The 115343-nt window shown below is 47.2% G+C and carries 93 protein-coding genes (2 of these 93 cut by a window edge); 38 read left to right on the top strand and 55 right to left on the bottom strand.

What is annotated here, in order from left to right:
- The 5 genes from ACMVP2_RS28340 to ACMVP2_RS28320 form a co-directional block, all read left to right on the top strand.
- Positions 1 to 466: the end of an ATP-binding protein gene (locus ACMVP2_RS28340; RefSeq protein WP_416866111.1), read on the top strand. It extends 3194 nt beyond the left edge of the window; 466 of the gene's 3660 nt are visible here — the last part of the coding sequence; its start codon lies beyond the left edge, outside the window; its stop codon occupies positions 464 to 466.
- The gene (locus ACMVP2_RS28335) at positions 466 to 3975 is read left to right on the top strand and encodes a hypothetical protein (protein WP_416866110.1); all 3510 of its coding nucleotides are present in this window, start codon (positions 466 to 468) and stop codon (positions 3973 to 3975) included. The genes ACMVP2_RS28340 and ACMVP2_RS28335 overlap by 1 nt, the downstream gene beginning before the upstream one ends.
- 716 nt (positions 3976 to 4691) lie before the next feature.
- Entirely contained in the window at positions 4692 to 6395 is a 1704-nt protein-coding gene (locus ACMVP2_RS28330) for a DUF885 family protein (protein ID WP_416866109.1), read from the top strand.
- Positions 6396 to 6596: 201 nt separating this feature from the next.
- The gene (locus tag ACMVP2_RS28325; RefSeq protein WP_416866108.1) at positions 6597 to 6866 is read left to right on the top strand and encodes a hypothetical protein; all 270 of its coding nucleotides are present in this window, start codon (positions 6597 to 6599) and stop codon (positions 6864 to 6866) included.
- 138 nt (positions 6867 to 7004) lie between these two features.
- Positions 7005 to 10232, top strand: a complete 3228-nt coding sequence (locus ACMVP2_RS28320; protein WP_416866107.1) for a caspase family protein — start codon at positions 7005 to 7007, stop codon at positions 10230 to 10232.
- Positions 10233 to 10357: 125 nt separating this feature from the next.
- On the opposite strand, the gene ACMVP2_RS28315 is transcribed toward ACMVP2_RS28320, so the two are convergent.
- From ACMVP2_RS28315 to ACMVP2_RS28285, 7 genes are all read right to left on the bottom strand, one after another.
- Positions 10358 to 11713: an enolase C-terminal domain-like protein gene (locus tag ACMVP2_RS28315; protein ID WP_151997320.1), complete on the bottom strand. Its 1356-nt coding sequence runs from the start codon at positions 11711 to 11713 to the stop codon at positions 10358 to 10360.
- 388 nt (positions 11714 to 12101) lie between these two features.
- Positions 12102 to 12920, bottom strand: a complete 819-nt coding sequence (locus ACMVP2_RS28310; RefSeq protein ID WP_350129714.1) for a ParA family protein — start codon at positions 12918 to 12920, stop codon at positions 12102 to 12104.
- A gap of 235 nt (positions 12921 to 13155) precedes the next feature.
- Positions 13156 to 14916 carry an ATP-binding protein gene (locus ACMVP2_RS28305; protein ID WP_416866106.1) on the bottom strand — a complete coding sequence of 587 codons (1761 nt, stop codon included), beginning with the start codon at positions 14914 to 14916 and terminating at the stop codon, positions 13156 to 13158.
- A 112-nt stretch (positions 14917 to 15028) separates the two neighbouring features.
- On the bottom strand, positions 15029 to 15892 hold the full coding sequence (locus ACMVP2_RS28300) for a ChaN family lipoprotein (RefSeq protein WP_339792060.1): 864 nt from the start codon (positions 15890 to 15892) through the stop codon (positions 15029 to 15031).
- 80 nt (positions 15893 to 15972) lie between these two features.
- Entirely contained in the window at positions 15973 to 16290 is a 318-nt protein-coding gene (locus ACMVP2_RS28295; RefSeq protein ID WP_339792059.1) for a DUF3817 domain-containing protein, read from the bottom strand.
- A gap of 111 nt (positions 16291 to 16401) precedes the next feature.
- Positions 16402 to 17151: an ABC transporter ATP-binding protein gene (locus tag ACMVP2_RS28290; protein WP_339792058.1), complete on the bottom strand. Its 750-nt coding sequence runs from the start codon at positions 17149 to 17151 to the stop codon at positions 16402 to 16404.
- Between the two features lie 6 nt (positions 17152 to 17157).
- Positions 17158 to 17886 carry an ABC transporter permease gene (locus ACMVP2_RS28285; RefSeq protein WP_339792057.1) on the bottom strand — a complete coding sequence of 243 codons (729 nt, stop codon included), beginning with the start codon at positions 17884 to 17886 and terminating at the stop codon, positions 17158 to 17160.
- Positions 17887 to 18063: 177 nt separating this feature from the next.
- Here ACMVP2_RS28285 and ACMVP2_RS28280 point away from each other — a divergent pair, with 177 nt between their 5' ends.
- From ACMVP2_RS28280 to ACMVP2_RS28235, 10 genes are all read left to right on the top strand, one after another.
- Entirely contained in the window at positions 18064 to 18771 is a 708-nt protein-coding gene (locus ACMVP2_RS28280) for an SDR family oxidoreductase (protein WP_339792056.1), read from the top strand.
- A gap of 457 nt (positions 18772 to 19228) precedes the next feature.
- On the top strand, positions 19229 to 21223 hold the full coding sequence (ispG, locus tag ACMVP2_RS28275) for a (E)-4-hydroxy-3-methylbut-2-enyl-diphosphate synthase (protein WP_416866105.1): 1995 nt from the start codon (positions 19229 to 19231) through the stop codon (positions 21221 to 21223).
- Positions 21224 to 21228: 5 nt separating this feature from the next.
- Positions 21229 to 21429: a DUF6728 family protein gene (locus tag ACMVP2_RS28270; RefSeq protein ID WP_339792054.1), complete on the top strand. Its 201-nt coding sequence runs from the start codon at positions 21229 to 21231 to the stop codon at positions 21427 to 21429.
- Positions 21429 to 21785: an MmcQ/YjbR family DNA-binding protein gene (locus ACMVP2_RS28265; RefSeq protein ID WP_339792053.1), complete on the top strand. Its 357-nt coding sequence runs from the start codon at positions 21429 to 21431 to the stop codon at positions 21783 to 21785. The genes ACMVP2_RS28270 and ACMVP2_RS28265 overlap by 1 nt, the downstream gene beginning before the upstream one ends.
- Positions 21778 to 22488 carry an SGNH/GDSL hydrolase family protein gene (locus tag ACMVP2_RS28260; protein WP_339792052.1) on the top strand — a complete coding sequence of 237 codons (711 nt, stop codon included), beginning with the start codon at positions 21778 to 21780 and terminating at the stop codon, positions 22486 to 22488. Before ACMVP2_RS28265 ends, ACMVP2_RS28260 begins: the two co-directional genes overlap by 8 nt.
- A 125-nt stretch (positions 22489 to 22613) precedes the next feature.
- The gene (locus tag ACMVP2_RS28255) at positions 22614 to 23312 is read left to right on the top strand and encodes a hypothetical protein (RefSeq protein WP_339792051.1); all 699 of its coding nucleotides are present in this window, start codon (positions 22614 to 22616) and stop codon (positions 23310 to 23312) included.
- A 96-nt stretch (positions 23313 to 23408) separates the two neighbouring features.
- Positions 23409 to 24047 carry a peroxiredoxin gene (locus tag ACMVP2_RS28250; protein ID WP_339792050.1) on the top strand — a complete coding sequence of 213 codons (639 nt, stop codon included), beginning with the start codon at positions 23409 to 23411 and terminating at the stop codon, positions 24045 to 24047.
- Between the two features lie 176 nt (positions 24048 to 24223).
- Complete coding sequence (locus ACMVP2_RS28245; RefSeq protein ID WP_416866104.1) at positions 24224 to 26722, top strand: PIG-L family deacetylase; 2499 nt, start codon at positions 24224 to 24226, stop codon at positions 26720 to 26722.
- A gap of 12 nt (positions 26723 to 26734) precedes the next feature.
- Complete coding sequence (locus tag ACMVP2_RS28240) at positions 26735 to 26881, top strand: hypothetical protein (RefSeq protein WP_339792048.1); 147 nt, start codon at positions 26735 to 26737, stop codon at positions 26879 to 26881.
- 15 nt (positions 26882 to 26896) lie between these two features.
- The gene (locus ACMVP2_RS28235) at positions 26897 to 28582 is read left to right on the top strand and encodes a sodium:solute symporter family transporter (RefSeq protein WP_416866103.1); all 1686 of its coding nucleotides are present in this window, start codon (positions 26897 to 26899) and stop codon (positions 28580 to 28582) included.
- Between the two features lie 70 nt (positions 28583 to 28652).
- On the opposite strand, the gene ACMVP2_RS28230 is transcribed toward ACMVP2_RS28235, so the two are convergent.
- The 12 genes from ACMVP2_RS28230 to fbaA form a co-directional block, all read right to left on the bottom strand.
- Positions 28653 to 30020 (bottom strand): vanadium-dependent haloperoxidase, encoded by a 1368-nt coding sequence (locus ACMVP2_RS28230; RefSeq protein WP_339792045.1) that lies wholly within the window; start codon positions 30018 to 30020, stop codon positions 28653 to 28655.
- 31 nt (positions 30021 to 30051) lie between these two features.
- Positions 30052 to 33435: a VCBS repeat-containing protein gene (locus ACMVP2_RS28225; RefSeq protein WP_416866102.1), complete on the bottom strand. Its 3384-nt coding sequence runs from the start codon at positions 33433 to 33435 to the stop codon at positions 30052 to 30054.
- Positions 33432 to 36854 (bottom strand): VCBS repeat-containing protein, encoded by a 3423-nt coding sequence (locus ACMVP2_RS28220; protein ID WP_416866101.1) that lies wholly within the window; start codon positions 36852 to 36854, stop codon positions 33432 to 33434. Before ACMVP2_RS28220 ends, ACMVP2_RS28225 begins: the two co-directional genes overlap by 4 nt.
- A gap of 21 nt (positions 36855 to 36875) precedes the next feature.
- Positions 36876 to 37445, bottom strand: a complete 570-nt coding sequence (locus ACMVP2_RS28215) for a hypothetical protein (RefSeq protein ID WP_416866100.1) — start codon at positions 37443 to 37445, stop codon at positions 36876 to 36878.
- A gap of 10 nt (positions 37446 to 37455) precedes the next feature.
- Positions 37456 to 40842, bottom strand: coding sequence for a VCBS repeat-containing protein (locus ACMVP2_RS28210; RefSeq protein ID WP_339791645.1), 3387 nt, complete (start codon positions 40840 to 40842; stop codon positions 37456 to 37458).
- 130 nt (positions 40843 to 40972) lie between these two features.
- Positions 40973 to 42562, bottom strand: a complete 1590-nt coding sequence (locus ACMVP2_RS28205) for a RagB/SusD family nutrient uptake outer membrane protein (RefSeq protein WP_339791643.1) — start codon at positions 42560 to 42562, stop codon at positions 40973 to 40975.
- Positions 42563 to 42580: 18 nt separating this feature from the next.
- Positions 42581 to 45559, bottom strand: a complete 2979-nt coding sequence (locus ACMVP2_RS28200; RefSeq protein ID WP_339791641.1) for a SusC/RagA family TonB-linked outer membrane protein — start codon at positions 45557 to 45559, stop codon at positions 42581 to 42583.
- Positions 45560 to 46157: 598 nt separating this feature from the next.
- Positions 46158 to 48128, bottom strand: coding sequence for a plastocyanin/azurin family copper-binding protein (locus tag ACMVP2_RS28195; protein ID WP_416866099.1), 1971 nt, complete (start codon positions 48126 to 48128; stop codon positions 46158 to 46160).
- Positions 48129 to 48140: 12 nt separating this feature from the next.
- Entirely contained in the window at positions 48141 to 49964 is a 1824-nt protein-coding gene (locus ACMVP2_RS28190; RefSeq protein WP_416866098.1) for a family 16 glycoside hydrolase, read from the bottom strand.
- 159 nt (positions 49965 to 50123) lie between these two features.
- Positions 50124 to 51800 carry an alpha-amylase family glycosyl hydrolase gene (locus ACMVP2_RS28185; RefSeq protein ID WP_416866097.1) on the bottom strand — a complete coding sequence of 559 codons (1677 nt, stop codon included), beginning with the start codon at positions 51798 to 51800 and terminating at the stop codon, positions 50124 to 50126.
- Positions 51801 to 51805: 5 nt separating this feature from the next.
- Positions 51806 to 53560 (bottom strand): alpha-amylase family protein, encoded by a 1755-nt coding sequence (locus ACMVP2_RS28180; RefSeq protein ID WP_416866096.1) that lies wholly within the window; start codon positions 53558 to 53560, stop codon positions 51806 to 51808.
- A 128-nt stretch (positions 53561 to 53688) separates the two neighbouring features.
- Complete coding sequence (gene fbaA / locus ACMVP2_RS28175) at positions 53689 to 54753, bottom strand: class II fructose-bisphosphate aldolase (protein ID WP_152000132.1); 1065 nt, start codon at positions 54751 to 54753, stop codon at positions 53689 to 53691.
- A gap of 212 nt (positions 54754 to 54965) precedes the next feature.
- On the opposite strand from fbaA, the gene ACMVP2_RS28170 reads away from it, so the two are divergent.
- The 4 genes from ACMVP2_RS28170 to ACMVP2_RS28155 all read left to right on the top strand — a co-directional run bounded on the left by ACMVP2_RS28170 (position 54966) and on the right by ACMVP2_RS28155 (position 62698).
- A complete protein-coding gene (locus ACMVP2_RS28170) occupies positions 54966 to 55988 on the top strand; it encodes a LacI family DNA-binding transcriptional regulator (RefSeq protein ID WP_339791630.1) in 1023 nt (340 codons plus the stop codon).
- Between the two features lie 130 nt (positions 55989 to 56118).
- Positions 56119 to 57606 carry an MFS transporter gene (locus ACMVP2_RS28165; RefSeq protein ID WP_416866095.1) on the top strand — a complete coding sequence of 496 codons (1488 nt, stop codon included), beginning with the start codon at positions 56119 to 56121 and terminating at the stop codon, positions 57604 to 57606.
- A 236-nt stretch (positions 57607 to 57842) separates the two neighbouring features.
- A complete protein-coding gene (locus ACMVP2_RS28160; RefSeq protein ID WP_416866094.1) occupies positions 57843 to 60575 on the top strand; it encodes a 4-alpha-glucanotransferase in 2733 nt (910 codons plus the stop codon).
- A 602-nt stretch (positions 60576 to 61177) separates the two neighbouring features.
- Positions 61178 to 62698: a hypothetical protein gene (locus tag ACMVP2_RS28155; protein ID WP_416866093.1), complete on the top strand. Its 1521-nt coding sequence runs from the start codon at positions 61178 to 61180 to the stop codon at positions 62696 to 62698.
- Positions 62699 to 62771: 73 nt separating this feature from the next.
- Here ACMVP2_RS28155 and ACMVP2_RS28150 read toward each other — a convergent pair whose 3' ends face one another.
- The gene (locus tag ACMVP2_RS28150) at positions 62772 to 63272 is read right to left on the bottom strand and encodes a doxx family protein (protein WP_416866092.1); all 501 of its coding nucleotides are present in this window, start codon (positions 63270 to 63272) and stop codon (positions 62772 to 62774) included.
- Positions 63273 to 63470: 198 nt separating this feature from the next.
- On the opposite strand from ACMVP2_RS28150, the gene ACMVP2_RS28145 reads away from it, so the two are divergent.
- The gene (locus ACMVP2_RS28145; RefSeq protein WP_416866091.1) at positions 63471 to 64670 is read left to right on the top strand and encodes an acyltransferase family protein; all 1200 of its coding nucleotides are present in this window, start codon (positions 63471 to 63473) and stop codon (positions 64668 to 64670) included.
- 67 nt (positions 64671 to 64737) lie between these two features.
- On the opposite strand, the gene ACMVP2_RS28140 is transcribed toward ACMVP2_RS28145, so the two are convergent.
- The 5 genes from ACMVP2_RS28140 to ACMVP2_RS28120 all read right to left on the bottom strand — a co-directional run bounded on the left by ACMVP2_RS28140 (position 64738) and on the right by ACMVP2_RS28120 (position 70247).
- Positions 64738 to 65751 (bottom strand): DUF6588 family protein, encoded by a 1014-nt coding sequence (locus ACMVP2_RS28140; protein WP_416866090.1) that lies wholly within the window; start codon positions 65749 to 65751, stop codon positions 64738 to 64740.
- A 14-nt stretch (positions 65752 to 65765) separates the two neighbouring features.
- Positions 65766 to 66317 (bottom strand): hypothetical protein, encoded by a 552-nt coding sequence (locus ACMVP2_RS28135; protein WP_339791617.1) that lies wholly within the window; start codon positions 66315 to 66317, stop codon positions 65766 to 65768.
- A 120-nt stretch (positions 66318 to 66437) separates the two neighbouring features.
- Positions 66438 to 66980, bottom strand: coding sequence for a hypothetical protein (locus tag ACMVP2_RS28130; RefSeq protein ID WP_416866089.1), 543 nt, complete (start codon positions 66978 to 66980; stop codon positions 66438 to 66440).
- Positions 66981 to 66992: 12 nt separating this feature from the next.
- Positions 66993 to 69620 (bottom strand): MGH1-like glycoside hydrolase domain-containing protein, encoded by a 2628-nt coding sequence (locus tag ACMVP2_RS28125; RefSeq protein WP_416866088.1) that lies wholly within the window; start codon positions 69618 to 69620, stop codon positions 66993 to 66995.
- Between the two features lie 159 nt (positions 69621 to 69779).
- Positions 69780 to 70247: a hypothetical protein gene (locus tag ACMVP2_RS28120; RefSeq protein ID WP_416866087.1), complete on the bottom strand. Its 468-nt coding sequence runs from the start codon at positions 70245 to 70247 to the stop codon at positions 69780 to 69782.
- Positions 70248 to 70384: 137 nt separating this feature from the next.
- On the opposite strand from ACMVP2_RS28120, the gene ACMVP2_RS28115 reads away from it, so the two are divergent.
- On the top strand, positions 70385 to 71167 hold the full coding sequence (locus ACMVP2_RS28115) for a head GIN domain-containing protein (protein WP_416866086.1): 783 nt from the start codon (positions 70385 to 70387) through the stop codon (positions 71165 to 71167).
- A 45-nt stretch (positions 71168 to 71212) separates the two neighbouring features.
- Here the strand turns inward: ACMVP2_RS28115 and ACMVP2_RS28110 are convergent, their stop codons facing one another.
- Positions 71213 to 71827, bottom strand: coding sequence for a DUF2911 domain-containing protein (locus ACMVP2_RS28110; protein ID WP_416866085.1), 615 nt, complete (start codon positions 71825 to 71827; stop codon positions 71213 to 71215).
- A gap of 305 nt (positions 71828 to 72132) precedes the next feature.
- Here ACMVP2_RS28110 and ACMVP2_RS28105 point away from each other — a divergent pair, with 305 nt between their 5' ends.
- From ACMVP2_RS28105 to ACMVP2_RS28095, 3 genes are all read left to right on the top strand, one after another.
- Positions 72133 to 72393, top strand: coding sequence for a hypothetical protein (locus ACMVP2_RS28105; protein ID WP_317492186.1), 261 nt, complete (start codon positions 72133 to 72135; stop codon positions 72391 to 72393).
- Between the two features lie 57 nt (positions 72394 to 72450).
- Positions 72451 to 73125: an FKBP-type peptidyl-prolyl cis-trans isomerase gene (locus ACMVP2_RS28100; protein WP_416866084.1), complete on the top strand. Its 675-nt coding sequence runs from the start codon at positions 72451 to 72453 to the stop codon at positions 73123 to 73125.
- A gap of 241 nt (positions 73126 to 73366) precedes the next feature.
- Entirely contained in the window at positions 73367 to 73579 is a 213-nt protein-coding gene (locus ACMVP2_RS28095; protein ID WP_317492184.1) for a hypothetical protein, read from the top strand.
- A gap of 42 nt (positions 73580 to 73621) precedes the next feature.
- Here the strand turns inward: ACMVP2_RS28095 and ACMVP2_RS28090 are convergent, their stop codons facing one another.
- Positions 73622 to 75847, bottom strand: coding sequence for a DUF5916 domain-containing protein (locus tag ACMVP2_RS28090; RefSeq protein WP_416866083.1), 2226 nt, complete (start codon positions 75845 to 75847; stop codon positions 73622 to 73624).
- Positions 75848 to 75967: 120 nt separating this feature from the next.
- On the opposite strand from ACMVP2_RS28090, the gene ACMVP2_RS28085 reads away from it, so the two are divergent.
- On the top strand, positions 75968 to 77179 hold the full coding sequence (locus ACMVP2_RS28085; protein WP_416866082.1) for a DEAD/DEAH box helicase: 1212 nt from the start codon (positions 75968 to 75970) through the stop codon (positions 77177 to 77179).
- A gap of 2 nt (positions 77180 to 77181) precedes the next feature.
- Here the strand turns inward: ACMVP2_RS28085 and ACMVP2_RS28080 are convergent, their stop codons facing one another.
- Complete coding sequence (locus ACMVP2_RS28080; RefSeq protein WP_317492180.1) at positions 77182 to 77565, bottom strand: DUF3127 domain-containing protein; 384 nt, start codon at positions 77563 to 77565, stop codon at positions 77182 to 77184.
- A 331-nt stretch (positions 77566 to 77896) separates the two neighbouring features.
- Between ACMVP2_RS28080 and ACMVP2_RS28075 the strand changes: the two genes are divergently transcribed.
- The 5 genes from ACMVP2_RS28075 to ACMVP2_RS28055 all read left to right on the top strand — a co-directional run bounded on the left by ACMVP2_RS28075 (position 77897) and on the right by ACMVP2_RS28055 (position 80648).
- The gene (locus ACMVP2_RS28075) at positions 77897 to 78274 is read left to right on the top strand and encodes an arsenate reductase family protein (protein ID WP_416866081.1); all 378 of its coding nucleotides are present in this window, start codon (positions 77897 to 77899) and stop codon (positions 78272 to 78274) included.
- Positions 78275 to 78355: 81 nt separating this feature from the next.
- Positions 78356 to 78505, top strand: a complete 150-nt coding sequence (locus tag ACMVP2_RS28070) for a hypothetical protein (RefSeq protein WP_339791600.1) — start codon at positions 78356 to 78358, stop codon at positions 78503 to 78505.
- Entirely contained in the window at positions 78495 to 78977 is a 483-nt protein-coding gene (locus ACMVP2_RS28065; protein WP_416866080.1) for a DUF2452 domain-containing protein, read from the top strand. The genes ACMVP2_RS28070 and ACMVP2_RS28065 overlap by 11 nt, the downstream gene beginning before the upstream one ends.
- A gap of 139 nt (positions 78978 to 79116) precedes the next feature.
- A complete protein-coding gene (locus ACMVP2_RS28060) occupies positions 79117 to 79923 on the top strand; it encodes a hypothetical protein (RefSeq protein WP_416866079.1) in 807 nt (268 codons plus the stop codon).
- A gap of 47 nt (positions 79924 to 79970) precedes the next feature.
- Entirely contained in the window at positions 79971 to 80648 is a 678-nt protein-coding gene (locus ACMVP2_RS28055) for a DUF7255 family protein (RefSeq protein WP_416866078.1), read from the top strand.
- On the opposite strand, the gene ACMVP2_RS28050 is transcribed toward ACMVP2_RS28055, so the two are convergent.
- Both ACMVP2_RS28050 and ACMVP2_RS28045 read right to left on the bottom strand, forming a co-directional pair.
- A complete protein-coding gene (locus tag ACMVP2_RS28050) occupies positions 80616 to 81245 on the bottom strand; it encodes a deoxynucleoside kinase (protein WP_350129043.1) in 630 nt (209 codons plus the stop codon). The two genes, ACMVP2_RS28055 and ACMVP2_RS28050, sit on opposite strands and share 33 nt — an antisense overlap.
- Positions 81246 to 81347: 102 nt before the next feature.
- Positions 81348 to 82307 (bottom strand): ROK family protein, encoded by a 960-nt coding sequence (locus tag ACMVP2_RS28045; protein WP_339794672.1) that lies wholly within the window; start codon positions 82305 to 82307, stop codon positions 81348 to 81350.
- A gap of 122 nt (positions 82308 to 82429) precedes the next feature.
- Between ACMVP2_RS28045 and ACMVP2_RS28040 the strand changes: the two genes are divergently transcribed.
- A complete protein-coding gene (locus tag ACMVP2_RS28040; RefSeq protein ID WP_416866077.1) occupies positions 82430 to 83398 on the top strand; it encodes a YheT family hydrolase in 969 nt (322 codons plus the stop codon).
- 210 nt (positions 83399 to 83608) lie between these two features.
- The gene (locus ACMVP2_RS28035) at positions 83609 to 83782 is read left to right on the top strand and encodes a hypothetical protein (RefSeq protein ID WP_416866076.1); all 174 of its coding nucleotides are present in this window, start codon (positions 83609 to 83611) and stop codon (positions 83780 to 83782) included.
- Between the two features lie 34 nt (positions 83783 to 83816).
- On the opposite strand, the gene ACMVP2_RS28030 is transcribed toward ACMVP2_RS28035, so the two are convergent.
- The 10 genes from ACMVP2_RS28030 to ACMVP2_RS27985 form a co-directional block, all read right to left on the bottom strand.
- Positions 83817 to 84737 carry a sugar phosphate isomerase/epimerase family protein gene (locus ACMVP2_RS28030; RefSeq protein ID WP_416866075.1) on the bottom strand — a complete coding sequence of 307 codons (921 nt, stop codon included), beginning with the start codon at positions 84735 to 84737 and terminating at the stop codon, positions 83817 to 83819.
- Between the two features lie 100 nt (positions 84738 to 84837).
- Complete coding sequence (locus ACMVP2_RS28025; RefSeq protein ID WP_317492169.1) at positions 84838 to 86130, bottom strand: Gfo/Idh/MocA family oxidoreductase; 1293 nt, start codon at positions 86128 to 86130, stop codon at positions 84838 to 84840.
- A 92-nt stretch (positions 86131 to 86222) separates the two neighbouring features.
- Positions 86223 to 88073: a gamma-glutamyltransferase family protein gene (locus ACMVP2_RS28020; RefSeq protein ID WP_416866074.1), complete on the bottom strand. Its 1851-nt coding sequence runs from the start codon at positions 88071 to 88073 to the stop codon at positions 86223 to 86225.
- A 92-nt stretch (positions 88074 to 88165) separates the two neighbouring features.
- A complete protein-coding gene (locus tag ACMVP2_RS28015; protein ID WP_416866073.1) occupies positions 88166 to 88612 on the bottom strand; it encodes a hypothetical protein in 447 nt (148 codons plus the stop codon).
- A 52-nt stretch (positions 88613 to 88664) separates the two neighbouring features.
- Positions 88665 to 89897 carry a sterol desaturase family protein gene (locus ACMVP2_RS28010; RefSeq protein WP_416866072.1) on the bottom strand — a complete coding sequence of 411 codons (1233 nt, stop codon included), beginning with the start codon at positions 89895 to 89897 and terminating at the stop codon, positions 88665 to 88667.
- A gap of 12 nt (positions 89898 to 89909) precedes the next feature.
- Positions 89910 to 90239, bottom strand: a complete 330-nt coding sequence (locus ACMVP2_RS28005) for a hypothetical protein (RefSeq protein WP_339794660.1) — start codon at positions 90237 to 90239, stop codon at positions 89910 to 89912.
- Between the two features lie 92 nt (positions 90240 to 90331).
- Positions 90332 to 90778 (bottom strand): hypothetical protein, encoded by a 447-nt coding sequence (locus ACMVP2_RS28000; RefSeq protein WP_416866071.1) that lies wholly within the window; start codon positions 90776 to 90778, stop codon positions 90332 to 90334.
- Positions 90779 to 91043: 265 nt separating this feature from the next.
- On the bottom strand, positions 91044 to 91997 hold the full coding sequence (locus tag ACMVP2_RS27995; protein WP_416866070.1) for an aldo/keto reductase: 954 nt from the start codon (positions 91995 to 91997) through the stop codon (positions 91044 to 91046).
- On the bottom strand, positions 91994 to 92929 hold the full coding sequence (locus tag ACMVP2_RS27990) for a DUF6807 family protein (RefSeq protein ID WP_416866069.1): 936 nt from the start codon (positions 92927 to 92929) through the stop codon (positions 91994 to 91996). The genes ACMVP2_RS27995 and ACMVP2_RS27990 overlap by 4 nt, the downstream gene beginning before the upstream one ends.
- A 228-nt stretch (positions 92930 to 93157) precedes the next feature.
- Positions 93158 to 93637, bottom strand: a complete 480-nt coding sequence (locus tag ACMVP2_RS27985; RefSeq protein ID WP_416866068.1) for a hypothetical protein — start codon at positions 93635 to 93637, stop codon at positions 93158 to 93160.
- Positions 93638 to 93876: 239 nt separating this feature from the next.
- Between ACMVP2_RS27985 and ACMVP2_RS27980 the strand changes: the two genes are divergently transcribed.
- Positions 93877 to 94947, top strand: coding sequence for a Gfo/Idh/MocA family protein (locus tag ACMVP2_RS27980; protein ID WP_416866067.1), 1071 nt, complete (start codon positions 93877 to 93879; stop codon positions 94945 to 94947).
- A 117-nt stretch (positions 94948 to 95064) separates the two neighbouring features.
- On the opposite strand, the gene ACMVP2_RS27975 is transcribed toward ACMVP2_RS27980, so the two are convergent.
- From ACMVP2_RS27975 to ACMVP2_RS27930, 10 genes are all read right to left on the bottom strand, one after another.
- Positions 95065 to 95766, bottom strand: a complete 702-nt coding sequence (locus ACMVP2_RS27975; protein ID WP_416866066.1) for a carbohydrate-binding family 9-like protein — start codon at positions 95764 to 95766, stop codon at positions 95065 to 95067.
- Positions 95767 to 95850: 84 nt separating this feature from the next.
- The gene (locus tag ACMVP2_RS27970) at positions 95851 to 96501 is read right to left on the bottom strand and encodes a ClpP family protease (protein WP_416866065.1); all 651 of its coding nucleotides are present in this window, start codon (positions 96499 to 96501) and stop codon (positions 95851 to 95853) included.
- 1 nt (position 96502) lies between these two features.
- Positions 96503 to 96778, bottom strand: coding sequence for a hypothetical protein (locus ACMVP2_RS27965; protein ID WP_416866064.1), 276 nt, complete (start codon positions 96776 to 96778; stop codon positions 96503 to 96505).
- A complete protein-coding gene (locus tag ACMVP2_RS27960) occupies positions 96759 to 97328 on the bottom strand; it encodes an RNA polymerase sigma factor (protein ID WP_416866063.1) in 570 nt (189 codons plus the stop codon). The genes ACMVP2_RS27965 and ACMVP2_RS27960 overlap by 20 nt, the downstream gene beginning before the upstream one ends.
- Before the next feature lie 81 nt (positions 97329 to 97409).
- Positions 97410 to 99140, bottom strand: a complete 1731-nt coding sequence (locus ACMVP2_RS27955) for a cellulase family glycosylhydrolase (protein WP_416866062.1) — start codon at positions 99138 to 99140, stop codon at positions 97410 to 97412.
- Entirely contained in the window at positions 99137 to 100225 is a 1089-nt protein-coding gene (locus tag ACMVP2_RS27950) for a bile acid:sodium symporter family protein (protein ID WP_416866061.1), read from the bottom strand. Before ACMVP2_RS27950 ends, ACMVP2_RS27955 begins: the two co-directional genes overlap by 4 nt.
- A gap of 74 nt (positions 100226 to 100299) precedes the next feature.
- The gene (locus ACMVP2_RS27945; RefSeq protein ID WP_416866060.1) at positions 100300 to 101058 is read right to left on the bottom strand and encodes a hypothetical protein; all 759 of its coding nucleotides are present in this window, start codon (positions 101056 to 101058) and stop codon (positions 100300 to 100302) included.
- Between the two features lie 87 nt (positions 101059 to 101145).
- Positions 101146 to 101361, bottom strand: coding sequence for a helix-turn-helix domain-containing protein (locus tag ACMVP2_RS27940; RefSeq protein WP_416866059.1), 216 nt, complete (start codon positions 101359 to 101361; stop codon positions 101146 to 101148).
- Positions 101362 to 101367: 6 nt separating this feature from the next.
- Complete coding sequence (locus ACMVP2_RS27935) at positions 101368 to 102090, bottom strand: hypothetical protein (RefSeq protein WP_416866058.1); 723 nt, start codon at positions 102088 to 102090, stop codon at positions 101368 to 101370.
- Positions 102091 to 102146: 56 nt separating this feature from the next.
- Positions 102147 to 102908, bottom strand: coding sequence for a creatininase family protein (locus ACMVP2_RS27930; RefSeq protein ID WP_416866057.1), 762 nt, complete (start codon positions 102906 to 102908; stop codon positions 102147 to 102149).
- 177 nt (positions 102909 to 103085) lie between these two features.
- Here ACMVP2_RS27930 and ACMVP2_RS27925 point away from each other — a divergent pair, with 177 nt between their 5' ends.
- Positions 103086 to 103577 carry a DinB family protein gene (locus tag ACMVP2_RS27925; protein ID WP_416866056.1) on the top strand — a complete coding sequence of 164 codons (492 nt, stop codon included), beginning with the start codon at positions 103086 to 103088 and terminating at the stop codon, positions 103575 to 103577.
- Between the two features lie 54 nt (positions 103578 to 103631).
- Here ACMVP2_RS27925 and ACMVP2_RS27920 read toward each other — a convergent pair whose 3' ends face one another.
- The 3 genes from ACMVP2_RS27920 to lhgO form a co-directional block, all read right to left on the bottom strand.
- Entirely contained in the window at positions 103632 to 104378 is a 747-nt protein-coding gene (locus ACMVP2_RS27920) for a copper homeostasis protein CutC (protein ID WP_416866055.1), read from the bottom strand.
- 2 nt (positions 104379 to 104380) lie between these two features.
- Positions 104381 to 105475, bottom strand: a complete 1095-nt coding sequence (locus ACMVP2_RS27915; protein WP_416866054.1) for a ThiF family adenylyltransferase — start codon at positions 105473 to 105475, stop codon at positions 104381 to 104383.
- 72 nt (positions 105476 to 105547) lie between these two features.
- Positions 105548 to 106744, bottom strand: a complete 1197-nt coding sequence (gene lhgO, locus ACMVP2_RS27910) for an L-2-hydroxyglutarate oxidase (RefSeq protein WP_416866053.1) — start codon at positions 106742 to 106744, stop codon at positions 105548 to 105550.
- A 140-nt stretch (positions 106745 to 106884) separates the two neighbouring features.
- Between lhgO and ACMVP2_RS27905 the strand changes: the two genes are divergently transcribed.
- Positions 106885 to 108162, top strand: a complete 1278-nt coding sequence (locus ACMVP2_RS27905; protein WP_416866052.1) for an acetyl-CoA hydrolase/transferase family protein — start codon at positions 106885 to 106887, stop codon at positions 108160 to 108162.
- A 2-nt stretch (positions 108163 to 108164) separates the two neighbouring features.
- Here ACMVP2_RS27905 and ACMVP2_RS27900 read toward each other — a convergent pair whose 3' ends face one another.
- On the bottom strand, positions 108165 to 108452 hold the full coding sequence (locus tag ACMVP2_RS27900; protein ID WP_151997003.1) for a DUF6958 family protein: 288 nt from the start codon (positions 108450 to 108452) through the stop codon (positions 108165 to 108167).
- Positions 108453 to 108849: 397 nt separating this feature from the next.
- Here ACMVP2_RS27900 and ACMVP2_RS27895 point away from each other — a divergent pair, with 397 nt between their 5' ends.
- From ACMVP2_RS27895 to ACMVP2_RS27885, 3 genes are read left to right on the top strand one after another with little or no spacing between them, the layout of a single operon-like run.
- On the top strand, positions 108850 to 109980 hold the full coding sequence (locus tag ACMVP2_RS27895; RefSeq protein WP_416866051.1) for an efflux RND transporter periplasmic adaptor subunit: 1131 nt from the start codon (positions 108850 to 108852) through the stop codon (positions 109978 to 109980).
- Positions 109981 to 109991: 11 nt separating this feature from the next.
- Positions 109992 to 113165, top strand: a complete 3174-nt coding sequence (locus tag ACMVP2_RS27890; RefSeq protein ID WP_339792563.1) for an efflux RND transporter permease subunit — start codon at positions 109992 to 109994, stop codon at positions 113163 to 113165.
- A 20-nt stretch (positions 113166 to 113185) separates the two neighbouring features.
- Positions 113186 to 114544, top strand: a complete 1359-nt coding sequence (locus ACMVP2_RS27885) for a TolC family protein (protein WP_339792562.1) — start codon at positions 113186 to 113188, stop codon at positions 114542 to 114544.
- 77 nt (positions 114545 to 114621) lie between these two features.
- Here the strand turns inward: ACMVP2_RS27885 and ACMVP2_RS27880 are convergent, their stop codons facing one another.
- Positions 114622 to 115343, bottom strand: the 3' portion of a protein-coding gene (locus ACMVP2_RS27880; protein WP_416866050.1) for a D-alanyl-D-alanine carboxypeptidase/D-alanyl-D-alanine-endopeptidase. Its footprint extends 640 nt past the window's final position; the window shows 722 of its 1362 coding nt (coding positions 641–1362); its start codon lies beyond the right edge, outside the window; it ends in the stop codon at positions 114622 to 114624.

Raw genomic sequence — 115343 nt, 5'->3', positions numbered from 1 at the left:
CAGTACTTTTGCGAAGCTCCCTGCTCCGGACCCGAGCAGGTTTGATATTTCCGGCTTGCTTGGCCAGTTGGTGCAGCTGCATAGTAAACCAGGGGTGGATTTTGTATACGAATCGCCGATAGAGCCGGTGTTTGTTGTTGCTGATGAAAAGATGCTTTCTGGCATTTTCACCAACCTGATTATTAATGCCTGCCAGGCAATGGAAGGGAGACCAGGCCCCCGCCTGGAAATTGGCATAAGAGTGAAGGAGAAAGAGGCTGAGATTTCGTTCAAGGACAACGGCATTGGCATAGCAGAAGACATTCAGGACAAGGTTTTTGTGCCTTCGTTCAGCACCAAACAGGAAGGGTCGGGCATCGGGCTGGCACTGGCCAGAAGAGGTGTGGAGCAAGCCGGTGGAAGCATATGGTTTGAAACGGTACACGGGTATGGAACTACTTTTTATGTTTCACTACCTTTAGGTTAATGGGGCCACACCAAAATGCTGCTTATATCTTCACAGCCTTCCTGCGAAAGATCAGGGTTCCTCACCTTATGGCTTTGGTTCTCATTTGTTCCCCGTTGTTGTCATTTGCGCAGACGGGTGGTACCAGATGCAGGTCAATAGCCCAGGGCCGACTTCAATTTCAGCTCGACTCACTTTCAGCCAACCCAGAGAGCATTAAACTGCCGGATGGCATTGCGTACAGTTATGATCTGGCCACCGGGGAACTGACCTTTGAAAGGCCTCTGGATGAGGCCGTTGAAGTTTGCTATCAGGTGTTTCCTTTTACCCTTCATCAGCCTATTTACAAGTACGATATGTCGCTTTATTCACCAGAAGGGCCGAGGGAGAACGTGACGAAAAGCAGTCAGGCGGAAACCAAAGCGCCGCTTGTGAAAGAGGAGCTATTTGCCACCGAATCACTTTACAAAACGGGGAGCATTAGCCGGGGTATCACTGTGGGCAATACCAATAACCTTGGAGTGACATCAAGCCTCAATCTGCAGCTTGATGGCCAGCTGGCAGACGACCTGTTCATCAATGCGGTGATCACCGATCAGCAGGTGCCTTTTCAGCCGGAGGGCAACACCCAACAGATCCAGGACTTCGACAAGGTGCTGGTGAACCTTTACAACGATAAGTTCTCGCTGATGGCTGGCGATGTGGTGCTGCGAAATGACTCTACTTACTTTTTGAAATACTACAAGAATGTGCAGGGTGGCAGGGCGGCTTACAAATACGACCTCGGGAGCTGGAAAGCTTCTACGAGCGTGACAGCGTCCATAGCCAAGGGCAAGTTCTCTTCGACGCTACTGGAGGCCGTGGAAGGGCTAAGCGGTCCTTACAGGCTTCGGGGCCCGGATGGAGAGCGGTTCATCATTGTGATTGCCAATTCGGAGAAGATCTATTTGGATGGCAGGCTGCTGAAAAGAGGTTTCAACGAAGACTATGTGATTGACTATAACCTGGCGGAGGTCACTTTCACACCCAAAGTGCTGATTACCAAATTTTCGAGGATACGGGTCGACTTTGAATACACTGCGCAAAACTTCAGTCGCTCGATACTGTCGGCATCGCACAGGCAGTCGAATGGAAAGACAACGGCCTACTTCGAGGTGTATCGGGAAAAGGACAACCCGTTCCGGCCACTTAGTTATGACCTGACCGAAGCCGACCGGCTTGCCCTGTCTGGCATTGGTGACGACCTGTCGCTGGCAGCCATATCCGGGGCCGACAGTGTGGGCTATTCGGACAACAGGATATTGTATGCAAGGGTGGACACGCTGGATGCGCAGGGACGTGTCTACAGTATCTATCAATATTCCAGCAACCCGGAAACAGCAGTGTACCAGGTAAGTTTCAGCCAGGTGTCGGCGGGTGATTATGTGCAGTTGCCGCTGGGCTTGAATGGTAAAGTGTACGAATGGGTAGCACCAGTGAATGGGGTGCCTCAGGGCGACTACTCGCCTAGCATTCCTGTGGTAACCCCCAACAGCAGGCAGCTAATGGTAGGAGGGGTCAGCTCCAAAATAACGCCCTATGAAACGGTTTACATCGAGCTTTCGGCCAGCAATCAGGACAAGAACCTTTTCTCTAGTCTCGACCAGCAGGACAACCAGGGCTGGGCGCAAAAATCGGGGATACGGTCGGAGGGAAGGGAAGTAGGGTTTTTGAAAGACTATAAGTGGCTGTCGGAGGCGTCGTATGAATGGAACCATCAGTATTTCCGGCCCATTGACAGGTACCGCTACATAGAATATGATAGAGACTGGAGCTATACTCCCATCTTTCAGTCGGCTCAGGAGCCGGCCGCCATTGAGGATCATATAGTGGTGGGGAGGCTGGGTATGCAAAAGAGCAGCGTTAACCGCTGGAACTACCAGGCCTCGTACCGCAACAAGGGTCAGGCAATAGATGGCTGGCAGCAGAAGGCATTGCTTCGTCAGCAGTTGGGCAAAGCTACGTTTAGCGGTGATTTTTTTGACCTGAAGAGTGCACAGGGTGTCAATGAATCGACCTGGACAAGGGCACAGCTAACAGCTGCGTATAAGCTGGGCAAGCTGATGCCTGGCTACACCTTTCAGAGCGACAGGAATGCAATTACCAACCAACCTGCCGATTCGGTGGTGACGTCAGCGATGAACTACAGTCAGCACATGGTGTTTCTGCAGTCGGCCGACACCGCTCAAAATGGCACCTCTTTTCGGCTCGATGCTAACCGGCGGATAGACGACAGACCTGTGGATGGCGTGCTGCAGCGAAGCGATATCAGCTACACCTCCAATGCTTCTTTCACCACTCAATGGAAAGACAGGCACGTGGTGTCGGGTGTTTTCACCTACAGGCAGCTGGACGATATACTTGATACCAGCGACGAGAAAGAAGAAACCGTGCAGGGCAGGATCAACTGGCAGAGCGCCTGGTGGGAGCGATCGATCCGTTCGGATCTCTCTCTGGCTTTGCTCAATGGACGGGAATTGCGCCGGGAGTATGTATACATCGAAGTAATCCCCGGACAGGGCACACACACCTGGCGGGATGACAACGGTGATGGCGTGCAGGACCTGAACGAATTCTACGAAGCCATCAACCCTGATGAGCGCACCTATGCGAAAATATTTGTGCCCACTGACAACTACATCTCGGCCTACCAAACCATCCTCAACTACAGCCTGGAGCTGACAGCGCCCGCAGAATGGAAGTCTGCAGGTGGCTTTAAGTCGTTTCTCGGCAGGTTTTCCAACGTATCGGCGGTGCTGGTGGACAGAAAAACGCAGAACAGCAACTGGGCTCAACGCTTTGACGTGTGGAGCACTCCGGGTACTTCAGAAGACGAGTTGGCTTACAAGAACGCCCTTAGGAGCCGGTGGTTCTTCAACCGGGCCGATCCGAAGTATGGCTTGGATGTTGGGTACCAGTCTACTGCCGGGAGGCAGTTGTTGACAGGCGGCTGGGAAGCGAGAAACAAAAAGGTGTGGCAGCTAAACACCCGAACCAACCTGTCGGCCGACTGGGCCATTTTTTTGCAAAGTGAGGTGGGAGAAACGGAGTCGTCGAGCGACATCTTCAGCAATCGGAACTACCAGATCAGGCAGCGGCAAGTAAAGCCTCAATTGCAATGGATGCCGTTGCAGTGGCTGAGAATCACCAGTAGCGTTCGCTATTCTCACAAAAGGGCTTTGCCAGTGTCGGAGGAGCAGGGAAGTGACCTGACGGAATACCAAATCGACTGGCAGATGAACAAGTCGCTGCAGTCGACCATTTCCGGTTTTGTGAAGGTGATCAATATGAACTTCAAAGGGGATGAAGCCAGTCCGCTGGGCTACGAGATGCTGGAGGCACTGCGGCCGGGCACCAACTATACGTGGCGGCTACAGTGGCAGCAAAGGCTGAAAAGTGGGCTGCGCTTGCAGATCAACTACGACGGGCGGAAGTCGCCCAGTAAATCGGTGATTCACTTTGGTGGGGTGCAGGTGACGGCGTTGTTTTAGGGCTTGGATACCTCACCCCGGCCCTCTCCCAACGGGAGAGGGGGGAGCTGCAAGCCGCTTATTTATTCGGATGGGGCTTCACCACCATCCTGTTGTTATGCCGCCCTTTCAGGGCTAGAATGAGGCAAGTGCGGTCAGACACCGGAATCGAAAACATTTAAACGAGGGTGGTAATCGTTCCAATATGGAGCGGGGTTCTAAACAAAAGATTGCCGCGGCTGCCATCGGAGTAACTACACAATCATTAAGGCCGGAGGCAGCTTCCCGCCGGTAGTCGGACAGGCGCAATAACCGTTAGGTTAGGGTTAGCGTTAATAAAATACGAAGCAGAATCCAGCACCTGACCGGTTATTGCGAGGAACGACTGAAGATCCGCATTGTGTATCTGATCATAAAGTGACGTGGCAATCTGTTTGTTACACACGAATCATACTTCAGATATCCGACAGATACACAGCTATGACGGTAGGCCGTGCCGACGCCTTTGCTCACAGTGTCGTTGTCGTCCGTGCTCCGTTCCGGCGGGTGTCTTCACCGCCGGTTTCTAAATGCCAACACTTGGCCTTTGTTTTACCCCTTCCCAACCTCAAGCCCCTGGCACCCCTAAAGGGAGCCAAAGGCCACCACCCACCGCACTTTCTTCCCCTTCGTCCAGCTTCCATTGATTTCCTTGTGTTTCCGTCACATCTTAGCTTTGGATTCAACCTATCTGCCTTATGAAAAAGACATTGCTCTTGTTCTTCTTTTCATTATTCATGCTTAGCGGCTTCTCCCAAGCCCTCTACGAGCAAACCTCCGAAGTCAACAACCTCATGGTGCGCTACGATGCCGACTACGGCAGCCTGCACCGTTTCTACTACTTGGACAGCTCACCCGAGCGCATCGAGCGACTCAAAACCCTCGATCAGGATTACCTCAGGCAGTTGGAGGCCATGGACTTCAACGCCCTCGCCACCGGTGCCCGGGTCGACTATCTCCTCTTCAGGCGGGACGTGCAAGAGGACCTGCGCACCCTTACCCTCGAAGGCGCCGAACTGGCAGCCGTAAAGCAATGGCTTCCGTTTGCTCCCTATCTCTACGAAATCGAAAACCTCAGGCGGCGGGGCAACCAGCTCGAATGGCAGGAAGTCGCCAAAAAGCTGACCGACACAGGCGATGAGATAGAAGCCATCACCACCAAATTAAAAGCCGCAGAACCCTTCGATCAGAAACTGACTAAACGGGCTTCGGCCTCCATCAAAGGCATACAGGAAGGCATCAAAAGCATCCACAGCTTCTACAACGAATACGACCCCTTGTACACCTGGTGGGTCACCATGCCCATCACCCGGGTCGACAGCCTGTTGACCATTTACGAAAAGGTGATGACCAGCAAGGCCAAGCTCATCACCACACAAAAAGATGACGGCAGTGGCATTGTTGGCAGCCCCATAGGCCGGGACGAGATCATCAAACAGCTGGAGTTTGAAATGATCCCTTACACGCCCGACCAGCTGATTGACCTGGCCAACAAAGAGTTTGCCTGGTGCGACGCCGAGCTGCTGAAGGCCTCCCGGGAAATGGGTTTCGGCGACGACTGGAAGGCGGCGCAGGAGAAAGTCAAAAACTCCTATGTGCCCGTTGGCCAGCAGCCCGAAGCCATGATGGAGCTCTATAATCAGTCGATGGCCTTCCTCAAGGAGCACGACCTGGTCACCATTCCGCCCATTGCCGAAGAAAGCTGGCGAATGACCATGATGGCGGCCGAGCGCCAGAAGGTGAGTCCATTCTTCCTGGGCGGCGAAAACTTCATCATCTCTTACCCCACCAACACCATGGAGTACGACGACCGCATGATGAGCATGCGGGGCAACAACCCCCACTTCTCCCGGTCCACCGTGCACCACGAGCTCATTGCCGGCCACCATTTGCAGGGCTTCATGAACCGCCGCTACAAAACCTACCGCCACTTTCGCACTCCATTCTGGACCGAAGGATGGGCCCTCTACTGGGAGCTGCTCCTGTGGGACATGGACTTTCCCCGCTCCCCCGAAGACCGCATCGGCATGCTTTTCTGGCGCATGCACCGCTGTGCCCGCATCATCTTCTCGCTCAACTACCACATGGGCAAGTGGAGCCCCCAGCAGTGCATCGACTTCCTCGTGGACAGAGTAGGGCATGAGCGGGCCAACGCAGAAGGGGAGGTGAGGCGCTCCTTCACCGGTGGCTACGGGCCATTGTACCAGGTGGCCTACCTCACCGGCGGCTTGCAGTTTTACGCCCTTAAAAAGGAACTCGTGGACGGCGGCCAAATGACCCTCAAGCAATACCACAACGCCGTCCTCCACGAAAACGCCATGCCCGTTGAAATGGTGCGGGCCATCCTCACCAACCAAACCCTGCCCAAAGACTTCAAAACGAGCTGGCGGTTTTACCATTAAAGAGGTTACTCTCTGCTCTCCTGCAACAGAACCAAATTAAAGAGGTTACTCTCTGCGCCCCTGCAAATGGTAACCTCTTTAATCTCAACGTTAACTATTAAATAGGTTACTCTCTGCGCTCCTGCAACAGAACCAAATTAAGTAGGTTACTCTCTGCTTTCCTGCAAGTAGTAACCTCTTTAATCCCAACGTGAACTATTGATGAGGTTACTCCCTGCGCTTCAGCACATAGTAACCTCTTTAATCTTCCCCGACGAAATGAAAAGTTGCACCCCAATCCCTCCACCACCCAATCAAAAATACTTCAATGACTTGGGCGTGCCCCCTTTGCCGCCGGAGCGTTACCACTCACCCGACCACCCATTTCGGCGGCAGGCGTCGGGCCATCACCAGTCGCCGGCCAACGCTCAAAAAGCCATACTTCGGGCTCCAACAATGGCTCTGTCCCTCACGCAAGGAGGCATCCGTTAATCGAAGCCATTATTGCTCGACCGCCAGCCATGCACACTAAAGCCACAGCTCGGCGGTAGCGATAACTTCCGGCCACTCGTTGCCAATCCTACTCCTCAACTTTATTAACTTGCCACATCTAGCTGACCATACGAATCCATGAAGCACTTTTTAGCCTCTTCTTTGCTGTTTTTCCAGTTCTTTGCAGCGAGCGCCCTAAACCTCCAAACAGTCATCCAGCAAGGTCATGAGTTGGCTGTGCTGAGCGTCGCTCAAAGCCCTGATAGTAGTTTGGTAGCCACGGGCAGCCGGGACAAAACGGCGAAGCTTTGGGAGATTTCCACTGGTAGGGAAGTGCGCAGCTTCCTCGGGCATACCGGTAGCGTCAATTGCGTCGACTTCTCTGCCGATGGCCAATACATGATCACTAGCAGCGGGGATAAAACGGCCCGCATTTGGGATGTGGCCACAGGCAAAAGCATTTTCACTACGCCGGTGGAAGCTAAATACCTGACCGCCGTCGCTTTTAGCCATGATGCTAAATACTTCTTTACCGGAGGCTATCCCAACGAAGCACACCTGTGGGATTTTGAGTCGAAAAAGATAGTCCAATCCTTCAAAGTCAATGCCGATCAGGGTCTCGGCTATGGCATTAATGTGGCTTTTTCAAAGGACGGCAAGTGGTTGGCGATAGGAGAGGACAACCGAACAGCCAACGTGTACAGCACTGCTACATGGGAAAAGGTATACACGTTTGAACAGGCGGAAGGATGGTGCGGGGGCTGCGCTACCTGGGTAGCTTTTAGCGCCGACAGCAAAACGCTGCTGGTAGCGTCCAACAAAACGGTCGTAAGAAAATACAAGCTTTCTAACGGCGACCTGCTTCAAACCTATGGCGATGAGGTGGAAGAGCTTTCCGGCGTTGGATTTAGTAAGAACGGCAACGAAATTTGGGTGGCTACCAAATCAAGCGTCGTCACTTGGGAGAATCAGTCAGGGAAGCTCGTGAAGGAAATAACGCCGGACACAGAAACGGAAATCAACGAAGCCCACATGGCAGCCGATGGCAGTCTGTTGCTGGCATGCGACAACAATACCGCATACCAGCTGAATACCAAAACCGATCAAATTGAAACGACTCTCACCGGGCTGCTCAACCAGCGGGACAAAGGCGGCATTACTTACGACCCCAACTCTTACTGGGACTCGTACATTGCCAAATACATCAGGTTCAAAAATGAGCTGATGCTTTCTAAAGATGGCACGGAGCTGATCAAGGGCAAGTTTGGTACCAAGTTAAAGCGGTGGAACATCGCCTCAGGCAAAACAGTCATGGAGTACAAAGGCCATGAGAAAGCGGCTCTTTGCTATGACCTGACGGACAATGGCCTTACCATGGTTACCGGTGGAGGCGACGGCCGAATCATCCTTTGGAACGTGGCCACCGGAGATACCCTTCGCACCATCAAAGCCCACAGAGAGCCCATCTTCGATGTGAAATTCAGCAACGATGAAAAGCACCTCATCTCTGCCAGCTGGGACGCAACGATCAAAATATACGACCTAGCCACCGGTGAGCGAGTGAACTACTACGACTTCCAGTCCAACTCGGTTTATAACCTGCTATTTCACCCCACCGACTTGTATGTGTTTGTGGCCCGGCTCGACAATTCGCTGGCAATGATTGAGCTCGACGCCCATCTGCCAGTTCGCACGTTCGTTGGCCACACCGACATTGTTTCCTCACAGACCCTGAGCCCCAATCAGAAAGAGCTGCTCACAACGAGTTGGGATGGCTCCATCCGCATTTGGGACATTGCCACCGGCCTGATGACGAAGAAGCTGACGGGCCACGTAGGCCCGGTACACAAAGCGATCTTCAGCCCTGACGGAAACCTTGTTTATTCTGCCGGGGCCGACAGGGTCATCAGAGTGTGGGACTACAACACTTCCTCACAGGTAAAAACATTTGAAGGCCACACCGCCGAAGTCACTTCCCTGTTGCTGGGGAACGACAACAAAATGCTGATTAGCCATGCCCTGGATGGTACCACCAAGTTTTGGGACCTGACCTCAGGGAAGGAGTTTTTTGAGCACATTCACTTTGGTGCCAACGAATGGATGGTGAAAAACCCGGAGGGCTACTTTAACGGGACCGACGAGGCGAGAAAGCATATCCATTTTGTTGATAAAACCACCACCTATTCTGTGGATCAGTTTTTTGAGGAGTTTTATCGCCCTGACCTGCTACCGCAGATTTTTTCGAACAGGGGAGGGGCAGGCAACCTTAAGGACATCCAGACCAAGCTGCTGAAATCCCCGCCACCTACTGTAAAAATAGCGACGCTACCAGTCGATGATGCCACCAAAGCCGAAGTGTATGTTAAAATGATTGACAATGGCGGCGGTGTAAGTGAGCTGAGGCTCTTTCACAACGGCAAACGCATGTCGTTGAATACGCAGGGCCTTAGCTACCCTTCCGGTAAAGGCAGGAGCACGACTTATCGTCACACGGTCGACCTGATAGGGGGTGCCAACACCTTTGAAGCCAGGGCCGCTAACAATGACAATATTGAATCGGCGGTGAGTAACGTGGAGGTGGTGGCGGATCATTCTTCGAAAAGTGCCACCTGCCATATCCTGGCCGTGGGCATCAATAAGTACCAAAACCCCAAAATGGTGCTGAACTATGCCCGACCCGACGCTGAGTCGTTCAGCAGCATGATTGACGACAACGGCACATCCCTTTTCAAAGAAATCAAGCTGCACACGTTGTTCGATGACCAGGCGTCGAAAGAAAACATCATCAAAAAGCTGGATGAACTCAGCGCTGTAGTACACCCCGAAGATGTGTTCATTTTCTACTATGCCGGTCACGGCAGCATGGTCGACAATAGTTTTTACTTTATCCCCACAGAAAGCCTTAGGCTGTACGACGTCTCTTCTTTGAAAAAGAATGCCATTGAGGCCAGTGAGCTGCAGGAGCACCTGAAAAGTATCCATGCGCTAAAGCAGCTGATTGTGATGGATGCCTGCCAGTCGGGTGCGTCCATAGAGCTGCTGGCCACCCGTGGCGCTGCGGAAGAGAAGGCCATTGCACAGCTTTCCCGGAGTGCAGGCATTCATGTAATGGCGTCGGCTGGCAGTGAGCAGTTTGCTACCGAGTTTGCCGAGCTGGGCCATGGGCTGTTTACCTACCTGCTCATCACCGGCCTGCAAGGGGCAGCCGATGGCGCACCTAAAGATGGCAAAGTCACGATCTACGAACTCAAGTCCTTCCTCGACGACCAGGTGCCCGAGCTCACCCAGAAGCTAAAGGGCACACCGCAGTATCCCTATACGTTTTCGAGAGGGCAGGACTTTCCCCTGGTGATTCGGAAGGAGTAGGGATTCAAATGCTCGATACGGATCCACGGTTCCGCCAACCCTGCGCAGGCAGGCATATCTAAAGCCAGGATGACAGTCAACCCTCCAAGGGTTCAAAACCTCTTGGAGGGTTAATCCTACAGATGTTAAGGCCGCACCGGCGTACCATCATGCATTCTCAGCTGTGTCCAGCCGTTCAGCTGCTTCTCAGGAATGGGGTACTTGGCCGCCAGCTTCTCGTTGATATCTACACCAAGCCCGGGCGCTTCGTTCACGTACATATAGCCGTCTTTCATAAAAGGACTTCCGGGGAAGATTTCTCGCAGTGTATCGGAGAAGTTGACGCTTTCCTGGATGCCGAAGTTCCATACCGCAAAGTCGATGTGGGCGTTGGCAGCATGGCCTACCGGCGACACATCTCCAGGTCCGTGCCACGCTGTTTTCACATTGAACGCTTCACCCAGCCTGGCCACCTTCATGGCGGGGGTAATGCCACCTATCTGAGAAATATGAATGCGGATAAAGTCAAACAGCCTTTCACTCATGGGGCCTACCCATTCGTGGGGGTTGTTGTAGAGCTCTCCCATGGCCAACGGCACGCTGCTCTGCTGCCGAAGCTGCCTGAAATAGCCAATGTTTTCGGGAGAGAAGGGGTCTTCTATAAAGAAAGGCCTGAACTCTTCCAGCTTGCGGATCATGTTGATGGCGTCGTTGGGCTGCAGGCGCTCATGGATGTCGTGCAGCAACTCCACTCTTTCACCACATACCTCTCTCGTTTTGGCGAAAATCTCCGGCACGCTTTTCATGTAGAAATAGGGATCCATGTAGTTGTCGTCGGGCATGCCAAAGCCTTTGGCTTTGAAGTCGGGCACTGAAGCCACCCCTGCAGCGCCATAGCCACCCATTTGAATGCGGACATATTTGTAACCCTCGTCCATGATGCGTTTGGCATCGTCGGCTACGGCTTCCGGGGAGTTGCCCGACGCATGAGAGTAGCAGGGGATGGCAAAGCGGCACTTGCCTCCCAGTAGCTGGTACACCGGCATATTGGCACGCTTGCCCTTGATATCCCACAGGGCCTGGTCGAGGCCACTAAGGGCATTGTTGAGCACGGGGCCGTTGCGCCAGTAGGAGCTGACGTAAGCAGTTTGCCACATGTCTTCGATGTTGTCGACGCTTTTGCCCTTGCAGAAGTCGTTGAGGTAGTCGTTGATGGCTGAGATAACAGGCCGGGCCCGCTGGCGGAAGGTGGCACAGCCGAGGCCATACAATCCGGGTTCGCTGGTTTCCACTTTCACCACAATCAGCTCTATGCCGTGTGGACAGGTGGAAATAGCTTTGACATTGGTGATGGTAAGAGGAGGGAGGGCTTTGGTGGCAGCTTCGTATACGCCAGCCACAGCCGGATTGGCGGCTCCCAGAAAAGTGCCGGTTGCCCCAAGGCCGAGCCCTTTAATGACTTCCCGCCGACCAATATTGGTTTTATTGTTCTCGTTTTCCATGGTACTTATTGTAGTTAAGGTATGTTTTGAATGAATATAGGAATTTGAAGACAACGATGCTTAGGCTTTTTGATGAGGAGCGATGAGGCTATTGAAGCGGCTTCAATGCTGAAAGGCGAGGGAGGTATTTCCTCTCAGCAGTCCCGTAGGGACGATATCCCCGTAAACTTAACCCTGGACTGAATACAAAATGTGAGCGCCGTCATGTAAGGCATATAATACCCTGGCCAGGGGCAGAAAAAAGTTTCCGCAAATCGAAGCGAAAGATTCAGGTCTTCTCAGCCAGGCAGGGTGTATGGAACCCGTTGGCTTCTTTATGCAGAGGCAATGTTGTGTCGTCAAAAAAGACAATTACTTAAGGTATTGACGAAGGAGGGCAGCAGGAATCTTACCTCGTCTTGATATTCTCGAGGAACTCCTCTGAGATGAATTTAGAGGACAAAAAAGTGTTGTTGAACTTGGCCATCAGCTCGTCGCTCAGTTTGAGAAAGTCGATGGCTGACTTGTTTTCAGGGTTGACCCTGTTCATGGATTTTCCGATATCTATGGCCTCGCTTACCTTGATGGAGTTGGATACAGTGCTCTCCAGCATCAGGTCTTCAAATTCTGTCATTGCTTCAGCGTACTTTTCCCGGTGGTGGATGAGCGACTGCTTGTACATGTTGAAATAGATGCCCAATATGTTCAGCGGCCTTTTTCTTTCAACAGTGTAAAGAAAAGTCAGTAACTTCTTGATGCCATCGATGGAGAACGAATCAGCAAGGGCAGGAATCAGGATACTGTCGACATCGGTAAGCATAGACTTTACAAGTCCTCCAAAGTGGGTAGGCATATCCATGATCACGATGTCGTAATCCTTACGCAGCACGTAGCCCAACTTCTGCACGATATTGGGGCCAAACGAAATAAACCTGCTGTTCGACTCCATTTCCGTCATCAGATAGTCCCCAGGCAGCAGGTGCATATATGGTGTTACTTCCTGTGCTTCAATGTTCTCCGGAAGATTGTCGTGCAACAGGTCTTTGATGTATCGATATATGGATTTTGTAGAGTTGTCGGCACCCAGGGAGTTGCTGAGGTTGCACTGTGGGTCACAATCGATCAAAAGTACTTTGAATTGCCGGGACCAGGCGTAGCCAAGATTGAGAGCGGTTGTAGTTTTACCCACCCCTCCTTTAAAATTGTAAATGGCAACGGTATTTCCCATGGCTAGGCTGATCACTTAAATATATACAAAAAAGCACGGTTCTGGAAATAATTTAATTATTTCAAGAAAAAATTATATAAAGAACAGTGAGTTTTTTTATAAGGTCGGCAAAGTCAAAGGTTGACTGTTATAGCTTGTTAGAAAGTTAAACATTTTTCTCAGAGTTAGCCAAGCCGATGTGTCGAGTGGCTATAGGAAATGATTTGTGTATAAATAATAATGCTAGGGACGACAGCTAGACTGAAGTCCAATGGCGGGCGAAAACCGCCCTGAGGAGGTCGGTAGTATATGGTTTGGTGATAAAGTCAACCATTCCTGCCTCTTTGCACTTGTTTTCATCTTCCGTAGTGGCATTGGCCGTAACAGCAACGATGAAAGGAGGGCTTTGCTTTCTCTCCAGAAAAATCCTGCGAATTTCCCTGGTTGCTTCAATGCCGTCCATTCTGGGCATTAAAACGTCCATCAATATAAAGTCGAAGCTCTGGGAAAAAGCCAGGGCCACAGCCTGCTCACCATCTTCAGCCACTTCTATTTTAGTAATGCCAATGTTCTTGAGTATTTTAAGCATCACAAGTCTGTTGATGTGTACGTCTTCGGCTACAAGAACGGATAGTTTACTGAAATTTATCAGTTGGATGTGCTTCTTAGCCAGCGAATGCTCGCCATGGGTAGTGAGCGTTAGTGGCAGTTCCACATAAAACGAACTTCCTTTGCCCTCGGTGGAATAGAACCAAATCTTCCCGAGCATCAAGTCGGTCAGGCTCTTGGCAATGGAAAGCCCTAACCCGGTGCCTACCACCGCCAAGTCAGTTTCATTCTTAAAAAACCGGGAAAACACCTTTGGGTGCTGGTTTTTTGGAATCCCAATGCCGGTGTCGTCAACTTTGAAAAGAACTATGGCGGTCTTATCTTCTTTTCTCACAACGGTCGTAGCTATGGTCACTTTTCCTGCGGGCGTGAATTTGACCGCATTCGTTGCCAGGTTAATAAGGATTTGCCTGATCCTCTTAAGGTCACCCATCAGGTGAATGTCGGATTTACTGGCGTGCACCAGCTCAATGGAAACCTTGCCGGTTTTCACCGATTCAAATCCATAAAATAGCTGGCTGATATCTTTCGTTACGTCCTTCAGTTCAAAAGCGTCTTCTTGTAAGGTCACCCGATTGTTTTCAATCATGGTGATGTCAAGCACATCGGTGATCAAGCCTGATAGAATTTGACTGCTGGTGGAGAGGTTTTTTACAAGCTCGCTTTGTTCTTTGTCAAGATTAGTTTTCTCAATTAGTTCGGCAAGTCCCACGATGCCATTTAAAGGCGTCCGCATTTCGTGACTGATAGTAGCCAGAAACTGACTTTTAGCTTTGTCAGCCGATTCAGCCCTTTCTTTGGCAGCACCCAACTCGAGGTTCATTTGTTGTAGATGCGCTCTGTCCTGCAAATACTCTTTTTTGAAAATGTAGAAAGCAAAACCCATCACCACCAGCATGACCACTCCCGCTATCGAAAGATCTCTCCATTCGCTCACATAGTCAGTGTAGGGCACGGCCAGGTCTCTGTGGTAATACTCTATGGTGACAAAAATGATCACCACGCAAATCGTGGAAATAATAAAGGAGATATAACGGCGTATGGGTAAAACCAAAAGCCCTGAGATGTAGATGAGCACACACATGTGCATCACAGCACCACGGATGCCGCCGGAGGGGAGCCAGCCAAACGAGATGATAAGCAACGCAGAGATGTAATAAACAGAGGTAGTGAGGCGAAAGGATATGCCTTTTTTAACAGCAAAATAGACCGCAGAGTAAAAACACAGTGCGAACAGATAGATGCCGAGGACAGTCGGATTGAATTGCGAAAACATACCGACTAACGACCACAGCAGCAACGTGAGAATAGTCAGGCAGAGTGTGATCTCAAAAAGCCTTTCTTCTATAGGCCTGGAGGCATCTCTGGCAGGCAGTAGCCTCCGGAGTGCTTTCGTAAGTAAATTCATTTTGCTGGTTGAAAAAATAGAAGCCTGTTGGAGCTTAAAATTGTATGAAAGTAAAAAAATAATCCGACATCTCTGTGTCGAAATTCTATTTGAGCTTATGCGGAGAGCAAGTTTAGTAGGTTTTCGTCATATCAGACGGGATCACAATGATAAAATCCGCAGCACCAACATTCCCCTCGGCCAGCTCTCCTATGTTTTCCTGCTCCACACAATGTATGGTGGCCACGCTCGCTTTCTTATTGTATTTGTTCAGGTACCAAATGATGCCTTCCCCATTTTTGGAATGGTAGGAGCCATTGAAGTGAATGACCTTGCTCTTACTTTCTTTGCTGATGAACCAGCCCATTGTTGCGTCTTTGTTTGCCTGAGAACTGGCCAGGTTTTCGGCGCTTCCCGGGGCACCGTGCCCACCCATCGACTCAATCATTTCCTGATAACCGGGCAAGTTCAGGTCAATTTCCAGGGGAAGAGGGGCAATGTATTTTTTTGCTTCGTCGGGCAGGTTATTGAGCGCATCAGGCCCTTTTCTGTATACAAGGTTGGCATACCTTCGGGGAATATTTGATGCCACCACTTTCAGTTGGTGCTCTTTGGCAAATTCCACTATGGGTTTGTAGTCCGTTTTATAGTTGTCCCACATTTTAGCCTCCTTGAGTAAATGCCTCTCTTCAATCAGACCGCTCATGAATTCGTCCAGCACCAGCTGATCGTCAGCCTCGAACATCTCCATGGCGACTACCAGGTCCTTACCATGCTCAGCATAGAGGCCTTTTGTCACCTGCAGCTCCAGCCAGTGGTTGATGGAATTGTCGTGCAGCTCACCGAAGAAGACCACATCGGCCCGGGAAACGTCCTTTAGCATTTTATCGTAGGCAACCTGCTTGCCTTTTGAATTGTAGATTTCAAACGCCTGTGGTGATTGGGCAAAGAGACAGTGGGTGACTATAAACAGCGAGGAAAAGAGAAGGGTTTTCATAGGTTAAATGATCCGGTCGTTGCAATAAAGAAATCCAATTTTCTATCAAGGTACTATTTCAGGCTCTTAAAAGCTGGTAGTTAGCTGTTGTTTGCTGATGAATTGATCTCTTTCCAGTCTTTTATAATTTGCCTGTCGAGCAAAAAAGTGCCACCCGGCAGAAGTGAGGCCAGAAACGCTCTGAATATCATTAAAAAGCCCCATTTTAACACAGGAGCCGCTAACAACAAGGCTGGAATGTATAGGAGGAACAGGATGCCGTGAGCCATACCCACATACCTGACGGCGAGTGGCTGATCCATCCAGTACTTCAATGGCATAGCGATTAATAACAATACGAGGAATGAAATGCCTTCAACAGTGGCAACAAAACGGAAAAAGGAAACCTTGCTATTCATTTGGAAAAAACGGTTGTTCGGTCATGCTTCATTGACCAACTCTGATTGATAATTCAAATCTATTTTTTATTTCGAGGGTAAAACGAAATGAGCGAAAGGCATAGTCCTACTTCACTTTTTTATCATCGTCCTCATCAGCTTATTGGCAAAAATGAAATCTTTAAGTTCGGGCACATCGGCCTGGGCAATAGTGGCGGTGCTGCCTTCCCATTTTTTGTACCCCTGATGCATAAACAGGATGTAGTCGCCAATTTCCATCACTGAGTTCATATCATGGGTAACGACCACCGTGGTAATGTCAAATTCATAGGTGATCTCCTGAATCAGGTTATCTATTGTGATCGACGTTTGAGGATCCAGGCCGGAATTGGGTTCGTCGCAAAACAGGTATTTGGAGTTGTTCACAATGGCCCTGGCAATCCCAACCCGCTTTTTCATACCTCCACTCACTTCCGATGGCATCTTTTTGTTAACGCCGGCCAGCCCCACTCTTTCCAGACAAAAGTTGACCCTATCGAGCTTTTCGGCCTGAGGCATCTTGGTAAGCACATTGAGTGGAAACATCACATTGGCCTCCACATTCATGGAATCGAACAGCGCTCCGCCCTGAAACAACATGCCTATTTCACGTCTGATGTCTGTTCTGAGGCTTTTGTCGCCGTGTGTGAAATCCCGCCCATCGTAGGTCACCGTTCCCTCATCGGGTTTCACCAGGCCCACAATGCACTTGAGAAGCACACTTTTTCCTGTGCCGCTGGCGCCAATGATCAGGTTGGTTTTGCCCTTTTCGAATGTGCCAGAAATGCCATGCAATATGGCCTTTCCGTCAAAAGATTTCTTGATGTTTTCTATCTCGATCATACAAAATCAAATAAGAAGTTGGGCCAATACGTAGTCGGCAACCAGAATGGCAATACAGCTATTGTTCACTGCGCTGGTACTCGATTTACCTACCTCCAGCGCACCTCCGACAGTATAATACCCTTTGTAAGCAGAGATGGCTGCTACTAAAAAGCCGAATGCCACCGACTTGATCAGCGCAAAGGAGACGTTGAACTGCACGAATTCATATCGAATACCGTAGATATATTCGGTGCCTGTAAGCACTCCAGTAGCAATGGAAATGAGGTAACCGCCCAAAATGGTCAAAAAGCCCGAAAAGATAACGAGCATGGGGTAGGTGAGGATAGAGGCGATGATTTTGGGCAGCACAAGATAGGAGGTGGCGTTGATGCCCATCACCTCAAGGGCATCAATCTGTTCCGTGATTCTCATAGTGCCCAGCTCGCCGGCAATATTGGAACCAACTTTACCCGCAAACACAATGGCCATGATGGTGGGAGCAAGTTCAAGTAATGTCATGTCACGCACTACCATTGATACAATGTAAAGTGGAACAAGCGGACTCACCAGGTTGTAGGCAGTTTGCAGGGTGGTAACAGCCCCCATAAAAGTGGCAATAATAGCAAATAGGGGAAGGGAGTTATAGCCGATGAGAATGGCCTCATCCACAACCCTCTTGGCGTAAGTCTTGAACGACTCCATGCGGGTAAACTGCTGCCCCAAAAAGATCATGAATTTTCCTATGCTTTCCATTTGCTCAAATTTGTTCCAAGAAAAAACATCCCCACCGTTAAAGAAAGTTTCGGACAGGAAAAAAGAAGATTAAACTAACTTTCGGGGATATTGGTTACCCCTCGGGTAGCGCAATTCCACAATTTTAAATAGAATCTGGCACTTAGTTGCTTGAAAGTCAGGTTAAACGATAGTAAAATGAATAAATTAATTGTTGTCACCGGGGGTACGAAAGGCATAGGCAGGGGTGTTATTGAAGCGTTTGTTCAGCATGGGTTTGATGTAGTCACCTGTGCAAGGTCAGAAGACCAGCTTGCGTCGTTGAAAACGGCGGTAGGCGAGATAGCACCCAACGCCAAAGTGCACACCTTTAGAGCTGATCTAAGCAAAAGAAATGAGGTTGATGCATTTCTGAAGTTTGTAAAAAAAACCGGCAGGCCAGTAGACGTGCTCGTCAACAACACGGGTGTGTTTATTCCCGGGCAGGTGCATACTGAAGAGGAGGGCGCATTGGAAACAATGATTGATACCAATCTGTACAGTGCCTATCACCTTTCGAGAGGAATTATTCCCGGAATGAAAGAGGCTGGCAAAGGCCACATCTTCAATATTTGTTCGATTGCCAGCATTGTTGCTTATGCCAATGGGGGCAGCTATGCCATCAGCAAGTTTGCCATGTACGGCATGAGCAAAGTGCTGAGAGAGGAGATGAAGCCCTTTGGGATCAGGGTCAGTTCAGTGCTGCCCGGAGCGACTTTCACCGCCAGCTGGGAAAAAGCCAACATACCCGAGGAACGTTTTATTCCCTTAGAAGACGTAGCTACTATGGTTTGGGCAGCGTATAGTCTGTCACCCAGGTCCGTGGTGGAGGACATTTTGATTAGGCCTCAGCTGGGAGATATTTAAGGCTTTTTCGGGATGGGGTTATAGGTGTCGGCACGGCACCTAGCCACAATGCAAGAGCCGTCAGACACCGGGTGTTTTTCCGTGCACCATTTTTCAGGATGGGGCTTCACCGCCATCCTGGGTGTATGTCGCCCTTTCAGGGCTCGTCATCATTATAGCCCTGAAAGGGCGGCATACCTGTGCATTGGGTAAAGCCCTATGCACCACAGTCGCAGCACCTTGCGTCAGTCGCCCGTCTTCAAACTTCCTTCAAACCCTTCCAGCTTATTCAAGCCCTTCTCGGCAACCGACGGCTCCACCGCCTACACTCGCTTGCCGTACCAACGCCAGCTCCGGTCTTCCAACTTTCTTGTCTGCCGAAGCCTTTGGCGTAGGCGGGCCACTCTTTCCTCCTCCACTTCCAAACACTTATACACTTTATTAGTTAACTTTGCGGAATCTATTATACCATTAGTTTATGCACACTGCGGACGCAGCCCTTCTGTCAAAAATCAACTTCTGCAACAGTCTCACCTCTTATTCGAGACGGAAAACCATTGAGGTAACCATTGGAGATACCCCCATGGGCGCCCATCACCCGATCAGGGTGCAGTCGATGACTACTATCGATACCATGGATACAATGGGGTCGGTTGAGCAGTCTATCAGGATGATTGAGGCAGGATGTGAATACGTCCGCATCACGGCTCCCAGCGTAAAGGAAGCCCAGAACCTGGAGGCCATCAAAAAAGAGCTGGTCAAAAGAGGGTATAACACACCGTTGGTAGCTGATATTCACTTTACCCCCAATGCAGCTGAGCTTGCCGCAAGAATCGTGGAAAAGGTGAGGGTGAATCCAGGCAACTATGCCGACAAAAAGAAATTTGAGGTTTTTGAGTACACTGACGACGCCTATCAACAGGAGTTGGAACGCATCAGGGAGAAGTTTATTCCGTTGGTAAAGATCTGCAAGGAGTATGGCACGGCCATGCGCATTGGCACCAATCATGGTTCACTTTCCGATCGCATTATGAGCCGGTATGGCGACACACCGCTCGGCATGGTGGAGTCGGCCCTGGAGTTTCTGCGGATTGCTGAAGAGCTGAACTACTACAACATTGTGCTGTCCATGAAGTCGAGCAATACACAGGTGATGGTACAGGCCTACCGCCTTTTGGTGAAGATGCTGGACGACGAGGGATTCAAACCCTATCCGTTGCATTTGGGAGTGACTGAGGCGGGTGAAGCTGAGGATGGTAGAATCAAATCAGCTGTAGGCATAGGTACGTTGCTGGAGGACGGTTTGGGTGATACAGTCAGGGTGTCGTTGACCGAAGAGCCGGAGCTGGAGCTGCCAGTGGCGAGCGCATTGGTCGAAAGATATGACCACCGGGCTGGGCACAAGAACATTGTTCCGGTTGAAAACCCGCCTTACAGCCCGTTCGAATACACGAAACGCCATTCTCAGGAAGTCTCCAATATCGGTGGTGACAATGTTCCCCGGGTAATTACGGACATCAGCAGACTGCAAAACCCGGAGTATCCTGACTTAAAGGTAGCAGGTCATTTCTACCTACCCGAGCCCGACAAATGGAGAATGAACGACTACGGCACTGACTATGTCTATTCAGGAAGTACACCTGTGCCTTTTATGCTACCCAATGGCCTGAGAGAGATCATAGACTACGCAGTTTGGGTTAACTATGCTGATCAGAAAAACACTTATCCGCTAATTGATATTAGCGATCTGAATATTGCCAAACTGCACCCCGATCTCAATTTTGTTCAGCTCTCGGATGAGGAAGCTTTTGATACCGACTGGAAAACACTTGCCAGCCGCAAGAATATAGTGCTTATCGTAAAAACAAACAACGCACATGCCTACCCGGCGCTGCGTCGGATGTTCTTTGTGCTGGAAGACGCAGGAGTGAAGTTACCAGTTATTATCCGGCGAGATTTTGAGCCCATTTCTGATGACAAGCTGATGTTATTTGCTTCCACCGACGTAGGCGGACTGCTTATAGATGGCTACGGCGACGGCATTATGTTGGGTTGGGCCAATCAAACGTTGGAAGGGAACGAGGCTGTCAAGCCGCAGATTAAGTTGTACAACGACACCTCGTTCGGCATTTTGCAGGCGGCTCGCACCAGAATGTCGAAGACTGAATACATTTCATGCCCTTCTTGTGGCAGAACGCTGTTTGACCTACAGGAAACCACCGCCATGATTCGCAAGCGCACCGATCACTTAAAAGGCGTGAAGATTGGTATCATGGGTTGTATTGTGAATGGCCCAGGCGAAATGGCCGATGCCGATTATGGCTATGTGGGCTCAGGTAAAGGCAAAATAACCCTGTACAAAGGCAAGGAGGTAGTGAAAAGGTCAGTCGCCTCAGCAAAGGCAGTGGACGAACTAATAGAAATCATCAGGGAAGACGGCAGATGGACGGATCCCGAAAAAGTGGAGGCATAACCAGTATGGCAAACTCAGAGAATCAGGAGAAGAAAGAAAGCACCAACTACTTCGACTTTAGCGAAGTGTTTAAATACTACTTCCGTAAAAAGGACCCCAATAACAAGCCCAATTTGAACCTTCGAATGATGCATGGGATCAACAAAATTTCGATCCTGTTGTTTTTAATGGCACTAATTATCTGGACCATTCGCCGCTTGATGTAATGAATATAGAAGAGTACAGAGAGTATTGCATTCGCAAACCGGGTGTCACCGAGGGATTCCCTTTTGATAGCAATACGCTCGTGTTTAAAGTAATGGGCAAGATGTTTGCCCTTGCCGACGTGGAGCTTTTTCGAAGCATCAATCTCAAATGCGATCCCGACAGGGCCATTCAGCTAAGAGAAAGTTACGAAGGAATTAAGCCGGGCTACCATATGAACAAGCAGCACTGGAACACCGTGGATACCGACGGGTCGGTGGGAGATAAGCTCTTGTACGAATTGATCGATCACTCCTATGCGTTGATTGTTGACAGCCTGCCAAAGAAATTGAAGGAGGAGCTTGCCAACTATGAGTAAAGCGAAATACACTTTTCTAACCGTTTTTCTACTTTCGTACATGGCACTTTTGGGGTGCAAGGAAGGAAGTAAACAAAACACTGAAAGTATGGATCAGGTGGGCAGTTTGAAGTTTTTGGCGCTTGGTGATTCCTACACCATTGGTGAAAGCGTCGCTGAAAGCGAGAGGTGGCCTGTTCAGCTGGCTGCGGCGCTTAGCCAAAGTGGGGTCTCCGTGGCACCTCCGGAAATTATCGCCACCACTGGCTGGACTACCGATGAGCTGCAAAAAGGTATTGAAAAAGCCTCTCCGAGGCCCCCATATGACCTTGTGTCGCTGCTGATTGGCGTTAATAACCAATACAGAGGTCGCTCGCTCGATGAATATAAGAAGCAATTTGAAGCGCTTTTGGTGCAAGCCATCGACTTCGCAGGTGGGAAAGCTGAAAAGGTGTTCGTGGTTAGTATTCCTGATTATGGCGTCACTCCTTTCGCTGCTGACCGGAACCCTGAAAAGATAGGGAAGGAGATAGATGCCTTTAATAGAGCAGCTGAGGCTATTTCCAAAAAGTTTGGCGTGGCATTTGTGAACATCACCCCAGGGGCAAAAGAAGCAGCCAACGACCCTGAATTGGTGGCAAGCGATGGTTTGCATCCTTCAGGAAAGATGTACACCCAATGGGTTTCTCAAATTCTGCCGGTAGCGAAAACGCTAATCAAATGAAAAGAACCTTTTTTCGCCTCCAATAATATTTTTATATTTGGCGTTTACTAGTAAACCAAATATCGCCGGCTAGCTTTTTATAATACAATTTTCAGTCTGACTGACTATCAACCCATCGGCATTTAATGAGATATCGCTCTGGCCTGTATTTTTTAATTGTAGTTATAACAATTGCCGGACTGATCTCCTGTAAAAGCAATCAAATTTGCCCTGCATTTCAAAGTACCTTTATCCTTGACGACTCACTGCGGATGTTGGCTTTCTCTCCATTTGGGCCCGATTCTATGCCTAAATATGGGCCCTGGGTGAAGAAGAATAAGAATGGCATTATCACCCGAGATCCTTATCTCGTTAAGAATTATAACCTGAAGACGGTGAAAATGGAGAATCAGTTCGTTCCTATTTCTGCTGATTCGGTTACGTTCGATGAAGATTTGTATCAGGATGAAATGGCCGCTGCAGATTCACTGGCACCTGCGTCAACCGACTCATCAGGTGTAGACAAGCCTGCTACAGCGCCTCCAACAAAACCTGCACCGAAGAAGTATATCAGAAACTACGATCCGAAAGACCAGTTTAACGAAGAGCAAATATTCTACAACAAGCTGTTTGGCGAGGTGTTCGTGGCCCCCAAGGAGGTGCCAGCTACAGAAGACTCGCTTCAAGCTGATGGAGCAGCTACGCCGCAACTGGATTCCCTGGGCAATGAATCTCCTGTAGAAAAGAAAGGGCTTTTCCGAAAAAGGAACAAAAAGCCAAAGGACGAAGCTTTGGAGCCTGAGCTACCTCTGGACGCAGCCGATACCACTGGCACAGGATTTTAATTTCCCCAAACTCTTTTTCATTGCCTGGTGTTGTAAAGTTCTGGTGAAGTACTTTACCTTTATTCTATCAATTAAGTAGATTAATAAACATCAATTATGGCAACACTAAGACTTGGCGATATAGCGCCGGATTTCAAAGCAGAAACGACAGAAGGGCCTATCAGCTTTCACGAATGGCTGGGCAATGGCTGGGGCATATTGTTCTCGCACCCTGCCGATTTTACGCCGGTTTGTACTACCGAACTGGGAACAACAGCCAAGCTCAAAGGTGAATTTGAAAAGCGGAATGTGAAAGTGGTGGCACTCAGTGTTGACCCACTGGATAGCCACAATAGTTGGATCAAGGATATCAACGAGACTCAAAATACGAATGTGAACTTTCCCATTATCGCTGACGGCGACAGGAAAGTGGCTGAGTTGTACGACATGATCCACCCAAATGCCAACGAGAAGCTGACCGTGAGATCCGTGTTTATCATTGGGCCCGACAAGAAAGTGAAGCTGATGATCACGTATCCGGCTTCTACTGGCAGAAACTTCAATGAGCTATTGAGAGTGATCGACAGCCTTCAGCTAACGGCCAATTATTCAGTAGCTACTCCGGCAAACTGGGAAAGTGGCCAGGAAGTGGTGATCGCACCGGCTATCAGCGATGAAGATGCAGACAAGAAGTTCCCTAAAGGATATAAGAAAGTAAAGCCGTACCTGAGGCTTACTCCCCAGCCTAATTTGTAGGCAAAAGAGGCTAATTTCAACTCATTAAGACAGACCACGGAGGTAATCGCCCTGTGGTCTTTCTTTTGTGCCTAACCTGACGGTTCTGCCACTACTCCTGCTATTTCACCACCCGATTAATTTTCCAAACCTTCCTAACTTTGAGGCGTTTAAGTTGCAAGTTAAACCACCTGTCTATGCGTTTGAAAAAGAGGTTCTTTACCCAACCTATTGTTTTATTCTTTGTTGCCACATTACTCTCCGTTTCTTTACAAGCACAAAAACCAGCACGATACAATGGCGCTGAGCTAAAGCAAATGCTAAAGAAGCTCAATGTGCTGGGTTCGGTTATGTATATCGCCGCACACCCGGACGACGAGAACACGCAGATGATCGCATATATGGCCAATGAGAGGCTGTACCAAACCGCCTATATGGCTTGCACCCGAGGCGATGGAGGGCAGAACCTAATCGGCCCTGAGATTAGAGAGCTGCTGGGGTTAATAAGAACTCAGGAGCTGCTGGCGGCGAGAAGAACCGACGGTGGACAGCAGTTTTTTTCACGAGCCAATGATTTCGGGTACTCTAAGAACCCGGAAGAGACATTTCAAATTTGGGACAGGGAGAAAGTGCTTTCAGACATGATCTGGAACATCAGGAAATTTCGCCCCGACGTTTTGATTACGAGATTCCCACCAGACGGACAGAGCCATGGGCATCACACTGCCTCGGCGATTCTGGCAGTCGAGGCTTTTAAAGCCGCAGCTGACCCAAAGAGATTTCCTGATCAACTGAAATACGTCACCACATGGCAGCCGAAACGCATCCTTTGGAATACTTCCCGATGGTTTTATGCCAACCCGGGAGAGTACGACTCAAAGGATTGGATTGGGGTGGACGTGGGCGCCTATAGTACCTTGCTGGGAAAGTCGTACACAGAGCTATCTGCTGAAAGCAGGAGTATGCACAAGAGCCAGGGATTTGGTGCCACTGGTTCAAGAGGAACAAACGTTGAATACCTTCAACATCTTGGAGGAGAGGCGGCCAAAGAGGATGTGATGGAGGGTGTGGAAACCACCTGGAGGAGGGTGAAGGGTGGCGACAAAGTGGCATTCCATACCGAAAATGCATTTATCAACTTTGACCCCGAAAACCCCACGCTTATTCTTCCTGACTTGATGCAGGCTTATCAGGCATTGAATGGGATAAGTGATGTGTATTGGAGAGAGGTGAAGCAGGAAGAAATAAAAACACTTATCAAGGGCATCACAGGCCTTTTCCTGGAAGCGAGGGCTAATGAATTTGCAGTGACTCCCGGCGACTCAATAAAAGTGAATTTTGAGGTAATCAACCGGTCTCCTGCCACACTTATTCTCAAGGCGCTTGTCGTCAATGCTTTGAATGACCGTGTATCGCTGGATCAGAAACTGGAAAATAACCAGGGGTTTCAACTTGAGAAGAGCTTCGTAATCCCTTCCAGCATGGCCTATTCGCAGCCTTATTGGCTGCGAAAGGAAGGAACAATTGGAATGTATGCTGTGGATGATCAACTAATGAGAGGACTTCCTGAAAATCCGCCTGCTGTAATGGTCAACTATGTCGTGGCTGTTGATGGCCTGGAGTTGGACCTGGAAATGCCTTTGATCTTTAAAAGAAACGATAGGGTAGATGGCGAGGTTTATAGGCCTTTTGTGGTGACACCGCCTGTATTTGCCGACATCAATGAAAAGGTTTACGTGTTTGCCGACAGTGAGCCCAGAACAGTGCAGGTCACAGTGAAGTCTGGCAAGGCTAATATTGAGGGATCTGTTGCCCTTAGTTTACCGAAGGGATGGGAATCGAAACCGGCCAGCCAGCCATTTAACCTGGCGGTGAAGGGGGCAAGTCAGGTGTTTGAGTTTTCGGTAACGCCGCCGAAAAAGCAGGGAACCGGCACAGTGACGGCTGTTGCGACGGTTGGCGGCAAAACTTACAGCAAGGGCCTGATCGAAATCAACTATGCACATATTCCTGTGCAAACGCTCTTTCCTGAATCTTCGGCGCAGGTGGTGAGAATTGACCTTGAAAAGAAGGGGCAGCTTGTAGGCTATTTGATGGGCCCTGGCGATGAGATTCCGGCGAGCCTAAGACAAATTGGCTATACCGTTGATGAGCTTACGGTAGAAGACGTGGCATCGAAGGATTTGCAAAAGTATGACGCCATCATCCTGGGGGTAAGGGCCTTTAATACGATGGATCAGCTTAAGTATGAAAATGAGAAGCTGTTCAAATACACAGAGAATGGTGGAACGGTGATTGTCCAATACCTGACTTCAGGCGGAATGGTTACTGATAAAATAGCCCCTTATCCAATCAAGATTGGGCGGGACAGGGTGACTGTGGAGGAAGCTCCCGTAAGGTTTTTGGATGAAAAAAGCGAAGTGCTCAGCTACCCCAACAAAATCACAGAAAAAGATTTTGAGGGCTGGGTGCAGGAGCGTGGTCTCTACTTCGCATCGGAGTGGGACGATCATTTCAAGCCAGTATTGAGCAGCAACGACCCCGGAGAGGAGCCTCTTTCAGGGGGACTGCTTGTGGCACAGTATGGCAAAGGATATTATGTATATACGGGGTATTCATGGTTTCGGGAGCTTCCTGCAGGGGTTCCGGGTGCTTATCGCCTCTTTACTAACTTGATTTCATTAGGAAAAAAATAACCTACAACTACTGTGATTGAAAAAAAAGAACTTCGGGAGGATGAGATGGATGACGCACCCTTTTTGGGCTCATGGAAGGCCATTTACCTTTTTGTAATGGCATTTTTTGTGGTGCTGATAGGGCTGTTTTACTGGTTCACCGTCACGTATCAATCCTGACCCTAATTCCTACGCATGAGCAACATTGACCTGATTGTATTATTAAGTACCCTTGCGTTCATTGTAGGGTACGGCACGCTGAAATATAAGAGCCACTCCAATATTGACGGCTATTTACTGGGAGACAAAAGTTTTAAATGGGGAACCATAGGGCTGTCCGTGATGGCCACACAAGCCTCAGCCATCACTTTTATTTCGACCCCGGGCCAGGCCTACGAAAGTGGTATGGGTTTCGTACAAAACTACTTTGGATTGCCCCTTGCCCTGATTATCGTTTCTGCAGTTTTCATCCCGATCTACTATAAGCTGAAGGTATTCACTGCTTACGAGTTTTTAGAAAAGAGGTTTGATCTTAAAACGAGACTCCTCGGAGCCTTCCTTTTTCTATTGCAACGAGGCCTGGCGGCGGGTATCACCATCTATGCACCAGCCATTATCATCTCCACAGTGCTCCACTGGGATCTTTCTTATACCATTGTGCTGGTTGGAGGACTTGTGGTCATTTACACAGTAAGTGGAGGAAGCAAGGCTGTTAGCATCACTCAAAAACAGCAAATGGCGGTGATTATGGTTGGTATGTTTGTCGCCTTTGGCATTCTGATTTACCTCATTACCGAGCATATCAGTTTCAAAGAAGCCCTGAGCGTGGCTGGCAACCTGGGTAAGCTGGAGGTGGTGAATTTTTCAACAGATGGCAGTGTGCGTTACACCTTTTGGAACGGTTTGCTGGCTGGTTTGCTTTTGCAAATGTCATATTTTGGTACAGACCAGTCGCAGGTGTCACGTTATCTTTCGGGTAAAAATATTGCGGAAAGCCGGATGGGATTGATGTTCAATGCCATTTTAAAAATACCCATGCAGTTCTTTATCCTGTTTGTGGGGGTAATGGTGTTTGTGTTTTACCAGTACAACCTGCCTCCCGTTCATTTCAAGGTGTCGAATGTTGAAATGATTGAGGGGTCTGCCAAAGCTGACGAATATCTGGCGCTGGAGGCCAGGCATCGGGAAATTTTTGATGAGAAAAAGGAAGCACTTGCCAGTCTTCAGGCTGCTCGCATGGCGGGAGATGAAAATCAGATAGAAGAAAGTGAGTCTTTAGTACGCCAGTATCAGGCGGAGACCGAGGCTACACGACAGGAGGTTAAGGATTTGCTGACGTCTGTGGATGAGTCAACAGAGACCAAAGATTCGGACTATATCTTCTTGTCGTTTATTCTTGAATACCTGCCAGTGGGGGTCATTGGGCTGTTGCTCGCTGTCATATTTTCTGCGGCAATGTCGTCAACGGCTTCGGAACTGAATGCCCTTGCTTCGACCACCACCGTCGATTTCTATATGCGGTTGGTGAAAAAGGATGGGGCCGAAAAACATTTTGTCCATGCGTCGAAGTTCTTTACCGCCTTCTGGGGACTTGTAGCCATTGGCTTTGCCCTTTTTGCTAATCTGGTGGAGAACCTTATTGAGGCTGTGAACATCCTGGGTTCCATATTTTATGGCAGCATTCTAGGCATATTCCTGGTCGCCTTTTTTATCAAGGTTATTAAAGGCCCAGCCGTTTTTTGGGCAGCCGTCATTTCTCAGCTTGTCGTTATAGTGCTCTTCAAAACTACCGACATCGCTTATTTATGGTACAATGTGATTGGTTGCGTCGGTGTTATCGCTCTCGCTTTTGTTATCAACCTTGTTATCAACAAAGACTGATCAAATAAATAAAAAGTCCCGCAATCGAAGAATCGATTGCGGGACTTTTTATCAGTGGGCGACTTATTTACTAATCTTCCTTTTTAGCCTCCGATAATGAGCCTTTTCTGGTCTTCACATTGTCGAGCACCCAACTACCCACTTGCCTGCCCTGGGTAATGCCTTCAGTGATAGCTGGCATGTAGTGAATGCCTCCGTAGAGGCGGCTTATAGCGGCTTCTTCACTAGCTCCAAAGAAGGAATCGAAGCTTCTGGGCTCCAGGCCGTATTCCATCTCGGTGGTATCCTGATAGCTGAATTTTTCGCCGTATAGCTTGGTCAGTACGGAGGCAGCTGCGTTGGAAATAACGCTGTGCCCGCTGGTGTACTCAGGGAAGGGTGGGGTTTGCAGCAAAGGCACCCAATCTTCATCCACAAATTGATTGATAACGGTTTCGGGCCTGATCAGGATACTGCGCCACTTTTCATCCCAGCAAGAAATGAATCCATCGAACAAGCCGATGGTGACCATTGTATACGCCTCGCTCGTTTCCATGAAGTTGGAGTTGGTTTGCTTGGTAGCAATGGCAGTAATGCCCACCCAGTGCCCCCCTGGAGTTATCTTCTTGGTGGCAAACATAGCGTGGCCTTTGTGGTGAGAAACGTAAGGATTACAGTCCCAGAACTTGGCAATGTCAGTTTGCTCCTCGGTGAGGTTAATTCCCGTTTCGTAAACCTCCATAAGCTCCTTATAAAACTGGCTGGTTTTTGCCATGTCGTAAGGAGTGGGTGGTTTCGGTACAAATTGATTACATGAGTCGAGCACCAATGTCCTGATTTTCATCCAGTGTGGTTCAATACCTTCCATGTAGTCAGGGGGTGTTGGCTTCCAGTAGTCGGGGTTGTCCATCACAGTGTATTTAGGAAAGGATCTGGACTGCTTGTAGTTGTCCAGCGCCACCCAATCCATGATATGCTTGGCCATTGTTTCACCATACTCAATGGAGTTGTCAAAAACATCTGAGGGAATATCTGTTTCCTGTATTTTGTTGTAAAGCTTGTTTCTGAAAACGTCCATTTTATCCTCAGAGAATATCAGCGCCTTGCCAACGGTAAGAAAAGCATGTATAGAAGCCAGGTGCAGATCCATTTCTTTGGCAGGGTCTGGCTTCGGAGCTTCGCCCAGGCCGTTTAGTTGGCCAGCCAGCGACTGATAGTCAGGATATTGGTTGACAAGCACTTCGTAGGCCGCAATGTTGGGATACACATAAATACGGCTGGCGACGGGTGGCGAGAAAATATCATGAACGATAATGTCTGTAAGTTTTTTTACAGACGCATGGTAGAGTTCCGGGTCTTTTAGTACCTCCTTGTATTCACCTTTTGATGAATTGCAGCCATTTAGGGTCAAACCTATAACAACCGCACAGCATGTTCCTAGTAAAAAACGTTTCAACATCACTTTCTCCTTTGTTCTTCTGGGTGCAAAATTAAAAAATATTCTCAACTGAATTGTTCAACATGTAAATGACGGGCTTATCGTTGTTTCTTGCAATGACGAAAAGCAGTTTTCCGGGAAAATGTAGCGTTTTGATGTCTTTTATCTCACCGGCGACCTTTAACCCACTTTTTCTGGCGCTCACAGAGGAGAACTTACCTTTTCCGTCCCCCAGAAGCACCAGGCCCTGGCTGGCGTCGTAAGTTCCAAAATAGGGGGAGCTGCTGAAGCTGTTTCCACCCAGCATTATGTCGACATGCCCGTCACCATTGAGGTCAGCTGTTTCGATAGCTGCAACGGGAGCAAACTGCGCTTCTACAGGCAAGGCATGAATGGTAAAGCCCTGATTGTTGATGTTTTCAACCCAAACGGACTGAAAGTTAGTAGCCTGTAGGTGCAGGCTGTTGTTCAGTGCCGTTTCTCCAAAAATTTCCTCTACCGTTTTGCCCGCAAAGTCTGCATGTTTTACGAAATTCTTTTTCAAAGAGGGAATTTGCTTGATCAACTCGTCTTTGGTGTTCACGGTGAAAACTCCTTGCGGTGTCGAGTAACAAAGAACCTGATCCAGTGAGCCGTTATCATCAAAGTCGTTGCTGTAGAGATGCATTGGAAACTCCAGCGTTGCTTTGTGACGGCTGTTTGTTCCAAGATTACCAACGATAAAATCAGTGTCACCGTCGTTGTCTATGTCACTTAATTCCAAAGAACTCCACCAGCCATTGGAATGCGACAGTCCTTCGAAATAGAGCCTGGTCAGCTGCCCCTTGTTGTTACCATAAATGGCGATAGGCATCCACTGCCCAACGACAACAAGCTCAGGATAAGTATCGCCGTTAAGGTCGATCCACTGTGCGTCGGTTACCATGCCCACCTCGCCCAGGGCAGGAGCGATGTCAGCGGTTGTATCGGTGAATTTGCCCGTACCATCATTGAGTAGCACATAACTGAGAGGCAGCGCACCGTACTGCCCGGGCACTACCCGTCCTCCAACAAATAAGTCCTGGTCGCCATCCTGGTCAATGTCGGCGGCAGCGGCTACCGAACCATGCTGATAGGCATCTGGCAGCCCGTTGCTCTGATCCGTAAATCCTCCAGCTCCATTGTTGATCAAGAGCCTGTCCTTTAGATTACTATTTCGTGGAGAGAACTCGTTGCCTCCTGAAACGATATACAGATCCGGAAGACCATCCCCATTGGCATCAAAAAAGAGGCAATTGGTTTCCTCCATCCTCATGTTGTCGACCTGGCGAGGAAGGAGTAAGGTCGAAAAGGTGGAGTCGCTGGCCGAAATGAAGAAAGAGCCTAATGCACCGGATGCATTACCAATGTAGAAGTCGTCCCTTCCGTCTGCGTTAAAGTCCACTACTGCTACTTTGGGGCCTTCTTTGGAAACCAGGTGAGGGATAAGAAATTCTCTATTGAAATCATTGAAATTGTTTTCTTTGTGAGTGAAGTCGATACCCAGGCTATCAGTTACGTCTGTCAACAAGGGGTGTTCTTGTCGGTCAACGGCACGGTAAAACAACTTGGCTTCAGTTTCGTCAAGCTGAATTGACCTGTTAACTTCCACCTTTGTCAGAAGCTGCGTTTTTCCGCCAGGCCAAACCACCCTCAACGAGTCAAGTGTTTTGATCTCCCCAAGGCCGAAATGTACCCATGGACTCACGGAAGATTGAAAACCTCTGGCAACAAAATTTTCCTGATAAAAGACTTTACCACCTGCGTACGCAAACAATTTGGCGCCTATCCCAAATGTGTTTTTCCCCTTACCCAGTGGAATTACCTTTAAATACGACTGTTTTGTTTTGCTTGCCGACTCAGCCGTAGTGTTTCTATACAAGGAAGCGACCTCATTGATGTTGTTGACTATGAGGTCAAGGTCGCCGTCATTGTCAAGGTCGGCGTAGGCGGCACCGTTGGATAGGGAAGGAGTTATCATTCCCCACTGGTCGCTCACATCGGAGAAAGTCAGGTCTTTGTTGTTTCGGAACAGGTAGTTGTGCACTGCGCCGTCAGGCATTTCATCCACCAGTCGGCGATCACTCAAAGTTGGATTATTGACGAGCCCGTCTCTCAAGTCTCTATTTGAAAGGAAGTTGATGTAGTCCATATCATTGGGCCTCCTTTTGATACCGTTCGATATGAACAGGTCTTTGTAACCGTCATTGTCGTAGTCGGCGAGCAGGGGAGCCCAGCTCCAGTCTGTGGCGTGAATACCAGCCAGCTGCCCGATCTCGGAAAAGCTGGGCAGCCCGTCGCTTTGGATACCGTTGTTGAGCTGGAGTGCATTTCTGGTAAACTGCCGACCATACCCAAATTTGAGCTTGAGACTGTAGATTTCGTATGAGTCGTCACCGGCTGATCGCTTGATAATTTCTTCGTCCTCAGGGAGCATGTCCAGCGAGATGATATCGATCAGGCCGTCGTTGTTGTAGTCTGCCAAATCATTCCCCATGGAGAATCGGCTGGTGTGCCCAATTGTCTGCGCTATTGACTCAGTAAAGCTGACCAGCCCAAGCGTGTCCATCCCATTGTTGATGTACAGGTAGTCGTTTTCATTGAAGTCATTGGATACGTAGATGTCTGGCCAGCCATCGGCGTTGACGTCACTGATGCCAACCCCCAGGCCATAGCCGATATTGCTTGAATAGATACCAGCCTGTTTGGTCACACTGGTAAACTTCCCATTGTCATTTTTGAAAAGCCTGTCTCCGGCGTTTCCATCGTCGTATTTGCGCAGTGTAGCCCTCCCGTAACTTCGTTCGGTGTGCACCGAATGATTCAGCAGATAAGCATCGAGATCGCCATCGAGGTCGTAGTCGAAAAAGGCGGCCTGCGTGCTGAATCCGCTGAAATCCAAACCATACACGGATGCCTTTTCGGAGAATGTAAGGTCTCCGTTGTTAATAAAGAGCTGATTGGAGCCCTCAATACCCTTGTATTTACCCAGTCGGCATTGGTAAATATCGAGAAAGCCGTCACCGTTGATGTCAACCATGGTCACGCCGGTTTTCCATGCGCCTGAGGCTGCCACGCCAGCTTTGTCAGTAATGTCCTCAAAAGTCCAGTCACCTTTGTTGATGTAGAGCTTATTGTCTTCCTGATTGGCAGAAAAGTAAATGTCCAGCAGTCCGTCATTGTTTACATCGCCAATGGCGACACCGCCTCCGTTGTAGAAGTAGAGGTAATCTATGAGGTTGAATTCTTCGTCTTCTGTAAGGGTGTTGGAAAAGGCAATATTCGTTTGGTCATGTGAAGCTGCTTCAAACAAATGAGTGGCCTTAGGCTGCCCATCGTTGCAGCCTGAGAATAGCAGGAGACAAATACAAATCAGGCCTGGTAGCCCATATTTTGGATGACGCAGGTACAGCATCATTTGTTAATTTCGATTGTTTTCTGCGGAATAATGACAGAGGTTGGATGGTAGACAAACATTTGCAGCGCATCATTGTTGTTGGCTACGAGGAGCATTTGCTGGCTTCCTACCTTCATGAAGGCCATTTCCCTTGCCTGGCCTATTAATAGGAAGCCCGATTGTTTGGCTGAAATGTTTTTGAAGCCTCCCTGCCCGTTGCCTTGAAGCATCACACCATAACTTGCATCGTATCGGCCAACCTCAGGTTTAGTATCATAAAGATTACCTGCTAAAAGAATATCCGTTGACCCGTCCTGGTTAAAATCGTTGGCAAGAATAGAGTAGATTGGTGAAAACTGGGCTTCCTGTGGCAGTTTCACGATTTCAAAGCGCCCATTCGATTTATTAATAAGGGCCACTGATTCCAGCATATTTGCAGTAAGCCTGGAGGCATTCGCTAATTCCTCAGTGGTAAAAATGTCTTCCATTTTCTGTCCTTTGAAGTTTTCGTACTTCAGGTATTTCTTTTTAAGACCCGGTAGTTGCATCACCAGGTCATGCTTAAGTGCCACGGGATACGAGAAATCACCATTATACTGAGTCAGTATTTGCTCCAATGAGCCATTTTGATCGAAGTCGCTCAAAAAGAGGTTGATGGGCTTTTGAACTGAGGCTTTGAACCTGGAGTTCAGTCCGTGATTGCCCACGATGAAATCGGGGAGCTCATCACCATTGAGGTCGGCCATTTCAATGGCGTTCCACCAACCTTCAGTATTCGCAAAGCCAGCTTCGGTAGAGGTATTGGTAAACTTTCCGCCATCGTTTCTGAAAAGGTTTATTGCCATCCATTCTCCGACAACCAACAAATCCTGGTCACCGTCTGCGTCAATGTCTGACCAAACGGCGTCAGTAATCATTCCGATATTTTTGAGACCAGGAGCTATTGTGCTGCTAACTTCTTGGAAATTTCCCTGACCATCGTTTTGCAGGAGATAACCATTGCCGGGCACTCCATAGAAATAGGGCTTTGTTCTTATGCCAACAAACATGTCCATGTCACCGTCGCCATCATAGTCAGCTACGTTTACGGTTGAGCTACTTTCAAATTTATTGGCTGGGAGTACCTGGGCAGTTCTTTCAAAGCTGCCACTGCCTTTATTTATATAAAGACGATCGGATAGGGAAGGGGAGCTGTTTGTTACTTCACTGCCTCCGCTGGCCACATACAGGTCATTCTTACCATCGCCATTGGCATCAAATATGGCACAATCTACGTCTTCAGCGCTCTTATCTTTTTCAAAAGTCAGCTTGCTCTCCGACCGAAAGGTTCCGTCGGGTTTCTGGATAAACAGTTCGCCGGCCATTTCTCGTGCGCCACCGATAAACACATCTTCTCTTCCATCGCCATTTACGTCGCCTTTACACATGCATGGTCCCTCTGTCGACAACATGTGAAAGATCAGCCTGTCTCTATCGAAATCGACGAATAAGTTCTCTTTGTGCTGGTAGTCTATACTTGCCTTTACCTGATCGGCAGCAACGGCCTCAAACATCGTTTCACGTGAATTTGGAGCAGTTTTCATCTGATGGTTTTGTGAGGGAACTCCATCTTTCTGGCTAAGAGTCAGTGTCTGCCTGGTGGGTACATCTGTCAGTATACTAGCCGACCCATCTGGCCATTGCACAATCACCGAGTCGGCTTTGGAGGCCTTGCCCAATCCAATATTAGGGCGAAAGTCGACGGTTGACTGAAACCCTCTGATAGGCATTTGCTCGATATAGTGCCTGTTTCCTCCGGCGACGACAGTTATTTTGGTCCCAGTGGCAAATGTATTGTTTCCAACACCTTCCAATTTGAATTTCAAAAAACCATTGTCAGGGTTGAAATCTTCGTTTTTATTTTCATACAGGAATATCGGCATGTTCACATTGTTGACCACGAGGTCAAGATCACCGTCGTTGTCCAGATCACCATACGCCGACCCATTGGAGAAACTGGGCTGGCCCAACCCTAACTCTTTGGCTTTGTTGGTGAAAGAATAATTCTCGTTGTTCATGAAGCCATAGTTAGGCACAGCCTGAGAAGGTATCAATTCCACCAGCTGCTTGTAGTCAACTCCTTCCGACGAGATAATACGCTGAATCGTACTCTCTTCGGTAACAAACTTCAGAAAATCCTGATTGGTCAGGTCCTGATAAATGCCGTTGGCAACAAAAATATCTTTATAGCCATTATTGTCGAAATCGAAAATAAGCGCCCCCCAACTCCAGTCTGTAGCCGACACATTGGCCAGTCGCCCAATCTCACTAAAAGTATCGTCTCCGTTATTTAACTGGAGCATATTTCTGTTGAATTGGTGCCAGTATCCGTTGTCAAGGTTGAGTTTGTATTTGTCCCAGTTTTCGAACGTGGTAACGGTTTTGATCCGTTCCTCGGCTTCAGGCAGCATATCGGTAACGAAGATGTCGGAGTAGCCGTCGTTGTTGATATCGGCAAGGTCAGCGCCCATCGACGCAGCGCTAATGCTCCTCATTTCTGATTCAAGCACCTCTCTAAAGCTGCCATTTCCGTTGTTCAGGTAAAGATAGTCCCTTTCAAAAAAGTCATTGGAAACATAAATGTCCAGCCAACCGTCTTTATTGATGTCGCCAATGGTAACGCCAAGTCCAAACCCGATGACGCTGCCGTAAATACCGGCTTCAATGCTCACGTCGCTATAGTGGCCGTCATCATTTCTAAATAGCTTGTCGCCGCCTACATCATCTCTTATAGGTCGCTCGTTTTTTCGAAGGTTGAAGCTTCCTATTGCCTGATAGGAGTTATTGAGGAGGTAAAGATCCAGATCGCCGTCGTTGTCGTAGTCGAAAAAGGCCGCATGAGTTGAAAACCCCTGATCCGCTATTCCGTATTCTTCAGCGCTTTCTTTGAAAACAGGAAGCCCTTCCGCATCAGGTCCCAGGTTAATAAACAGTTCATTTTGTTTATTGTCGCCCTTTATATCGCCTGAGTTGCAAACATAGATATCTATAAGGCCATCGCCATTAACGTCGGCAAGACTTACGCCAGTAGACCACGCCTTTGTTCCAGCTACACCTGCTGTCTTCGTTACGTCTTTGAAGTTGAAGTTACCCTGGTTAAGGTATAACTTGTTAGGCAACATATTGGCGGTCAGGTAGATGTCAATCAGCCCGTCGTTGTTCATGTCACCCAAACCTACACCACCTCCGTTGTAGTAGTTCCTATAGGTATATATGTTAAATTCTTTGGTGAAAGTCAGGTTATTTTCAAAGTCAATACCGCTTTCGCTGCTTTTCACTGTTCTGAAGAGGGTAGGAGCCGCATTGTCCAATTCCGACTGACAGGCGATAGTAAACACCAGTGTGATGATGGAAGCCACACGGGTAAGGAAAAAACTCTTCGCTGTTTGATATTTGGTCATTTTACCGTCTTTTGAAGGGGGCTAATTCTCTTTCTGTTTTTCTAATTCTGTGATCACTCTCATGTCTGAAAATACAGCTTGCACAAACTGGTCGTCTCTGATAAACAAGTTGATTCTCCGGCGCCCGTCGATTTTTGCATACACTTTGCCCTGATTCGGATGATTAATTACCTGAAAACCGTCGCCGTACCAGACCTTAAATTGTTCGTACATCTCTTCCAGCAGAACTTCCGACCAGTATTGTTTATTCCACGGTGCCCAGGCCTCATAGGTGAAGGTTACGGGCATCTCATATATTTTTTCCTCGTGAAACGACGGGTAGAACCTCATGATCACAGGAGCCTTGAATTCATTTTTTAGTTCGTATTGTACGCTTGTTGCTCCCGTACCATGGGCAAAAAGCTTTTTCTGATTCATTTCAGCGCAATACCGGAAGAACTCTTTGCGATCCATGCCAAAATGGAAGCCCAGGAAGAGGCTGTCATAGTTTTCTTTCTTGTTATTGCTGCCAACCGAAGAATCGCATGAAAAAAACAATGTGGCACCTAAAAACATGCAGGTAGCTATTGCACCAATTGATCTAAATTTCATTTTTATCATCTTAATAACTATAAAACTCCGGGACGTCATTATTTTTCCCTATTACTATCATTTTTTGGTTTCCCACTTTGATTTTTTGTGCTGACCTGATTTCTCCTTTGGTATGTATGCCGGACTCAGCGCCTCTCACAGTGGTCAGGGTTCCTTTGCCGTCACCCTTAAGCATCAAGCCATAGCTGGCGTCATAAATCCCTGTTTCCGGCTTTGCTCTGTATTGATTGCCACCCAAAAATACATCCAAATGGCCGTCATTATCAAAATCCTCAACAAGCAGGGTGTATACAGGAGCAAATTGAGCCTCCAACGGAAGCGGTTGCGAGCTAAACTGGCCATTGCCTTTGTTGAGAAGTAACTGAGAGGAGAGGTCATTGACTTGCAGAATGATGGAATTTGAAATTTGCTCTGAAGTAAACGCTTCATCCATGCCCTGGCCAACGTAGTTTTTGAATCGCAGGTATTTCTTTTTCAGTGCAGGTATTTGCATCACCATGTCTGTTCTCATGACCAGCGGCAGCTCCTTACCGCCGTAATAGCGGGTAAGTATTTGCTCCTTAGAACCGTTTCTGTCAAAGTCATTGATATACATCGAAATAGGCTCAAGCTGACTTGCTTTGAACCTCGAGTTCAAGCCGTGGTTGCCCACTACAAAGTCAATCAGACCGTCTTCATTAAAATCACCGGCAGCCACAGCCTGATACCAGCCACCGGAACCAGTCAAGCCAGACGTATTAGAGGACTCAACAAATTTCCCATCTCGGTTGAGAAAAACCCTTATTGGCATCCAGTCTCCAACTACCACCAGATCCACTGCTCCATCGTTGTTCACGTCGCTCCAAAGCGCATCGGTGATCATACCTATGCTGTTGAGATCTGGTGCAAATTCAACGGTGACATTCTGGAATATACCTTGGCCGTCGTTGTTGAGAAGGTAGCCATTTTTTGGTTCTCCATAAAACCCTGGCGTCATCCGCACGCCCACAAAAAGATCAGTGTCCCCGTCATTGTCATAGTCCATCGCACTTACCACCGATGTGCTTTCCAATTTGGTGCCGGTAGGCAGAATTTGCTGGCTTTTTTCAAACTGGCCCTTTCCGGTGTTGATATAGAGCCGGTCAACTAGTGAAAGAGAAATGTTGGGCACTTCGTTGCTACCACTGGAGACATATAAATCGGGCAAATTGTCTCCATTGGCATCGAAAAACACGCAGTCGGTATCCTCGGCTTCTTTGTCGCCATCAAAAAGCTGACTCAATGTTTCCTGGAAGTTGCCGTCTTTGGTTTGTTTGAACAGCCTGCCACCTTGCCCTTTCGCACCTCCGATGTAGAAGTCGTCCCGGCCGTCGCCATTGATGTCGGCCACACAAGTGCAGGGCCCTTCATTGGAAAGCATGTTGAATAGGAGGCGCTCCTTATCGAAATCTACAAACGAACTTTCGATATGCTTGAAATTCACTCCCTTAGGGGAAGTTTCCCGGGTGAATATCGTTTTATGTGGACCGCTAGTTGCCGCATTTGGTTTTCTTATTCCCTCTGCCTGGAAGAACTCAACTGTTTTGTCGGGGGAGAGATTTGTCGCTACAGAAATCGTTTCATTGGGCCATTCCACCACCAGCGAATCGATCATATCGATTGCGCCTAGTCCGAAATGCAAACGATAGTCGACTGACGACATGAACCCTCTCATGGGAGAAAGCTCCTGATAAAACACCTGGCCTTTGCTAAAGAGTGTTACTTTTGAGCCCACGGCAAAGTAGTTTTGTTGTTCGCCACGCAGCGAGACGGTCAGACTGTGATTTTCCGGGTGCTGTCCTTTGGTGTTGTTTCTATACACAAAGGCAGGCATGTTCACGTTGTTGAGTACGAGGTCCAGGTCTCCATCGTTGTCGAGGTCACCATAGGCAGAGCCATTGGAAAAAGAGGGCAGGTCTAGCCCCCACTGGCTGGCAAAGTTTTCGAAATGCAGGTTGTTGATGTTTTTGAAAGCATAGTTAGGCACCTTGTTGGAAGGAATAGAGTCTATTAGCTGCTTAATCACATTGTTTTTTTGCCGAAGGATACTCCTTACTACCTCCGGATCTCCGATGAAATTGACATAGTCCTGATCAAGCAGGTCTTTGCCAATGCCATTGGCAACGAAAATGTCTTTTAATCCATCGTTATCCATGTCAAAGATCAGCGCACCCCAACTCCAGTCGGTGGCATGTGTACCTGTTAGTCTTGAAACTTCGGAGAAGCTAAGTTTTCCGTCGGGCCCGATGCCGTTGTTAAGCTGAAGCACGTTTCGGCTAAATTGGTGGTAGTATCCCTGATCGACACTTACCTGATATTTGTCCCACTTTTCGAACTGTGTGGTGGTTTTAAGCCTGGCATCGCCCTCCGGGAGCATCTCCGTTACAAAAACCTCTGGTAGGCCGTCGTTGTTGATATCGGCCATGTCGGCACCCATCGAGCCCATGCTGAGCTCCCTGATGTAACTTTCGAGGTCTTCAGTGAAAGTGCCATCCTGGTTGTTGATATAGAGGTAATCTTTTTCAAAAAAATCGTTCGAAACGTAGATGTCTGACCAGCCATCTTTGTTAAGGTCACCAATGGTCACACCAAGTCCAAACCCAATGGCACTGGTGTAAATGCCGGCTTGCTGACTTACATTGGTAAATTTCCCGTCATCGTTTCTGTAGAGCTTGTTTCCACCATCCAGGTCGGGAATATTACGCTGCCCTTTTCGCAGGTCATAGCCGCCTACAGTCCGGATGCTGTTATTCAGAAGGTATAAATCGAGGTCGCCGTCTTTGTCATAATCGAAAAAAGCTGCATGAACGGAGAGCCCGATATCTGCTAACCCGTAAGCCATAGCCTGGTTAGTAAAATGCGGGCCGTTAACGGTATCTCCGTCGTTGATCAGCAGCTCATTGCTTCGATTGGGGCCTCCCGATGGCCCGGACTTGCAGAGGTAAATATCCAGCCAGCCGTCTGCGTTGATATCGACCAGGCTTACACCAGTTGTCCATACTTCCTCGCTTGTAATACCAGCTTTGTCCGAAATGTCATCAAACTTAAAATTGCCTTTGTTGAGGTAGAGCTTATTGTCCACCAGATTGCCTGAGAAAAATATGTCGATGAGTCCGTCATTATTGACATCGCCAAGGCCGACGCCGCCACCGTTGAAGAAATTTCTAAACGTGTAGGGGTTGAGTTCTTCAGTGTAGGTTAGTTCATTGTTAAATTCGATGCCTGTGGAACTGGCATCAAGAAGCGAAAATAGGGGAGTGGTCTGGGTTGGCGCTTTTGCAGCCTGGTTGCAGCCATTTAAAAATGCTGCAATCAAGATAAGATAAATAAATGTCGACTGAATTGATTTCACTTCCCCTCTGTCTGAAATAAGTTGCAAATTAAGCAATTGGCTATTGCCATGCGTTTTTTGGTGAAAGGAATGCTAAAAAATAGGACTCCTGAGCAACCAGCTCAGGAGTCCATATTTTTTGGATGATTTCCAGGCTTAGGAAATCGCCCTGATTTAATTAATTATATCCCGGGTTCTGAACCAACTTATCGTTCGAATCAAGCTGTGGTTGAGGAATTGGGAAGATAATTTCATGAGTGTCCGCAGGATCAGCTGCTTTCGCCCACCACGCATCATGCCATTTTCCGAAACGGATTTGATCCTGACGACGGCTCATTTCCACATACATTTCTCTTCCTCTTTCGTCGAACAACAAGTCGTCGGTCAAAGTAGTGTATGGATCCACACCAGCTCTTTCACGGATTTGGTTAACAAGCACAAGAGCCTCAGCTGTATTGCCCATTCTGTACTTGGCTTCTGCCAAAGAAAGAATGATGTCTCCTAATCGGAAAATAACGAAGTCGTTGCTCATGTTGTTGGTACCACCACGCTCAATTTCGTATTTACCAATTCTGGCACCACCTTGTCTCCATCCGTTGGGGAATAACTCATTCAAAGCAGGCGTGAAAGTAAGATCCGGACCGTCAGGGTCAGCGGCATCCACTCCCGGATCCTGTGTTCTCGTGCCATCAGGATTGAATTGCGGACCAACAAGGAAGTTAGACAAACGGTCATCCTGAGTACCAGTAGAAGGCTCCAATGCCAAGCCAGCCCAAACATCTCCCTGAGGGCCAGGGTTCTTTACCGGATCGATATAAGAATTGTAAAACTCTTCTACAGTTTGGTAACCATTCCAGGGCTGCTGAGTCAAGCTGAAAGTAGTTTGACTAGCAAGGTGCAGGGTCATCATTACCCAGTTAAAGCCGCCAGCAAATACCTTGTCATAAGGATATACATAGATGTTTTCTCCAGAATTCTGATTACTGATGGCGAAGTTATCTGAGTAAACCGGCTCCAGTGAGTAAAGCCCGCTGTTGATGATCTGCTCCGCTGCATCAGCTGCTTTGGCCCATTGGGCTGTTCCAGTATATACTTCAGCGTTGAGGTACATCTTTGTCTTGATCGAAAGGGCAGCCCATTTGGTCATCCTTCCATACGTTGCCGCTGTTTTCTCGGTAGGGAGCAGACCAATTACCGCATCAAGCTCAGACTCGATAAAATTGTACACTTCCTGTCTTGTAGCATTTGCCGGAGGATCAGTATCAGTGAAGTCTGTTACCAGAGGCACATTACCGAAAGAGTCCATGGCCCAGTAGTACCAGAGGGCTCTGATGGCTCTCAACTCCGCAATAAATGCGTCAGCTTGCGGTGTTCCTAACTGCTCAAATGAGTAGATCAAGCGGTTCGTGGTGTTAATACCACCATAGATCATGCCCCAGGCACTATTGAACAGGCCGTTGTTGGCAGGGAAGTTGTGCTCATGAAGCTGAATAAGTACACCACCATCGTACCAGTCACCACCTTTTTGGCTAATTGCAATTTCATCAGATGAAATTTCATTGATTGACCAAAGGTTAAAGTGGTTGCCCAGTCCGCCAAAGGCTGAATAAGCCTGACCAAGTGCTGCTATGAACTCCTCTTCATTTTTGAAGAAGTTGTCTGCAGTAATATCGCTATATAACTCTTCTTCCAGGTCGGTACAAGACTGACTAAAAACTGTCAATCCCAGCCCAACTAAAAGAATACGTCTTAAGAATGATTTTTTCATTTTTTAATTCTTTAAAGTTTAGAATCCAAGATTGATGCCGAAAGTAAATATGCGAGTGGTAAAGTAGGTCACCCTTCTTTCAATTCCGGGAGCCAAAGGATCATCGTTGTTGTCGTTCGAATCGTCAAAAGAGTCAACAAACCTTACTTCAGGATCAATGCCCGTGTACCCTGTAACAACAAATGGGTTCTGCGCTGATAAATAAACTCTAAAGTTACTAAAAGCACTACCAGGAGCCAGATTAACCCTGTATCCAACCGTAGCGTTGTCCAGCTTGATAAAATCTGCTTTCTCCACGTGGCTGCTGTTTACCTTGGCATCTTTGATTTCCGGATCGAAGTACTTGGTGTTCACCACATTGTAGTTATCTGTTGTGGTACCTTGAGTGTTCTCATAGAAACCTCTATAAGAGTTGTAAAGGTCATGACCCACCGCACCTCTGAAGAACAAGTTCACGTCAAAGTTTTTATAGGTGAACGAGTTGTTGAATCCGAAAGTAAAGGCAGGTAGTCCGTTACCAACTACTGTTCTATCGTCATCGCAATCACAGAAAGTGCCGTCGCCATCGATATCTTTGAATTCCGGTGTGCCGTTATCGAGGATACCTACTTGAACAGGTCCCCAAAGCTGACCTAGTTTTTCGCCCTCTTTAACACGAACAAGGTTAGTAGCATTCTGGCCAGGAGATCCCATATTGGCTCTGTAGAGAACACCACCACTACCGAAGCTCAAGTCGCCAGAGGTCAAGCTAACCACCGTAGTGCTAAAGGTTGAGAAGTTGATACCGGGTGTCCAGCTGAAGTCGGAGGTGTTCACAGCCGCATAGTTGAACGCTGCTTCAAATCCAATGTTCTCCAACTCACCAATGTTTACGAGGGTCTGTCCAAACAAGTTGGGTGGCACAGGAACGTTTACAAGTAGGATAAGGTCTTTGGTATTTCTTTTGTAGAAGTCCAAAGTACCGGTAAGTCTGCTATCAAGGGCAGCAAAATCTAAACCGAAGTCAATCTCATTTTTGGTCTCCCAGGCAAGATCAGGATTTGCATTGGATACAGGGCCGTAAGAAGGGACATAAGCTCCATCGATAAAGAAGTTGCCCTGACGCCCGAATCTCTGCAGGGATGCATAAGACTGGCTTGGTTGGTTTCCAGTAATACCCCAGCTAGCTCTGAATTTCAAGCTGTTAACACCAGGGAGGTCAAACAGATTTGAAAGCGTAACACCACCGCTTACGGCAGGGAATAAGCCCCACTTGTTGTTAGCTCCAAACCTGGTAGATCCTTCGTAACGAGCACTTGCTGAAAGGAAATAAGTGCCCTGATAGTTCATGTTGGCCCTGCCAAAAAACGCCACCAGTTTGTTGGAGTTTTTGTAACTTGAGATGGTGCCAAGTCCATTGGCAAAGTCAAGTGCAGCTCCCATATTGTTGTAGGTAAAAGCATCAGTCAGGAAGTTGCCACCCTGCATGTAATTGCCTTCGTTCTGGAAGTCCTGGTAAGAATAACCACCCAATAGAGCGATGTTGGCATCACCTGCTGAGATGTCGTAGTTAACTGTTGTTTCGAAGAGTTCGTTGAACCTATCGTTGCGTGAGATATCAGCGAGACCAGACCTGCCGAACCCACCACCAAACTTAGCGGTTTTAGGAGAATAATTGCCTCTCCAGTCACTTTCCCACTGGCGAGAGTAGAACACGGCCGTTCTAAAGTTACTTGTGAAATTGTATTCGCCACGGATGCTTGTCAACAAACGAGTGTCTTTGCCATCGTGAATATTCTGCTCAGCAATAGAAAGAGGGTTGTACCAGTCGAAAATGTCCCTTTCTGCATAACCGGCAAAGTTACCACCAGCAGTAGGGCTGGTTGTGGTGTTGTCGTAGATAGGCATCGTTGGGTTGGTAATAATGCCATAACGGAATGAGTTGGCATCGCCATAAGTGGCATCCTTCGACGTGGACGAAATGTTCACAGTGAAAACTGCCTTGTCGTTCAGCGCCTTTTGAGTAAGGTTCAATCGGCCATTAAGCTGCTGGAAACCAGAGTTGATGCCCACGCCTTCTGCATCACGTACGTTTAGCGATGCACGGTAGGTAGTGCTGCTTGTTCCTCCACCAAGTGACAGGTTGTGCACTTGAGAATAGGCTGTTCTTGTAAGGATATCGAGCCAATCTGTATCCGATCCAAGGTCGATGGCACCGGGAAGTTTCCTATATTCAGCGGCGTCCATTACGGGGATGGTTCTGGCCACACTTTCCATGGCAATGGATCCGTTGTATTCAACAGATACTTTGCCAGCTTTACCAGTTTTCGTAGTAATAAGGATTACACCACTGGAACCTCTCGTTCCGTAGATCGCAGCTGCAGATCCGTCTTTCAAAACGTCGATAGAAGCAATGTCGTTAGGGTCAACTGTGTTTAGCGAACCGCCGATCACACCATCGATAACAACAAGCGGCTCAGCATTGGCACCCACAGTGGACACACCTCTCAGACGGATTTTAAAGCCGCCGTTGGGGTCACCACCAGGTCTTACCACGTTCAAACCAGCCACTTTGCCCTGTAGAAGCTGAGCGGGGCTGTTTACTGTTCCTTTATTAAAGTCTTCGGCTTTTACACTAGTTACTGAACTAGTGATCTCTTTTTTGTCCTGAGTACCGTAGCCCACCACTACCACTTCACTAAGTGACTGCACGTCAAGCTCAAGGGCAGCATCAATTACTGCTCTGGAACCCACAGCAACCACCTGGGGGGTGTAGCCAACAAAAGAAAAAGAAATAGAAGCATTTGCACCCACACTAATGGTATAGTTTCCATTAATGTCTGTGACTGTACCATTGGAGGTTCCAGCCTCCAAAATGTTAACACCCGGCAAACCCTCTCCGGATTCCGCATCTGTTACCTTTCCGCTGACTTGTCTGTCTTGCGCCAGCACCTGACCCACTGTCAGTGCCACAAGACAAACTACAGGGAAAACGTACTTCAGTAGTCGTTGTCTCATAAAAATGTAGTTTAATAGTTGTTTGGTAAAACTTGTTTAAAGTGATCTTCACGTCCGTTTCGGGACTGCCGAAATATAGCCACACATGCAAAAGCACGAAGAGCAAATGTTGCGATAGTCCTTTTTAGACGGGTGAAAATCCTTACAATTTTCTTAAAAAAAATCAATTTAGCTAAAATATAAGGCTAAAAAGATTCAATCAAAAACGTTTTTGTTGTCATTATAGTAATGTAATCGTTTGCGAAAACGTTTCCGTAAATGCTCGGTGAAATCTTGGAAAAGTATAATTGGCAATAGAACTTGTACTTTGTTGAGTAATTCTCAAAGGTGGTTTTGATTCATTTGGAAAACCTCAAGTTTTCAGCTTTCCAAGCCCTCAAAGGAGAGGAACTCGAGCAGTGCCAGCGGCAGATACCTGAAAAGGAGATAGACCAGGTACTTTGCATGCGATTGGCTGCGTATATCGCTACCGATGGTCATCGCAGGTTATGTGCTGCTGATTGGAAGAGTTGGATCGACCTCTTGCATCCACCTAATGAATAGTTCAGGCGGGCAAAGGAGGTGGCGATGTTGGCTGTGCAGTGCTACCCAATGTGTTTTATTCAACAATTAGTGTGCCTCTCATGCTGGCAGCATGACCGGGAAAGGTACACACATAGGTGTATCTGCCTGGCGCTGTAGGTGCTTCAAAATAGATAACATCTTTTTCACCAGGGCCTATTAGCTTGGTGTGAAAAAGAACTTCCTCTGCCTCCGGAACATAAGCTTTGCTTTGCCCCTCCAAACCTAGGTCAATGGCCAACTGAGCAATTTTGTCGGCAGCACCTGGTTTCACAATAACCATGTTGTGGAGCATATCGTCAGGATTGTTGAACTCCACCTTGATCTTACTTCCGGCTTTTACGGTTATTTCAGATTGGTCAAATTTGAGGCCCGGAACAGGCTCTAACGTAACGGTCTGATCCGGTCCGTTGGTCCAGGAAGCAGGCATCTCAACTACTCGTTTGCTGCTTGCCACATTGGTAGTACCAGCTGCTGACGCCGTGTGAGAAGAATGATCGGCCGATTCGCCACTTCCCCTTACCCGGCCAGGCACATTGTTCATGGTGTAGTAGCCGGTGTTGTGAAGCAGAATTTGACCTTTGTTGTTTTTCACTCCTGCAGGCTTCACTTCATATATATAGCCATCCCTTACCTGATCAATGACAAGCTTCACTCTTAGCTGGTCGGAGCTAACTTCCACACTGGTTATTTTTCTTTTTTGAAGATCGGTTACAGGGCTGCCATAATTGTGATGGTACAGATACGTAAAATCCTGAACTGAATAACTGGACGGATTGGAAGCTGTAGCGAGATCCACTTTCTCCGTGAACTCAATGCTAAAGCCGTCTTCCAATGCTCGAATTGTCTTCATTTCAAATGGAAGCTTTCCGGTGTACTGAAGTTTTTCCAGCCCGAAGTTGTCCTGTCCGGTTGAAGACCAGCCTCTGCTCGTCATGCCTACATAAATAATATCTCTTTTAGGTGACCACTGCATGCGAAGAATACCAGATGAAAACCCTTCCCTAAAAGGAAAGCAAACGCCCTGGTATTGGCCATTTACTTTTTCCTGGTACACCCTCATGATTTTGCTATGCCCCTGGTCGCCTACAAGAAACTGGTTTTTGAATGGCCCAAAATTTTCGTTGTCGATCAGCAGAATGTCAGAGGTAGAAATACCCATTAGTGTATGAGGGAACCAAACACTTGGAGCTTTCATCTCTGGCACAACCTGGGAATATTCATGCAGGGTGTAGCCAAGCGTGTCTACGATGTCCTCCATTTTCAAGGTGATAGGGGAGCCTTTTTCCCCAGACCATTTGAGACCTTCGGGGTGCCCAACAAAATCGCCCGACTCTATGTGGGTCATTCTGCCAGAACCCACCCAGTCGCCCTGGTTTTCTGCATAGAAGATATCTCCTTCGGCATTGATATTGAAACCGGCCGGTGAACGCATGCCCACGGCAATGGGGGTCATTTTTCCGTCGGGAGTAATTTTCACCATCCATCCATGCCATTTTGAAAGGCTGGCACCACGACCCACCCAACCAAGGTTGAGCGTTACTATCATGTCGCCATTTGGCAAGATCAGCGGGCCATAAGAGTATTCATGGTAATTGGCAGCAAGCGGCCAACTGTAAATCGTTTCATATCTGTCGGCCTTACCGTCTTTGTTAAGGTCAGACAACCTGGTTAATTCGCCTCTTTGAGCTGTGTAAAAAATACCGTCTCTGAATGCCAGCCCCAAAGGCTCATGCAGTCCCGTGGCATATTTTTTAAATATCGGATTGCTGCCCGACGGGTTTTCAATCAGCCATATGTCGCCTCGTCTGGTGCTTACTCCAAGCTTCCCACTGTCATCAAAAGCCAGACCACCAACTTCCAGTACGATGTCTGCGGGAATGGAGACTTTTGAGATGCTAAAATGAGCGGCCTCCTTTTTTTGGATATCCGTTTGGGCTTGTACCCTAACAGACAATCCAATAAACAGTATAAGAAGTATATGCGAAGTTGTGTTTTTAAATTTCATAACGTAATTCAATTACCATACAATAGAATAGGTGAGACTCGATTTTTCAGGAGCATTAGGTAGTTGAAGAATGAGCTCCTTATCGAACCTGTTTGTCACATTGGCGTCTGCTTTTTCGTCGACTATGATGTAGTAACTTCCGTCTACGCAATACCAGCCATTAGACAATTGGTAAATATTCTCTCCTGAGGCAACCTGGAACCAATGGAGGCCATTGGAGTCCGGATTTGTAAAGTTAATTTCTCTTGTGATTCCCTTAAGGTCACTAGAAGGCCTGGTGGAATCTTCAAATTTAAGCCCATTCATTTCGTAGCGAACCACAGGGTATCCTTGCCCATTGATGTCGTAACCCAACATTTTAAATCCCTCGGGGTTTTCTAAAGGCCACTTGTCGCTAGGTGTTACCAGCCTGGCTACCGGAACCTGGTCGGAAAAGTCGATGCTAAAGTTGAGCGGTTTCAAAAGCTGTGGTTCACCACGTCCCCGCCACATTTCGCTTGCATCGGCGTAAGCGCCTTTCCAGCCTTTGATGAGGGCACCATTTAGCAAGTCATACGAATAATTGATTTTTTCACTGGTCACTACAGATATTGGATGAGTCTTTCGGGTGTTTTTGTACTCGAGAAAACTTCTTACCAGCCGGGGCTCGGTTTCAGGTTTAACGACCATCGGCTCCGGCTTTCGCCCTGAGCCACCGTAAGGGTTTACCCCGAACGATTGCCTGGAAATCTCGGGGCCTTCGTAGTAAATCATCAGCATGGAACTCCACACATCCTGAAAATAAGAGCTTTGAAAGGTGTGTATCCCTTTTTCCAGCGTGACAAGCCCTTTGACGGCACCAAAACCGGGCTCTCCGTCATTGTGCACAACAACTTGCCCGTCAATGATTAAGTCCCCACCATCATCGATTAAAGTTTCAAAAAGGTAGTCGCCAGAATTTGGCACCGAGAGATTGCCTTTGAAAATCACGCCATAGTGATCATTACCGTCAGCCAGACCGACAATAGATAGCTCATCTACTTTGCCGGTTTTAGCCGGGGTCATTGTGGTAAAGTCGGGGAGCTTGTCCCACGTGCCTTGATAAAGCGAATATTCAAGGTCACTTAGTGTAAGTTTTTCAAGGCCAAAAGATTTGTACTTAATGTCCTTCAGAGCGACCGAGTTGTTGGCTGCGGTAAAGGTAAACGTGCCTGAAGTCGACTCTTGGTTGTCAGGCGAAAATATTGCCTCCTTCACTTCTACGCCGGATTGAATGAGAAACCCGTTTAAATACACTTCGGAGAATACAGCGTTTTTAGTTTTCTGCCCGTCACTGCCAAACCGAGGCGCTTTGAACGTTATCCTCAAAGTTTGCCACAGGCCGGGCATTTTCAAGGCGTTGACAGCTGTATGCTGAGTACTGTCAGTTCGTACTGGAATGCCTCCGCCAGACTTTTCGGTTTGTTGCCCATTTGCAAATTCTGACACGATAAGTGGGTATTGCTCCAGTAAAACTACTTTTAAATCTGCTCCCTCTGATAGAGCAAAGCTAAATTCCAGCTCCAAATCAGTGTGCTTAATTCCGCTGGAGATTTGTCCCGAGTCTTTGCCGCTTCTTACCAGGCTTCCGGTTCCTGCCTTCGCTTCGAAGCCACCTGGAACGGCCAGCACTTCGCCTGCAATAGCCCAGCCTTTGCCGATATCAGTGAACCCGGATAAGTCCGATAGAGCAACAAGCTTCATTGGAAGGGCGTCCGGAACCTCAACTGACGCACTTTCTTCAGCTGAATGATCAGAGCAGGAGGTTAAGAAGAAGGCAGTTAGAAAGGCTAGCGTAAAGTATCTCGATATTCTCATAAGTAGTAAGTATTAATCTAACTGAGGGTCGGTTCAGTCAAATAGTCTTGCAAGTAAACAGAACTAAGCAAAATTTCCCGGGAATTAATGTTTGAGTGGCGTTGGCTGTCAACCTTCGGGCGGAAATCGCAGGCATCTCTATCAAAGCAAATGGAAGTATTAAGTGCCTACTGGACTTAATAAAACAATATTGTAGCCGGACTTGATAGCAACCTCCCCGTTTCTTACCTCTCCCGTTTGGCCACTATAGTAGTCTTTTAATTGGGTTCCGTCGGGAAAAACCTCACCAACCGGTATTAGTTTTTCCCCCTGCTGCCCATCAAGTGCAATTACAACCCGGTCTTCTAATACGCCGTTTTTGTAAATGCGTGAAAAAACATAAGGCATTTCACTGATTTGCTCATGGCGTCCGGCACCAACGGACACATGGTCTCTTTTGAACGTGCCGAGCTTTCTCCAATGGTTCAGAATGCTTTGCGCACTCTGGTCTCCAATACTCGCATTGTTTGAGATTTGTCCCCAGTTCATGAAAGACCTAAGCACTGCGTCGCCTGAGGCCCCTTCGTATTGTAGAAGGCGCCCCGATTCATCGCCATAATAGATCTGGGCGGCGCCAGGGGTGAGCAAGAGTTTGGTTCCCGCTTCTATGGCCCTTTCTCTGGTCGCATCAAATGGCTGCCCATCGTCATGCGAACTTAAATAATTCAGCATGCCTTTGCCAATGAGGCTCGTGTGTAGCAATGTATCGTACTTTTTGAAAATAGATTCATAGTCCTTCTGTGCATCATATTTAAACTCAAAATTGATCAGGCTGTGAAATCCCTTGTCGAAGTAGTCAACTTTTCTATCGCCGAAGTCATACGAACGACCACCGCTGATTCCGTAATTGTACACTTCGCCCACCATGTAAAACCCATTGTCGTCGAGCACCTCTTCAGGGTGGGAGCGCTTCCAGTCATTAAAAGCGATTACCACTTCTTTGTACAACTCGCTCCAAACCGATTCTTCTACGTGTTTGGCAGTGTCCACCCTGAAACCATCGATACCAAATTCCCTTACGTAGTCAGTTAACCACTTGATGATGTAATACCTGGGCGCTTTTGGGTAGCCTGTGCGCTTAAAAAAGTCATCAAGTTCGGCCAGCTCTTGCTCGTATCGACCTTCAGCTTTCCATTTCTCTACCAAATGAGGGGGAAGCACCACTTCCTCATCGCTTCCACTTAATAAATCTGGCAGATTTTTCACAAGGGTGCACGCTACCGTAGTTTCATAGTCCTGATAAACACATTGTGGCTCAGTTCTTACCCAGTTTGCCCAAACTGGATCTACTTCGGTAACCGGGCCGGTGTGGTTCAGCACCACATCCAGCACTACCCTGATTCCTTTGGCATGAGCGGCCTCGACCAATGTCGCCAAATCTTCTTTCGTACCGAAGTTGGGGTCGAGGGTTGTCCAGTCTTTCGCCCAGTAGCCATGGAAGCCGTAGTTGTTACCAAAGCCTTCATCAACCGAGCCATGTATTTGTTCAACAACTGGCGTAAACCAAAGTGCCGTCACGCCAAGGTCGGTGAAGTAGTTGTCTGATATTTTTGCATTGATTCCTTTGATGTCGCCGCCCATGAACCCTCGCAGCGGTGCAACTTCACCGGTTCTACCAAAGTTGACATCGTTGGTTGTGTCGCCATTGTTGAAGCGGTCCGTTAGCAGAAAATAGACTGTAGCATTCTCCCAGAGAAATGGGGTTTTTACCGATTCAGGTGCTGACGTTTCCTGGTTGGGGCTTTGGCAAGAAAAGAGCCCCGCCAGTAGAAAAATAAGATTTATTCGTCTGGTCATAGGAGTTAATTTTTGCCAGTTAGCCGATAAATTTTGAAGGAATTCGGAGCTATTTCAAAGGACAATGCGTTGGGCGAGTCTTTCGATACGAGGTCATCGGTCGGCACAACAATCGCTTCACCCTTGTCGAGGTAGCTAGTAAAGGTGATCGATTTTTTCTGATGCATGTTAAAAGCCGCTAGCGCATCAGTAGGTATTTTTAGACGCACTTGCTCGTTTCCTTCTTTGTTGAAATTAACGGCTATCAGAAAGGCGCTTTTGTCGTTGTGGCGCAAAAATGTGAATACATTATTGCTGTGCCCTGTAAATTCAGTACTTCTGTTGAAATAGTGCAGATCGTAAAAGCCGCCTGATGCAATGATTGGTTCTTTTGAAGAAAAGGAGAGGATAAACTGATAGAACTCTCGGAGCTCTTTTTCTTCGGCAGACAGGTTTCCACTATCAAACTTACCACCATTCATCCATGCCTGGTGATTGGGTACGCCCCAATAATCGAAAATGGTTGTTCGGCCATCTTCTCCCGAAAATCCTTCACTGCCAGTAGCTGGCTCACCTACTGCCTGACCAAAGTAAACCATGACTGGCCCCGTGTGCATGGTGGCCGTTAGCACCATGGCCGGTATAGCGTATTTTGCGTTGCCAGCAAAAAAAGGAGAGGCGATTCTTTGCTCGTCGTGGTTTTCAAGAAAGCGCAGCATGTGTTGGGCAATACCTTCCTGTCTTTGCCATACAGTGGTAATGTGGTCGGTGTTGGCCTTGCCTTCAATGATGTGCCGCAGTGTGTCGTAAAGCTCTACCTTGTCGTACAGATAGTCAAAATGCCCCTTTTCGATGTAGTTTCTATATTCGTTGGGGTTGTAAATTTCTGCAATAAAAATGATGTCAGGGTTGATAGCCTGCACTTTCGGAATGACCCATTCCCAAAATTCCACCGGCACCATCTCTGCCATGTCGCACCGGAAACCATCTACCCCCTGTTCAGTCCAGTAGGTCAGAATCTCCAGCATTTTGTTCCAGGTGTCTGGAATAGGATCGAAATGTCTTTCTCTGAAATTGACGTAGTCAACCCCATAGTTAAGTTTTGTCGTTTCAAACCAGTCGTTGATGGATGGCGTAGGGGAGAAAACGTCATTCCCCGTGGCTTTTGCGGGCGACTCCATGTAGAACTGGTCTTTGGTAGGGTGCTCATGGCCAGGCAAGGGATCATACCCCGCCGGAATCTGAAATGGCTGGCCTGGAATGTAGTAGAAATTGTTAGATGCTTTAAATGCTACCGACACATCGTCGTCAGCACCAAATCCTTTTACACCTTCAGGTGCGGCATCGGAGGAATATCCTCTGGCCACATGGTTCGGCACAAAGTCGATAAGCACTTTCAGTCCTTCTTTGTGGGTTCTGTCGATAAGAGCAAGGAATTCCTTTTTCCTGTTTTTTGGGTTTACTGCCAGGTCTGGACTGATGTCGTAATAGTCTTTGATGGCGTAAGGCGAGCCTGCTCTGCCCTTTACAACATCCACATCGTCAAGCGCAATGCCTATCGAAGTGTAGTCCGACATCGTGGCATGCTCAAGCACACCAGTATACCAAATATGTGTAGCGCCAAATTTCTTTAGTTCTTTGAGCGCTTTGGCATTGATGTCAGCCATCTTGCCAACTCCGTTTTCTTCAATGGTGCCATACCGCTTGTTGGTATTGACCTTGTTACCAAAAAGCCGTGTCATTATTTGGTAAACGATTATTTTATCTGATTTACCAGCCATAAAAGAGGAGTCTAGGGTGGAAGAAGATTGGTGACTTTCAGGGGTTGAGCATTGGATAAGAAAACATGAGACGACTACAATTGCCGTCAGTTTAACTACTTCCAATAGCCTGAAAGTCACCAAGGCAACTAAGCGTTACGATTGATGCAATTCAAGTCTTCGAACGATTGCTTCAGGCGAGCTACAAAAGTTTTCTCACCCTCTCTGAGCCAGGCTCTTGGATCGTAGAACTTTTTGTTCGGCTTATCAGAGCCTTCAGGATTGCCAATCTGCGACTGCAGGTAGCCTTCGTTTTTCTTGTAGTAGTCTTTCACGCCATCCCAATATGCCCACTGCATGTCGGTGTCGATGTTCATTTTGATGGCTCCGTAAGAAATAGCCTCACGGATTTCCGCTCTGCTTGATCCTGATCCACCGTGGAATACGAAATTGACTGGCAATGGACCAGTTCCATGCTTTTTGATGATAAACTCCTGGGAGTTTTTAAGAATTACCGGCATCAGCTTCACGTTGCCTGGCTTATATACGCCATGAACGTTGCCGAAGGCAGCAGCTACTGTGAAATTATCGGAAATGGCTTTCAGCTGTGTGTAGGCGAAATCGACTTCTTCGGGCTGTGTGTAAAGCTTTGAGCTGTCAACGTCGGAGTTGTCGACACCATCTTCTTCTCCACCAGTCACACCCAATTCGATTTCAAGTGTCATGCCCATCGCTGCCATTCTCTTGAAGTACTTGGTGCTTATTTCCATGTTTTCTTCAATCGACTCTTCTGACAGGTCGAGCATATGGCTGCTGTACAAAGGCTTTTTGTGCGTTTCATAGAATTTCTCACCAGCGTCAAGCAGTCCGTCAACCCATGGCAAAAGTTTTTTGGCGCAGTGGTCGGTGTGAAGAATGGTTGTAACACCGTATTTTTCTGCCATCAAGTGCACGTGCTGAGCGCCTGAAATACCGCCAGCAATAGCAGCGAACTGGTTGTCGTTGCTTAGACTTTTGCCTGCAAAGAAAGAAGAGCCTCCGTTGGAGAACTGTATGATAACGGGTGAATTAACAGCCTTTGCTGTTTCAAGTACTGCATTCACCGTGTTTGTGTTGATCACATTGACCGCAGGAAGGGCGAAGTCGTTTTTGTTTGCATAGTCAAACACTTCCTTTACTTCGTCACCTGATATTACGCCTGGTCTGAATTTCATAGTATTATATTTTATTGAATTTGTTATTTACAGAGGGAAAAATCAAAATTATCCCTAAAAGACAAATAAGCAAAGAGGGAACTAAGTTTAGACTTGGTAAACAGCCTAAATCGGTTTTTAGTTGAAAAATTTATAACTTCTTAGCCAAGTTTGTAGAATTTGATGCCTACTTTTAATTTCGCTCTTCGCCTTGCGGATAAACCTTATTATAAATGAAGAACCCACCGGTAACCATTAAAGACATTGCAAGGGAGTTGAACATTTCTCCCTCTACAGTATCCAGGGCGCTAAAAGACCATCCGGACATAAGCAAAGAGACAAAAAAGGCCGTTAGCGAGTTGGCTGCAAAGCTGAATTACCAGCCTAATTTGATTGCGCTCAGCTTACGAAAGAGTAAGACTAACACTATTGGCGTTATCATCCCTGAGATAGTTCACTTCTTTTTCTCCACCATCATCAGTGGAATAGAAGATGTTGCCTATAAGGCCGGTTACAACGTAATCATCTCACAAACCAATGAGTCGTTCCTTAGGGAAGTGTCTGATACCAATGCTCTTGTCAACAGTAGGGTGGATGGCATACTTGCATCTGTAAGCAAGGAAACAGTCTCGTATGATCATTTTAAAAACCTCATTGACAGAGGAATTCCTCTTGTCTTTTTTGATCGGGTTTGCGAAGAGTTGAACACCAGTCGTGTGATTGTGGATGATTACGATGGTGCTTTTCAGGCCACCGAGCATTTGATCAGCATAGGTTGCAAAACGATTGTGCACCTTGAGGGGCCAAAAAACCTTGATATTACAAAGAACAGGAGAGACGGGTATTTGGCAGCCTTAAAAAAGAACAACCTGCCAATAAATGAAGACCTTATTATTCATTGTGAGCAAACCACGTTCGACGAAGGCAGTCGCCAAATAGCCACCCTTTTCAATAAAAAACTCACTTTTGATGGCATATTTGCCAACAACGACATGGTGGGGATCGGTGCAATGATAGCGCTGCGTGACAAAGGTGTTTCTGTTCCAAAGGACGTGGCAATCGTTGGCTTTAGTGACTGGGAGATTTCGTCTCTCATGCAACCATCACTGTCAACGGTATCGCAGCCTGGTTTTGAAATGGGCCAGAAGGCGGCGCAGCTTTTTATTGAGCAAAGTGAAGCAGATGAGGATGAGTTTGTGCCTCGTACTGAGGTGTTGAAAACAAAACTGATTATCAGAAAGTCTTCAATGAGATAGTCTTCAAACAAGCGCATTACCATCCCGTTTGTTTGTCTCCGGTGACTTTAATTTGAGCTCGGAACATTATAACCGAATCCGATATGTTTGCATTTCGGATTTTTTGATTTTACCTACTTGCTTAAACAACATGGAAAAACCCCGTCTTAGTTTTTGGCAGATTTGGAACATGAGTTTCGGGTTCCTGGGCATCCAGTTTGGATTCGCTTTGCAAAATGCCAACGTGTCGAGAATCTTTGAAACACTTGGTGCAGAAATTGACAATATCCCCATTCTCTGGATCGCTGCGCCGGTATCGGGCTTGATCATACAGCCTATTATTGGCCACATGAGCGATAACACTTGGACCAGGCTGGGCCGAAGACGGCCTTATTTTCTGGCGGGTGCTATTATGGCTTCGCTGGCGCTTATAATCATGCCCAACTCGCCCACTCTGTGGATGGCAGCTGGCATGCTCTGGATCATGGATGCGTCCATCAATGTTTCCATGGAGCCCTTTCGGGCGTTTGTGGGCGACATGCTTCCTCCTGATCAACGTACCACAGGTTTCGCTACACAAAGCTTCTTCATAGGTACCGGTGCAGTGGTTGCTTCCGCACTTCCCTATGTGCTTACTAACTGGTTAGGAATACCTAACACAGCAGCCGAGGGAATTATCCCACCTTCTGTTAAGTACTCTTTTTACATCGGGGGAATCATATTTATGATGGCCATTGTGTGGACGGTGCTGAAGACAAAAGAGTATCCTCCGCATGAACTTGCTCAGTTTGACAACGATGAGGGAGGCAGCTTAGCCCAGCCAGAAGAGGGGATCGCCAAAGTGTCAACTTTCCTCAATGTGGGGCTGGTTTTGCTGGCGCTGGGAATCGGTTTGACCCTGGCGTTGGCGTATGTAAATGCAGAAAAGGAAGTGTACATACTGGCCATTGGACTTATCGTTTTTGGGCTTATAGAGGTGATAGTTGGCTGGATGTCAAAATCCGGTATAAGTAATGGGCTTACATCTATTATTACTGACCTGAACAACATGCCAGTTACTATGAAACAGCTGGCTGTTGTACAATTCTTTTCCTGGTTTTCCTTATTCGCAATGTGGATTTACAGCACAGCGGCCATCACTTCCCACGTTTACGGCACAAAGGATGCCACGTCTCAGCTGTATAATGATGGAGCTGACTGGGTAGGGGTGTTGTTTTCAGTTTACAATGGTGCGGCGGCTTTGCTGGCTTTTGGACTTATCTGGCTGTCAGGCAAGACGTCCAGAAAAATCACTCACACCATTTCCCTGATCATAGGGGGCGTGAGTTTTATTTCAATTTCTTTTATAAAGTCTCCTGAGCTACTTGTTATTCCCTTTTTAGGTATTGGCCTGGTTTGGGCCAGTATTTTGGCCATGCCTTATGCTATTCTTGCGGGCGCTATACCTGGCAGGAAAATGGGGGTTTACATGGGGATATTTAATTTCTTTATAGTTATCCCGCAAATATGTGCCGCCTCTCTTTTGGGTTTTTTGGTGAAGCGGGTCTTCGAAGGGGAAGCTATTTACGCACTTATTATCGGGGGAGTCTCATTTATCATTGCCGCCGTGATGGTATTGCTGGTCAGGGACGATAACTGATTTTACTTTGTGAAAGAACAAAGGTGCCCATTCAGGCAACCTTGACAGGTGCTTCACTATATATTTTCAGATGAGGGTGATGCGATCAGACTTGTGCCCGTATATTTGCGGGACTTCATCTGCGTGTTTTAATTGCATTGAAGATGTTTTAGATCAATACAAGGTAAGCATGCCGATAGAACGCCTCAATTTGTTTCAATGTGCGTCGGCACCCAGTTCTAAATATTTTGATTCATATGATGAAAGTAAGGTTCAATATTGACTACAGAACGGTTTGGGGCCAACGCCTTTTCATTTGCGGCTCGGCGAAAAGCCTCGGCTCCTGGAATGTGGCCAAGGCTGTTCCTTTGGTGCCAACCGGTGGCGACCAGTGGTCGATAGCGGTTGAAATGGATGAAGCCGAGGGTAAATCCTTTGACTATAAATACTACCTGCTTGATGAGAGGTTTGGCACTACGGAATGGGAATTTGGCAACAAGCGAAGACAGACTGTGGACGCAAGTCAGTATAAGACTGTTGAGGTTCGGGACTACTGGAGGCCTTCGACTAATGATCAGAATTTATTGAATACTTCTCCCTTTATGCAGGCGTTTTTTAAGCAAAAGGGGAAACCAAAGAAAAATGTAGTTGGTGGCCCTGGGTTGTCTTACAGGCTGCAACTTCGGTTGCCCAGAGTGGCAGAAGACTATCAGGTGGGATTGATAGGAAGCCATAAAGCTCTCGGTGAGTGGAAGGAGGAGAAGGTGGTGCTCATGGGCAATGCTGAATTTCCGGTATGGGAATTGGACGTAAATTTTGCTTTGGAAGAGCTTCCCGTTGAGTATAAATATGTCCTTTACAATACCAAAACCAAACGAGTTGAAGAGTGGGAGGGCGGTGAGAATCGCCACCTGCCAGTAAGTGCTTCGGCGCAAGAAGGCGACCTTATCATTCAGGCTGATGAACATTTTCGGTTCCAGTCGGGCAACTGGCGAGGCGCTGGGGTGGCCATTCCCGTTTTTTCATTGCGGTCAGAGTCGGGCACGGGAGTAGGTGAGTTTGAAGACATCAAAAAGTTGGTCGATTGGTCTGTTAAAACGGGCAACAAACTTATCCAGGTACTTCCTGTTAACGACACCATAGCTTCTCACACCTGGGTAGACTCTTATCCATACGCCGGCATTTCAGTTTTTGCTCTTCATCCCATTTATGCTAACCTCCAGGCAATGGGAGCGCTCAGTGACGGCAAGCGGCAGAAGGAATTTGATAAAAAGAGAATAGCGCTGAACCGCCTCGATCATGTTGATCATGAGCAGGTGATGAATACCAAAGCTGAGTATTTTAAGCTTGCCTACGCTGAACGCAAAGAGGTCGTTTTGAAAAGTAAGGAATTCAAAGCATTCTTTGCTCAAAATGGACACTGGTTGCTCCCATATGCGGTATTCTCATGCCTGCGAGACAGGTTCGGCACGCCAGACTTTAGTCAATGGCCTCAATATTCGGTCTATTCTGAAAAAGAAATAGCCAAATTTGCTGACCCGAAGCAAAAGCACTATGATGATATTGCTATCCACTACTTTATCCAGTTTCATCTCGACAAGCAGCTCAAGGAGGCCACTGCCTATGCCAGGCAGAAAGGCGTGGTGCTCAAAGGTGATATTCCTATCGGGATATTCCGAAATAGCGTGGATGCATGGATAGCACCCAGGCTCTACAACATGGACTGCCAAGCGGGCGCACCGCCGGATGATTTTTCTGTTACAGGGCAAAACTGGGGCTTCCCAACCTACAATTGGGAAGAGATGGCCAAAGATGATTATGCCTGGTGGAAAGAGCGTTTGAAGAAAATGGCGGACTACTTTGATGTATTCCGTATCGATCACATCCTTGGCTTTTTTAGAATTTGGGAAATACCCATGCACGCAGTAGAAGGGCTTTTCGGGCACTTTAATCCCTGTTTGCCGTTCAGCGTTGACGAGTTGCGCAATTGGGGCTTGCAATTTAACAAAGAGCGGTACTGCGAGCCATATATAAGGGCTTATATGCTCTCAGAGATTTTCGGCACACACAACGACAAAGTAAAGGAGACTTATCTGGAGGAATTTGAAGAGGGTAAGTATCGTTTTAAGGAGCAATACAATACTCAACGGAAGCTTAGTGCTTATATTAAGAAATTGATGCAGAGCGGCAATGCCGATAATGAGCATTTGATATGGCTACAAAGCCAACTTTTCAGGCTGCATGCGGAAGTGCCTTTCCTGCCGACGGATGATGCAAGTATGTTCAACCCGAGAATAGGATTTCACAGTACCTATAGTTACAGAGATCTCGACGACAAAAGCAAAGAGGTGATGAACAGGCTGTATGTTCATTATTTCTACAAACGACACAACGATTTTTGGAAAGACCGGGCCATGGAAAAGCTCCCTGCACTGAAGGCAGCTACTAATATGTTGATATGTGGCGAGGATTTGGGTATGGTTCCTGAAAGCGTTCCGGGCGTTATGACTGAACTGCAAATTCTCAGTCTTGCTGTGCAGCGCATGCCCAATAACCCAGACTGGGAGTTTTGGCCTCCATCTCAAGCCCCTTACTTGTCGGTTACTACTACCTCAAGTCATGATACTTCTACTTTGAGAGGCTGGTGGGAAGAGGACAGGCAGGAGGTTCAAAGATTTTTCAATTCCATTTTGAGGCAAACCGGCGAAGCGCCCGTTCACTGCGAGCCATGGATTGCGTCAGAAATTATCCGGCAACATATGGAAGCACCCGCCATGTGGGCAATCTTCCCTATGCAGGATTTGCTGGCAATGGATGAAAGACTTCGAAGACCTTCCTCCAGCGAAGAAAGGATTAATGTGCCGGCAAACCCGCAGCATTATTGGAAATACAGACTTCACCTTACACTTGAGGAACTGCTTAAGGAAGATGATTTTAGCACTTATTTAAGAAAACTTGCTAACGAATCGGGAAGAATACGCCCATACTAGCATTTTAAGGCCAATACTCGTACCTTTTGTTCAAACTCTTTTTCTTAGCTTGTCAGATTGTTCTTTGGCTTTTTAGCATCAATGGTGTCTTTCCGGCATTCAAATTATTTCAAACTACCCAATTTGGCAAAAGGCAATAGTTGGGTTGGAATAACTTAAAAGAAATTGCTTCGGAAGAAAACACCAAACAGGGTGGCGCGATACGGCTTCATTAACTTGCTAAAAAAGGGAAATGCTCTGACTACCCTTTTTTAACAAGTAAATTTTCAGCAATATGTATTATTTGCCGCCTCCGACCCAGCCACCCTGTCCACCATCGTCTGTTTTTATTATTCGCAACGATTGCTTTGGTTTTTTGGAAGATGAGGATGAAGTTGTTGAAGGCGAAGCAAAATAGAGGCCTAGAGAAAGAATCAAGAAGAAAACATACTGTGCCATAATCTCATTGGTTAAGTTAAGTGAATTACACGCCTCGAAGATGGTGGAATACCTACTACCCATTTACGACAGTTTGTAACATTTGCTAACTATAAAAAATTTAGTAGTTTACGGTATAAAGTCGGTGAAATTCCTCCTGAAGCTTAAAATTTGAAGTGTTCACTATGAATGAGATCAAAAAAATAGTCAGAATTGTAACAAACAGAGTCAAAAAAAATGTTTCTCTTATCGATGTTGTAAATAATGAAGACAACCCAGGGAAAGAGCAACAACTGTTTAATAGCATTCAAAGTGGTGTTTACACGACAGATGATGACGCGGCTTTTGGGATGTATGGAACAAATGGCACAGATCAACGCTATAGGATGCTTAAATCCAGATTGCGTACCAAGCTGAATAACCTTTTGTATTTTGCTGATTTTAATGACTCGAGGGGTAACATTAGCTTTCCTTTTGAGCAGGAATGCCACAGTCATATTTTCAGGGCCAAGATACTTTACAAGGAAGGAGAATATGAACTCGCTGAAAAAAGTATAAAAAAGGCACTGACCATCTCCAAGGAATCAGAGTTTACTGACCTGACACTGATCGGTCTGAAGATGTTGAGAATAATATATTCCGAGTCATTTCGCCCGAACCACCTAAGGAAAGCCATTGGACAGATAAAAAAATTCGAAGTGATCAATCGACTAGAGGAGGAGTCGCTTGATGTTTTTTATCTAAAATGGATGCAATTGGGCAAGTCTGTGCATTCGAGGAAAGTACACCTGGAGTCTACCATTAAGGCGGTGGAAGTTCTTAAGAAATTATGGGAAAAAGGAGGCTCGTACGCACTTTTTGAAAACTATTACAGGCTTCGGTTGTGGACAAATGAGCTTTTGGGTGACTACAGCAGTGTTGTTGCAATTACTGAGGAGGCTTATGATTTGGTGAATAAAGGTGCTGTAAATCCATTGAGGTTTGACATGCGTCACCACGTCTATACTCGTACCTATGCTTGTTTGAGAGCCAAGGACTACGACAAGGGCATTAAATATGCTGAGGAAGGGATGAATCATATATCAAGGTCTTCGAGGAACTGGTTCTCTCACATGGAGAACTACGTACTGCTGGCGCTTCACAATAAGAACTATCTTTTGGCAGATGAAGTGATTAATCAGGTAACCAGAAACCCCTATGTGGACAAAATTAGCACTCAGTCGAAGGAAAGGTGGGAGCTATACAAGGGATATTTATATTTTATAATGCCTGATAGAAATGTGGAAGACGTCTTGAGTTTTAAGGATATCTATGAACGACTTCCTTTCTATAGTCAAGACAAACAGGGATTCATGGTAGCGATACTCATATTAGAGTTTATGGACTTTCTTAAGAAAGACAGGCTTGATCTGGCATTGACCAAGTTGCCCAACTCTGAGCGCTACATTTACAGGTACTTAAATCAGAATCCTGAAAGTCAAAGAGAGAAACTATTTCTTAAACTCATCTCCATTATTGTGCAGTGTAGCTTCAATCCTGACATGGCGGCCAAAAAAGGCAAGCGGTACTTGGAGCGGCTCAAAATTACCCCTGAGCCGGGTGACGCTTTTGCTGAAGTTGAAATTGTTCCTTACGAACAGCTTTGGGATATTTTAATGGGATTCATGACAAATGCACATGTGAAACTAGACTTTGCCAGGAAATAGCCCGTTAGCCAAATGCCTGAGAAAGTGGGGGCTAGCTGGACAAAACACGAGCTTTTAGCTGGTAATTGGGTGTCTAATTTTTCCTTTCTGTTACGTCAGGCACAGCGTGTTTTGATATTTTACTTGCAAGGTTTCTGTAAAGCACCATCAACGCAGACAGAATGATCAGATTTTTGAAAATGTACTGCCCCACGATTGAAAAGCTGAAAGGATCCTGGTTAAATGCATACTGAGGGAGCAGTACCAGCGGCAGAAAAGTGCAGCACATATGCCAAATAGTTATCAAGATGGTTGCCCTGGCTTTGAAGTTGACAATCAGAGCTACGCCAATCAGGGTTTCCATAATAGCAAGAACGATACATGCGGCATTCCCCGAAAGTACATCGAATGTGATGATACAGATGGTGTCGGCAGCGAGCTGCTCTGCAGGGCTATACTGCGGAAAGAATTTTAGCAGACCAAAAACAGCATAGATGAGCCCAATGCTGATTCTCAAAAAATCGAAAGCGTACTTATCGAGCAATTGTATCCATTTTACCTCAATCCTCTCTAATTGCGCTAGTACCCTTCTCATACAATGTCTAAAGCCAGATAATTGAATTTTTTCGACGGAAATTAGTAAAATAATCAAAGAGACCACTTTTTCAGGCCTATGACTTTTGTCAGACCTGATGATACGCCGAAATTTGCCGTTCACAACTATCAAAAGGCATAGGTATATATTTAGTAGTTGCAGTAAAGGTGATGAGATATTTTGTAACCAAAATTGAATATGGGAAGCAATCTTGAAGGGCTTACTTCTAAACGCCTTGTATCACTTGACGCACTGAGGGGATTTACCGTCGTGGCGATGATCATAGTGAATGTGCCCGGGTCGTGGAGCCATGTGTACTCACCATTGCTCCATAGCCATTGGCATGGTGCCACGCCAACAGATCTCGTTTTTCCTTTCTTTCTGTTTATAGTGGGTGTTTCTATTGCGCTGGCTTTTGAGCGGCAACTAGATCAGGGAAAGAGTAAAAAGGAACTGGTAAAAAAAGTGCTTGTGCGGGCTTTGAAAATATTTGCACTGGGTATTTTTCTGTGGATGTTTCCAAAATTTGACCTGGCAAATATTCGGATTCCCGGCGTGCTTCAACGTATCAGCATCGTTTTTCTCGCCTGCTCACTGCTGTACATTTACGGCGACTGGAAAGCTCAGGTAAAGTGGGCGATTGGTCTGCTTGCGGGGTATTGGGCAATAATGACTTTTGTGCCTGTTCCTATCGATGACGTGATTCAGCAGGCACTCAGCACAGGTGAGACTTTGCGCAGCGAGGGGATGGTGACTGTGGAAGGAATAAGGCAGGTCGGCGAGGGATTTATTGCGGCTAACTATGAACCCGGCACAAACATGGAGTCCTGGCTTGACCGAAGGCTTGTTCCTGGCAGACTGTGGGAAAAAACCTGGGATCCTGAGGGCTTCATGAGCACGTTTCCTGCTATAGGGACCGGCATTGCTGGTATGCTGGCCGGAAGGTTGCTGCTGAGTAAACTGGATTCGGATAAAAAGGTAATTTGGTTGTTTGTTGCAGGATTTTCCGCCTTTGCGGCCGGCAATGTCTTTGATTGGTTTTTCCCTATCAACAAACATATTTGGACTAGCTCTTATGTCTTGTATGCAGCAGGCTTAGCAGCCATGTCGCTAGCATTTTTCGTCTGGCTGGTAGATGTTCAGGGCAAGGTAAGCTGGACAAAGCTCGGTGTTATATTTGGCTCCAACGCTGTAGTGGCCTATGTCCTTCATGGCGTGATCTTAAAGTTGTTGGCATTAGCCAATATTCCTTTGAGAAGCGGTTTTTTTGAAGGTTTGGTAGCAATGGGCGTTCCGGAAAAGCTTTCTTCCCTCACTTGGGCGCTGTTCTATTCGCTCGTCATTTGTTTTATGCCCGTCTATTTTCTCTACAAGAAAAAGATATTCATTAAGCTTTAACTAGCCTTCCTCAAGATAGGGGTTAGTTCGTAGCAATGGGCAGAGTGGCAGGGAATACCCAGTCCCATTATCTTACGCTCACACCGACCCCCATTGAGAGAGTGTTGTATTTCTGAACTGTGTAGTCGGTATTGATAGTAATGATTGCCAGGTTTAGTTTGACTCCCACTGTTGCTCGTGGGCTGAAGTTGCTAAACTTAAAATCAATAGGATCTACCAGCGGTTGCAGCGAGCTTTCTATTTTATAGCTACCGTCAAGTCTCACTCTTGTAAATGCGCCGTTTAATCCCACTCCGCCGTACAGTGTGATAATTTTCACGAAGTCTTTGCTGCCGAGCACTTGTAATGTAGCTCCCTTCACGCTTAATCTGGTCACGTTATCAGGAGTGTTAATATCAGGCGTTGTTTCGACGGAAATCCGGCTGAAACCAGCAAGAATAGACAGTTCGAAAGGCGCAAATGCAAAAGCCGGCACGTGTTGCTTCATGTCGTGCAGAATACCGAAACCGAGCATGCCTAGTTTTACTTCTGTGTCACCGTTTTTATAGGTGTAGGTTGGTATCGTTCTGATTTTCAAATCCGTTTCTTTGATCAAGCCTAATCCGGCTTGTATCATTGGGGCCGGAACCGCATTGAACCCAATAACCTCTTCCATTCCCAGGCCTGTAGGGCTTGAAAACTTCACTTCACTTTCTTGCTGACCCTCGTTGAAAATAATTTCCGGAATATCATCGGCGTCGAGATTGGGGCCAAAAATTGTTGGCAGTTGATCTTTGTTTGGGTCGGCAAGCGTCACGTTTGAGTAGTCGTTTGGCTTAAACGTGAAAAAAGTGGCTTTTTCCGGTACATAAGCGACAGATAGTGACAGAGTAACATCGAATCCCAGGGGTTGATGAGGTTTGGCGGTATTAGCCCAGTTGTTGGTAAGCCCATAGCCGAAACCCAAAAAAGCGGGCTCAAAGTAATTTTTCAACAACTCTTCTGCATCATCTACACCACCCTCGATAAAGACGTCCAAGCTTTGGGATTGGCTCAAAAATGGAGCATACACAAGAGCAAAAAATAGTATTAGCTTTTTCATAACCAAGTGGGTGATTAATACCTTACTCTTAAGGTAATGTTGTAGTATAGTGTAAAAGTAAAGTTGAGATCGGAGGCGGGTACCTCGGCGAAATCAAATGTGAGCGTGTTGTCTACTTCCTTGTAGGTTGTAAGGATTTGTTTAATTGTGCCGGCCTCGGCATCACTCACGCCAGCAGGTTTTTCTGAGGTGTTTTGAAGCTTGCCAGTGATTGCTAAAACACTACGCTGTTGAGTGACTTCCGACGCTACACTCAGACTTATTTCATCCAGTTCTACCTCTTCCTCACTTGAAACATCCGTGATGGCATAGGTAACGGAATTAACGGTTACTGCGTCTGACTCAGCCAGGTCAGATAAAGCATCCTTGAAGGCGCTGACGTCCGATAGCCTGAAAGTCTTATTGAATGCCGGAGGGTCTATTTCGATGCCTGGATCATTCCCGGGGACAGTTATTTCGAAAATAATGGGAACATTCCGTGTAATATTGAAGCCAATTCCCGCATCGCCGCAGCCCGCAAACATTAGAAGCAAGAACGGGATGGATGACCAACAAATTTTTTTCATTGCATTCTGATTAAAAGGACGGTACCTGTAAGTTAAAAAAAGGAAATAGTTAAGCGAATATACTAAAATATTCGATCCCGTAACCTTGGGGTGGTTTTGACCAGAGATATATTTTGCTAACTAGGCACCTACATTAGACCGATACCAATCTTCAATGGAGTTAGCTTCTCTTTCAGCGACTACCTTTTGATCAAGTTTTGACTGGAGATTACTGATCGCCCGTGTGACCATGGCATGAGAAATAGACTCGTCCTCTCTTATTCCAAGACGTGCCACTAGTGTCTTTAGTTTTTCGCCTCCCATCTTCATGAAAATAGGACCATCAAGATGAGATAGCGCCTGTATACTGGTCTTTGAATGTTGCTGAAGGCTGTTGATGAGGTTGGTATATGGGCCTGATAGAGGATAAAGCTCGGCGATATACGCTTTATCCGATATCATCGTCTTATTTGCATCTTTCCAGTTTAATAACTTTATCGTCTCAGCCCGTGCCGCATCAAGAAGTGCTCTTAGCTCATTGCCGGTTTCTTCGAAGAAATAGAAAATAGTAGATGGAGATTGCACGGCATCGGCTATCAGCCATTTGTATAGCTGTACTTTTGAGTTGAATACCATTATCGCTGGTAGTTCTTTGCTTTTCTCTCTTTTGAAAAAAGAAAACATCCTCTGCAAGGTTTAAGGGTTGTAGTATTTGTGAATGATGTCTGCCACAAGTCCTGTCCAGCCAGTTTGGTGACTGGCACCGAGACCTCTTCCATTGTCTCCATGAAAATACTCATAAAAGAGAATATAATCTTTGAAGTGGGGGTCTTTTTGAAACTTTTCGTTATTCCCGAACACAGGTCTGTTGCCATTTTCATCCCTTTGGAATGGCTTCATTAGCCGTGCTGCTAGTATTCCAGCCAAATCCTTTATAGTCACATAGTCACCGCTTTCTACAGGGTACTCCACTTTGAAGTCATCGCCATAGTAGAAGTGAAACTTGTAAAGCGACTCAATAATAAGGTAGTTAACAGGAAACCAGATTGGGCCTCTCCAGTTGGAATTGCCACCAAAGAAGGAAGAGTCTGATTCTCCCGGAAGGTACTCAACAATGAATTTTTCACCCTCCATTTCAAGTACGTACGGGTTTTCTTTGTGGTATTTCGATAAGGCTCTGACACCATAGTCGGACAAAAACTCATTGGGGTCAAGCATTCTTTCCAGGATCTTCTTCATCCTGAAACCACGCAGAAGTGAGAGCAGCCTTCTTTCTCCCCGCCCCGGATCTTCCCATCGGGCTACCAGCGAAGCGAGCTTTGGGCGTTGCTTCATGAAAAAGTCCAGCCTTTCTCTGAATTCCGGTAACTTTTCGTAGGTCGACAACCTCAGCGTTTCTACTGCAAAAAGTGGAATCAGTCCCACCATTGAACGAACCTTCATTTGCTGAGGATCCTGGCCTTTTACATGCATCACATCATAGTAAAAGTTGTCTTCATCATCCCAGAGGTTTACCGTATCATCATCGGAGCTGTTCATGGCGCTGGCGATGTAAAGGAAGTGCTCAAAAAACTTGTTGGCCATGTCCTGATAGGCTGGATAAACTTCAGCCAGTTCCAGCGACATGCGAAGCATATTGAGGGCAAACATGGCCATCCAGCTTGTGGAATCAGCTTGTTCGAGCGAGGAGCCTTCCGAAAGTGGACGGTTGCGGTCGAACACTCCGATATTATCGAGCCCAAGGAAGCCTCCCTGAAAGATGTTTTTCCCATCGGCGTCTTTTCGGTTGACCCACCATGTGAAGTTCAGCAACAAGCGGTTAAAGGCTTTTTGAAGGAAATCAAAATCACCTTTGCCCTGCATTTTCCTGTCCATTTTAAATACTCTCAAAACGGCCCAGGCATGAACAGGAGGGTTTACATCATTGAAGTTCCACTCATAGGCGGGAATCTGCCCGTTGGGATGCATGTACTCATCTTTGAGCAACAGCAAGAGCTGATTTTTTGCGAAATCAGGATCCAGCCTCGCTATAGGTATGCAATGGAAAGCAAGATCCCATGCAGCATACCAGGGGTACTCCCAGGTGTCGGGCATTGAAATGACATCCGCACTGTCCATGTGTTGCCAGTCGTGGTTCCTTCCATGACGTCGTTCCTGTGGTGGAGGTATTCTTCCGGGGTCACCACCAAGCCACTCTCTAATATTATAGTAATAGAACTGTTTGCTCCACATCATGCCGGCATAGGCCTGTCGCTGGATGTTTCGCAAGTCTTTGTCAGCTACCTTATATTGAAGGGAGCGGTAAAACGAATCGCATTCTGCTTTTCGAAGGGCCATCACGGCATCAAAATCCCCGAATGGGTTATCCAGTTTTTTTCGACTTAACCTCACCTGCACCCTCTTGCTGCTATTGGCATCGATGCTGAAGGTGTAAATGCCACTTGCTTTAGAACCTCTTTTTTCTTTGTTAATGGCTTCTTTTTTCCTGTCAACGATGTAGTCGTTGATGCCGTCTTTCAGAAACTTAGCCGTATTGGAAATGCCGTATAGCTTCGATCTGTTGGTTTCGTTGTCTGTGAAAGCTTGCTCTTCAATATTTTCATCAAAATAGACATGGAAATCGTCAAGTAAATGGTGAGACAAAAACATATGCTGCTTGTCAAATTCTTCCAGCGACGGGATGAATTTATCCTTGCCAGACGACCATGTATTGCGAAACCAGAACGTGGGTAGTACTGTGATTGGGGCTTTTTTATTGCTCCGGTTAACTATCTCAACCTCAAAAAGAAAGTCCTCAACATCAGCCTTGGCATAATGAAGGAATATATCAAAATACTCGTCTTTGTCGAAAATACCGGTATCTATGATCTCGTACTCCGTTTCGAGCTTGCTCTTTTTCTGATTCTTCTCGAGTAAACTTTTGTAGGGGAATTCTGTTTGCGGATACTTATAAAGCATTTTCATGTAGGAGTGAGTAGGAGTGCTATCCAGGTAATAGTATAGCTCCTTTACATCTTCTCCATGATTTCCCTCGATACCAGACAGCCCGAACAGCCGTTCCTTCAGAATAGGGTCTTTGTGATTCCAAAATGCCCAGGCAAAACAAATTCGCTGATCGTCGTTGCTGAAACCGCCAAGACCATCTTCTCCCCACCGGTAGGCTTTGCTTCTGGCATGGTCGTGCGGGATGCTTTCCCAGGCCGAGCCGTATTTACTGTAGTCTTCACGAACCGTTCCCCATTGCCTCTCCGAAAGATAAGGGCCCCATGCTTTCCAGGGAATCCCATTTCTGCACTCTTCAAGTCTTCTCTTTTCTACAGTCATACACTACACATTCAATTTCCAGGTGAGTCCTAATGAAAGGCGGCACCGAATATACAATTTTGACTTTGAAATTGGCAGTGGAAACAGCGTTATGGATACTTTTATGGGGCGAAGGCTGTTTTCAATCGTTTGAAACCGGAAAAATTTTATCCGGCAAAATCACGTTAAGTCGGTAATGACAAAATGCTGTCCCCTGAATTCGTATTTGTCGCCTTTTTTCAGTCCGGCAATCGCATCATAAATGGGAGACTGTGTAGAAATGACAAAGATATCCTGCGAGTCAAAGGTGATTTTGCCGATGCTTCCGGCAATCAGGAAGATTTGCTTGTCAGTAACGACCAGCGCACCCTGGCCAATTTGACTAAACACCGCATTTGGATTGATTCTTTTGAGACCAGCTAAAAGCTCACTACTTTCTGCCAGCTTGTTGTTGTACATGCTTCGTTCTTGTTGCATCTGCTCTCTGAACGAATCCTGGCTGTCTTCCGAACTGCCACTTTCGCTCAGCGCACTTTCAATGGCAGCCTCAATGGCTTCTTTCAAGCTGGCTATTTGCTGTTCCTGGCGCTGAACGCATTGTTCCAGTACCGCCCTTTTGAACTTCGCTAAATCTGGTGTTTTCGTCATGCTTATTGAAAAAAGAATCGCAAATGTAAATGAAAAAAAGACAATAGTGCGAGAATAATATTCATACTACGGCAACCTTATTCCGTTGAATAACGACTATAGGGGAGCAACTGATAAAAATTACGCAATTAACTGTTATGAAAACCGTATTGACACATTGGACTCTGGTAGCTGTTTTAGTTTTTGGCATCGCCAGCCAGGGATGTAGTATCGTAGATGGCCCTTGTGAGAAGGGTAAAGGTGATATCGTGCGAAGAGACCTCGACATAGAAGCGTTTACAGGCATAAACATGACCATGGCGGGCAACGTAACCATAGAAAGAGGGGAGACGCTGAGCGTAGAGATTGAGGGGCAGCCCAACATTCTCGACCTCATCAGTACCGATGTGGAAGATGGACAATGGACGATATATCCCCGAAGCTGTGTCTCCAATCACAAAGACTTTTCGGTGTTTATCACTCTACCGGAGCTTGAAAACATTACCCTGACTGGTTCGGGTAGCATCACAACGCTGGACTCGTTCGACGACGACGTTGATGTTTTATTATCGGGCTCGGGCAAGATAACCTATGCAGGGCAGGGAGAGAAGGCAAATGTGGCACTAACAGGCTCTGGTAAAATCACTTTTACAGGAGATTTTACTAATGTCACGGTTTCTCACTCTGGCTCGGGCAGTGTTTTGTTAAGCGGAGCAGCTGATTTCCTGAAAGTGAATTGTTCAGGATCGGGTGGTATTGACGCTTATGAATTGGCAGCCGCAAAAGCGCAGGTAGTTAACTCGGGCAGCGGGTCATCCAAAGTGCAGGTGACCGATGAACTTGAAGCGATTGTGTCCGGCAGTGGATCTATTTTTTACCGAGGCGATGCCACTGTTGATGAGACCGACAATGGCTCAGGGTCGATTATCAACGACAATTAAGAGAGAATGGGCGGTTCAATTAGTAGCACCGCCCGATTTTTGTTTTTAGCTATTCGGAGCAGGTGCCACAGCAAAACTGAACACAAGTTTTTCCCAGTGATAATTCACTGTGCCGTCGGATGAAACTTTGAATTCAAGCCTTTCTTTGAAATCGTCCACCTTCGATGGCGTGACAGTAACCCTTAGGGCATCTTTAGACTCTTTGTAATCGTAGGCGCCCCATTGCTCGGCCTCTTTGTTGAAAATAAGTGTCCAGTCAGTCTCTGTTGGAATACTGAACAAACTGTATTGGCCAGCGGGCAGCAGCTCTCCATTTATCAGGACGTCCTTGTCGACTGAAAATACAGTGGCTTCATTGGCTCCCGTTCTGTCCACCTTGCCGTAAGGAACCAGCTCACCCCAAATGGTTCTGCCTTTCACGGCTGGTGCGCTATAGTCGATAGTTACGTTGACTCCACTTACATTGGCAGTTGTTGATGCCGGAGGGCTCGGTCTTTGCGATTTGTCGTCTTCGGCATCATCTTCCGTTTCCACAATGGTTTCTGAGTCCGAAAATTCGCTTTTAGAAGAAGAGGAACAACTTGCGAACGTTAGTCCGCAAAGTACAAGTAATCCAATAGCGCTCAACTTAGTCAAAAGGTTAGAATCTGGCGTTTTCATAAGATATTATTATAATTATTTCAAGTTCGTAAATAAACAAAATTCTTACTTCATTCTACCATGGGATGGGTTTAACGGCGATATTAACTGATTCGTTGTAACGAGTAACATTATTTGCTGTCAAAACTGCAAACCTACTCTTTCAATATCAATAGTGGCTCAACTAACTCTTTAAAAATGAACACTTTATTGTCCTGAAATCGTTCATTTTCATTTTGGGCCAATCAACCAAATAATTGATAATCAGTAATTTAGTATACAGGTATGTTTTTTGATGTATACCTGATGCAAATGAAACATATTATATGGCAGTTATTGGTATAGAGATTCCCCGCACTTTAGAAGAGCAGGAGATCGAAGTTGAAGTAAGAATCAACGGAATCAAAAAGCAGTATCACTACAGGGTCGAGATTTTTTATTGGGAGGAATGCGAATTTCCAACCCATGACCGGGTAGAATGTATCAAGCGACTCATTAGCGGATACAACCCTGAATGGGATTTGGCCCACATCGGCATCCCGACCGACGATTTCATTCCTATCACCTTCAGGAAGAAGAGGAAATAAATTATTGATTTTTATTTCTAGGCGCCTGTTCTTTGCTTTCTTTTTAACGAAAGCAATATGAAAGATATTTGTCGGAAGTTTCTGGTAGCGGTGATTTTTTTGGGTTTAGTATCAGAAGGTTATGCGCAGTGCACTGAGTGTGAATCGAAATTGGCCTATGTGGCAGACTTCTGTTTCACGGACAGTAAGTTTGCAGGCCTATGCGTTCAGTTTTCGGAAACGCAGCCAAACTTCCTCATTCAAAACGGAAAGAAGGGAAAATACATCCCATCGGTCAATAAAGCCACAGAGGAGTACCTCATTTCTCTGGCTGCCGATTCTAAGTTAAAGCTGTCAGCTTTGGAGATACTCTTTCTTCAGAAGGCACTGTCGGGATGGGAAATAGAAAGAAGAAATTTTGGCTATACCTATAGAGACAGCGGCCTCGGGGTAAAGATGCTTGAAGAAGGTACTGGTGACTTGCCTAATGTAGGCGACAGAGTCACTGTTCATTATACCGGCTACCTTGAGGACGGGACAAAGTTTGATAGCTCGGTTGACAGGGGCAAGCCCTTTAGCTTTGTGCTTGGTACCGGGCAGGTCATCAAGGGGTGGGACGAAGGCATAGGGCTGCTGAAGAAGGGCTCCAGGGCTTACATCCGGGTGCCGGCCAACCTTGGTTACGGAAGCATGGCCCGTGGCCAAATCCCTGCCAATGCCACTTTGGTTTTTGAGGTCGAACTCATCGAATAAGCCAGTTTCATTTCACCGTTTCCCGAGGCCAGGCGAGACCTTCGATATTTTTTTAATACAAAGTTGTAATCTTTTCGATCTGCAAGAGTACTAATACAAAGCGTTCGATACTGTGATCAAAAACTGTACACTATTGGTCACTAAGTAGTAGAATGAAAATGTAACTACCTGTAAAATAGGTTTTTATATAATTGGCATCAACTTTGTATTACAACTAGTCATGCAACAGGCAAGAAACAAAATGAGCACTACATTAATTACCCTCGGGGTGATAGTGGCTCTGCTTGCTGTTTTGTTAACCCCTGGTTTCCTTGATCTTTCATCTCTGGTGATGTTTCCAAATGAGCTTCCTCAGGATCAGCCTTTGGTAAGCCAATCCACCCTTCAGGAAGTGGGCAGCCAGTCGGTTGAAGCTGTTTCTTCCTTCCTCAAAAAGGTAAGCCTTTCTCAGTAAATCCCAGCCACTTTTGGGCTGGACACCATAGCCTTTTCAGCTTTAAAGGTTGAGCCAGTAGGTCGCTTTGAAAATTAGTGAGCGGTTTCGTGAGTAAAATGTTTCTGGCAGGTAATTCTCTGTGTAAACGAGGAAAATGTCGGACACAGGTTTGAAGCGCCACTGAAGCCGCGCATTAACGTTGATGTTGTCAATCTGGTTGTTGTATTGGAAGTAGGTGGTCAGAAAAAATGACTTACTGAGCGTAACATCAAACTTTGGCCCGATCAGGAGGAGGTTGGCATCGTTGTAAGGATAGGGCAGCCGCAGCCGATTGATATTTGTGACCAGCGAAACTACCCCATAGGGTTGTATCCTGTATCCAATTTCCGAGTCAAGGTTCACTCGTGTTCCGTTGAAATAGCCGCCAGACCTCGTATTGAGGCTATAGAACAGTTTTTTTCTTGCGTCAGAGTCATAGTTGGCTATAACTGAATAGTAACCGTACTCAGAGCCTTCTGGTAGCTCAATGCCGCCTGTATTTGTCGGGTCGAAAGAGAAATACAAGAACACATAATCATGCCTGAGCCGCATATTGAACATTGAGGTGTTTTTGAACTGTATCCGGTACATCAGGTTGATGTCCCTATCGGTGGTGCCATATGTATCGTTCCAAATATTGTCGGTATCAAAGCCGGGCCCATGCCTGTTGACAATGGTTGAGTTTGGGTAGAAGTTGTACCAAATACTTTGCGATGCTCGGTTGTAACCGTTTCTGCGGGCAAAACCGGTTTCAGGATCATAATTAGCGCCTATGGATTGTAGCCTTCCTGAAATTTCCCAGCGGAGTGAATTGTATTCTATTTCGGAAGACAGTGCAAAGGCATCATTGAGGCCTTCATTGCTAAAGGTTCGATGAGCGAAGAACTTACCATTCCATTTGTTGTTGGCTGAAGCAAGGTTGTAGTCAATTCCCAGCACTCTGTTGTAGGTGCGTATGCTATCGCTGCCGTCAGCCGCTTGCAAAGGCCCCGTGGGGTCTTTGTTCACGAAAATCATCCCCACATTGGAGCGGGTAAATAGTTTGCGCTGAAAACTGGCTACAGAGTAGTTGGTAGAGGGGAGCCCCAGTGACTCGTCTTTGGCGGCCAGCATGTCCAGCAGCCCCACCCGCCAGTTGTTGTTAATCTTGCCGCTAAGGCGGGCACCTGCGTGAATTTTGTTTTGCAGATTTTGCCCGGTGCTCTCGTCTCTCGTTACGCCAATGCGACGGGAAAAAAACGGCCGGAGGTTCTGAGTGCCAAAGTCGGCAAAGAGATCGGCGTTTTCGAGAAAGAACTGCCTTTTCTCAGGATAGAAAATTTCAAATCGGTCTAGGTTGGTAACCTGATCGTCGACTTCAACCTGGGAAAAGTCGGGATTGAAAGTCAGGTCCAGGTTGAGCGATGGGCCAATACCTATTTTTGCATCTCCTCCAAAGTCAGCTGATTTGGCTGGCGACAAGCCTTCTTCCTGGTCGTGTTCATATGCTGCCGCTACAAAGGGAATAAGTGAGATGTTGGCCCCCGGTTTTTTGAGTGGTTTATCAAAAACCACTTCCCGGTTAAATGCTAGCGTGATGAGGCTGAAGTTTCGTGGTATGCGAGCCCATGATGATCGTTCGCCATTTTCACTATCGATCCGGTAGAAGTTCATGTTCCACTTTTGTGAGTTCTCCTTGAACCGGATGGTTTTGAACGGAATGGCCAGCTCTGCTATCCAGTAGCCCTCATACTGCACGGCCTTCGTGTACCACTTGTTATCCCACGACAGACTGAGGTTTTGCCCGCCTCCGGAGCCGCCATTGGCAATAAGACCTTCTCTTTGGACTCCAAACGGGTTAACACCGAACTGAAATGAATTGGTTTTGTCCTGAAATGGATCCAAAATAAGCGTGATCCCATCATTGGCTTCTCCCCGGTAATCTCTTCTTAAGGAAGGGGTCACATACTTTCGGTCTTTCGCCTGGTTGTACATTTTGGCACCCATGTACAGAAACTCGTCGTCGTAAGTAATCCTGATTTCAGTTTGCGAATTGGCGAGAGAAGTGTCGTAAGGGAAGTACTGCATAAAGTCTCCAGCGACTTCTGCACTTTCCCAATCTGCCTCATTCAGAGCACCATCCAAAATTATTTTTCCCTTTGCCTTCTGTATATGTAACGATGGAAGTGTATTTTGTGCCTTCGTTAGTTGAATAGAAATACCGTAAGCAAAAATGGTCAGTGTTGTTAGTAGTAAAATTCCTCTCATGTAGTCCTCCTAACCCCGAATATAGAAGGATGCTTCAAACACTTCGTTTTCGTAATTGATGAATGGTATCAAAGTTTGATGATAGAAAGGAAAGCACAATAAAAACGTAAAGACTCAAAAGTGGATTTTAAAGAATTAGAGATTTCTCCTGAGCTCAAGGATGCTGTACAAGCGATGGGCTTTGAGAAAATGACTCCGGTACAGGAGCAAGCCATCCCTGTGATTTTATCTGGAAGAGACATCATCGCCTGCGCACAAACGGGAACTGGAAAGACGGGCGCCTACCTGATTCCGGTCATTAATGACAATCAGAAGAATGCTGACGGAAAGATCAAGACGCTGATACTGGCACCGACAAGGGAACTGGCTATTCAAATCGATCAGCAGATAAATGGACTGAGCTACTTCGCCGGAGTGAGTTCCTTTGCCGTTTACGGTGGCTCTGACAGCTCGAGCTGGGATTCGCAGAAAAAGGCTTTGCAGGAAGGTGCTGATATTATTGTGGCCACGCCCGGCAGGATTATCACACACATGAGTTTTGACTATGCCGACTTCAGCAACCTCCGTCACCTAATCCTTGATGAGGCAGACAGGATGCTGGACATGGGTTTCATTGATGACCTGATAAAGATCGTTAACATGCTTCCGGCTAAACGCCAGAACCTGATGTTCTCTGCCACTATGCCTCCAAAGATCAGGACACTCACGGCCCAAATGCTGAACAACCCGGTGGAGATAAGCATAGCTATTTCGAAGCCAGCCGAGAAGATTTTTCAGGCTGCTTTCTCGGTCTACAATCCTCAGAAGAATTTGCTACTTAGCCACATACTGGACGCCAGACAGCTGCCCCGGATCCTGATATTCTGCTCACGGAAAACTACTGTGAAAGAGCTGGACAGACAGCTGCGAAAAGACGGCAGAAAGGTGGAGTCGATTCACTCGGATCTTGAGCAAAATGAAAGGGAGTCGGGCCTATTAAAATTCCGTAACAAGGAGATCAATATTCTTATTGCTACAGACGTGCTCAGCAGGGGTATTGACATAGAGAATATTAACCTTGTGATCAACTATGACGTACCCCAGGATCCGGAGGATTACGTGCACAGAATTGGCCGGACGGCGAGGGCAGAAACGGATGGCATTGCGTTCACCCTGGTGAATGAAGATGACCAGAGAAAGTTCAGCCGAATAGAGAATCTTATTGGCAAGAGCATACGCATGGTGAAGCTTCCGTCGTCGATAGGCGAGGGGCCGGTGTACGATGCCAAGCACCCCAAAAGTTCTCCAAGAGAAAGAGGAGGTGGGGGTGGCCGAAGGAAGGTAAGACGGTAACCTTAGAACGGGAGATCGTCGTCCTCAGAGGAGGCACTCAGCCATTCAGGTTCTTCTGCTGGTGGGGGTGCCTCGCCCGATGGAGAACTACCCGCTGAAGTCTGGGCGCCCACTGGCAAAATCCTCCATGCCTGAAGCGAATTAAAGTACTTTACTTCGCCCTTGGGATCGGTCCATTTTCTACCCTTCAAGTTAAAGTGTACTTCAATTTCCTGACCTGGCTGAAAGTCGTTGAGCAGGTCACACTTGTCCTGGATTAGCTCAAACTTAACGTACTCCGGATACTGGGGATTCTCCGCAAATTCCACAACAAATTCACGCTTTTTGAAAGAGGCTGTTACGTTAGTTGTTTCACTTTTCTCGAGAAGTTTTCCCTTGATATCCATAAGTTAGTCGTGTTTAGGCTTCAAAGGTAGCCACTATCTTCAATGAGGCCAATTTGAATCGAAAAAAATGGGCTTTGTCATTATGTCATGTATTAAAGCTTAAACTGTATTGGGATAGTATAGTGATTTAGTGGTGAGTGAATTAGATGTGTTTATTTAAAGTCATTTTTAGGAGATTTTTTTTTGATTTCTACTTACTAATCTCCCTTTGAGGAGGCGACCTTTCTCTGATTGTTTGACTAAAATCATCAGTTTACGGGCGCTTTTCTGATCTTCATCAAGTTTAATCATAATCCCACGCTGTAATTTCGGTTTCTGAATTACATGAACAATGGCAATGATAGAGGGCGGATCCAGCGAGATGATTTTTGTGTACAATAGCAAGCGTGATCTTGACAAGCAGGCGCTTGCCTATATCAGTGTTTTTTCTGACAAAATCATTAAGCTGGACGTTCAGTCGTCGACCCTGGAGCATTCATTTCTAGCTGACCTGTCAGGCAGACTTGGGGTTGGGTATCAGGACCTCGTAGATCATGAGTGCGAGCAGCTGAAGAGCCGGGAATACTACCTGCACCTTAGCACCCCGAAGCAGTACATCGACCTGATCGTGAAGCACCCCGATTACCTGAAAACCCCGGTGTTGATTTATGGCGACAAGGCGCATTTTATCTCAAAGGAAACTGACCTTCTACAGCTTTCATTTCTCTGAACCTTTCTGAATCTTTTTGTGAAGTTGACTAACTTTGAACATTAGTTGTTCGCAATAAGTTAATGGCAGCAAGAGTTGAAGATGAGTAAATCGAAGAAAATATTTCTAGTGGTAGCGGCTGTGTTTATGGTCATCATGATCATTATCGGGTGGGACATTTCGAGGCGGACAACCTTCCCGGGATCTAAGTCTCATCTCAGAAATGAAGTGGCTCCGGGAGATGAAAAATAGCACAAAAATGGAAGCGGGAAAGAAGATTGATATCGACAAGATTGACATGGAAAAGGAGGCTGAGAAAGTTGCTGCCAATCCGGGGATTCTTGCCTATCCACATCACGCCGGCAGTGCCCTGGTAAAGCCTGAGGACCGGGGCAAAATAAGGGGTAGATCGGTGGCTGCTATGTACGAGCAAACTGACCGGGAGCTCAACCAGATTTACGAGCAAATGCAGCTTCTCGCCAGGCAAGCAAAAGACATACAATCCAGAGTAGAAGTGTCGGAAAGAATCTACAAAGCTCAGGTTAGTTTTGAGCCCATCATCGGGAGGATTTACTATCTGTATTCCAGGGCCGATGGGGATGATGTGCTGTCGATGATTGCTCCGACGGAGTGGGGAAGAAGCCAGCCGTTTCAGCAATACATTTCAAAGGTAAAACTCTTGAGTGACCACACCTGGGAAATTTTGGAGTCTCATGTTGGCTAGTTTTTTTCGCTTGTTATAGGTAGCTGTGATATGTTTGTTGTTGTTTTGATGACCACCTTCAAGAGATGTTTTATGTCAGCCGGTGAGTTAACAAGTTGGCTGATATTTGAATAACCGGGGTGGTTAAAGCAAATGAACTATGACCACCTTGTTTAGACTTTTTTCTGCCGCCTTCTGCCTGTGCATGTTTGTGATTATGATATCGGGTTGCGGCGGCAAAGATGAAATGCCCGTCAACTGCTCAGTGTCCGGCCCGGCAATAAGTGTGGAGTCCACAGTAGCCCCTACCTGCAGCACTCCGGGAACTGTTACCGTCGCTGCTTCTGGTGGAACAGAGCCCCTCACCTTTAGCATCAATGGACTTGATTTCCATTCAAGCAGTGAATTTGCCGGCCTCGCCCCTGGAACGTATACTTTGACTGTAATGGACGCCAACGAGTGTACAGCTACTACCTCGGTTGGGTTGGCGGTGAAGAATGACTTAACGCTAAGTTTTACAGCAAGTGTAGCCGGTTGTGAGGGCTCAGAAGGCGCAGTCGAGTTGTCGGCTACAGGCGGTAGTGGCACATACTTATATAGCATCGACGGTGAAAATTTTGTAGAATCTTCGGTTTTTATCGGCCTGGCGAACGGAGAGTATTCAGTCGCCGTGAAGGACGGTTTTTGTGAGTTTCACACCAAAGCTATTGTGCCGTCCGGTTTAAGCTTCGATACGGCTATTTCTGCAATTATTAAAAATAAGTGCGCTATAGATGGTTGCCATGTCACAGGAAGTCAGTTTCCCGACATGACGAGCTTTAAAGGCATACAAGACAACGCAAGGCAAATTGGGCTGAGAGTAGGAAACAGAGGAATGCCTCCCATGCAGGAGGGAATTGCTCAGCTGGAAGAAGACGAGATCAACAAGATTGTTTGCTGGGTGACAGATGGAGCCCCAAATAATTAGGTTTGAAAAAGTAACTAGTTTTGTGTTGATCAAGAATAAATCTGTGCATGTCTAATATTGTAGTAAGGAGAATAGAGGCGTTTTTAGAAGGTGAGAAACTCTCACATGAGGCAGAGGTGCGACCTGCGAATCGGCAACGCCTGTGGAGAAGTGATTTTCGGCCACAAATAGAAGACATCTACAAAAAACTTGGAGGCCAACTTACTGGAGGTATTACTGAAATCGAAGTACCAGCTTACCCGATTGTGTTTGAAGGGAAGGTGATTGTTGGCAACGACGAGCTGGCCTACAACCGCTATGCCGCCGTTTGTCTTCGAGCGCCATTTTATTCAGACATTGATGGATTGAACGTGGAGGCGTCTCTTCGGTACTGTCGGCAGTTTGAAGTGGGTTGCAAGAAAGTTGGCCTTATTACCGGTGTTTGGAGCAACCCCGTCAGCAACAAGCATTTTGGGGAGGCATCCGATCCCGGGGATTTTTTTGGAAACGGAAGCTCTGGCTGGAAAATGCTTGCTTTTCAGAACATGTTAAGAGACATGCTGGCCAAGCTGGAGGGGTATGAAGTTTTGCACTTCTCTATTTACGACCAAATTATGTCGGGCGGAAAACTGCTGACGATAGGAGAGTTGATGAAATCTCCTTCAGGAGATCACTACGTGTCCTTCGTTAAGTATTTGAGAAGAAGGCTTGGCTTACCGGCTGTCGCCGCTGAAGAGCCCGTGTAATTCCAGGTCTATTTGGTTTACGACATAAGAAAAATCTTCCACTTTCGATACGAAGTCCAGGTTGTTTACATCAATCACAAGCAGCTTGCCGAGTTTGTAGCTGCCAATCCAATCTTCGTAGTGTTGGTTGAGGGTTTTCAGGTAGTCGATGCGTATGGCATTTTCAAACGACCTGCCTCTTTTCTCGATTTGTGAAACAAGCTTGCCAATGTCTGCTTTCAGGTAAATTAACAAGTCTGGGGGCTGCACATAAGTGATCATCAGCTCAAAAAGCTTGAGATAGCTCTCATAGTCTCTTTCCGAAAAATGCCCTGAGCTATACAAGCTCTTAGCGAATATGTAAGCATCCTCGTATATGGTGCGGTCTTGAACAATAGACACCCTGGAGTCTCTTAATTCGTTAACCTGCTTGAAACGGCTGTTCAAAAAATGTATTTGGACATGAAATGCCCACCTCTTCATATCGCTGTAAAAATCCTCGAGGTAGGGGTTTTCCTCCACGCTTTCAAGCTGCACTTTCCAGTTGTAGTGTTTACCAAGCTTCTCAGCAAGGGTCGTCTTTCCGGCTCCGATATTTCCGGATACTGCTATGTGCATTGGTGTCATATGCGTGCAAAAGTAAAGGGTTGGCAGGCACTCATAAAAACAAAAAGGCCGAAAATACTTCCGGCCCTTTTCTGTATGTGTAAGGATTCTTGTTTAAGGCGTTTCAAACTCTTTCCATACCAGTGCCGCAGCGCCAAGCACAGCGGCATTTTTATCCATAAGGCCAGAAGGAATGAGCTTTAATTTATTCTTGAAGACCGGGAACATGTTTTTCTCCATGTGCTCCAGCGTCGGTTTGAAGATGTAATCTCCAGCCTTTACCAGACCTCCAAAAAGGAAAATGGCTTCGGGACTGGTGTGCACCATGGTGTCGGCCAGTTTGATGCCGAGTATTCTGCCGGTGTACTCAAAGGCAGCAATGGCAATAGGATCCTTGCGCATAGCTGCCTGGGTAATGAACTCGGCGGTGAGATCATCGAAGGCGATAGCACGCAGTTCGCTTTTGTAGGTATAATCAGCCAGGAGCTTAAAAACTGTGCGTTTGATACCGGTAGCAGACACGTAGGTTTCGAGGCAGCCTTTTCTGCCGCAACCGCAGTATCGCCCGTTGGGGTTTACTATTACGTGTCCAAGCTCTCCGGCAAAGCCGTCGTGGCCATATACCAGCTGACCGTTAACAACGATGCCGCTTCCAAGGCCCGTACCCAACGTAATAACGATGAAGTCCTTCATGCCCTTGGCAGATCCATACACCATTTCGCCTATAGCAGCAGCGTTGGCGTCGTTGGTCATCACCATCGGGTACTTGAAGTATTTTTTGAAAATTTCTCCGAAAGGGACAATAGTTCCCCACCGGATGTTGGGGGCGTGTTCTATTGTTTGCTTATAATAGTTAGCGTTGGGAGCGCCAATGCCCACACCTTTTACGTCTACATCAGGGAAGTTTTTGAGGGCTCCCTGAACACTTTCCTGAAGGTCTTTAAAGAACTCGTTGACATCGCCTTCGGCTCTTGTTGGGATCGATTTTTGAAAAAGGGTCTCCCCATCTTTGTCCACTAAGCCAAACTTGGTGTTCGTACCGCCAATGTCAATACCGATGGCAATTTCTTTCATGAAAAGGGGTTGTTAGAGTTAAATTGCAAAGCAAATAGTTTTGAAAAATATGCAATGGAGGGTTCTTATAAAAACCTCTTCATGTATTTTTAAGCCGCAAACGATTTAGATGAGAATATTAGATGCCACTAATTTCCAAAAGCAGTTACAAGCGGCGCCCAGCTTACCTTTTTAACCCCCATCTGGAAACAGTTGTCCCCTCCGCTTTTAGAAAAGTTAAGGGTGTTACCTACGTCCGGGAAAGAGTGGAACTGGAGGACGGAGATTTCCTGGATGTGGACTGGTTGATGGGAGGTAATGACAGGTTGGTGGTGTTGACTCACGGGCTTGAAGGCAGTAGTCACAGGCCCTACATTACCGGGATGGCAAAGTACTTCGCAGCCAACGGCTGGGATGCGCTGGCATGGAACTGCCGGACCTGTGGCGGTGAAATGAACAGATTGCCCAGGCTGTATCACCACGGGGCCACCGAGGATCTTTCGGCTGCTGTAGAGCATGGTTTGAAATCGGGCCGGTACAGCAAACTGGGGTTGGTAGGATTCAGCATGGGAGGGAGCATGAGTCTGAAGTACCTGGGCGAAAGAGGGGAGCAGGTTAGGAAAGAGATAATAGGTGCTGCCACCTTTTCAGTTCCGTGCAATTTGTGGGACAGTGCTGTGCAGCTTACCAAGCGGAGTAATAGATTTTATAAAGATCGCTTTCTCAATAAACTCAAAGAAAAAATGAAGGAGAAGGCATTGAGGCATCCGGAGGTGGTAGATGCCACTGGTATCGACCTCATCACGACCTTCGATGAGTTTGATGATAGATACACCGCACCTCTGCATGGTTTTAGCAGCCGGGATGATTTCTATCTGAAGGCCACGTCAGATCAGTTTTACCCTGAATTGAAAAGACCTGCGCTAGTGGCCAACGCTTTGAATGATCCCATGCTGGGTGAGAAATGCTATCCCTATGAAATAGCCAGGGAGAGTGACTACTTGTATCTAGAAACCCCAAAAGTTGGCGGGCATGTTGGGTTTACGCAGACGGGCGATGCGATAAACTGGGCTGAGCGGAGGGCGTTAGAATTTTTGGAGGGGATCAGCTAGCAAATCGGAGGAGCGGGAACTAGTTCAGCATGGAAGGGTATCTATATCCAGGCCAAACGTGGCCCGGCGGACGCTTGAACTATTGGGAGCTACTTAAATCGAAGCGGGACGCTTTAACTATTGCGTGTCTGGGAACAAACTTTTACTTGTATACTATAGTTAATAAGGGATGCCTTTCAACATGACAATAGAAGAGATAAATAAAAAAAAGTGGGGAGACTTCGTGTTGTAAAAGATGTTAAGCTGAAGTTTCTTCGGGATCATATGACACATCTTGATGAGGCCTTTAAAGAACTCTCCGAGGCGCAAGATCAGGAACCTGATCTTGTGTATGCCAAAATCAAAGAAATTGAAGATAAGATGAACCGGCAAGGGCCAAAGTGAGTCCACGTTTTATCGTGGACTCTCCTTCCAATCTCTAGAGCGCAATGATTTTATCCATCAATTCGCTTATTTGTTGCAGGCGTTTTCTGTCGCCACCATTCACTTCGGCGCTCATCCAACCGCCTTTGTAATCGATGGATTCCAATGCCCGCATGACGGCCGGCCAATTGTTATCCCCTTCAAGCAGCTCTACGTCGAAGCCTTTCCAGATGCCCTCATCACTCTGCTTTTTCCGGCTGTACTCTTTCACGTCCAGCTTCATAATGCGGCGATTCAGCACTTTGATCCACTGCTCTGGCCAGCCATAACGTACTACGTTGCCTATGTCGAAATACCATCCTACCATTGGGTCGTTAAGCTCGTCAATAAAGCGGGCGGCTTCTATTGGGCTTAGCAGGAAGTTATTCCAGACATTTTCGATGGCAATCTTCACACCTGTTTCATGCGCCCATGGAATCATCTTTCTGATCTCATCCTGAGAGCGGCGGTAAGCATCGTCGTAGCTGGTTTCGCTATTGACTACGCCTGCCACAAGCAGTACCGTGGTGCCGCCGTAGTCTTTGCAATCCTGCAAGGCAGTTTTCATCGAATCGGCACAAGCCTGTCTAACTTTGGGGTCGGCATGGGACAGAGGGCTCTTCCAGTGAACAGAATTAACGACGCCTGGAATTACCAAGCCTGTCTTGTCCCTGGCAGCAAGCACTTGTTTCTTGTCAAGGTCGTTTGGGCTATCCAGCTCCACACCATCATAACCAAGGTCTTTCAGCATCTTGAATTTGTCCATGATGGACAGGTCTTCCTTTACCATGCCCCACTTGAGGCTCTTTTTGATGCTGACTTTGGCCAGTGCTTCTTTTTTCGGTGATGCAGACAACGGACTGATGGCTCCTGATCCCAGAATGGCTGCGGAGGCAATCGCTCCGGTAGATTTCTTGATAAATTCTTTTCTGTTCATAGTATTTGGATAGGTGGGGTATTGTGGAAAAAGAAAAACCTCCGAAGCTTGCCCTGCCCGAAACAGGCGAAAGACAAACCCCGGAGGTTTTAGGTATTAGTTATGAAAACTGCGTGATGCCGGGCTGTGCTACAGGTGCATCTTCCCATTTGGTGTCTTCGTCCACAGTGTCCGGGCCCAGCTTCTCCTGTGAGTTCCATGCCTGCTCATAGGTAATGGTTTGGCCTGTGTAGGCAGCCATTCTGCCCATGATGCCTAACATAGTACTCTGCACCATGCGCTTGCCATCGTTGACAGGCTTACCTGCTCTGATGGCGGCAAATAGCTCGTCATGTTCCTGCTGGTACATGTCGTTGTCCTCGCCATCATATTTCCATGTTTCCTTACCCGTGATGGTATGGCGGTTACGGATACAGTTAACCATGGCTGTGCCTTCCGTGCCGATTGACTCCACGGCGTAGCTGTTGCTACAGTTCTTCTGCTGGCGGCTGAAGTGGAAGCCTCTGGCTCCGTTATCGTACTCGTAAACAAGGGCAAAGTGGTCGTAAACATTGCCAAATTCAGGCTCAACCCTGCTTTGACGTCCACCCGTGCCGGTAACGCTAGCCGGTAGCACATCACCCAATGCCCACGACTGCATATCTACGCTGTGGATGGCTTGCTCGATAAGGTGGTCTCCAGAAATCCAGGTGTGATACAACCAGTTTCTCATATCCTTGCGCAGCTTGGACCACCCGGGCTGAGTATCACGAAGCCACAGCGCTCCGGTATTGTATGTGTTGTAAACCGTAGTTACTTCGCCAATCGCACCGTCTAATATTTTTTGGAAGGTGGCTCTTTTCGGAGTATGGTATCTCCAGCAGAAGCCCGACATAATATTAAGTTTTTTTTGCTCGGCAACCCTTACTGCTTCCATTACTCTTCGGGCGCCAGGTGCGTCTACAGCCATGGGCTTTTCGCAGAAAATATGCTTGCCTGCATTGACAGCCTTCTCGAAATGCTCGGGACGGAAATAGGGAGGAGTCGTAAGTATGACCACATCTATGTCTTTGGCATTGATGATCTTATCAGCACCATCGAAGCCAAGGTACCTTCTTGATTTGTCCACCTTCATTTTATCGGGGTGGATTTTGGTCAGGTTAGCGTGCGACTCCGTCAGCCGGTCATCAAACAGGTCGGCCATAGCCACCAGCACCACGTTGTCATCAGCTGCCAAAGCCTGGTTAGCAGCACCGGTACCACGACCCCCGCAGCCAATAAGGCCAACTCTCAATGTTTTAGTATCCAGAGGGTTGCCAAAGGCAGGCACTCTACTGAAAAAGGGCAGGGCAGAAGCGGCTGCCAGGGTTCCGGTATTCCTAAGGAAATCCCTTCTTGTTCTTTTATTGTCCATCTGTTTAATGGGTGTTTATTGATTATACATTTGTTTTACTAATATAGTCATTACTCTTCTGAAGTGGTTATAATTAGGCTGGAAAGTGCAACTCACCACCCAATCCCATAATCCTCTCCGTAGTTGCTTGAGCCGCCCCAGAAGCTGCCATGTTTCCAGTCGAAGTAAATGGCGTTAATAGGCCCGGAGCTGCGGTCGTCGAATCGCAGCTTGTATCCCATTCTTATGAGCTCTTTTTGTACCCAGGGTGGTGTGTCGCTTCTCAACAAAAGGGAGCCCGGAATACTTTCATGGTTACCAAATGAGCTGCTCACCTGATAGCTGTTGATATTGGCGGCCTCTACGGCTTCCTGCACTGTCATGTCAAACTCCACGACATTGAGGAACATCTGTAACAGGTTCTGGTCCTGGGTGTCGCCACCCTGCACGGCAAACGAAAGGAACGGCTTGCCGTCTTTCAATGCCATAGAAGGAGTGAGGGTGACTCTCGGGCGTTTGCCTGGCTCCACCACATTGAAAGGGCCTTCTTCTTCATTCAGCACAAAGCTTTGCATGCGTTGGCTCAGACCAATACCGGTATTTCCAGCAATGCAGGCGGGAATCCATCCACCACTTGGAGTGACCGACACTACCCATCCGTCTTTGTCGGCAGTTTGCACGGAAGTGGTGCCAGCCAGAAAGCCTCTCATGAAATCTTCATATGAATCGGGTGTAGAGAGTGAGGCCTGACTTTTTTGTTTCAGCAGCTCGCTGTAGGGGTTGACCTTGCCTTCAAATGGATAGGGGTCACCAGGGCCAATTTTAGCATCGTTCATTTCCCAGTTGATCTGCTTAACACGCTCTTTGGCATATTCTTTCGAAAGAATCCCTTTCATGGGCTCTTCGGGGCCAAAGTAAGGGTCGCCATAGTAGAAGTCACGATCAGAAAATGCCATGCTCATTACCTGGTACAGGGTGTGAATGTATTTGGCTGAGTTGTAGCCCATGGCTTTCAGGTCAAAGTTCTCCAGCATGTTGAGCGACTGCAGCAGGGCAGGTCCCTGTGTCCACTGAGAAAGCTTGTACACGTCAATCCCCTTGTAGTTGACCATCATAGGCTCTTCGATCTTAACCTCCCATTTGGCCAGGTCTTGTTCGGTAATCAACCCGCCCTGTTCCTGTGTGCCTCGGGCAATTTCTTTGGCAATGTCGCCTTTGTAGAAACGATCATAAGCAGCATAAATAGCCTCTTTACGACTTTTTTTCTTCTTTAGGGCTGCTTGCTCAGTTTCCACCAATTTGGTGAGCATAGCCAGCAGGTCTTTCTGAACGAAGATTTCTCCTGCCTCAGGTGCTTCTCTTTCTTCCCCGGGATGGGTGAGAAACACTTTGGCGGAATAAGGCCATTTTTTGATTTCACCTTTACCCCGTTCAATAGCGTTGGCTGTTTGTGCCTCAATGGGGTAGCCAGCGGCTAGCTCCATGGCCGGGGCCAGCACCTCTTTCAGGCTCATGGTGCCATATTCTGCCAGCATCACCATAATGCCGCCGGGGGTGCCCGGGGTGACGGCTGCCAATGGGCCATATTCGGGAATGTAGTCTAAACCTTTGCCCTTGAAAAACTCAGGAGTAGCGCCAGTGGGGGCAACGCCCAGCGCATTGATAGCAATAACCTTTTTGGTGTTAGGGTTGTAGATCATGGCCTGGGTTTCACCACCCCAGCTGAGCACGTCCCACATGGTGCTGGTAGCCGCAATCATAGCACAAGCTGCATCTACGGCGTTGCCGCCTTTTTGGAAAGTCATGGCTCCGGCCGTGGCAGCCAATGGTTTGCCGGTAATAGCCATCCAGTTCCTCCCGTGCAGAGGAGGTTTTTGTGTGGGTGGTGTGTAGGCATTAAATACCTGGGCACTAACACTGAAAGTAAATGTGCACGCCAACAAAGCAAATAGAATGGTTTTCATGGCTTTTTCGGTTTCCTTAAAAGTATGAAAAATTGACCCGAAAGCCTTAGCTTTTTACTCAGATGGAAAAATGAGGTTGCGACCTCGCCAAGTCATTGATAGGCAATGCCTATGCTTGCGTAAACTCCTTCAGGATACCCCAACCCTGTTCTAAACAGGAAATGCCCTTTAGGCTTACTATAGCGATACCCGGCTTTCACGTCGGCGACAAATTTTGAAGTGAACCCCTGTTCATACAAGTGAACCACCCCGGCCGCCCATTCAAAGTGCTTATTGCCACAACCGAAGACTTGAACCAGGCCTAAAGAAAGTGTTCTTTGGCCAAAGGTGAAGCTCGCTCTGTGGCCTACGCCTGCTTTCACCGAAATGTAATCCTTTGACCGGCGAATAATTGTTCTCTCAAAGTTTGCATTTATAGAGACCGCTGCGGTGCTCCCAACCGTCATATAAATAAAATTAGTCGTTGATACCACGGTAGAGTCCTGGGCTGACGATTCGTATCCGGCCAGATAGAGCAGGAGACATACAATCTTTTTCATTTTGTGTCATTTAAGTTTAAAAAGTGCGGACCCAGACGTATTGGCAGCGAACTCAGGAAGGCTCCAATTCGGTTTTCTTTATCATGAAAGTCAGATAGAAAAGACTGCCTCCTACCGTTAGAAGCGCCACGATGGCTTCCCAACCTGTTAGCTCGGCCATTTCGTTGGCATGGAGAACAACTATACATGTTATGGACATATAAAGTAGCCTGATCATTTCCAGATAAATTGACCATGGCCTGGCTTGCATCAGGCCTCCCCAGCTAATGATCATCATAAAGATGCCTATAGACATGACTACCCGATCCAGGGCCGTTAGTGGAAACTTCAGGTTAACTACTATCCAAAGGTAGACCAATGCCGCCCCCACTTGAAAAACCAAATAAGGTTTAAGGTTGGCGAACTGATTGCTGGTATACTTTATCTGCTCGGACCTGGTGTAGCCAATTCTATCCTTCTTCTCTGTTTCCAGCCCCCTTGGTCTCCACCCAAGTGGCATAAACCAAAGCCTGAACTTGTCCCACCAGAAAGGAGCAGCCACCGCATCGTCCCACAACTGCTTCCAATACTGAAAGTTGATAAAAATCGGATCCCAGGTTCGGGGAGGGTGCGTGACACCATAACATACTTCCTCTTTTTCTTTTTCGAAGGAGCCGAACAGCTTATCCCAAATAATGAGGAATTCAGAGAAGTTCTTGTCGATGTATTGAGGATTTACACCATGATGCACCCGGTGGTGGGAGGGGGTGACAAAATACTTTTCGAACCATCCCATTTTCTTGATCAGCGTTGTGTGGTGCCAGTAGGCCAGTAGAAGATGAACGGCAGCCATTGCATAAATGGCTTCTGGCGTATAGCCAACAATCACAAGTACCCAATCAAAGAAAAGAAATTGAAAGATTCGCTGAGTGAAGCTTGCCCTGATTCCAACAGATAGATTAAGCTCTTCGGAGGAGTGATGCGGCATGTGGGCGGCCCAGAAAATATTGATCGTGTGGCCTGCACGGTGAAACCAATAAAAGAGAAAATCCTGAAGTAGCAGCAGCAAAAGCAGGTAGTACCAGGTATTTGGAATCTCCCAGGGAATAAACTGGGCCAACCAGCCATACCATTTGTAAACAAAGAAAGCCACGGCAAGATTGACGCATTGGTTGGCGATGCCAGTGGCTATATTCGTGATGGTATCCTGAAATGGATACTGGCCATTTTTACTCCATACGCAGTAAATGATTTCTGCAATCAGAAGGAGCAAAACAATAGGGATGATAAAGGCATAAACATTCATAGCTGGTAGGGTTTAATAGAATAAAACAAAATCACTAAAAAATCTGTTCATCGATGCTTTGGACAGGTGTAAGTTGGTGCTGCAAAAAAGGCTCGCTAAAATGCCGAACCAAGCCCTTCCCTGAGTCATAGTGAACGCCGTTTCCACGGCCGATTCGCTGCTCTGGGTATCGTTGGAATACATCTGCCGTGCTCTATCACGACCAGCGCTAAGAGTCCGGGGAATGCCAACGGTTTTTGCAGTTTCCCAAACAGGATTTAGGCCGGGCGTATTGATTTTGTCCTGCGCATTTGCGGAACCGAATGAAGCCAACCCCAGCCAAAAAATCAGGAGTGTTTTCATTGCAAGAAAGGATAGTTAAAAAAATGAACTGCCTGATTACGAGGATCAATTTCTATGCCAAATCTCTTTGTCGGGGCAGCTCCGGCGTCAGGTTAAAAGGCTAACCCAAGCCCCAGGTACAGCCCTTCTGGTGCTCCTGACCCTACTTTGATAACGAGCAGACCCCCTGGTTTTTGGTACCTGTAGCCCAGGTGCCCAACCAGGAAGAATTCTGAAAAGTCGCCCGTATTGTTAGAAAAATAGCCAATTCCCATGTCCGCATCGAGGTGGTGCGATTTTTTACCGTGAAGATATCCAGCTGCTAGCATCAGGTTTTTGCCATAATGGTCGGGTGCATTGCTTTTCCCAACTGCAGCTTTGGCGTTGATCATGCCCGATTTCAAAGTAATTAAACTGCGTTCGTAGCCGCCATTGTAATTGAAAATGCCTCCATGAACATATATTACATTCTTTTTAACAACCACGGCGTCGCTGTCCTGGCCAAATATTTGACTCGCCACTAGCACTTGAAAAATGACGAACATCACCAGTCTTTTCATAACGAAAACTAACGCTTAAGAATGACTTCGCAAAGATGTGAGTGTTTTGGCACCAATGAAGCCCCTTTCGCCAGCACCTCGGTGATGTTGGGGGTTTTTCCTTATGATTCGAGTCGCCTGGTTTTAAATAGCCAATCAAGTGCACACACACTATTAAGCGAAGTTTCAGACGGTAAGCAGCACAATGTTTATTTGATGATGGCAAAAAATATGAGGCTGTGCCAATTCTGCAAATCGTTTGGAAGCACAGCCTCTTTCTCATTTATTATTTACCCCACAAATACTCCAGCGTATACGGCGACCCAGGGCTTGCCCATGTTTCGCCGTTGATATAGCGGAAATTTAAATCCAGGGCGGCAATGGTTTTCAAGTCATCGGTAGACAATTCAACAGAGGTTGACTCCAGGTTGTCTTTCAAACGCTTTGGGTTCACCGACTTTGGAATAGCCGAGGTTCCTCTCGTCACCGCCCAGCTAAGAAGTACTTGTGCTGGCGAGCAGTTCTTCACAGTAGCAATTTTCTTGATCACCTCATTTTCCAGTACCGTCGGATCGCTTTCTTTGATCAATCTGGCTGGCCGGTCGGAGGAGCCAAGAGGAGAGTAGCCTGTGACAACGATCTCATTCTTTTTGCAGTAGTCAACCAGTTCATTTTGTTGCAGATAGGGGTGTAACTCCAGCTGGTTGGCTTCAGGTTTGATGGTGGCGCCCTGACTTATGAGCTTCAGGTTTTTGATATTGAAATTGGAAACGCCAATGTGCTTTGTCAGGCCTTTTTTAGCCACAGCCTCCATGCCCGACCAGGTAACAGTCAGCGGCATCTGACCAATGGGAATAAAGTCGGCCGGTGAGGCGGGGAAACCAATTCCTTCTTGCAGCGCCACCGGCCAGTGAATGAGGTAAAGATCGAGGTAGTCGAGTTGCAGGTTTTTGAGAGTGACTTTCAGTGCTGGCTCTACCTGGTCTTTCCGGTGGCTGTTGTTCCACAGCTTGGAGGTAACCCACAGCTCTTCCCGTTTTACCTCACCAGCTTTGAAAGCGTCGGCGAAGGCTGTTCCAATTTCATCTTCATTGCCGTAAATATGGGCACAGTCAAAATGCCTGTAGCCTATCTTAATAGCTTCTCTTACTGCCTTGTAAACATCGCCTGGAGCTGCTTTCCACGTACCCAGCCCAATGGCTGGCATTTGATCTCCATTCCTAAAACTTAAATACTTCATTTCTTATCGATAAAGGTTTTGAATTTGCTTTCTATTTCCTGCAGAGGCCAATCGGCTTTATGTATGATCAGCTTATAGCTCATCGTCAAAGTTTCACCCTTTGCAATTTTAAAAGGCTCCCGACCCGGGAACGCTGCGTTCTGCATGCTTTTCTTATTTCTCAATATCCAGCCATGCCAAGACGTCATCCGTGTCGTATCCGCCATCATGGTGAATCCCGACTTTGTTTCTCCAAAGGTAGCAATCATATCCACCCAACCGCCCACCTGAATAGCCGGATCGGTGGGGGTCAAAACTCCCTTTTCAGAACGAAATTTTATATCATCGGGTAGGATGGTTCTGGCAGAAAAGCCGCTATAGCCTTTGTGGTCTTCAGATCCACCAATCCATACGTCGTGACCAACGGCCGTAAGGCTGATGTCAAAATCCATTTCCCTGTAGTCTGACGTAGTCTTATAAGTGGTGATCACTGTGGTTTCTTTGACGAACGTAATGTTGTCGCCTCTCCATATTGTGTTCCATTCAACGGCCACCTCCAATCTGGCTGCTTTCTTGTCAACATTGGTATTGGTACTGGTCACATTCCACTCAATGCCCTTGCATTCCCAGCCGTCGCCAATTCGTTCACCGTCGACAATCAGTTGGTGCCAGGCCCAGAAAATGCCCCGCTGGTGCAGGTGATCGGCTGGGAAGTCTTCTGTAAGGACTTCATCATTCAAACCGTAGAGAGGGTGCAAATAGTTCGCTCGTGGATACTTGCCATCGAGAGATTTGGTTTGCTGCTGATAGAAATAGACCGGGTGGGTGCCTTCAGTGAGGCTGATGCCTTCCGTAGTTTTGGTGAATTTGAAGGGTTGGGCAAATAAGTTGTTCCAATGAACTAGGGTCGAAAATATCAGAAGTAAAAGTGTCGTTGTTTGTTTCTTTATCATTGCGTCAATCGTCAGTCATTTTTGTTTATGGTTCTTTTCCTCAAGCCGGAAGGGCTCCTACTTTTCCCATAGATGAAAAGTAGGCAAAAATCATAGGAAAATTAAACGCACAAGCCAGGCCGCTCATCTGCCGCCAATTTTCCCCCGCCCGCCTGCGGGGCAACCCCCCAGTCTGGTTTCAGCTGTAGCAACAAACTGTGTATTTGAACGAGGTCGAAGGTATCAAATCTAGTGATTCCTTAATTCCTCTATCTGCTGCTCGTAATCGAACTGTAAGTCTTCGTGCAGGGTGCTGAGCACTTTTTCGATCTTTTTGAGCTGGCCATTATAGAGGTTGTCCAGAGCGGTGCTTCGCTGAAAGGGGAGGCCGGTCGCTTTCATTCGTTCGCAAAAATAAATCCTGATCTCCACCTCCGTTTCTTTGATGCCAGAGTATCGTATGTTTTTGTTGGCGAAACGAAGGGCCTTTCTGATGGTTTTTTTGGCCCAGTAGAGGTTGGTGTCGTTGAGTGTCGAAAGGCTTTCATCGATTCCCTCCTTTACTTCTTCAATGAAAATAGCTTCATCGTGGGCTTTAAAAAGCAGGTAGGACAGCAGCTCTTTGTTTTCCACCTTGTATTTGCCCAGGCGAAGGATCACCTGTTGGAGTTGTTCAGAATCAAGGACTTGAAGTTCCTTTTTTATATGAGAGATGGAATAAGCAGACATTGAAAGGCAACATTAGATAATTCGAGGTCAATTTATTGTTAAGGAAGCAGATTGACCAGTTATCCTTTGCTTCTTTAGTCAAATCATCTCTTACTTTGAAATGAGTGCAAAAAAGTTTCTATTTATCGAAGCAAACCCTCCAAGGGTTATGCCCCTGCGGTTGGTTTCAGTCGCTACTTTTGTTAAACCCCTTGGAGGGTTGTTGAAAAAACTAATGAGGCAATTACAACACCAAAGACATGAGCGATAAGTTGAGAGTATTAGTGGCGGGATGCGGCAATATGGGAGCATCACATGCAAGGGCCTACCACAAGCTGGAAGATTTTGAAATTGTGGGGCTTGTGAGCCGCACCGCAGAAAGCCGTGAGAAGCTGAATGAGGAGTTGGGTGGAGGTTACCCCTGTTATGCCGATTTTGATGAAGCGCTGGCGCTTGCTAAGCCAGACGTTGTTTCGGTAAATACCTACGCCGAAACCCACGTGGACTATACACTGAAGAGCCTGAAGGCTGGTGCTCATGTGTTTGTGGAAAAGCCATTGGCCATTACCGTGGAGGAAGCGCAGAGCGTAGCAGACATGGCTAAGGCAGTGAACAAGAAAGTGGTAGTGGGCTATATTTTAAGGGTGCACCCTGCCTGGGCCAAGTTTGTGGAAATTGCGCAAGGACTCGGTAAGCCGCTGGTGATGCGCATGAACCTGAACCAGCAAAGCAACGGCAAGCACTGGCAAACACACAAAAACCTGATGAATACGATGTCGCCTATCGTAGACTGTGGTGTGCACTATGTAGACGTGATGTGCATGATGACAAGGGCCAAGCCGATCAGGGTGAGTGCCATTGGTGCCAGACTGACGGATGAGATCAAACCAACGATGTACAACTACGGGCAGCTTCAGGTGACGTTTGACGACGGCTCAGTAGGCTGGTACGAAGCTGGCTGGGGGCCGATGATGAGCGAGGTAGCATACTTTGTAAAAGATGTGATTGGACCAAAAGGCGGCGTGAACATAGTGGATGCTCCCAAAGGGGATGGCTCGCAGGACATTGACGGCCACAGCAAAACGGGCAGCCTGAAAGTACACTATGCTGCCACGAACGACAAAGGTGAGTATGTAAAGCCCGACCAAATTGTTGACACCTCCAGCGAACCCGACCACGACGGACTTTGCGAGCTTGAGCAGTTGTATCTGCTAAAGGCTATCAAAGAAGACCTTGATCTGACCGACCACTTGAATGATGCGGTAAACAGCCTTCGGATAGTGCTGGCGGCTGATGAAAGTTTTAAGACGGGAAAAACGGTGGAGTTGTGATTTCAAGAGGTTATCCAAAAGCGTTGTTGAGGGTTTCGACAAGCTCAACCTGACAGCGCTTTTGAGACAACCTCACAAATCGTTTCCAAGAATTACTTACTTTTTTGAGGAGGTGGTTCACTCAAACACAAAAGTCCCGTACATCTCATAATCGTGGAAGTTGGTGCGGATGGGTTGCCATTCCCAGCGAGTTTGCTTGCCATCGTCATAATCTAGGCGGTACATGTTGGCCCGCCACTTGGTTCCACTTGTCGGGGGAACGTTCTGTAGCGGGTTTAACAGCACATAGGGAATGAAAAACTGGGCTGTCCACGCTTTGATGTCGGCATTGCTTCGCTTTGGGCCGCCTTCCACAGTCGTTACGTGCTTTGTTCTTCTTTCGTTGAAGTAGTGCCAGGGCCTCCAGCCGAGGAATTTTCCCCCGTAGTTGGGTACCAGAATGGGCAACTCAAAGTTTAGTGGGGAGAGTTCGTACTCGAAGTAAATTGGACTTTTTTCATCCGTCCAAAGGAAGACCTCTACCACATCTTCTTTGAACAGGTCGTCGAAATCCTGGGTCATGGTGGCGGTGAGTTTGTTGTCTTCGCAGTGAAACAGAAAGTAGATGCCGGTTTCAGAATAGAGCACCTTTACCTTTGTGGCGTAGGTCATGCCGTTATCACTTCTTTGAGGTACTTCTACCCAGCTGGCAGCTTCCCAGGTTTTGTCGGGTGATTCTTTTACGTCGAAGTCGGCGACTTTTTTGATGGTGATGCTTCCGGGCGATTGGGCAGTGGCGACAAGGGGCATAAGTAGAAGTAGGGTGTAGAGTAGTTTCATAGGTTAGAGCGGGTTGCGAAAGTAATATAGGGAGAGATACGGAACCCTCCAAGGGGTTTGAAACCCCTGGAGGGATATTGGCCGCTATTTGGCAGATGCCAAGCTTACCTTTAAACCCTCTTTTTCCAGCACAACAATGTCGTCGGTGCTGCCGAGTACCTCGTCGATGATGCCGAAGGCTTTGGCTTCGAGGACGTTCAGGTATTTGTCACGCAGAAAAAACGCCTCAATTTCTTCCCAGCTGTGCCCTGTATGCTTGCCCATCAGGTGGAAAAGCTGAGTTTGTAGCCTTTCCTGCTCCCGGGTGGCAATGCGTACATCTTCGGTGTAGCCCTGGGCGCCGCCGCCTGTGGGGTGCATGTGGATGGTGGAATGGGGCAGGGCATAGCGCTTACCTTTTGCTCCTGCACAAAGCAGCGCTGTCCCCATGCTGGCTGTTACGCCTACGGCCACAGTTGACACGGGCGCCTGAATCATCTGCATGGTGTCGTAAATGGCCAGGCCTGCATATACCACACCGCCAGGGCTGTTGATATACAAATTGATGGGTGACTTTTGGTCGATGCTGTTCAGATAAAGCAGTTGGGCCACTACCAGGTTGGCCGACACGTCGTCGACTTTGGTTCCCAGAAAAACGATGCGCTCTTTGAGCAGTAGACTGAATATGTCATAGGCTCGCTCCCCACGGCTATTGTTGTCAATCACCATGGGAACGAGGTTGGCTTGGATGTTCATGTTATTGGTTCTTGTTGAAGATTAGATCAATTTCTCTTCGGAAATCTGTGTTGTCGGCTGCCTGGAAAAGCTTGTCGTCTATGGCTTGTATCTCTTTTCTGAGTTGTTTTCTGCCATACAGCACTACGACTTCCGAAATGTTTTTTTGCAGCTGAACGCTGGCGCTGAGTGATGGCTCCAAAAGCATTCTAGCTTCGAAAAGAAGTGTAGCAGCTATGCCGAGCTTCCCCTGAAGGTAGCTTTCAATTTGCGCCATTTCAGTCAGTGAAGTCCTCATAGTGCAGTGCTTTTGATCTTACTTCATTTCTTACTTTTTCAAGGCACTTGTACTTCTGCACGGCGGCGGAACGCTCACTTCCAAAGCCGAAACTGGAGGCTATTTGTGGGATGCTCAGACGATCATAATAGAAGCTTTTCAGCAGATCCAGACATTTTTGGCCAGCAAGTTCCAGCAGGGCGAGCAGTTTGTTAGCCGAAGGATGCGCTTCGTTGAGGTCGGGCACGTTGAGGCACTTTTCCCACTCTTCCAGGTGGACTTCGTTGCTTCGAGCTTTTGCTTTTCGAATCCACAAATGCTTACATATTCCGAGCAAATAGGCTTTGTGGGAAATTTCTACATGTACTTTTTTCGAAGTGAGGCTCTCATAAAAGAGAACCAGGGCGTCCTGAAAAACATCACGGGCATCCTCCAGATTGCCACCCATACGGTGAACGAACCTGGCGGCTGCGGGGAAAGCGTCTTCATAGAGCGCCTCAAAAAGGGCGAGTCTGTCGTCAGCCGTCGCCGCCATGAAGGGCTTTCTTTCAAGGGTCTCGGTTACTTCCATGCAATAGCTTTTACTATAAGTGCGGAAAAGAGGGAGAATATCACCTTCAAATGGAGAAATTATCAAATAATTTTCTGAGAGCTACTCTTTTATTACCCGAAAAGTCTCGCTGATCGCTCCCTTCGTAAGCCTAACCAAATAGGGCCCTGCCGGAAGCTGACCCATGTCGATTGATCTGCTGGCTGGCTCAAAGGGGAGCACACCAACAAAACGGCCCTGCATATCGAATGCCCGGGCACTGTGGTAATTTTCCAATCCACTCACAAATAATTGGGATGCGGTAGGGTTGGGGAATACCATGATATTTCCCCCCAACTCATTGTCCACAGCGGTGACCGAGTTGAGAACCTCTTCCACCAAAATATCGGAGATGCTCAAATCCACTACCGATTTACCAAGATCAAATACCATTCTCGCCTGGTCGTCGGTGGGTTCGTTCATCGTAAAGGTGAAAATAAACCTCGTTTCTGTTGCCGGTATGCTTACACCATTGTATCCACTGTATGCCGTCCATGGGTCGCCGTTTTTGCCGGCATAGAAGGTAGCCGCCCTGGCTTCATCTGCTTTAGCGCTAAAACCTATCTGGTAAGTTTTTCCTTTAGTGAACGAAAGACCGGTTTTGGTGAGTTGAATATGCCATCCTTCAGTGCCACCGCCTGATATCGCCACTGTCAGTTTATTGCCAGCATTGTCCAATAGCGAGGAGGCAGCGCCTTGATTTACAACAATCCACCCGTCCCGTCCGGCGCTGAAGTCACTTTGGTAAACAACTTTGGTATTGACTTGGGTAGGCTCGGGCATGGGGTTGTGCAGAAGCGCATCTATCAGAGGTTCAAGAAACGATTTATTGGCGGGGTCGTAAACGCCGAATCCTGCGCTGAATTCCCAATAGGCCCAGCTCATGTTTTGCGACTCAAACCATCGGGCCAGGTAGGTAGTCCATCGAATCCTTGAGTCGATATCGGCTGTGCTGTAGGCACCAAACTCACCAACATTGAACGGCAGGTTGTGTTCCTCGGCGAAAGCCTGGGCCACCTTGAATTCGTTGACGACAGTCAGTCGCTCGGCTTCCGTATCATTCCACTCAGTACCAAGCCATGCCTGTGTTTCCGGGCCCACCCAATCAGCTCCCTGGTGGGTAAAGTGAAAGGGGTTGTAATAGTGGATGCTAAGAATGAGGTGGTCATCATCAGGAATCTCCAATTGAGGAACAGCAGTAAGCCCACCATACTCTGCCACTCCCAATATCACGCTTCTTGTAGGATTCGTTTTTCGGATTTCAGTCAGCGCTTTCGCAAAAAGGTCGTTCCATAGTGCTGGCGTTATCTCACCGTGTGGCTCGTTCAGTACTTCAAACAAGAGGCTGTCGGGGTAATCTTTGAAATGGTTAGCAATTTGATTCCACTGCGAAAGAAACCGGGTCTCTTCCCGGGCCACGTTCTCAAAAAGGGAGTCGTGGTGGTGCATATTCACGATGATATGCAGCTTGTATTTCAGTGCCGTGTCGACAACCGCCTGAATTCTCCGCAAGAAGTCTGCATTGATAGTATAGGGTGGATCGACCAGGCTCCGTTCCGGCGTTTCCCAGCGGACGGGGAGCCTCACATGCTGAAAGCCAAGGTCAGCTATTATTTTGAAGTACTCCGGCTGCCAGGGGTTGCTCCAGGCATCTTCGGTAGGTGCCTCAAAGGAATTGCCCATGTTGATGCCACGACCCAGCCTGTCGTTGACATCAAAGGAAGAGGCTGTTTGGGCGAAAACACCTTGTGTGAAAAGTAGCCAAACGGCTGCCGGAAGAAGAAGTCTTTTCATTTTGGATCTTCTTCACCCGTTGGTTTATCTCTCCACCAATTTGCCAGGATAGATCCCGTAATGTTCATCAATGAACCAAAGACAGAGGGGCCGAGTCCCATAGTGGCCACTTTTCCCATCCCCTGCGCTATTCCCGAAGCGAGTCCGCCATTTTGCATACCTACCTCAAAGGCGATGGTTCTACAGTCTCTTTCTGGTAATTTGATGGCTTTGCAAAGCTTATAACCCAGAAAGTAACCAGCCGTGTTGTGCAGCAGGGCGGCGAAAACGAGGATAACGCCATAAGTGAGGAGAGCGTCTCTGCCAGAGGCAGTAATGATACTGATGATGATGGCAATGCCCGCCATTGACAAAAGGGGCATCGCTCTGTCGACCCAGGGGGCCTTTCCGTGAAAGAGTTTGTTGAAGATCAGGCCACCAATGATCGGGATGATCACAATTTTGACAATGCTCCACATCATCCCCCAAAATTCGATGGGAACATATTGTCCGGCTAGTAACTTCATCCATAAGGGTGTCATTAGCGGAGCCAGCATGGTGGCTACTGCTGTCATTGTTACCGAAAGGGCCACATTAGCTTTAGCCAGGTAGGCCATCACGTTGCTGGCCAATCCACTTGGAGCTGAACCAATCAGTATAATACCGGCGGCTATTTCAGAAGGGAAGTTAAACAGCTTGGCTATCCCAAATCCGAGCAGCGGCATAATGGTAAACTGGCACAGTAGACCAACACCTACTCCTTTCGGCATTTTGACTACTCCCTCAAAATCTTTGATGCTCATGGACGTGCCCATGCCAAACATGATGATTTGAAGCAGCGGAACTATCAACGTGCCCAGCTTGAAATCGCCGATTTGCTGAAACGGTGCGGGGTAGTACATGGCGGCAGCAACCGATGAAAAAATGACTACAGAGTAACTATAGCCTTTCGCTTTTTCACTTCCTCTTAATGCAAACGCCAGTAAGAGAAGGCCAACGATCAGCAAGGGCCCACTGATTGGGGAGTTAAGTCCAATGCCGGCAATGGCAGCGGCGACTAATAATGCTAAAGCAATAAATAGGGTGTAGGTATATGTCTTTTTCATAATGTAGCAATGGAATGAATTGATTCAATCCATTTCTAAGATGCTGCGGATTTATCAAAAAGCCAAAGAATTGCTTACCCCTTGGCTAAATGATTTTGTAAACGGGAAGCAGCGCCTTCTTTCTTTAGAAGAAAAACTTGACGCAGTGACAAAACATGAAGAGAAAAGGCAAGAGGCACGAGTATGCCAGGAAGCAAAACGAAAGGAAAAGTTGCCACAATTTCATTGGCCGGATCGTTCATGAAAACCCGGAATGGTGTGGGCATTGACAGCACTGCAACCGTGACTATATTGAGTAGTAGCAGCAGTCCACCAATATTCCACGCAATGGCAAAGCTGGTTTTGAATCGGTGCTGCCCAAAACAAACGAGACCTGCTGGAATAGCTGTAAGACCTACAAGGATATCCCAGTTGCGGCCTTCGAAGGTCATTTGGGCAGGCAGCAGGTTTTGCATAAAGAGCATCCAAAGAAGTATCTCGACAGGTAAACGGAAGGTTTGCAGGTACATGATCCAGGAAGGTGGAACTTGTATTAGCAGGTTGTCCAGTTTTCCAAAAAGTGTAACGACGGTGATTGAAATAATAGGGATCAGCGGGGCCATCAGCAGACGGGGAGGAAACGTAGAGAAATCAGAAAAGAAGCCTGAAAGAGCGACGCCGCTGATGATTGTAATCCAAATTGAAATGACAAATAGAAATCTCCAATGTCCTCTTGGATTGAGGTGGGTATTGGATTTGACTGTTTTTGCAATGGCCCATGTAACCAGCCCTAAGCAAATGACCGACAAGACCACAAAGTAGACGGCTGTAGAGGTAAAAAATGATGTTTTCATTGTTTGAGTAATTTGATTGTGGAGCAAAGGTAGAGCAGCCACCAGGCATATGAGATGACCATTATTGCTAAGTTTTAACCGGATGGATCAGGCAAACAAACTTCTGCGATATTGGGTGGGATAGGCCCCGAAACGCTGAAAGAATAGTCTACTAAAGCTTGTGGCATTCTCAAAGCCTAGTTGAATGGCAATTTGGTTGACGGGAATCTCTTTTGACTTGAGAAGGGAAAAAGCCCTTTGTAAACGGAGCCGCTGGAGATATTGATAGGGGGAGCAACCGAAGGTCACCTTGAATAACCTCAAAAAATGCTACTTGGAGAGGAATGCTTCATCAGCCAGCTTTTGCAGGTCTATGCTTTGGTTCTGGTGACTGTGCAAATAATCAAGCGAATAAGAAAGCCGCCGATGGAGCTCAATGCGGGTGGAAGCTTTCGCAGCAGGCAGCTTCCGAACTTCCTTAAGAATTTGACGATGCTGAGAAAGCAGATAAACCATGAGCTGGTAATTGTATTCATCTAGCTTTAAGCTACTCAGGTTTCCGTTTTTATGGTCGGCATAAAGGCACTTAACAATACCTGCAAGGGTATCGTCTTTCCGGTACAGCCGATTAGCAAAACCTATGTTTTCTGACGTCAGTCCATAAGAATCGTTGAGAATTTGATCCGTTGGAGTGATTAATCCTGAAAGGACTTGCAACGAAAGGTCTTCTCCCAGGTGAATATTGAGTGTTTCGGCAGGTTGGTCAGGCTCAACAGTCAGTGTATATTCTTGATTCTTGTTGGTGACGTAGAAAAAGTCATCACTAATGGTGGCGGTAGGCCCGCCTGTCGAGCAGTAGCTGTTGCCACTTATATTCATGAAAATTGAGATAGGCCCCTGCACGTCCGGCCGATAGGCTGAGGAAGTCGTGGCATTAATAATGCAATTAGGCCACTTGGGTTTGATCAGTTTTCCTGAGGGATCGGTGACTTTGATCTGCCCCGACACCATCGACTTAAGCCATTTAATATCAGGGAAATCGGATCGGATCATTCTGATTCAAGGTGATTCAAACCTTTACGAATTTCGTAAACAGATGGTTTTGACTGTTATTCATAAAAGTCCTCTTTATCAATTTGAGAAAGCTCCAACATCAACTTGCCAAGTTTTTGTGTAACGTCTGTGAAGAACCTGGCTCCTTTTTCCGCTGTAGACTTTTTTGGATTGCCAATGCCTGTGTCAGCTGAAACCTTCGACCATTCTCTTTCCTTCCATGCCCAACCTTCTTTGAACCCCTGAATACGTGGTTTTTTGTCTTTCCCGTCTCCGGCCTGATCAAGCGGCAGCACCAGCTCGGGTCTCAGGTGCATAATGAGGCAGGTTTCCATTTCGTCGGCATGGTCTCCAGGCTCTTCGAAGTACTGCTTCTTGTCCATCGACTGGAACCAGTTACAGGTGCTGAGCAACATTTTGGGGTACCTGACACCCAACTCTCGCAGCATGGTTTTGAAGTCGTTACCGCCATGGCTGTTCACAATCAGCAGCTTGTAAATGCCTTGCCGGTTGAGCACCTCAATGATATCGTTGAGAATAGCTAGCTGCGTGCTGGGGTAGAGGTTAATGTCAAGCTTGATGTCAGTTTGGCCGGTATTCACTCCGAAAGGTATTGTGGGCATTACCGTCAATTTTGCGCCAGCTTCCCAGGCGATACGACCTGCCTCAGTGGCTATGCTGTCAGCTTCATACACATCGGTGCCGTAGGGCATGTGGTAGTTGTGGGCCTCGGTGGCACCCCAGGGTAAAACGGCCAAATCGATTTGGCGATCCTTGATGTCTTTCCAATTGCACTCGGCGAGTAGGTATTGTTTCATAGGGTTGAAGCTAGAATTTTTGAGAGTATTATCAAACTACAAAGTTGAACAGACATTTGGCTGGTTTACTAATTGAAGAAAAAAGTTTTTATGTAAAAAATCGACTGACAGACAGCTGTCAGTGGCCAGTGCTAGTTTGGCTTCATCAAAGAAATTTTGAACCTAAAATCACACATCATGAATCAGCTAAACACTCAGATTGAAGCCGGAGTAATTTCACCAGAGCAGTTGCTCAAACACTGGCAGGGACATAGAAGCCTGACCCGCCGGGTAATAGAAGCTTTCCCTGAAAAGGAATTTTTTGAACATTCCATTGGTGGCATGCGACCATTTTCGAAACTCGTCAGTGAGATGCTTGCCATTGCGGTGCCAGGTCTGAAGGAAATTGTTACCGGCGAAACAACGCCCTTTAATGAAGAGCTGGAGTTTGAAGGGAAAAAAGAAAATGTACTGAAGGCATGGGATGAGTCTACAGAGCAAATTAACTCCTACTGGAAGCAGCTTTCAGCAGAAAGGTTCCAGGAGCAAATCAAGCTTTTTGGGCAGTATGAGGGAACAGTGGTGTCCAACCTTTTCTATTTCATCGACAACGAGATTCACCACAGGGGACAGGGCTATGTGTATCTTCGGTCGCTGGGTATTCAGCCTCCCTTCTTTTGGGAGAGGTAAAACCATGTTGTGGCTGTCTCAACAAACCAATCAGGGCTTTTGAGACAGCCTTTTTTATTTTTTGACACCTTCTGCCAGCAGGCGGATTTTTTTCACTCTTTCCACACTTACCACCAGCTTCTGGTACTCTCTAGGGTCGTCTCCCATAGACACGGCGGGGTTTCTGAATGCCATTGCGCTGTCCACAAAACTCCTCCCTGAAATATGGATTTCTTTCGCTCCAGTGGTTTTGACCAGATTGGCCACATTTTCTTCGCTGACACCAGCGCCAGGCATGATGATGATTCGGTCACCGGCTTTTTTTACCAGCTCCGCTAGCAATAGCCTGCCGTCGTAAACATTGGCCTGCTGCCCGGAGGTCAGGATGCGGTCAAAGCCAGCTTCAACGCACGCTTCGAGGGCTTCGTGGGGATCATTGGTCATGTCAAATGCCCGATGGCAGGTGACTTTCAGCGGCCTGGCAAGCTGCACAAGCTCCCTGTTTCTTTCCGTATCTATTTCCCCATTGGCTTTCAGGATGCCAAAGACCACACCGTCTGCACCTAGTTTTTTCGCCGATTCAATGTCTTTTTTCATTACCTCAAATTCCTCATCGGAATAGAGGAAGTCACCACCTCTTGGCCTGATCATGACGAACACTGGTATTCGTGCCTTTTCTTTGGCAGCCAGGATCATTCCAGCGGAGGGTGTGGTGCCTCCATCACCAGGACTATCACATAACTCTATGCGACTGGCACCACCTTCGATGGCATTGAGTACGGAGGTGATGTTGTAGCAGACTACTTCTATTGTAAGCGGCATTTTTAGTAAGTTGGAAGATTTGGATCAATCTCTTCGGCCCAGGCATGAATACCTCCGATGAGGTTATAGAGGTTGTCGAATCCGTACCGTGATTGCAGCGCTTGAATGACTGAGGCACTGCGCCCCCCATGGTGGCAATGCACTACCACCTGGCGGTCTTTATCAATCAAGTCCAGATATTCCTGAAGCTCGCTCATGGGCATCAGTTCTCCACCCATATTCACCGTTTCATATTCGTGGGCCTCCCTTACATCGATCAGCTGAAAGCTGACGCCGTTTTTCTTCCATGAGTCGAGCTCCTGAACGGTTATCTCTTTCATATTTTCCTGGTAGTTCTTAATGCCGCAAAAGGCCTCGTAGTCGATAAGCTTGGTCACTTTGGCTCTGGTACCCTTTGGCTTGATCACCATTCGCTGCCGTGTATTGTCCCACGCACCAAGCATTACTAAGGTACTGTCCAGCACTTCGCCAGACTGGGTAATGATTTTGAGTGCTTCTATGGCCTGCATGGTGCCGATAAGCCCTGGAAGCACACCTAATACGCCCTCTTGTTCGCAAGTGGGCACTGAACCGGCCGCCGGGGGAGTAGGGTAGAGGTCTCTGTAGTTAGCACTTTCTTTTGTGAGGTTGAACACGGCCACCTGCCCTTCAAACCGATGAATCGCACCGTAGATGTATGGCTTGTCTGCCAAAAGGCATACATCGTTCATGAGGTAGCGGGTAGGAAAGTTGTCGGTGCAGTCGATCACAATGTCAAACCCGGCGACAATATCGAGTGCATTAGCAGAGGTGATTTTCTCCTGGTAAGCTACCAGCTCGATGGTGGAGTTGAGCGCCATTAGGTGGCTTTTGGCGGCTTCAGCCTTATTTTTGCCCACGTCGCTTTCTCTGAATACTACCTGGCGTTGCAGGTTGCTGATGGAAACGACGTCATTGTCAACAATGCCAATCCGCCCTACGCCAGCTGCAGCGAGGTATTGCAGCACGGGGCAGCCCAATCCACCCGCACCAATCACCAGTACCCTGCCTTCAGCGATCTTTTGCTGGCCTGCGGGGCCTATTTCTTTTAGCGACAAATGGCGAGCGTACCTGGACATGGAAGAAAGTTATCGGTTAATAGTGAAAAGTAAAAGGGTATCCCTCAACCCTCGCACTTCTTGCCGCTGCGCTCAAAACCTCTTGAGTACGATATTCGACACTGTTTCTCCTATCGAAAGACTGGAGGTGGCTGCCGGGCTTGGTGCGTTGCAGACATTCACAGCTATGTCATTTTCCAAAATCAGGAAGTCGTCGAGCAGCCCACCATTGCGGTCGCACGCCTGGGCACGCACACCCGCTCCGCCCGGTTCAAGATCCGACTCTTTCAAATCAGGCAGAAGCTTTTGAAGGGCAGTGGTGAAAGCTGTTTTGCTGAACGACCGGTACATTTCGCCAAAGCCTGTTTTCCAATATTTCCACGCCACTTTCTGAAAGCCAGGCCAGGCCAGTGTTTCGGCTAGTTCAAACAAATTAATTTCTGACTTGCTGTATCCTTCTCTTCTAAAGGCCAGCACCGCATTGGGGCCAGCTTCCACTTCGCCACCCACCATTCGTGTAAAGTGTACGCCGAGGAATGGGAAATTAGGATCCGGTACCGGGTAGATCAGGTTCTTGACCAGGTACTTTCTTTCTTCTTTTATTTTGTAGTACTCACCTCTGAATGGCACAATCTTGATATTGACTTCCTGTCCGGTCATCCGGGCTATTTTGTCGGAATAGAGACCAGCGCAGTTCACCACCAGTTTCGTTTGGTAGGTGTCCTTATTAGTGACCACCGTACAACCTCCGGCTTCTTTTCTGATTTCCCTAACCGCCTCACTTATATGAATCTGTCCATCATCTTTTCTTATCACTTCAGCCAGTTTGGCCGATACTTCTTTGTAGCTGATGATGCCGGTGTAAGGCACCCAAATCCCCTCAATGCCATTTACATAGGGCTCCTTTTCTTTTAATTGCTCAGCAGTAAGCCGCTCGTTTTTTACCAAACCATTTTGAATACCTCTTTCGAAAAGATTATTCAGCAGCGGCAATTCTTCTTTCGACGTGGCTACTACAATTTTGCCACAGAGGTCATACTCAATTCCTTGTTCGTTACAAAAGTCAAGCAGCATGTTGTAGCCATTGATGCAATTAGTCGCTTTCAGACTTCCTGGCTTATAATATAAGCCGGAATGGATAACCCCGCTGTTGTTGCCGGTTTGGTGAGCCGCCAGTCTGGGCTCTTTTTCAATTAGCAAAACCTTAAGTCCGGGTCGTTTCTTTTTTAGTTGGTAAGCGGTGGCCAATCCCACAATTCCTCCACCAATAATCGTAATGTCGTATTGCATGCTGTTCAGTTGATGTTGCGAATATAAGACTCAAAGGTGAATTATAACTGCATGATAATAATCAGTATACTTTGGGAGTGAAATCATCCTGGCGTTTTGTGGTTGGTAATACTTTTGTACCAAAATAAATCATCTCAATCATGGAAAGGAAAGTGGTAAGTGCCGAAGAAGCGCTGAAGGTTGTAAAGTCTAATGACCGGGTTTTTATTCACAGTGTGGCTGCGGCACCCAAGATTCTGATAGACGCCTTGGTGGCGAAAGCGCCCGAGCTAAGAAACGTGGAAATCATGCACCTGCATACGGAGGGTTCGGCTGACTATGCCAAGCCTGAATATGCCAACAGCTTTCATGTTCACTCTCTGTTTGTTGGCGCAAATGTGCGTAAAGCCACTCAAGAGCATCGGGCCGACTATATCCCCATTTTCTTAAGCGAAATACCCAGACTGTTCAGGGAGAATATCCTCCCAATAGATGTGGCGCTAGTGTCGGTTACCCCGCCCGATAAACATGGGTACTGCTCGCTCGGGGTTTCGGTTGATGCCACTTTGGCTGCGATTGAAACGGCCAAGGTAGTGATTGCCCAGGTGAACCCACTAATGCCCCGCACTTTCGGAGACAGCTGTTTACCGGTGAGCAAATTTCACTATTTGGTTGACGGAAAAGTGCCGATACATGAAGTGCCATCGCCTCCGATTAGTGAGGTCGAGAAAAAGATTGGTCAGCACATCGCCGGCATGGTGGAAGATGGAGCCACCCTTCAAATGGGAATTGGAGCCATTCCCAACGCAGTGCTTTCGCAGCTTACCAACCACAAGCATTTGGGCATCCACACCGAAATGTTCTCGGATGGAGTAGTTCCTCTTGTTGAGTCGGGCGTAATCGACGGGAGCATGAAGGCTATTAACAGAGGCAAGATTGTGTCAACCTTTGTAATGGGCAGCAAACTTACCTATGATTTTATCGACAACAACCCCTCGGTCAATCTTTACGATGTCGCTTTTGTTAACGATGTGGCCACTATCCGTCGCAACCCCAAGGTAACATCAATCAACTCGGCCATCGAAATTGATATCACAGGCCAGGTTTGCGCTGACTCCATCGGCACGCTGCACTACTCGGGCGTGGGGGGACAAATGGATTTCATAAGAGGAGCCTCCTATTCAAAAGGAGGAAAGCCGATCATAGCCCTGCCTTCGGTCACAGGCAGGGGAGAAAGCAAGATTGTACCATTTCTGAAGGAAGGAGCTGGGGTGGTAACGACCAGAGCCCATGTTCATTATATAGTTACCGAATGGGGAGTGGCCTACCTGTACGGAAAAACACTGCATCAAAGGGCTCGTTTGCTGATTGATATAGCCCACCCTGATCACAGAGAGGCATTGGAGCGGAAGGCATTTGAAAGGTTTGGGAAGATATGATGTTAGCTTTTTAGCTGAATCTGATGGGGGCTGGTCTTAGGAACTCGTTCAATAATTCCTCTGGCCTCCATATCCAGCTTAACAGTAACGAAATACCACAACACTTTTCCATCGAATGAGGCTGTCAACTCGTTCACTGCCTGGTCTGCAAGACTTTCAAACGTCCTGGGTTTTCCGTCTTTCAACTTCTTGGCTATGAAAGCATAAATCACATCATATTTATGTTTCATGATATTGACACCCTTTTTACCCTGGGGGTGAAGGGTCAGGATTTTCTCTTTGTCAACCATTATTCGAAAGTTTGACCGTGGATTGTACCTTTGAGCCTCGTTCAATTTAGTTATTTGCAGAGGTTATATCAACAGTTGTAGCCGCCAATTAGCCGGTAGTTCCGCTGGCAGCTTCCACTCTTCTATGAAATTTGGTAGAACTTCCCGATAATTTAGCCAATCGTCCGAAACCCGGAAAATTATCCGTATTTTGAACAACCTTTGCAAGCTTTTTGCGTCCGATAGACAGTGCGCTGCAGCCTGTTGGCGTATTGCTTTCATTAATCCACAGCAGAAAACAAAGCCCACTCAGAGCGGGTTTATTTGAGAATAGAGCCTATTGTAAAGATTGAATCCATTGTTTGGCATTAGAAGGCCTTCACATACGTAAGTAATATCATTTGACCTATAAATTTCTATGTCTTTAAGAAGAAAACTCATTGCGTTTCTGGTTGTCGTGTTAATGGTGACTGGCTCCATTGGCCTTTACAGCTTTCTGGCGGCAAAAAAGGAACTTCCCCCTGAAAAAGAGGCCCCTGCTGTTGTCAACTATGTAAAAGTGAGAGAAGTAGCTTTCCAGAATGTGGAAACGGAAATTGAAGCCTATGGAAGGGTGGGCTCGTCTCAGCCTATCGACTTGTTGGCTGAGGTGGGTGGCCGACTGATCATGGGAGATGTGCCTCTAAAAGAAGGCCAGAATTTTAAAAAGGGGCAACTTCTGGTGCGTGTCAACGACGTGGAGCCGAGGCTAAACCTCCAGGCAAGAAAAAGCAGTTTTCTTAATCTTATTGCCTCTATACTTCCGGACCTAAAAGTGGATTACAGCAGCAGCTTTCCGGCCTGGCAGGAATATTTTGGCAATATAAAAACAGATGCTCCACTTCCTGAGCTTCCGGAAATAGCTGATATCAAGGAAAAGACTTTTTTGGCCACCAAGAACATCCTCAGCGAGTTCTATACTATTCGTGGTCTGGAGGAAAACCTTAGGAAGCACTATATGATCGCTCCTTACAATGGGAGCATTTCCGTTGTTAATATCGAGCCAGGCACCTATGTGAATCCCGGGTCTAATATCGGCAGGATTCTTCGCACAGATGCATTCGAAATCAAAGTACCCATTGAAGCTGGAGACATCCAGTTTGTGGAATTGGGCAAAAGGGTAAAGGTTATAAAAGGTGAGGACGAATCGGCTTCACTTACAGGAAAGATCGTTAGAATGACGGACTATATAGACCCTACCACGCAGACATTCCATGTGTATGTTTCTATTCAAAACAATCAACAGCAGGCACTGTATGACGGATTATATCTTAAGGTGGTGATTCCAGGCAAGGTCGTGGACAACGCTATTGAAGTACCAAGGGGTGTTGTTAGAAACAAAGGAGAAGTGTTTGTGTATAACGACGGAGTGCTGGGCACCAGAGCTGTTTCAGTGCTGAAAAATAACCAAAACACTTACCTGATCACAGGGTTGAAGGAAGGAGATTCACTTGTTACTGAGGCTCCTTTGAATGCCTTTGAGAAAATGAAAGTGGAAATCATTAAATAACGCCAGAAGATATGAGACAACTTTTATCATTCTTTATCAAGTATCCGATTTGGTCTAATGTAATACTGCTGGCAGTATTTCTTCTGGGTTTGGCCAGTTTTTTCAACATGAAGAAATCTTTCTTCCCTGAAAGAACGCCAAACATGATTACGGTGTCCGTTTCCTACCCGGGTGCTGCTCCGGAGGAGATGGAGGAAGGCATCACTATCAAGATAGAGGAGGCATTGAAAGGGATTGTGGGAATTGTGGAGGTAAGATCGGTTTCGAGCGAAAACTCTGCGTCTATCACAATCGAGACGTCCACCAACTACGATCTGGACGAAGTCCTCACAGAAGTGAAAAACGCTGTAGACAGGATCAATTCCTTCCCGGTAGGTGCCGAAAAGCCTACGGTATTTAAACAGCAGTCCACCAGCATGGCTTCCTTCCTCGGTCTGAAAGGAAATGTGCCTTTGATGGAGCTGAAGACCATTGCAGAAAGAATTGAGGATGATTTCTTAAAATCGGGACTGATCACTCAGGTGAGAGTGTCGGGTTTTCCTGACCTTGAGATTTCCGTTGAAGTGCCTGAGGAAAATCTTTCCCGGTATGGCATCACATTTACGCAGGTGGCCAATGCTGTGCGTGTCAACAACCGGGATGTGTCGGGCGGAACAATAAAGACTTCCGAAGAGGAAATAAGGATCCGTGCTAATGCCAAAGATTATGACCCTGAGGTCATTGGTAACATAGTGTTGAAGGCGAATGCTGACGGCACCCGTGTGCTATTGAAGGATGTCGCCACAGTTACCCTGGGCTTTGCAGATATACCAAACAAGTACTACAGCAACAATGTAAGAGCTGTCAATGTGGCTGTGAGCAAGCTGCCAGAGGAAGATCTTCTGGCGATTTCTGAATTTCTGGACAAGTACGTGACAGATTTCAATGCTGAGAACGAGAATGTGACATTGTTTACCAACTTTGATTTCTATTCTTTGCTTTCCCAGCGGATTGATTTGCTTACCAGCAATTTTGTGCTCGGCCTGGTACTTGTAATGATCACCCTGGGTTTATTCCTTTCTTTGCGCCTTTCAATTTGGGTAGCTGCGGGTATTCCAATTTCGTTTCTGGCCATGTTCGTCGTAGGTACCATGGCAGGTATTACCATTAACATGATGTCGTTGTTTGGAATGCTGCTGGTGGTGGGCATTCTGGTGGACGACGGCATTGTGATCTCTGAAAATATTTATACCCATTTCGAAAAAGGAAAAACACCGGAACAGGCTGCCGTAGACGGCACGCTTGAAATGATGCCGTCGGTTTTCACTTCAGTGTCAACCACCATGCTCGCATTCGTGACCTTGATTTTTCTTGACAATGGAGGGTTTAGCTATGAAATGGCCGTGGTGGTAATTGCCTGTCTGGGCTTTTCATTGGTAGAGGCATTCTTTATACTTCCTTCTCACCTGGCTTCTAAAGCTATTTTGTCGAAAAGGAAGCCCGACACGCTATACGACAGGTTCAGAACCACGATGGAGAAAGGCATCGATTTTGTCAGATTTAAGTTGTACGGCAACTCTCTTGAGTTCCTCGTGCGCTGGAGATGGATTGCGATGATGGGCCCGTTGGTGTTTGTGATGATGGTGGTGGGGATGTCGCAGGGTGGTTTGATAAGGTTCGAGTTTTTCCCCCGAACGCCTTTCGACGACCTTCAGGTCGACTTGATGCTCAAACCCGGCACGAGAGAAGGCATTACCGAAGATTACCTGAGAAAATTTCAGGATCAGGTTTGGGAGGTACATGACGAAATGAAAAAAGAGGCCGGTTTGACGGAGCCATTTTTCTCATCTGTAGATATAATTATAGGCAGCAGTGCCGGCAGAAGCAGCAGCGGCAGCCATGTGGGATATGTTGGAATTAATTTTGAGGACCTCGAAGGCAAGAAAATATCGGCGTTCGAGGTTGCCAACCGGATTCGCCAAAAAATCGGGCCTATTCCTGAGGCTGAGAACTTTACGGTAGGGGCTGCTCAGCGGTGGGGAAAACCTGTTTCCATTGCTCTGAAAGGCAAGTTTATTGATGAAATTGAGGAGGCAAAAACAGAACTGAAGGAAAGCCTTAGGAGAATTGACCTGCTGAAAGACATCACTGATAATTCGGCCATCGGCCAACGGGAAATCAAGCTGGAACTGAAGCCCTTGGCTTATTTTATGGGGTTGAACCATCAGGATATTACGCAGCAAATTCGCCAGGGCTTTTTTGGTGAAGAGGTGCAGAGGCTCATCATTGGTACCGACGAGGTAAGGGTTTGGGTACGCTACCCTGAAGAGGACAGAATCAATGTAAGCCAGTTAGAATCGATGAAGATCAGAGCAGCTAATGGGTCAGAGTATCCGTTGTCGCAGCTGGCCAGTTACGAAGTTGAAAGAGGTGTGTTGAGCATTAATCGATTCAATGGAAAAAGGGAGGTGAGGGTAGAAGCTGACCTGGCGAACAATACTACCTCTATGCCGCCGTTGATAGAAAAGATTACCGCTGACATTATGCCGCCTATCATGGCGAAGCATCCTTCACTTGAATACTCTTTCGAAGGCCAGCAGCGTCGTGCCTCAAGGGAACTTGATTCAGGAGCTGTGATCTTTGGGTTGTGTTTGATAGCCACTCTTTTGTTGCTAATGCTGACTACAAGGTCCTATTTGCAGCCTTTTATGATTTTCGCACTCATTCCGCTGGGGTTCATTTGCGCCATTTTTGGTCATTGGATTGAAGACAAAACGGTGTCAATTCTGAGCGCCTATGGCATGCTGGCATTGTCGGGCGTGATTATCAACGACGCCGTGGTGATGGTGGATCAGTTCAACAGGAACCTTAAGGAAGGCATGAATATGCATGACGCTGTGGTTGATGCCGGCACCAGCCGATTCAGACCCATTGTGCTTACATCGGCTACTACAGTTGCCGGGCTTTATCCGATCATTCTTGAAACAAGCTTCCAGGCTCAGTTCCTGATCCCAATGGCCATATCTATTGCCTATGGGGTTGCACTGGGAACGCTGTTTATCCTTTTCTTCTTCCCCGTGTTTTTGATGGTGATGAACGACATCAGGGTATACTCCAAGTGGCTGCTATTTGGTGGAGAGAAGCCTAACAAAGAAGAGGTGGAGCCTGCAGTGAAAGAAATGAAAAAGGGCTACGCCCTTAACTAATCATTGATCTAACAATTGTAATGAAGAAAATACTCTTAACGTTCGGGATGGCGTTGGCCATCCTGAACTCTTATGCGCAGACCGAAGAACCAAAAATAACGGAACTGTCGCTTTCTGAAGCGATTGCCACAGGCCTGGACAATAACTTCTCTATTAAGATTGAAAAGCAGAATATCGATATTGCCACCCGTAACAACTCATGGGGGCAGGCTGGTTTGTATCCGTCGCTAACCTTCAACCTTTCACAGGGATTCAGCCGGACTGAAATCAATAACCCAACTTCTTTTGTGCAGGGAGCCATTCAGTCGAGAAATCTGCAACCTTCTTTGTCGCTTAACTGGACACTTTTCAATGGCTTTAATGTTCAAATCACCAAGGAGAGGCTGGAGTTCTTACAGCAGCAGAGTGTGGGGAATGCGACTATTGTGATTGAAAACAGCATACAGGGCATAGTAGAAGCCTACTATACTGTTCGTCTTCAGGAAGAGCAATTGACTATTTTCGAACGCAGCCTTCAGCTTTCTAAGGACAAATACAACTATAGCAAGCTCAAGGGGGAGTTGGGAAGCGCCGTTACGTTTGACATTCTTCAGGACAAAAGCGCCTACCTGACCGATTCTTCCAATTACATTACCCAGCTTTACAATGTTCAGAATGCCTTAAGAAACCTGAACCTGCTGCTTGGTATTGATGTGGAAACGAGCTACGATTTGACCGATTCACTGACGGTGCAAATTCAGCCATTTACGCTGGATGAGCTGTATGCAAGAATGGTGGCGAACAACAGCAACCTAAAGAATCAGTACATCAATCAGGAGATTTTCAAAAGAGATATTGGCATTGCCAGGTCGGCGATGTATCCTAGCATATCAATGACATTGGGGGGATCGGACAACAACCAGGTTCAGAACCTAACCAAAGCCACTTTCCTAAATGGGAATGTGGGTGAGGCTGGAATAAAATCGGGCAACACCAACTACAACGCCAACTTTACGCTCAGCTTTACAATATTTAACGGAGGTAGAATCCGTAGACAAATTGAAAATGCAAAGGTCAACGAGCAAATCGCCGCTATCAGGGTTGATGAGTTGAAACAAAGCCTAAAGAACAATCTAATCAATACACTGGAGTTCTATCGCCTTCGGGCACGGCTTTACCAGATTGCCATTGAAAACAGACAAACGGCTGAGTTCAATTTGACACTGGGTGAGGATCGTTATCGTAATGGAACGATCAGCTCTTTCGACTTCCGTGATTTGCAATTGAACTATTTGCGTTCGGCCTTGAGTGAACTACAGACCAAGTACAATCTCGTGGAGTCAGAAGTGGAGCTAATGCGCCTTACTGGTGGTATTTTGGAAGAATACGAAACTGAATAATCACGAAGATTTTGATTTGAGATGTCTGATTTGAAATTATGCGAACCGTTAATTTCAAATCAGAAATCTCAAATTCCTCAATACTTGTCCCTTATAAACTCCAGCACTTCCTGCATCTGCTCCCTGATGGGGTTAGTAAACCCGGGGTAGTTATTGTGCATAAAGCTAAAGATCAGCACTTTGCCTGAATTAGTTTTTATAAATCCGCTGAGTGAGTGCACGCCGCTCAAGGTGCCAGTTTTGGCAAAAACATAGGGCTCTGTTTCGCCAGCATACCATCGGCGTATGGTGCCAGCCTGTCCACCAATAGCCAGCGTCCTGAATAACTCCTTTTGTTCAACTAGCGTAGAAGTTTCCTCCAGCAAGGCCACCAGGCTTCGTGGCGTGAACATGTTGTATCTCGATAGCCCAGAGCCATCATGCCATATAGGCACATCTGGCAAATCGTTGAGGTATTTGTTCTTCACAAACCACAAGGCATTGTTGCCGCTAAGTGTATCCCCAAAGCCTGAAGAGCACATCACCAGAATCTGTTCCGCAATAAAGTTGTCGCTTGGCCAAAGCATGGCCTGATACACTTTTTGCGAAGGATAGCCTTTGAGGGTTTTCCATTGTAAACTATCCGGCTTGTAACCAAAGACGACAGGCTTCTTCAAGGTGTCCTGAAGCAGCTCCCTTCCAAGGGAAAATGAGTATTTGAAAGGCACATCTCTTTCAACTGTATCCAGTTTTTCCGGCGTAAAAAACAGGTAAGAGTTGTAGCTAAGGTCTCTTTCTACCAATGTTCTTTGCTTTTCGA

The organism is Imperialibacter sp., assembly GCF_048007035.1.
GTDB lineage: Bacteria > Bacteroidota > Bacteroidia > Cytophagales > Cyclobacteriaceae > Imperialibacter.
Note: the sequence above shows the minus strand (reverse complement) of the source record. Positions and strands in the feature narration are given on the sequence as shown.

Coding starts and splice junctions, on each gene's coding strand:
- ACMVP2_RS28335 (WP_416866110.1), top strand. CDS start 466: ATGGGGCCACACCAAAATGCTGCTTATATCTTCACAGCCTTCCTGCGA.
- ACMVP2_RS28330 (WP_416866109.1), top strand. CDS start 4,692: ATGAAAAAGACATTGCTCTTGTTCTTCTTTTCATTATTCATGCTTAGC.
- ACMVP2_RS28325 (WP_416866108.1), top strand. CDS start 6,597: ATGAGGTTACTCCCTGCGCTTCAGCACATAGTAACCTCTTTAATCTTC.
- ACMVP2_RS28320 (WP_416866107.1), top strand. CDS start 7,005: ATGAAGCACTTTTTAGCCTCTTCTTTGCTGTTTTTCCAGTTCTTTGCA.
- ACMVP2_RS28315 (WP_151997320.1), bottom strand. CDS start 11,713: ATGGAAAACGAGAACAATAAAACCAATATTGGTCGGCGGGAAGTCATT.
- ACMVP2_RS28310 (WP_350129714.1), bottom strand. CDS start 12,920: ATGGGAAATACCGTTGCCATTTACAATTTTAAAGGAGGGGTGGGTAAA.
- ACMVP2_RS28305 (WP_416866106.1), bottom strand. CDS start 14,916: ATGAATTTACTTACGAAAGCACTCCGGAGGCTACTGCCTGCCAGAGAT.
- ACMVP2_RS28300 (WP_339792060.1), bottom strand. CDS start 15,892: ATGAAAACCCTTCTCTTTTCCTCGCTGTTTATAGTCACCCACTGTCTC.
- ACMVP2_RS28295 (WP_339792059.1), bottom strand. CDS start 16,290: ATGAATAGCAAGGTTTCCTTTTTCCGTTTTGTTGCCACTGTTGAAGGC.
- ACMVP2_RS28290 (WP_339792058.1), bottom strand. CDS start 17,151: ATGATCGAGATAGAAAACATCAAGAAATCTTTTGACGGAAAGGCCATA.
- ACMVP2_RS28285 (WP_339792057.1), bottom strand. CDS start 17,886: ATGGAAAGCATAGGAAAATTCATGATCTTTTTGGGGCAGCAGTTTACC.
- ACMVP2_RS28280 (WP_339792056.1), top strand. CDS start 18,064: ATGAATAAATTAATTGTTGTCACCGGGGGTACGAAAGGCATAGGCAGG.
- ispG (WP_416866105.1), top strand. CDS start 19,229: ATGCACACTGCGGACGCAGCCCTTCTGTCAAAAATCAACTTCTGCAAC.
- ACMVP2_RS28270 (WP_339792054.1), top strand. CDS start 21,229: ATGGCAAACTCAGAGAATCAGGAGAAGAAAGAAAGCACCAACTACTTC.
- ACMVP2_RS28265 (WP_339792053.1), top strand. CDS start 21,429: ATGAATATAGAAGAGTACAGAGAGTATTGCATTCGCAAACCGGGTGTC.
- ACMVP2_RS28260 (WP_339792052.1), top strand. CDS start 21,778: ATGAGTAAAGCGAAATACACTTTTCTAACCGTTTTTCTACTTTCGTAC.
- ACMVP2_RS28255 (WP_339792051.1), top strand. CDS start 22,614: ATGAGATATCGCTCTGGCCTGTATTTTTTAATTGTAGTTATAACAATT.
- ACMVP2_RS28250 (WP_339792050.1), top strand. CDS start 23,409: ATGGCAACACTAAGACTTGGCGATATAGCGCCGGATTTCAAAGCAGAA.
- ACMVP2_RS28245 (WP_416866104.1), top strand. CDS start 24,224: ATGCGTTTGAAAAAGAGGTTCTTTACCCAACCTATTGTTTTATTCTTT.
- ACMVP2_RS28235 (WP_416866103.1), top strand. CDS start 26,897: ATGAGCAACATTGACCTGATTGTATTATTAAGTACCCTTGCGTTCATT.
- ACMVP2_RS28230 (WP_339792045.1), bottom strand. CDS start 30,020: ATGTTGAAACGTTTTTTACTAGGAACATGCTGTGCGGTTGTTATAGGT.
- ACMVP2_RS28225 (WP_416866102.1), bottom strand. CDS start 33,435: ATGATGCTGTACCTGCGTCATCCAAAATATGGGCTACCAGGCCTGATT.
- ACMVP2_RS28220 (WP_416866101.1), bottom strand. CDS start 36,854: ATGACCAAATATCAAACAGCGAAGAGTTTTTTCCTTACCCGTGTGGCT.
- ACMVP2_RS28215 (WP_416866100.1), bottom strand. CDS start 37,445: ATGAAATTTAGATCAATTGGTGCAATAGCTACCTGCATGTTTTTAGGT.
- ACMVP2_RS28205 (WP_339791643.1), bottom strand. CDS start 42,562: ATGAAAAAATCATTCTTAAGACGTATTCTTTTAGTTGGGCTGGGATTG.
- ACMVP2_RS28200 (WP_339791641.1), bottom strand. CDS start 45,559: ATGAGACAACGACTACTGAAGTACGTTTTCCCTGTAGTTTGTCTTGTG.
- ACMVP2_RS28195 (WP_416866099.1), bottom strand. CDS start 48,128: ATGAAATTTAAAAACACAACTTCGCATATACTTCTTATACTGTTTATT.
- ACMVP2_RS28190 (WP_416866098.1), bottom strand. CDS start 49,964: ATGAGAATATCGAGATACTTTACGCTAGCCTTTCTAACTGCCTTCTTC.
- ACMVP2_RS28185 (WP_416866097.1), bottom strand. CDS start 51,800: ATGACCAGACGAATAAATCTTATTTTTCTACTGGCGGGGCTCTTTTCT.
- ACMVP2_RS28180 (WP_416866096.1), bottom strand. CDS start 53,560: ATGGCTGGTAAATCAGATAAAATAATCGTTTACCAAATAATGACACGG.
- fbaA (WP_152000132.1), bottom strand. CDS start 54,753: ATGAAATTCAGACCAGGCGTAATATCAGGTGACGAAGTAAAGGAAGTG.
- ACMVP2_RS28170 (WP_339791630.1), top strand. CDS start 54,966: ATGAAGAACCCACCGGTAACCATTAAAGACATTGCAAGGGAGTTGAAC.
- ACMVP2_RS28165 (WP_416866095.1), top strand. CDS start 56,119: ATGGAAAAACCCCGTCTTAGTTTTTGGCAGATTTGGAACATGAGTTTC.
- ACMVP2_RS28160 (WP_416866094.1), top strand. CDS start 57,843: ATGATGAAAGTAAGGTTCAATATTGACTACAGAACGGTTTGGGGCCAA.
- ACMVP2_RS28155 (WP_416866093.1), top strand. CDS start 61,178: ATGAATGAGATCAAAAAAATAGTCAGAATTGTAACAAACAGAGTCAAA.
- ACMVP2_RS28150 (WP_416866092.1), bottom strand. CDS start 63,272: ATGAGAAGGGTACTAGCGCAATTAGAGAGGATTGAGGTAAAATGGATA.
- ACMVP2_RS28145 (WP_416866091.1), top strand. CDS start 63,471: ATGGGAAGCAATCTTGAAGGGCTTACTTCTAAACGCCTTGTATCACTT.
- ACMVP2_RS28140 (WP_416866090.1), bottom strand. CDS start 65,751: ATGAAAAAGCTAATACTATTTTTTGCTCTTGTGTATGCTCCATTTTTG.
- ACMVP2_RS28135 (WP_339791617.1), bottom strand. CDS start 66,317: ATGAAAAAAATTTGTTGGTCATCCATCCCGTTCTTGCTTCTAATGTTT.
- ACMVP2_RS28130 (WP_416866089.1), bottom strand. CDS start 66,980: ATGTTTTCTTTTTTCAAAAGAGAGAAAAGCAAAGAACTACCAGCGATA.
- ACMVP2_RS28125 (WP_416866088.1), bottom strand. CDS start 69,620: ATGACTGTAGAAAAGAGAAGACTTGAAGAGTGCAGAAATGGGATTCCC.
- ACMVP2_RS28120 (WP_416866087.1), bottom strand. CDS start 70,247: ATGACGAAAACACCAGATTTAGCGAAGTTCAAAAGGGCGGTACTGGAA.
- ACMVP2_RS28115 (WP_416866086.1), top strand. CDS start 70,385: ATGAAAACCGTATTGACACATTGGACTCTGGTAGCTGTTTTAGTTTTT.
- ACMVP2_RS28110 (WP_416866085.1), bottom strand. CDS start 71,827: ATGAAAACGCCAGATTCTAACCTTTTGACTAAGTTGAGCGCTATTGGA.
- ACMVP2_RS28105 (WP_317492186.1), top strand. CDS start 72,133: ATGGCAGTTATTGGTATAGAGATTCCCCGCACTTTAGAAGAGCAGGAG.
- ACMVP2_RS28100 (WP_416866084.1), top strand. CDS start 72,451: ATGAAAGATATTTGTCGGAAGTTTCTGGTAGCGGTGATTTTTTTGGGT.
- ACMVP2_RS28095 (WP_317492184.1), top strand. CDS start 73,367: ATGAGCACTACATTAATTACCCTCGGGGTGATAGTGGCTCTGCTTGCT.
- ACMVP2_RS28090 (WP_416866083.1), bottom strand. CDS start 75,847: ATGAGAGGAATTTTACTACTAACAACACTGACCATTTTTGCTTACGGT.
- ACMVP2_RS28080 (WP_317492180.1), bottom strand. CDS start 77,565: ATGGATATCAAGGGAAAACTTCTCGAGAAAAGTGAAACAACTAACGTA.
- ACMVP2_RS28075 (WP_416866081.1), top strand. CDS start 77,897: ATGGCAATGATAGAGGGCGGATCCAGCGAGATGATTTTTGTGTACAAT.
- ACMVP2_RS28070 (WP_339791600.1), top strand. CDS start 78,356: ATGAGTAAATCGAAGAAAATATTTCTAGTGGTAGCGGCTGTGTTTATG.
- ACMVP2_RS28065 (WP_416866080.1), top strand. CDS start 78,495: ATGAAAAATAGCACAAAAATGGAAGCGGGAAAGAAGATTGATATCGAC.
- ACMVP2_RS28060 (WP_416866079.1), top strand. CDS start 79,117: ATGACCACCTTGTTTAGACTTTTTTCTGCCGCCTTCTGCCTGTGCATG.
- ACMVP2_RS28055 (WP_416866078.1), top strand. CDS start 79,971: ATGTCTAATATTGTAGTAAGGAGAATAGAGGCGTTTTTAGAAGGTGAG.
- ACMVP2_RS28050 (WP_350129043.1), bottom strand. CDS start 81,245: ATGCACATAGCAGTATCCGGAAATATCGGAGCCGGAAAGACGACCCTT.
- ACMVP2_RS28045 (WP_339794672.1), bottom strand. CDS start 82,307: ATGAAAGAAATTGCCATCGGTATTGACATTGGCGGTACGAACACCAAG.
- ACMVP2_RS28040 (WP_416866077.1), top strand. CDS start 82,430: ATGCCACTAATTTCCAAAAGCAGTTACAAGCGGCGCCCAGCTTACCTT.
- ACMVP2_RS28030 (WP_416866075.1), bottom strand. CDS start 84,737: ATGAACAGAAAAGAATTTATCAAGAAATCTACCGGAGCGATTGCCTCC.
- ACMVP2_RS28025 (WP_317492169.1), bottom strand. CDS start 86,130: ATGGACAATAAAAGAACAAGAAGGGATTTCCTTAGGAATACCGGAACC.
- ACMVP2_RS28020 (WP_416866074.1), bottom strand. CDS start 88,073: ATGAAAACCATTCTATTTGCTTTGTTGGCGTGCACATTTACTTTCAGT.
- ACMVP2_RS28015 (WP_416866073.1), bottom strand. CDS start 88,612: ATGAAAAAGATTGTATGTCTCCTGCTCTATCTGGCCGGATACGAATCG.
- ACMVP2_RS28010 (WP_416866072.1), bottom strand. CDS start 89,897: ATGAATGTTTATGCCTTTATCATCCCTATTGTTTTGCTCCTTCTGATT.
- ACMVP2_RS28005 (WP_339794660.1), bottom strand. CDS start 90,239: ATGAAAACACTCCTGATTTTTTGGCTGGGGTTGGCTTCATTCGGTTCC.
- ACMVP2_RS28000 (WP_416866071.1), bottom strand. CDS start 90,778: ATGAAAAGACTGGTGATGTTCGTCATTTTTCAAGTGCTAGTGGCGAGT.
- ACMVP2_RS27995 (WP_416866070.1), bottom strand. CDS start 91,997: ATGAAGTATTTAAGTTTTAGGAATGGAGATCAAATGCCAGCCATTGGG.
- ACMVP2_RS27990 (WP_416866069.1), bottom strand. CDS start 92,929: ATGATAAAGAAACAAACAACGACACTTTTACTTCTGATATTTTCGACC.
- ACMVP2_RS27985 (WP_416866068.1), bottom strand. CDS start 93,637: ATGTCTGCTTATTCCATCTCTCATATAAAAAAGGAACTTCAAGTCCTT.
- ACMVP2_RS27980 (WP_416866067.1), top strand. CDS start 93,877: ATGAGCGATAAGTTGAGAGTATTAGTGGCGGGATGCGGCAATATGGGA.
- ACMVP2_RS27975 (WP_416866066.1), bottom strand. CDS start 95,766: ATGAAACTACTCTACACCCTACTTCTACTTATGCCCCTTGTCGCCACT.
- ACMVP2_RS27970 (WP_416866065.1), bottom strand. CDS start 96,501: ATGAACATCCAAGCCAACCTCGTTCCCATGGTGATTGACAACAATAGC.
- ACMVP2_RS27965 (WP_416866064.1), bottom strand. CDS start 96,778: ATGAGGACTTCACTGACTGAAATGGCGCAAATTGAAAGCTACCTTCAG.
- ACMVP2_RS27960 (WP_416866063.1), bottom strand. CDS start 97,328: ATGGAAGTAACCGAGACCCTTGAAAGAAAGCCCTTCATGGCGGCGACG.
- ACMVP2_RS27955 (WP_416866062.1), bottom strand. CDS start 99,140: ATGAAAAGACTTCTTCTTCCGGCAGCCGTTTGGCTACTTTTCACACAA.
- ACMVP2_RS27950 (WP_416866061.1), bottom strand. CDS start 100,225: ATGAAAAAGACATATACCTACACCCTATTTATTGCTTTAGCATTATTA.
- ACMVP2_RS27945 (WP_416866060.1), bottom strand. CDS start 101,058: ATGAAAACATCATTTTTTACCTCTACAGCCGTCTACTTTGTGGTCTTG.
- ACMVP2_RS27935 (WP_416866058.1), bottom strand. CDS start 102,090: ATGATCCGATCCGATTTCCCTGATATTAAATGGCTTAAGTCGATGGTG.
- ACMVP2_RS27930 (WP_416866057.1), bottom strand. CDS start 102,908: ATGAAACAATACCTACTCGCCGAGTGCAATTGGAAAGACATCAAGGAT.
- ACMVP2_RS27925 (WP_416866056.1), top strand. CDS start 103,086: ATGAATCAGCTAAACACTCAGATTGAAGCCGGAGTAATTTCACCAGAG.
- ACMVP2_RS27920 (WP_416866055.1), bottom strand. CDS start 104,378: ATGCCGCTTACAATAGAAGTAGTCTGCTACAACATCACCTCCGTACTC.
- ACMVP2_RS27915 (WP_416866054.1), bottom strand. CDS start 105,475: ATGTCCAGGTACGCTCGCCATTTGTCGCTAAAAGAAATAGGCCCCGCA.
- lhgO (WP_416866053.1), bottom strand. CDS start 106,744: ATGCAATACGACATTACGATTATTGGTGGAGGAATTGTGGGATTGGCC.
- ACMVP2_RS27905 (WP_416866052.1), top strand. CDS start 106,885: ATGGAAAGGAAAGTGGTAAGTGCCGAAGAAGCGCTGAAGGTTGTAAAG.
- ACMVP2_RS27900 (WP_151997003.1), bottom strand. CDS start 108,452: ATGGTTGACAAAGAGAAAATCCTGACCCTTCACCCCCAGGGTAAAAAG.
- ACMVP2_RS27895 (WP_416866051.1), top strand. CDS start 108,850: ATGTCTTTAAGAAGAAAACTCATTGCGTTTCTGGTTGTCGTGTTAATG.
- ACMVP2_RS27890 (WP_339792563.1), top strand. CDS start 109,992: ATGAGACAACTTTTATCATTCTTTATCAAGTATCCGATTTGGTCTAAT.
- ACMVP2_RS27885 (WP_339792562.1), top strand. CDS start 113,186: ATGAAGAAAATACTCTTAACGTTCGGGATGGCGTTGGCCATCCTGAAC.